Below are 89,967 nucleotides of genomic sequence, written 5' to 3' on the forward strand. Positions count from 1 at the left end.
GGCCACGGAGACGTACCGCGTGCCGTCGAGGGTCGGGACCCAGAGCACGAGGTCGGCGAAGGAGAGGTCGGAGAGCAGCTGCCACTCCGACACCAGCAGATGGAGCCACTCGAGGTCGGAGTCGCTCAGGGCGGTGTGCTGGCGGACGAGGTCGTTCATGGAGGGCACGATGCGAGCGTACCTGCGGAATTACAGGGGCCGTGAACCTGGATCTCCGGGGCTGCGTGTTGGAGGATGGGCCGGGAAACACCGCGTTCCCGTGGATGGACAGACAAGAATGGTCTAGTCCACAATGAAAAACACCGAGCCTCCATCCTCCCCGCACAGGAGGATGGAACGAGGTACCCGGCGCTCTCTGCCCTGACTGCGCCGAGACCTCCCACACGGCCGAGGGACCGCACACCCCCGGCCGGGCTACTCCGGGCTGCGGTGCCGGGCGGGCTGAGGGTCCCGCCAGGCGCCGCGGCCCGCGGGTGCTTCAGGGCCTTTTCGGCTCGACTTCCCCGCCTCGGGCCGCGGGCCAGGCCCGCATCGCCGCGTCCGCCACCGCCGTCAGCTCCTCCGCCGTCGCCCCGTCGCGGGCCTGCAGGGACATGCCCTGGAGGACGGCGCCGGCCAGCCGGGCCAACGCGTGCGGGTCGGCGTCCGGCGGAAGCTCGCCCGCCTCCACGTCCTGGCGGATGCGGTTCTCGAACGCGGCCAGATTGTCGTTGCGCCGGGCACGCAGGGCCTCCTCGACCTCCGGGGTCGAGCAGTTCACGGCGGCCGAGATCATCAGGCAGCCGTGCGGATGGCCGGGCTCGGTGAAGACCACGGCGGCCTCGCGCAGCATGCGCCCCACGGCGGCGCGGGCGGTCGGCTCCTCGGCGAAGGCGCGGCTGCCGTAGGCCCCGTAACCGAGCGCGTAGGCCTCGACGACCTCCTCGAACAGCGTCTTCTTGTCACCGAAGGCCGCGTAGAGGCTGGGTGCGCTGATGCCCATGACGCGCGTGAGGTCGGAGACCGAGGTCGTCTCGTAGCCGTGCTCCCAGAAGGCCATCGTCGCCTGCTCCAGGGCCGTGAGCCGGTCGAAGGAGCGGGGGCGGCCGCGCTGTCTCGTCACCATGGAGTGAATTCTATAGCGCTCGTTACGAATCATGGGGTACGGTCTTTACGTAACGACCGCTACAGAAAGAGGGGGGCGCCGCCATGGGCGTGCTCGACGGAAGGCTGGCCGGGAAGACGGCACTGGTCACAGGCGGGAGCCGGGGCATCGGACGGGGGATAGCCGAGCGGCTCGGCCGCGAGGGCGCGCGGGTCGCGGTGCACTACGGGACGAACGAGGCGGCGGCGAAGGACACGGTCGCCGCGATCGAGGCGGCCGGCGGCTCGGCCTTCGCGGTGGGTCAGGAGCTGGGGGTGCCGGGGGACGCGGCGGCGCTGTGGCGGGCCTTCGACGCGCACGCGGACGGCCTGGACATCCTGGTGAACAACGCGGGGATCGGGGCGTCGCAGCCGTTCGCGACGATCGGTGACGAGGAGTACGACCGGATCTTCGCGGTCAACACGAAGGCGCCGTTCTTCCTGGCGCAGTTGGGGGCGGAGCGGCTGCGGAACGGCGGCCGGATCATCAACGTCTCGACGGGCCTGAGCAGGGCGGCGGCCATGCCGGACCTGATGGCGTACGCGATGTCGAAGGGCGCGCTGGACGTCTTCACGCGCTACCTGTCGAAGGTGCTCGGCCCGCGCGGGATCACGGTCAACGCGGTGGCGCCGGGGATCGTGGACACGGACATCAACGCGGGCTGGCTGCGGGGGAACGAGGAGGCGTGGGCCGGGGCGGCGGCGATGTCGGCGCTGGGCGCGGTCGGGACGCCGCCGGAGATAGCGGACGTGGTGGCCTTCCTGGCCTCCGACGACGCCCGCTGGGTGACGGGCGACTGGATCGACGCGACGGGAGGCTCACTGGCCTGACGGGGGACACCCGGGGCCGGTCCGGCACGGGGGTCCAGGCCGGCCTGAGCCGCGGCGCTCGGGGCGGCATGGACGCAGGGGCCGGGGCGGCGTGACGCGGGGGGCCAGACCGGCCAGACGCGAGTCACCCGAGGCGTCCGGGCGCGGGGGCTCGGAGCGGCCGGGCGGGGGCGCCGGGGCGGGGCGACGCGGGGACCCGTGCCGGCCTGACGTGGGGCCCGAGCCGACCCCGGCGCCGGGGCTCCGGCGGGGTTCGAGTGGCTGGTGGGGCGGGGGCGGCTGACGATGGAGGCGATGCCGTCCGCGGGGCGGAACGGCATGAGGGGAAGGCCTCCCCTCTGCTAGATTTGGACTTAGATTGGTCTATACCACACGGTCCTTTCAGCAGCCCCTCACCAGATCGGCAGGCACAGCGTGGAAGTTGTCATCGTCAAGGACGCCAAGGCCGGCGGCGAGCTCATCGCGGACGGCATCGCCGACCTCCTGCGCCGCAAGCCCGACGCGCTGCTCGGCGTGGCCACGGGCTCGACCCCGATCCCGATCTACGACGCCCTTGTCGCCCAGGTCTCCGCCGGCGCCGTGGACGCCTCCCGGGCGCGGATCGCCCAGCTCGACGAGTACGTCGGCCTGCCCGCGGGGCACCCGGAGTCGTACCGCTCCACCGTGCTCCGCCAGGTCGTCGAGCCCCTCGGGCTCTCCCCCGAGGCCTTCATGGGCCCCGACGGCTCCGCCGAGGACGTCCTGGCGGCCTGCGAGGCCTACGACAGGGCACTGGCCGAGGCCGGTGGCGTGGACCTGCAGATCCTCGGCATCGGCACCGACGGGCACATCGGCTTCAACGAGCCGTGCTCCTCGCTCGCCTCCCGCACCCGCATCAAGACGCTCACCGAACAGACCCGCGTGGACAACGCCCGCTTCTTCGACGACGACATGGAGCAGGTGCCGCACCACGTCATCACCCAGGGCATCGGCACCATCCTGGAAGCCCGCCACCTGGTGCTGCTCGCCACCGGCGAGGGCAAGGCGGAGGCCGTGGCGCAGACCGTCGAGGGCCCGGTGGCGGCGCTCGTGCCGGCCTCCGCGCTCCAGCTGCACCCGCACGCCACGGTGGTCGTGGACGAGGCGGCCGCCTCCAAGCTGAAGCTCGCGGACTACTTCCGCCACACCTTCGCGAACAAGCCCTCCTGGCAGGGCATCTGAGCGGTACGTACGCGAAGGGGCCCGGTACCTGGAATCCGTCTCCAGGTACCGGGCCCCTTTCCCGTACGTCCCGTCAGGCGCCGGTGCCGACCACGGCCTCCGCCGCCGCGCGGCCGCAGACCCGGGCCGCGCCGTGCGTGGCGATGTGCAGGGCCCCGCGGGGCTCCGCCTCGTTGAGGCCCATCTCGACCACGACGGTGTCGGGGCGGGCCGCGAGGAGGCCGTCGAGGGCCTGGATCATCCACGGGTGCCGGTGGGCGTCCCGTACGACCGCGACGATGCGGCGCTCCCCCGCGGCGGCGAGGACGGCGTCCACGGACGGCTCGTCGTACGAGCCGGTCTCGGTGCCGGGGAGCAGGCGCTCCAGCTCGGCCGCGATGCCCCAGGGCGTCTCGTCGCCGACCGCGAAGTTCGCGACCGGGGTGAAGGAGGCCACGTAGGGGGCGTCGGCCATCGGCGTGTGGGGGTGCTCCCCGCGGGTCACCTTGAGGGCCCGGCGGGCGGCCACGAGTCCGATGTCGGTGCCGGGCGCGGTCCCCTCCTGCACTGCCGCGCCCGGCACCGATCCAGCCCCCCTGGCCCGGTGCGCCTGGGTCCAGGCCGCCAGGGCGCGCACGCGCGCCGCGGCGTCGGCCAGCCGCTCCTCGGGCAGTTCACCGGTCCGTACCGCGTTCACCAGCGCGTCGCGCAGTTGCAGCACGGTGTCCTCGTCGCACAGCCCGCCGCCGACGCAGATGGCGTCGGCGCCCGCGGCGATCGCGAGGACCGATCCGCGCTCGATGCCGTACGTCGCCGCGACGGCCTGCATCTCCATGCCGTCGGTGACGATCAGCCCCTCGAAGCCCAGCTCCTGGCGCAGCAGACCGGTGAGGATCTGCGGGCTCAGGGTGGCCGGACGGTGGGGGTCGAGCGCGGAGAGAAGAATATGCGCGCTCATGACCGCTTTGGTACCCGCGGCGACGGCCGCGCGGAAAGGTACCAGCTCACGGGCGTGCAGTGTGGCGAGGTCCACATCGATCCGGGGCAGCGCGTCGTGGGAATCCACGTTGGTGTCGCCGTGTCCGGGGAAGTGCTTCGTGCAGGCCGCGACCCCGACGCCCTGGAGGCCGTCGACGTACGCCACGGTGTGCCGGGCGACGAGGTCCGGGTCGGGGCCGAAGGAGCGGACGCCGATGACGGGGTTCTCGGCGTTGGAGTTGACGTCCGCCGAGGGCGCCCAGTTCAGGTCGACGCCGCACTGCACGAGCCGGCGGCCGAGCTCGCGGGCCACGGCCCGGGTGAGCTCGACGTCGTCGACGCTGCCGAGGGCGTAGTTGCCGGGGAACGACGAGCCCTGCTTGACCTCGAGGCGGGTGACGTCCCCGCCCTCCTCGTCGATGGCGACGAGGACGTCGTCCCGCTCGGCGCGCAGCTGCGCGGTGAGCGCGGCGAGCTGCTCGGGGCTGACGATGTTCCGGCCGAACAGGCCGACCGAGGACAGGCCCTCGCCGATGCGGCGGAGCAGCCAGTCGGGCGCGGTGGTGCCGACGAAGCCGGGCTGGAGGACGGTGAGCGCGTCACGGGTCAGGGTGTCCGAGCCGTGTACGAGTGTGGTCATGGCGAGCCGTTATCCCTTCACCGCGCCGGCGGTCATGCCGCCGACGGCCTTGCGCTGGAGGAACAGGAAGACGATGAGCACGGGAAGGGCGAAGAGCGTGGAGGCGGCCATGGTGGCGCCCCAGTCGCTGCCGAACGCGGTCTGGAACTGGGTCAGCCAGAGCGTCAGGGTCTGCGACTCCTTCTCCTTGTTCAGCATGAGGATCATGGCGAACTCGTTCCAGGCGGTGATGAAGCCGAAGAGCGAGGTCGACATCAGGCCGGGCGCGAGCAGCGGGAAGATCACCTTGCGGAAGGCCTGGCCCCGGGTGCAGCCGTCGATCTGGGCGGCCTCCTCCAGCTCGACCGGGACGGCGGCGATGAAGCCGCGCAGGGTCCAGATCGTGAAGGGGAGGACCATGACGAAGTAGATGAGCGTCAGCATCGGGATGCTGTTCAGCAGGTCGTTCTCGCGGGAGATCATGTACATCGCGATGACCATGACCTCCCAGGGGGCCATCTGCGCCATCATCACGACGAGGACGATGCCCTTGCGCCCCTTGAACCTGAGGCGGGCGATCGCGAAGCTCGCGGCCAGGGCGACGACCAGGGCGAGCAGGACGGCGCCGACGGTGACCGTGAGGCTGTTGGTGACGTACGTCCAGAAGAGGTCGACGCCGGTCGCGGTCTTGTAGTTCTCGAACGTCGGGGTGAAGACGAAGACCGGATCCTTGGTCATGATCTCGTGCTGCGGCTTCAGCGAGGACGAGAACATCCAGTAGACCGGGAAGACGAACACGACGGCGAGCACGAGGGCGCCGAGGTTCTTGGCGACCGCACCGACCGTGAGCGGCTTGCGGGTGCGCAGCTTCTGCGGAGTCGGGGTGGTGGTGGCGGCGCTCACAGCTCCTCCTCCTCCTTCAGGATCAGGCGGAAGTAGAAGGACATGACCGCGATGAGCATCACGATCGTCAGGATGGAGATGGCGGCGGCGACGCCGTAGTGGAACTGGCCGACGCCCTCGATGTAGGCGAAGACCGGGAGGGTCTCGGAGCCGCGGTCGGGACCGCCGAGGTTCATGGCGTAGACCTGGGCGAACGCCTTGAAGATCCAGATGATCTCCAGGAACGTCGTGATCATGAAGAAGGACTTCAGGTTCGGGAAGACCACGGCCCAGAAGGTGCGCCAGCCGCTCGCGCCGTCCATCTTCGCGGCCTCGTACAGCTCGGAGCCGATGGTGGTCAGGCCGGCGTACATGTTGAGGGCGACGAAGGGGACGGAGCCCCAGACGAGCAGGATCAGGACGATGACCAGGGTGGAGAAGCCGGTCTCGAACCAGTTGTGCTGGTCGTAGCCGGAGAAGCCCAGCGTGCGCATCAGCCAGTTCACGACGCCGAACTGCTCGTCGAAGAGCCAGCGGAAGACGGTGACGGAGGCGACGATCGGCATGGCCCAGGCGAACATCAGGGCCAGCGAGAGGACCAGTCGCATCTTCTTGCCGAGGCGGTTGAGCAGCAGGCCGATGGCCGTGCCGATCGCCATGATCAGCGCGACGTTGACGGCGGTGAAGACGACGCTTCGGACGACGACGGTCCAGAAGTCCCCGTCGCCGAGGAGCTCCGTGTAGTTGTCGAAGCCGGTCCAGACCGTCTCGCGGGTGATGAACTCCTTCCGGTTGAGCTGCTGGAAGGAGAGGATCACATTGCGGATCAGCGGGTAGAGCAGCAGCACCGCCATGGACAGCAGGGCAGGCGCGACGAGCAGGTACGGCAGCACCCCGCTGGGCAGGGAGCGTCTGCCGCGTGGAGGCTGAAGGACTTCCTTCGGGCCCGAAGAGGATGGCGGAGTCTGAGACTTCCCTGCCGCCCTCCCGGGCGCGTCCTGGGGACCGGCGGTCGCCGTCCCCTGGGAGTCCACGGTCATGGTCTTATTCCTCGCGGTTCTGGGGCTCCCGCGCCCACCGGGGCACGGCCCGGGGGGAGCGGGCCGCTGATCACTGCATCGCTGCAACGCGCCGGTGGTGGGGGGGGGGGGGCCCCCCCCCCCCCCCCCCGGGGGCGGGGGGGGGGGGGGGGGGGGGGGGGGGGGGGGGGGGGGGGGGCCCCCCCCCCCGGGGGGGGGGGGGGGGGGGGGGGGGGGGCGCCCCCCCCCCCCCGGGCGGCCCGGGGGGGGGGGGGGGGGGGGCCCCCCCCCCCCCCCCACCACCGGGGCTACGGATTACTGCTGGTTGATGCGCTCGTTGATGACCTTGTCGGCCGCCTCGCCGGCCTTCTTGGCGTCCTCACCCTTCAGGACCTTGGTCATGTAGTCCTTGATCGGGTTCGGGGCGGTCTCGACGTTCGCCCAGCCCGGGGTGACCGGGGTGACCTTGCCGGAGGCGGACGAGGCCGCCATGGCCTCGGCGAAGGAGCCGGCGGCGGGCTTGAACTGCGCGGAGTCGGTGTTCGGAAGCAGCGCGCCCTCGGTGGCGGTCGCGTACTTCGTCATGAACTCCTTGCCGGCGGCGAGGGCCAGCCACTCCTTCGCGAGGTCCTTGTTCTTGGAGCGCTCGGCGATGGCGAGGTTCGAGCCGCCGAGGAAGACGGAGCCCGGCTTGTCGGCGGTCTTGCCCGGGATCGGGAAGTAGCCGAAGTCGGCGGTCTTGCCGGCCTTCTTCATGGCGTCGATCGCGCCGCCGGCCTCCCAGCCGAGACCGATCCAGGACGCCACGCCGCCCTTGGGGATGATGTCGGTGGACTGCTGCGGGGTCGCCTCGTCCTTGTCCTTCGGAGCGGTCGAGTAGGACGCCAGCTCCTTGTAGAAGTTCATGGCGCTGACGGCCTCGGGGGAGGACAGGTTGCCCTTCCACTTGTCGCCGTCCTTGACCGCCAGGTCGCTGCCCTCGTCCCAGATGAGGCCGGCGAGGACGTACCAGGACTGACCCGGCAGGTAGATGGCCTGCGACTTCGGGTCGGACGCCTTGAGCTTCTTCAGACCGTCGATCCACTCGGCGCGGGTCTTCGGCGGGGTGACGCCGGCCTTCTTGAAGGCGGCCTTGTCGTAGACGACGACGCGGTTGGCGGCGTACCACGGGGCGGAGTAGAGCTTGCCGTCCAGCTCGTTGGAGGCGACCATGCCCTTGTTCCAGGCGTCGTAGCCGAGCGTGGCCTTGTCGCCGGACAGGTCGGCGAGGCCGCCGGTGACCGCGTAGCCCGCGGTCTGCGTGTTGCCGAGCTCCAGGACGTCCGGCGGGGTGTCCTCGGAGAGGGCGGTGGTGACCTTCTCCTGGATGCCGTTCCAGATCTGCTTCTCGACCTTGACCTTGACGCCCGGGTGCTTGGCCTCGAAGGCCTTGTTCACCTCGGCCATCCAGGCGTCCGGCGCGGAACCGTCCATGACCCAGACGGTCAGGGTCTTGTCGCCCCCGGCGGCCTTGCCGCCGTCCTTGCCCTTGTCACTGCCGCTGTCGGAACCACACGCAGCGATGGAGACCATCATGCCCGCGACGCCGATCGCCGCGATGAGCTTGCGCTTCACGCCACCCTCCTCAGGGATGCCTGCAACCCCTGCCCACCGCGCGAAGACATACGTCAGGTAATGCTCGTGGGGCTGGGACCTGGTCTTTAATGGTTTAGACCAGTACCCGGAGCTTGGCCTAGACCTTTAGGGGTGTCAAGGGTGTATAAGAAGGGCAGTCGCGTCCGTTATCGGACCGACACCTGAGGGAGGGCGACGACCCGTGACCGGTCCGTGCCACCATGTGAGCCGCGACAGACGGAGGAGCCGGTGACGGCAGCAGCACAGGAGTCGGGAAGGCAGGCCATGGCCACGGACGCGGGCAGTACGGAGACAGAGAGCGGGGCACCCACCCGCACCGCGCGCGTGCCCAAGTACTACCGGCTCAAGCGACACTTGCTCGACATGACGGAGACCCTGCCGCCCGGCACGCCGGTCCCGCCGGAGCGCACGCTCGCCGCCGAGTTCGACACCTCGCGCACCACCGTGCGCCAGGCGCTCCAGGAGCTGGTCGTCGAGGGCCGCCTGGAGCGCATCCAGGGCAAGGGCACGTTCGTCGCCAAGCCCAAGGTCTCGCAGGCCCTGCAGCTCACCTCCTACACGGAGGACATGCGCGCCCAGGGTCTGGAGCCCACCTCGCAGCTCCTCGACATCGGGTACGTCACGGCCGACGACACCCTCGCCGGGCTGCTCGACATCTCGGCCGGCGGCCGGGTGCTCCGCATCGAGCGCCTGCGTCTCGCGAGCGGCGAGCCGATGGCCATCGAGACCACCCACCTGTCGGCGAAGCGCTTCCCCGCGCTGCGCCGCTCGCTCGTGAAGTACACCTCGCTGTACACGGCGCTCGCCGAGGTCTACGACGTGCACCTCGCCGAGGCCGAGGAGACCATCGAGACCTCCCTCGCCACCCCGCGCGAGGCCGGGCTGCTCGGCACGGACGTGGGCCTGCCGATGCTGATGCTCTCCCGCCACTCGCTGGACGCCCAGGGCGAGCCGGTGGAGTGGGTGCGGTCCGTCTACCGGGGCGACCGGTACAAGTTCGTGGCGCGCCTGAAGCGCCCCAACGGCTGAGCCCCTTCCCGTACGACACGAACGGCCGCACCCCGGCGGGGGGTGCGGCCGTTCGCCGTTCCAGGAGGCCGCACGCAGGCCGTACGGAGACGTGACGGGCACCCGGCACCTTCCGCCTGGCAGGAACGTGACGCCTCCCGGAAAGCCCCTGGTGAGCGGCGCGCGGAAGCCCGCGACACGCGCTGGCCCCTAACGGCCACGCGGTTGGCGCCAGCCGTTTTCCGGTGACAGGGCACCCTCGGCAGGCCAGTCTTGGACATGTCGAAGCCGCCCGGCAGAGCCCGGGAGCGGCCCCGGGGGAACCACCCCGCGATCCCCGTTCCGCACCGTCCAGGAAGGCAGCCCCGCCATGCCCAGCAGCGCCCGTTTCATCACCTTCGCCCGCATTCGGTTCCGTGTCGCCGTCGCCCTCGCCGTCCCCGCCGCGGCCGCACTGACCCTCGTCCTGGCCGCCCAGCCGGCGCCCGCCGGGGCGGCCGCCGCCACCGCCTCCGCGGTCACCGCGACCCCGCAGCTCGGCGACGTCAACGACGGCTTCTCCTGGGGCTGATCCCCATCTACCTCATCGGCGTCTCGATGAGGGCACCGGACGACGCCCCCGCACCGGACACCGACCCCCCACCGGCCCCGTCCGCCGCACGGCTCGTCGAGACGCTGCACCGCGTCGCCCGGCCGCAGGACCGCTTCGAGTCCGCCCGGGCGCTGGTCCTCGACCGGACCGTCCGGCTCGCCCTGTACATCCGGGGCCCCGACGAGATCGAGGCCGTCGGCCACGCGCTGCGGCTCTGCCGGCTCCTCCTCGGCCACTCCCCCGAGCTCTCCCGCCACCGCATCGCGGACTTCCGGCTCCTCTGACGCCCCCACCGCCCGAAGAGCCCCGCCCCACGGAACCCCACCAAGGAACCCCCATGCCCAGGGCCCGTCCCAGCGTGTCCGTCATCATCCCCAACTACAACTACGAGAAGACCCTGCGCGCCTGCCTCACCTCGGTCTTCGCCCAGACCCACGCCCCGCTCGACGTCATCGTCGTGGACGACGCCAGCACGGACCGCTCCCGGGACGTCGCCCGCGAGTTCGGCGTCGTCCTCATCGCCAACCCCCACAACCGCGGGGTGTCCGCCGCCCGGAACATGGGGGCCGCCGCCGCCCGCGGCGAGGTCCTCTTCTTCCTCGACTCCGACACCGCCCTCCACCCCGAGGCCCTCGCCCACGCCGCCGACCTGCTCCGGGACGACCCCGGCCTCGGCTGCGTCCACGGCGTCCTCGACCCCGAACCGCTCTTCGACGACGGGCCAGTCGAGCGCTACCACGCCCTCCACGCCCACTTCTGGCGCCGCCGCGCCGCCGGCGAGGTCCGCACCGCCTTCTTCGCCCTCGGCGCGATCCGCAAGGAGGTCTTCGAGGAGACCGGTCCCTTCGACGAGAACCTCCGCGACTCCGAGGACGTCGAGTACAGCGGCCGGCTCGTCCGCTCCCACCGGATCCTGATGACCGAGGCGATCCGCGGCCGCCACGACGACGTGGACCGGCTCGGGGCGATGCTCTCGGAGCAGTACCGGCGCTCGCAGCTGCTGATCGCGGCGCTCGGGCAGATGCGGGAGGGCGGGCTCACCGCCAACCGGCCGCTCGGCGTCCTCGCCGCCGCGCTGACCCTCCCCGCCCTGCTCCTCGGTCTGCTGTCCCCGTGGGGGCTGCTCGTCCCGGCGCTGTGCGCGCTGCTCTTCGCCTGCGCGGATCCGGCTCTGAGCCGGTTCGCGCTGCGGACCCGGGGCCCGGGCTTCCTCCTCTACTTCACCGCGGTCCACTTCCTGCTCCACCAGGCGATCGTCCTCGGCGCGGCCCGCGGCGCCGTCCGCTGGCTCACCGAGCCGGACTTCGGCCCGAGCGTGCGCCGCCGGGACGTCACCGCCTCCCCCACCACCTCCGTACGCCCCTCCCCACAGGAGTACGTCCATGGCCACGCCCACGCTGACCGGACGTGAGGCGCCGGCGGTCCGTCCGCCGGCCTCCCGTCCCCCCAGTCGTCTCGCCGACCTCACCGCCCTCGTCCGCCCCGGGCAGTGGACGAAGAACCTGGTCGTCGTCCCCCTCGGCCTGCTCGGCGCCCCCCACCTCGACGGCGCCGCGCTCGGCGGCGCGCTGGCCGCGATCGCCGTCTTCACCCTCGCGTCCGCGCTGATCTACCTGGTCAACGACATCGGCGACCGGGACCGCGACCGGCGCCACCCGGAGAAGCGGCACCGGCCGATCGCCGCCGGGCGGATCGGCGTCGCCACCGCCGTGTCCTTCGCCGCCGCGCTGGCCGCCCTCCTCGCGGTCACCGTCGGCCTGACCGCGCTCACCGGCACGGCCGGGCTCGCGGACTGGTGGCCGGTCGCCGCGTACGTCGCGCTCAACGCCGCGTACAGCAAGGGCCTCAAGCACGTCCCGCTGCTCGACGTCTTCATCGTGGCCCTCGGATTCGTGCTGCGCCTCGCCCAGGGGTGCCTGGCCTCCGGGAGCCCGGTGCCGGACTGGCTCGCGCTCTGCGTCTTCTCGCTCTGCCTGCTGCTGATCCTCGGCAAGCGGCGCCACGAGATGGCGGTCGGCGGGGTGCTGCACCGGCCCGCGCTGCGCGGCTACACCCTCGGCTTCCTCGACCAGCTGCTCGCCTTCACCGCCGTCCTCACGGCCGTCAGTTACGTGCTGTACGTCCAGGGCGGCCCGGTCTTCGGCGCGCACGGCCCGCTGGTCGCGGTGCTCACCGCCCCCTTCGCGCTCTTCGGCCTCGCCCGCTACCTCCAGCTGATCGTGGTCGACTCGGGCGGCGGGAATCCCTCGCGGGCCCTGTTCAGCGACCGGATGACCGTCTCCAACGCCCTGCTCTGGTCGGCGCTGCTCGCCGGCGCGTGGCTGCTGGCCTCATGACCGCGACGACCGCCGTGCGGACCGCGCCGGCCGCGCCCCGGAGCGAGGCCGGGCGCCTCCGCCGCGCCCTCCCCGTCCTCTTCCCCGTCGCGGTCGTCACGGGCATCGCCTTCGCCCTGTACGACCGGGCCGGCGAGCTCGCCGCCCTGGTCCTGCGGCCCGGCTCCGTCCCGTACCTCCTGGCGGCGCTCGCGGCCAACGCCGGCGCCGTCCTGCTGTCCATGGCCACCTGGCGGACCCTCCTGTCCGACCTGGGGCCGCGGGTGCCGGGCCGGACCGCGACCCGGATCTACTTCACCTCCTACCTCGGCAAGTACGTGCCGGGCGCCGTCTGGGGCGTCCTCTCCCAGCTGCGGATGGGCGGCGCGGCCGGGGTGCCGGCGCCGGTCGTGCTCGCCGTCTTCCTGCTCAACCTGATCGTGGCCGTCCTCACCGGTCTCGCCGTCGGCCCGGTCGCCGCGCCCTGGACGATCGGGGCCGAGGCCTGGTGGCTGGTGCTGCCGGGCGCGGTCACCCTCGCCTTCGCCGCCCGGCCCGTACTGCTCCACCGCCTGGCCGCCACCGCCGCCCGCCTGGCCCGCCGGCCCGCCCCCCAGGCCCGGGCGAGCGACCGGGGCATGCGCCGGGCGCTGGCCTCCGCGACCGGTTCCTGGGCGGTCGGCGGGCTCCACCTGTGGGCGCTCGCCGTGATGCTCGGCGCCCCGCCGCTGACCGCGCTGCCGGTCTGCGTGGGCGGCTTCGCCCTGGCCACCGCCGCCGCCAGCCTCGTCGTGGTGCTGCCGGACGGCTGGGGCGCCCGCGAGGCCCTGCTGCTCCTGGCCCTGACCGCCGTCCTGCCCTGGCAGGAGGCGACCGCCGCCGCGGTCGCCAGCCGGGTGGTCTGCACCCTCAGCGAGGTCCTCGTCGGGGGCGCCGCCCTCCTCCTGACCCTCCCCCGCCGCACGACTCCCCCCACCGACCCGAAGGAACGGACATGACCGCCCTCTACACCGTCGACGACTGCGAGTCGCTGACGACCAAGCAGGTCCACGGCCTGTACAAGGACCACGTCAACAAGAGCCAGGTCTCCCTGATGACCTCCTTCGGCTTCGGCCAGGAGCTCGTCGAGAGCGCGGAGGGCGTGTGGATCACCCAGCGCGACGGCCGCCGCGTCCTCGACTTCACCGGCGGGGTCGGCGTCCTCAACCACGGTCACAACCACCCCCGGATCCTCGCCGCCCGGCAGCGCTTCCAGGAGCGCAGGAGCATGGAGGTCCACAAGACCTACTTCTCGCCGTACATCGCGGCCCTCGGCCACAACCTGGCGGAGCTGCTGCCCGGCGACCTGAACATGTCGTTCTTCCCCAACTCCGGTGCGGAGGCGGTCGAGGGAGCGGTCAAGCTGGCGTACAAGTACCACGGCGGCCGCCGCTCCCGGGTGCTGCGGGCCGACATCTCCTTCCACGGCAAGCTGCTCGGCTCGGGCAGCCTGACCGGCCAGAACGCGTCGACGTTCCAGTTCCCCGGCATCCCCGGCGTGGGGGTCTTCCGGTACGGCGACCTGGAGTCCGTACGGAGGCTGGTCGCCGAACTCCGTACCGACAAGGGCGAGTCCGATGTGTACGCGATCCTCATCGAGCCGCTGTCCGCGTCGACGATGAACGAGTGCTCGGAGGAGTTCCTGCGCGGACTGCGGGAGCTGTGCACGGCCGAGGACATCGTGCTGCTCTTCGACGAGATCTACACCGGCTGGGGCAAGACGGGCACCCTCTTCCACTTCATGCGGTACGAGGGCCTGGTCCCCGACATCCTCACCACCTCGAAGTCCTTCGGCGGCGGCAAGTCCTCCATCTCCGCGTTCGTCGCCCGCGAGCCGGTCTTCCGCAAGGCGTACGACAACCTCACGGACGCCCTGCTGCAGTCGACGTCCACCACCTACTACGGCTTCGGCGAGGAGGCGGTCACCGCCATCGAGGCCGTCAACGTGGCCGTCGAGGACGACTATCCGGCCCGCGCCCGGGACATCGAGCGGATCCTCGCCCCGGGTCTGGAGCGGATCGCGAAGGAGTACCCGGACGTGGTCGCCGAGGTCCGCGGCCACGGCGCGCTGCACGGCGTCTTCCTGCACAAGGGCCCGAAGGTCCTGGAGCTGCTGACGAAGCTGGTGCCGGGCTCGATGACGAAGGACCCGCGGTTCCGCACCAAGCTCGTCACCTCGTCGGTGGTCAACGCCCTGTACCGGGACCACGGCGTCTACACGTACTACACCCTCAACGGCGACAACCCGCTGATGGTCGCCCCCTCGCTGGTCGCCGAGCCGCACGAGGTCGAGTTCTTCCTGGACTGCCTCGACAAGACCCTGGCCCAGGGTCTGCCCCGTCTGCTCACCCGTTTCGTCAAGGAGAAGGTGTCGTCGCTGTGGTAGAGCGCATCGTGGTCACCGGCGGTGCCGGAATGCTCGGTTCGACCCTGATCGAGCGGCTGCTCGACGAGGGCCGGCAGGTGCACTGCGTGGACCTGCGGGCCCCGCGCACGGAGCACGCGAACCTCACGCACACGGTCACGGACGTCCGGGACCCCGTGGCGATGAAGCGGGCCACGGCGGACGCCGACGTGGTGGTGCACTGCGCCGCCGCCCTGCCCAGCTACCCGGCGGACACCATCCGCTCGGTGATCGTCGGCGGCACGGAGGCGGTCCTGACGGCCGCCGAGGCGAACGCCGTGCCCAGGGTCGTGCACATCTCCTCGACCGCCGTGTACGGACTGCCGAAGGTGGTGCCGACCCCGGAGGAGTACCCGCGCGAGCCCGTCGACACGTACAGCGCCGCGAAGGCGGAGGCCGAGGAGGTCGCGGAGCGCTTCCGGGGCCGCGGGACGTGCGTGCCGATCCTGCGGCCCAAGACCTTCCTCGGGCCCGGCCGGATGGGGCTCTTCGCGATGCTCTTCGAGTGGGCGGCCGAAGGACGGAACTTCCCCGTCCTCGGCCGGGGCGACGTCCGCATCCAGATGTTCGACGTGGCCGACCTGGTCGACGCGGTCGTCACCGCGATGGAGGCGCCCGCCGAGCGCGCCGACGACACGTTCAACCTCGGCGCCACCGAGTTCGGCACGATACGCGAGGACTTCCAGGCCGTCCTGGACGCGGCCGGGCACGGCAAGCGGGTCCGCTCGCTGCCCGCGAGGCCCGCGCTCGCCGCGCTCAGCCTGCTCCAGCGCTCCGGGCTCTCCCCCGTCTACGGACGCCTGCTCCACAAACTCCTCGACGACAGCTTCGTCTCCACCGACAAGGCGAGGGACGTCCTCGGCTTCCGGCCGAAGCACTCCAACCAGGACGCGATCCTGCGCACCTTCGCCTGGTGGCAGGCGCAGCAGCGGACCGCCCGCCCCGCGCGGAAGAGCGAGGGCGTCACCAGTGTCGAACCGTGGCGGCAGGGGGCCCTCTCCCTCGCCAAGGTCCTCTTCTAGGAGCACCCGATCATGTCCCTCCCCCTGGTCTCCGTCATCGTCCCCAACTACAACTACGGCCGCTCGATCGGCCTGTGCGTCGAGGCCGCCCTCGCCCAGACGTACCCGCACATCGAGATCGTCGTCGTCGACGACTGCTCCACCGACGACTCCGCGGCGATCGCCGCCGCGGCCGGCGCCCGCGTGGTCTCCACCGGCGTCAACAGCGGGGTCGCCGTCGCCCGCAACCTCGGCGCGGAGCTCTCCTCCGGCGAGATCCTGGTCTTCCTCGACTCCGACGTCGCCATGCACCCCGACGCGGTCGCCAAGTCCGTCGAACTCCTCGCCTCCGGGCAGGGGTACGGCGCGATCTGCGGCACCTACGAACCGGAGCCGCTGATCCGGGACAGCCTGATCGAGGAGTACCGCTCGCTCCAGCAGTACTACCTGCTGCTGAAGTCGGAGGGGGTCATCGACACCGTCCACACCGCGATCCTGGCCATGCCCCGGCGGGTCTTCGACGAGGTCGGCCCGTTCAACCCGATCCTGCGGCACACCGAGGACCAGGACTACGGGCGCCGGATCTCCGAGCGGTACACGGTGCTCAGCTCCCTGGAGGTGCGCGGCCGGCACGACCACGACGACACCGTGCGGATCGTCCTCGACAAGGTCTTCGCCCGCGCCCGGCTCGCCGTGCCCCTCATCCTCGGCCGGCGGCACCTCCAGGGCGGCTTCGTCACCGGCCCGCGCGCGGGCGCCAGCCTGGCCGCGCCCCTGACCGTCGCCGCCCTCGCCGCGCCCCTGCTGTGGGGGGCCGCGTGGGCCCTGCTCCCGCTCGCCCTGTTCCTGCTCGGCGTCTGGGGCGACCTGGACATGTACCGCGAGGTGCGGCGGCACCGGGGGCGGCTGTTCCTCGGGTACTTCGTGGCGGTCAACTTCCTGGTGAACCTGACGGTGTTCGCGGCGATCGGGGTCGCGGGCGTGCAGTGGCTGTGCTCGAAGCGCTTCCGGCACCTGTACGACCCGCAGCCGCGGCCCGACCTCGCGCGGGCGACCGCGGGTGCCGACCGTGGCTGACACGCTCGCGCCGGCTCAGGACGTGCCCGTACGGAACCGCCGGAACCTGCTCGTCCTGGGCGCCGCCCTCGCCTGGCTCGTCCTGCTCCTCGTCGAGTGGGCGGCGGACGGCCGCGTCTGGCTCGGGCAGTTCGTCGGCATCGTGCCGCCGGCCGCCTTCGTCCTGGTGCCCCTGGCCCTCGCGGCCCTCGTCCCGCTCGCCCGGGGCGCGGCCAGGTGGCGGACCCTCGCCGCCGCCGCGCTCGCCCTCCTCCTGGGCTTCGGGCAGTCGGGCCTCGACCCGGCGGCGCTGTGGCGGACGGAGCCGCGGCCGGGACCGGACGCGGTGCGGGTCTTCGCCTGGAACACCAACTCGTGGAACCAGCTCCTCGGCACCCAGGACCACTTCTACGCCTTCCTGAAGGCGAAGGACGCCGACGTGTACCTGCTGCACGAGTACCAGCACGTCACCGCCGACCGGAAGGAGAAGCTGCCGGTCGACGACCTGGCACGGCTGCGCCGGGAGTTCCCCGGCTACCGGCTCGCCGTCCGGGGCGAGCTGGTGACGCTCTCCCGCTTCCCGATCCTGCGGCAGCCGGCCGTGGGCCCGGCCCGGGAGGTGCCGCCCGGCGCGGACTGGCCGACGGAGTACCGCGCGAACAAGGTGCTGCGGACGGACGTCCTGGTCAGGGGCCGCGCGGTGTCCTTCTACAACGTGCACATGCCGGTGTGGAACAGCATGCCGGACGGTCTCCTCTCCGCCGCCTTCTACCGCCACATGCGGGAACGGTTCGCCCCCCGCCGGGCGCAGTACGAGGGCCTCGAAGCCGACCTGGCGGCCAACCGCAACCCGGTGGTCGTGGCCGGCGACTTCAACGCGACGGCCGCGATGTCGGACCTGGACCCGCTGCGGGAGCACCTCGACGACGCGGCGGAGGTGAGCACCGACCCGTACCCGACGAGCTGGGAGGAGGGCGGCTGGAAGCCCTTCTGGCGGACCGACTGGGCGTTCACCGGGAACGGGGCGCGGGCCGAGCGGTACGCGTTCGGCGCTCCGGAGGAGCTGTCCGACCACGCCGTGCAGGACCTGTGGGTGTCGCTGCCGGGGAGCGGATGACGGCGATGGTCCTGTACTGCGCCCTCGCCTGGGCGGTCTTCCTGGCCCTGCACCTGGTGCTCAACGGCCGCTGGTGGCCGTGGCTCGCGGTCTCGCTGCTTCCGCCGGTGGCCCTCGCGGCCGTGCCGCTCGCCCTGCTCGCCGCCGCGCTCGCCACCGGCGGCGGGCTCGCGGCGGCGCTCGCCGGGGGCTGCCTCCTCGTGGCGTGGCCGCAGAACGGGATCAACCTGCGGGGACTCCGCCGTGCGGCCGACGGGGAGGGGCTGCGGCTGGTGTCCTGGAACACCCAGCACTGGAACCAGGGCGGCGACCCCGACCGCTACTACGCCTTCCTGCGCTCGCTCGACGCCGACGTGTACGTCCTCCAGGAGTACCTGAACGGCTTCGAGGGCGGCGAGGTCTGGGACATCGACGACGAGGCCCGGCTGCGGGCGGAGTTCCCCGGCCACCACCTGGCCGTCGGCAACAACTCCGTGACGCTGTCCCGGTTCCCGCCCGCCGGGCCGCCGGTGCCGGTCGGCGCCTGCTCGCTGCGGGTGGACCTGCGGGTCGGGGAGCGTGTCCTGTCGACGTACAACGTGCACATCCCGGTGCAGCTCACGGTGATGAACCCGCTGCGTCCGGCGTTCTTCCGGGACATGCGGCGCCGGGCGGCGGCCCGCGACCGGGAGTACGCGGCGCTCGTCGCCGACCTGCGGGGCAATCCGCACCCGGTCCTGGTGACCGGCGACTTCAACACCAGCGCCGCCATCGGCGACATACGCCGGATGCCCCGCTCGCTGCGCGACGCGATCGGCGCCTGCCGTTCGGTCCTGCCGGCCAGCTGGAACGCCCGTGCGCGGCTGCGGTTCTGGCGGATCGACTGGGCGTTCACCGGCGGCGGCGCCCGGGTCGGCTCGTACCGCTTCCGTGACGCGGAGGGCCTCTCGGACCACCTCGTCCAGGAACTGACCGTCACCCTCTGAGAGAGAAGAAGAACCATGGAGTACACGAACCTGGGCGGCCCCGACGGCCCCCGTGTGTCCACGCTCTGCCTGGGCACCCTGCCGTTCGGCACCCGGATCGACGAGGCCGCGGCCTTCGCCGTCCTCGACCGCTTCCACGGGGCCGGCGGCACCTTCATCGACACCGCGAACACCTACGCCTTCTGGGAGCCGGGCGCGACCGGCGCCGAGAGCGAGCTGCTCATCGGGCGCTGGCTGCGCAGCCGGGGCGTCCGGGACGAGATGGTCATCGCCACGAAGGTCGGCGCGCTGCCGGACCCGCCGGGCTCGGCCTGGCCGGAGTGCGCGGAGGGCCTGTCGGCGCCGGTGATCCGCCGCCAGGTGGAGGCGAGCCTGCGGAACCTGGGCACGGACCGGATCGACCTGTACTACGCGCACATCGACGACCGGGCGACGCCGGTCGCGGAGACGATGGGCGTCTTCGCCGAGCTCGCCGACGTCGGGAAGATCGGCCGGGCCGGCTGCTCGAACTTCGCGGCCTGGCGGATCGAGGAGTCCCGGGGCGCGGCGGCCGCCGCCGACCTGCCGGACTACGCGGCCGTGCAGCAGCGGTACACCTACCTCCGGCCGCGCCCCGGGGCGGAGTTCGGGGTGAACCCGCACGCCTCGGAGGAGCTGCTCGACTACCTGGGGACGCGGCCGGAGCTGACGTTCACGGCGTACACGACCCAGCTGACGGGGGCGTACACCGATCCGGGCAAGGAGATCCCGGAGCAGTACCGGCACACGGGTTCGGAACGGCGGCTGAAGGTGCTCGCCGAGGTGGCGGCGGAGCTCGGGGTGACCGCGAACCAGGTGGTCCTGGCCTGGGCGTCGGGCGGTGAGCTGCCCGTCCTGCCGGTGATCGGGGCGAGTTCGCCGGAGCAGCTGGACGAGACCCTGGGTGCGGTGGGGCTGCGGCTGGACGAGGAGCTCAGGAAGCGGCTCGACGATGTGGACTGAGCGCGTACGGACCGCGGCGCTGCGGCACCGGGTGGCGGTCGGGGTGGTGTGGCTGCTCGTGCTGCTGCTCGGCGGGGCGGTGGCGGTGCTCGGCCTCGGGCGGCTCGACCAGTCCTTCACCGCGTCCGACGGGCCGGGCCACCGGGCGAACCGGGCGATCCAGGAGCGGTACGGGAACGGGGCCGCGGTCGCCCCGCTGGTCGCGGTCGTGACCTGGCCGGCGGCGCGGGACGCGCAGGCCTTCGCGGACGCTCTGGAGCGGGCGGCTGGGCCGGGCGCGCGGACGGTCTCGCACGCGGCGACGGGCGACGAGGGGTTCCTCGGCACGGACGGGCGGACCGAGTACGCGCTGGTCTACCCGGCCGCCGGGAAGCCGGACCTGGCGGGTCTGACGGCGGTCGAGGAGGCGGCGGTCACGCTGCGCACGGGGCTGCGGTCGGCGCTGCCCGGGGCCCGGGTCGAGGTGACGGGCGTCCTGCCGCTCCAGCACGACAGCGCGCTCGCGGGGCCGGGCGCGGTGGCCCTCGCGGCGAAGGCGGTCTGCGCGGTGGGGCTGCTGCTCGTGCTGGTCCTGGTGTTCCGCTCGCCGCTCGGGGTCCTGGCGCCGCTGCTGCTCGCGGCCGTGACCTCGGTGGGGGCGCTGGTCCTGGTGGAGGCGGTGGCGGGGTTCACCGAGATCAGCTTCGTCGTGGTGTACCTGGTGCCGGTGACGGCGCTCGTGGTCGCGGTGCACCGCCGGGCGCGGCCGCCGGGCGCGGCCGCGGCCCGGGCGGCGGTGACGGGCGGCGCGGCGGGCGCGGCGGCCTGCGCGGTCCTGGCGCTCTTCCCGGCGCCGTTCCTGCGGTCGGTCGGGGTGGCGGGCCTCGCGGTCTGCGCGGTGGGCACGGCGGCGGCGCTCACGCTGGGGCCGGTGCTGGGGCCTGCGCTGGGGCCTCGGGTCGTACCTCGGGTGGTGCCGAAGCCCGTACAGAGCAACCGGGTCCTCTCCGCGCCTCTCCCCGCCGTCGGTCTCGCCCTCCTCGTCCTGCTCACCGGCGCGGCCACGCAGCTGCGGGTCGGCAACCCGGAGGCACGTGCCCTGGTGGCGAGCGGTCCGGCCCGGGACGGTCTGGACCGGCTGACGGCGGCCGGCGTGCCCTCGGGGGTGCTGAACCCGCTGGAGGTCCTGGTGGCCGAGGGCGCCGACGCGGCGGCGGTGGCCGTGCGGGCGGCGCGGGTTCCGGGTGTGCTGCTCGCGGCGGCGCCCGCCGACTGGCGCCGCTCGGGCTCCGCCCTGGTGGTCGTCGTGCCGGAGGCGGAGCCGATGACGGCGGCCGGGGCGGGGACGGTGACGGCGCTGCGGTCGGCGCTCGCCGGCACGGGCGCCCTGGTGGGCGGTTCGGGTGTGGTGGACCGGGATCTGGTGGACGGGGTGTACGGGCTGCTGCCGTACGCGGTCCCGTCGGCGGCCCTGGCCGCGTTCGGGGTCCTTGCCCGGCGGTCGGGGCGGGGCCCGGCGGCGCGGGCGGTCCTGGCCGGGCTGCTCGCGGCGGGCGCGGCGGCGGGGGCACTCGTGGTGCTGTGGCAGTGGGGTCCCGCGGGGACCGGCGCGGTGACGGGCTGGGTGCCGCTGGTGGTGGGCACCTTCGCGTTCTGCGTGTCCCTGGAGCGGTCGGCGGGCGGCCCGGGCCGGGCGGGGATCGTGGCGGCGGGCGCGGGCGCGCTGGCGGTGCTCGCGGTGGGGATCGGTCCGCAGGTCGAACTGGCCCTGCTGGTATCCGGGTTCGCGGCGGGCGCGGTGGTGGACGCGCTGGCCGCCGTACCCGCGTGGCCTCACCCGCGAGTTCACCCCGATTGGTCTAGACCTAGAGGGATCATCCCCTCTAGCATCGACGACCGCGATCACCGGCCCGACCGGTCGCGCCACGGAACGTGACGAGGGGGAATCACCGATGCTGGAGGCGCTCGGCATACAGGAGTCGACGGAGGCCGTCTACCGACTGCTCCTGGAGCGGCCCGAGTACGACGTGACGGACATGGCGGCCCATCTGGGCCGCCCCGAGCCGGAGGTCCGCGAGGCGCTCGCCTGCCTCGCGGACCTCAAGCTCGTCCTCATGGACGACACCTCGGGAGAGGTCGAACCCTTCAACCCCGACGTCGGCTTCTCGTTCCTGCTCTCCCGCGCCGAGGCCGAGCTGAGCAAACGCAAGCGCCAGGTCGAGCAGGCGGGCCGGGCGGTGGCCGGCATCCTCGCCTCCTACGCCGACTGCCCGGAACCGGCCGTCCGGCACGACCTCGTGGACCGCATCACCGGACTCGACCAGGTCCGCGAACGCCTGGAGGACCTGGCCGCGAACGCCCGCACCGAGTGCCTCTCGCTGCTGCCCGGCGGCGCCCAGCTCCCCGACACGATGGACGCGAGCCAGCCGCTCGACCAACTCGCCCTGGAACGCGGGGTGAAGATCCGCTCGATCTACCAGGAGAGCTTCCGCAACGACCCGCCGACCGTCGAGTACGTCCGCTGGTACTGCGACCTCGGCGGCGAGGCGCGGACCGTGCCCGTCGTCCCGATGCTCATGGTGATCGTCGACCGCGAGGCCGCCCTCGTCCCCGTCGACCCGGAGGACGGCCGCGCCGGCGCCCTCGAAGTGCGCAGCCCCGGCCTGGTCCACGCGCTCGTGGTCCTCTTCGACCGGCTGTGGGACGCGGGCACCCCCTTCGGCGAGGCCCCGCGCCGCGACGCCCACGACCTCTCCCCGCAGGAGCGGGAGTTGCTGATGCTCCTCGGCATCGGCTGCACGGACGACATCGCGGCCCGGCGGCTCGGGGTCTCGCTGCGGACCGTGCGGCGGATGAGCTCGGAGCTGATGAACAGGCTCGGCGCGCGCAGCCGGTTCGAGGCGGGGGTGCGGGCGACGAAGGAGGGATGGCTCTGAACCGTCCGGGGAACAGATCCGTGATACGGACGGGGGTTCCGAGAACGGCGACGGTCCCCTAGATTTCCTCGGCGTCATCAGATCATCGGCAAAGTGGACGGGATCTCCATGTCACAAGCGACACAAGGGAAACAATCGGTCGTCACCCCGCTCAGAGTGGTGATCGCCCTCTGTCTGTTCGCCCCGTTCGTGGCCATGCTCTGGGTGAGCTCCTACGCGAAGGTCGAACCGCTCTTCGCGGGCATCCCGTTCTTCTACTGGTACCAGATGCTCTGGGTGCTGATCTCCACGGTGCTCACCATGGTCGCGTACAAGCTGTGGCAGCTGGACCAGCGCGCCCGCAAGGGAGGTGACGCGCGATGAAGGACGGCGTGAACGGCGTGGCGCTCGGCGTCTTCGTCTTCTTCTTCCTGGCCGTCACGGTCATGGGCTTCCTGGCCGCGCGCTGGCGCAAGGCCGAGAACGAGAGCCTCGACGAATGGGGCCTGGGCGGCCGGTCGTTCGGCACCTGGATCACCTGGTTCCTGCTCGGCGGCGACCTCTACACGGCGTACACCTTCGTCGCCGTCCCCGCGGCCATCTACGCGGCGGGCGCGGCCGGCTTCTTCGCCGTCCCGTACACGATCCTGGTGTACCCGCTGATCTTCACCTTCCTGCCGCGCCTCTGGTCGGTCTCGCACAAGCACGGATACGTCACCACCTCCGACTTCGTGCGCGGCCGCTTCGGCTCCAAGGGCCTGTCGCTCGCGGTCGCGGTCACCGGCATCCTCGCCACCATGCCGTACATCGCGCTCCAGCTCGTCGGCATCCAGGCCGTCCTGGACGTGATGGGCGTCGGCGGCGGCGAGAACACCAACTGGTTCGTCAAGGACCTGCCGCTGCTCATCGCCTTCGGCGTCCTCGCGGCGTACACGTACTCCTCCGGGCTGCGCGCCCCGGCGCTCATCGCCTTCGTCAAGGACACCCTGATCTACATCGTCATCGCGGTGGCGATCATCTACATCCCGATCAAGCTGGGCGGCTTCGACGAGATCTTCACCAAGGCCGGCGAGGCGTACGCGACGGTCAACCCGGCCACCGGGAAGCCGAAGGGCGCGCTCGTGCCCGGCGAGGCGGGCCAGTGGACGTACGCGACGCTCGCGCTCGGCTCGGCGCTCGCGCTCTTCATGTACCCGCACTCGATCACGGCGACGCTCTCCTCCAAGAGCCGTGAGGTCATCCGCCGCAACACCACGATCCTGCCGCTGTACTCGCTGATGCTGGGCCTGCTCGCCCTCCTCGGCTTCATGGCGATCGCCGCCGGCGTGAAGGTCACGAACGGCCAGCTCGCCATCCCGCAGCTGTTCGAGAACATGTTCCCGGACTGGTTCGCGGGCGTCGCGTTCGCCGCGATCGGCATCGGCGCGCTCGTCCCCGCCGCGATCATGTCGATCGCCGCGGCCAACCTCTTCACGAGGAACATCTACAAGGACTTCATCAAGAGGGACGCGACCCCGGAGCAGGAGACCAAGGTCTCCAAGCTGGTGTCCCTCCTGGTGAAGGTCGGCGCGCTCGTCTTCGTCCTCACCATGGACAAGACGGTCGCCATCAACTTCCAGCTGCTCGGCGGCATCTGGATCCTCCAGACCTTCCCGGCGCTCGTCGGCGGTCTGTTCACCCGCTGGTTCCACCGCTGGGCGCTGCTCGCCGGCTGGGCCGTCGGCATGGTCTACGGCACGGCCGCCGCGTACGGCGTGGCCAGCCCGACCCAGAAGCACTTCGGCGGTTCGGCCGCCGAGATCCCCGGCATCGGCGAGATCGGCTACATCGGCCTCACCGCCTTCGTGCTCAACGTCCTCGTCACGGTCGTCCTGACCTTCGTCCTCAAGGCCGTGAAGGCCCCCGAGGGCGTCGACGAGACCTCGCCGGAGGACTACACGGCGGACGCGGGCGACGCCGGAGTCCGCGACCTCCCGAAGGTCGGCGCCGGAGCGCACTGACCCGCGGACGCGTGAAAGAGGGGGCCCGGGAAATCCCGGGCCCCCTTCGCGTGCCGCGGAGGCAGACTGGAGCCCATGGATTTCACGATCAGGGCGGTACGGCCCGAGGAGCACGAGGAGCTCGGTGACCTCACCGGGCTGACCTACCTGAACGACGGGCTGCTGCTGCACGGCGAGGACGACTTCTATCTGGCCGTGCTCCGCGACACGGCCCGGCGGGCGCGCGAGAGCGAGGTGCTCGTCGCCGTCGACCCGGACGGCGGGATCATCGGCGGGGTCACCTTCGCCGAGGGCGGCACCGCCTGGGCGGACATCGCGGTCCCCGGCGAGGCCGAGTTCCGGATGCTCGTGGTCGCTCCGGCGGCCCGCGGCCGGGGCGTCGGAGAGGCCCTCGTACGCGCCTGCGTGGACCGGGCGCGATCCCTCCCCGGCTGCGCGCGGCTCGTGCTCTCCACGGCCGATCTGATGGTCTCGGCGCACCGGATCTACGAGCGGCTGGGCTTCGTCCGGACCCCCGAACGGGACTGGGAGCCGATCCCCGATCACTCGCTGCGCACGTACGCCCTGGAGTTGTAACTCCCGGACCGACACAACATGTGGGGGGTGCCGCAAGCGGCGCCCCCCACATGTATGCTCATCCTCGCTGTCGACGCAGGGAAATCCGGCGCGAATCCGGAACTGTCCCGCAACGGTGTACTTCGTGTGGTTTCGCACTTCGTACGGAGTGAGTCCGAGGACCTGCCGACAGCGTGCCCGGTCCGTCCGTTCCGGGTGCCACAGACGTCCGGGCCTCGCGGAGTGGGCCGGTGGACGCGGCGCGCCCGCGCGTACGGGTGCCCGCATGCCCGCCTCCCCCGCCCGCGGCCCCGCCGAGCGAGAGAGAGCCTCCACGTGACCATCGCGCCCGCCGATCCGGCCGCAGCGATCGAGACCGACGGACCCGGGACCGTACTCCTGCGGACCCTGACCGATCTCACCGCCGACCTCCCGGACACCGACCCCGGCAAGGTCGCCGCCGCCGCCCTCCGCGGTCGCAGCGCCACGTCGGACGAGGCGGAGCTGCGCGAGCTGGCCACCGAGGCGGCCGCCGGCCTGATCGCCGAGGACCCGGCGTACTCCCGGCTCGCGGCGCGGCTCCTCACCATCACCATCGCCGACGAGGCGGCCGGCCAGGGCGCCGTGTCCTTCTCGGCCTCCGTCGCCGTCGGCCACCGCGAGGGCCTCATCGCCGACCGCACCGCCGAGTTCGTCGCCCTGCACGCCGAGCGCCTCGACGCGACGATCGACCCGGCCGGCGACGACCGCTTCGGCTACTTCGGTCTGCGCACCCTCTACTCGCGCTACCTGCTGCGCCACCCGATCACCCGCAAGGTGGTCGAGACCCCGCAGCACTTCATGCTGCGCGTCGCCGCCGGCCTCGCCGAGGACGACAGCGTCCGCGCCCTGGACGAAGTGAGCGCGCTGTACGGCCTGATGAGCCGCCTGGACTACCTGCCGTCCTCCCCCACGCTCTTCAACTCCGGCACCCGCCACCCGCAGATGTCCTCCTGCTACCTGCTGGACTCCCCGCAGGACGAGCTGGACTCCATCTACGACCGCTACCACCAGGTCGCGCGCCTCTCGAAGCACGCGGGCGGCATCGGCCTGTCGTACTCCCGCATCCGCGCCCGCGGTTCGCTGATCCGCGGCACCAACGGCCACTCCAACGGCATCGTCCCGTTCCTGAAGACGCTCGACGCCTCCGTCGCCGCCGTGAACCAGGGCGGCCGCCGCAAGGGCGCCGCCGCGGTCTACCTGGAGACCTGGCACGCGGACATCGAGGAGTTCCTGGAGCTCCGCGACAACACGGGCGAGGACCAGCGCCGTACGCACAACCTGAACCTGGCGCACTGGATCCCGGACGAGTTCATGCGCCGGGTCAACGCCGACGCCGAGTGGTCGCTGTTCTCCCCGTCGGACGTGCCCGAGCTCGTCGACCTGTACGGCGAGGAGTTCGACGCCGCCTACCTCAAGGCCGAGGCCGCCGGCCTGGCCCGCAAGACGATGCCGGCCCGCGACCTGTACGGCCGGATGATGCGGACCCTGGCCCAGACCGGCAACGGCTGGATGACCTTCAAGGACGCCTCGAACCGCACGGCCAACCAGACGGCCGAGCCGGGCACGGTCGTCCACTCCTCGAACCTCTGCACCGAGATCATCGAGGTCACGAACGACGGCGAGACGGCCGTCTGCAACCTGGGTTCGGTCAACCTCGGCGCCTTCGTCACGGGCGGCGACATCGACTGGGAGCGCCTGGACGAGACCGTCCGCACGGCCGTCACCTTCCTCGACCGGGTCGTCGACATCAACTTCTACCCGACCGAGCAGGCCGGCCGCTCCAACGCCAAGTGGCGTCCGGTGGGCCTGGGTGCGATGGGCCTCCAGGACGTCTTCTTCCAGCTGAAGCTGCCGTTCGACTCGGCCGAGGCGCGCGCCCTGTCGACGCGCATCGCCGAGCGGATCATGCTCGCGGCGTACGAGGCGTCCGCCGACCTCGCCGAGCGCAGCGGCCCGCTCCCCGCCTGGGACAAGACCCGCACCGCGCGGGGCGTGCTGCACCCCGACCACTACGACGTGGAGCTCAACTGGCCGGAGCGCTGGGCCGCGCTGCGCGAGCGGATCGCCGCCGTCGGCATGCGCAACAGCCTCCTCCTCGCCATCGCGCCGACCGCGACGATCGCCTCGATCGCCGGCGTCTACGAGTGCATCGAGCCGCAGGTCTCCAACCTGTTCAAGCGCGAGACGCTCTCCGGCGAGTTCCTCCAGGTCAACTCGTACCTCGTCGACGAGCTGAAGAAGCTCGGCGTGTGGGACGCGCAGACCCGCGAGGCGCTGCGCGACTCCAACGGCTCGGTGGCCGGCTTCACCTGGGTCCCCGCCGAGGTGCGCGAGCTGTACCGCACGGCCTGGGAGATCCCGCAGCGCGGCCTCATCGACATGGCGGCGGCGCGGACCCCGTTCCTCGACCAGAGCCAGTCGCTGAACCTGTTCATGGAGACGCCGACGATCGGCAAGCTGTCGTCGATGTACGCGTACGCCTGGAAGCAGGGCCTGAAGACGACGTACTACCTGCGCTCCCGCCCGGCGACCCGGATCGCGCGCGCCGCCCAGGCCGCCGCCCCGATCCCCGTCCAGCAGGCGACCCCCGACGCGGACGCGATCGCCTGCTCCCTTGAGAACCCCGAGTCCTGCGAGGCCTGCCAGTAATGAGCTCCACCGAGAAGAAGAACCTCCTGGACCCGGGCTTCGAGCTCACGCTCCGCCCCATGCGCTACCCGGACTTCTACGAGCGCTACCGGGACGCCATCAAGAACACCTGGACCGTGGAGGAGGTCGACCTCCACTCGGACGTCGCCGACCTCGCCAAGCTCACCCCCGGTGAGCAGCACATGATCGGCCGTCTGGTCGCGTTCTTCGCGACGGGCGACTCGATCGTGGCGAACAACCTGGTGCTGACGCTCTACAAGCACATCAACTCCCCGGAGGCGCGGCTGTACCTGAGCCGTCAGCTCTTCGAGGAGGCGGTCCACGTCCAGTTCTACCTGACGCTCCTGGACACGTACCTGCCCGACCCGGACGACCGCGCCGCCGCGTTCGCCGCCGTCGAGAACATCCCCTCCATCCGCGAGAAGGCGCAGTTCTGCTTCAAGTGGATGGACTCGGTCGAGAAGATCGAGAAGCTGGAGACGGCCGCCGACCGCCGCCGCTTCCTGCTGAACCTGATCTGCTTCGCCGCGTGCATCGAGGGCCTGTTCTTCTACGGCGCCTTCGCGTACGTCTACTGGTTCCGCTCCCGCGGCCTGCTCCACGGCCTGGCGACCGGCACCAACTGGGTGTTCCGCGACGAGACGATGCACATGAACTTCGCCTTCGAGGTCGTGGACACCGTCCGCAAGGAGGAGCCGGAGCTCTTCGACGACGCGCTCCAGCAGCAGGTCACGGACATGCTGAAGGAGGCCGTCGAGGCGGAGCTGCAGTTCGGCCGCGACCTGTGCGGCGACGGCCTGCCGGGCATGAACACCGAGTCGATGCGCGAGTACCTCCAGTGCGTCGCCGACCAGCGCCTCCAGCGCCTCGGCTTCGCCCCGGTGTTCGGTTCGGAGAACCCCTTCTCCTTCATGGAGCTCCAGGGCGTCCAGGAGCTCACGAACTTCTTCGAGCGGCGCCCGTCCGCCTACCAGGTGGCGGTCGAGGGCTCGGTGGACCTCGACGAGGACTTCTAGCCGGTACGACGAAGGGCCCGCACTCCGAGGAGTGCGGGCCCTTCGTCATGCGCTCAGTCGTTCGGGACCGTCTCGTAGCGCGGGGTGCCCTCGGCCATCTGGCGCAGGGCGTCCTTGCGGTCGCGCTTGGAGAGCTTGTCGATGTACAGGAAGCCGTACAGGTGGTCCGTCTCGTGCTGGAGGCAGCGGGCGAAGTAGCCGGTGCCGCGCACCTTGATCGGGTTGCCCTGGGCGTCCTGGCCGTGGACCTCCGCGTAGTCGGGGCGGGCCAGCTCGGCGTAGGCCGTCGGCACGGACAGGCAGCCCTCGTTGGACTCGTCCAGGACGCGCAGCTCGGCCGGGAGCTCCTGGAGGACGGGGTTGATCACGACACCGGTGTGCCGGACGCCCTCGTCGTCCGGGCAGTCGTAGACGAAGACCTTGAGGTCCACACCGATCTGGTTCGCGGCCAGGCCCACGCCCTCGGCGGCCTTCTGGCTGGCGAACATGTCGTCGATGAGCTTCGCCAGCTCGTCGTCGAACTCGGTGACGTCCTTGCACTCGCGGTGGAGGACGGGGTTGCCGACGACCGTGATCGGGCGGGCCGTGCCGCGCTCGCGGTAGGCGAGCTCCCGCGCCTCGCAGTCCTCCGTGTCCACGACGAAGCCGTCGTTGATCGTCTGCTCGTCCGTCTCCTGCTGCGCCATGTCCGGCCGCGCCCTTCTGAAAACCCGATTCCGTCGAGGGACAGCCTACGGGCCCGGGGCCCTGGCCTCAGCAGACCTCTTCCAGATCACGCCATTCCCGGCTGTCCGGGCTGTCCGCCACCCAGCCGTCGAGGAGCCCGCGCACCAGGCCCGCCGGGGCCGCGATGCCGCACTCGCGCTCCGGGACCCAGAGCTCCCCGGGCGAGCGGTGGCCGAGCGGTCCGGGGTGCCCGGGCTCGCTGTGGTCGTGCGGGTCGGAGTGCTCGCCCTCGCCCTCGGCGCTCGGCATCGTCGACTCGGAGCAGGCGCGACAGAGCAGCCGCACGGAGGACGACCAGTCCTCGGCGGCGAACCCGGCCTCGGCGGCCAGCTGCTCCAGTGCGTCCCGGTCGGCCTCGGTGGCCGCCTCCAGGAGGACCACCCAGGTGGGGACGGGGGACGGCGCCCACAGCTCGATCTCGTCGAAGACGGGGTAGGAGGGGCCCGCGGAGGTGGTCCGCTCGCCGTTCGGCACGCCGTCGTGGAGGACGACCTCGCCCCAGCGGCGGCCGGAGGACGGCAGCGGGATGGAGAGGACCTCGATCCGGGCCGGGTCGAGCCGGCGGCCCCACACGACCTCCGCCTCGCCCTCGGGCGAGAGGCGGACGGCGGCGCTGCCCAGCTCCATGCCGGCGGGCTCGCCGGTGCCGGCGGCGGCGCCGGGGACCTTGAGGCCGTAGGCCTGCCAGGCCCGGCGGGCCAGCGGCCAGTCCTGGAGGGCGGTGGCGGCGATGCCGACGTTCCACCAGTCCGGGGCACCGGTCTCCTTGTCGAGGAGCGCGACGGCGCGCAGCCCTGCGGCCCGGGCCTGCTCCCAGTCGTGCCGGAACTTGTGCAGCAGCGCCAGGTTGAACCAGGACTCGGAGAGCCAGGGCTCCAGATCCGCCGCGCGCGTCAGAAGTGCGCCCGCGTCCTCGTACCGGCCGTCGCCGATCAGCGTGAACGCGCGGTCGGTGGCCTGCCGCCACGAGGCGGAGGGCCGATGCCGTACCTTCCCGAAGATCTTCACGATTCCCGCCTGCCGGTCGCTTCACCCTCTTGTTCGCATCCAACCATGCCCGGTCGGACGCGCGCTCATTACCCATGGGTTACCCAGGGACCGCCGAGGTCACCCCAGGGGCTCCGCCGCGTGCCAGGACCCTGGCCAGGCATTCGACGACATCCGGGTGATAGTCGCGGGCGGTGCCGAGCCTGAGCCGTTCCAGGGCCCCGAGGGCGGCGCCCGCGCCGTCGCCCGCGAGGTCGTCGTAGGCGTTCACGGCCCGGACGATCCGGGCGGCCGGCGGCTGCTCGCGGTACGGGTCGGCCTGCCGCTCCACGACGACGGCGACGGCCTCGGGGACCCCGGTCCTGCGGACGACCTCGCCGCCCAGGAGGGCGATGCGGCGCTGCTCCTCGGCCGGGAGAAGGGCGGTGGCGCCGCCCTCGACCGGGTCGACGAGGGAGAGCTGACCGATGTCGTGCATGAGCGCCGCGTGCTCCAGGACGGTCAGCTCGGTCCCGGAGAGGCCGAGCTCACGCCCGACGGCCGCGCTGAGGGCGGCGACCCGGCGGGCGTGTCCCGGCGGGGTGCAGCCGGCGATCTCGGTGGCACGGGCGAGGGAGGCGATGGTCTGCCGGTTGACGGTCCGCACGGCCGCGTACCGCCGGAAGGAGAGCTGGGTGAGCAGGAGCGGGACGGCGAGCACGGGCAGGGCCCAGAGTCCGGCGGCGGCGACGCCGAGTGCCATGACGGTGCCGGTGGCGCAGACGGCGGAGCCGATGCCGAGGAAGGCGCGGAGTTCGTCGCGCAGGAGGGGGCCGTACGGGAATCCGGTGCGGGCGCGCAGGAGGAGGGCGGCGAGCACGGCGTCGCAGAGGGCGGTCAGGACGAGCAGGAGGACCAGGAAGAGGGCGTACGCGGGGCCCTGGCCGAGGTGCCGGGTGACGGCGCCCGCGTTGTAGAGGGGCTGGAAGCAGAGGGCGGCGAAGCCGACGGTGAGGACGCGGCGGGCGAAGTGGTCGAGGCCGGGGCCCCGGCCGCGGGCGATGTGCGGGACGATCCCGGCGAGGCCCGCGGCGACGACGACGGCGACGGTCTGGAGGACGCCGTGGGTGGTGGCGTGGCCGGCGCTGGTGCCGAGCAGGGCGTACGCGAGGGCCCCGGCGGCGCCGAGCGGCGCGGGCTCGCGTTCACCGGGTGCGGCGCCCCAGCGGGCGAGCTCGCCGAGGGCGACGAGGGTGCCGAAGGCGAGGGCGTTGCCGGGTTCGTCGAGGCCGTACCAGAGGGTGGCGCCGAAGCCGGTGAGGCCGAGGAGGAGCGCGGCGCCGCGCACGGCGCCGACGGTGGGCGCCCCGGGTCTCACGCGGGCTCCCTGGCGGCCGGCGCGGGCAGGGGCTCGCGCGGCGGCGGGACCTGCTCGGACTGCGGTTCCGGCTGTGGGGTGGTCTCGTCGGCGGTGACGGCGGGCTGCCAGCCGTGCCGGTCGAGGGCCTGGACGAGGGCGGTGACCATCCGGGGGTCGAACTGGGTGCCGGCGCAGCGCTCCAGTTCGGCGAGGGCGGTGGGCACGGGGCGGGCACGGCTGTAGGAGCGGGTGGAGGTCATGGCGTCGAAGGCGTCGGCGACGGCGACGACCCGGGCGAACTCGGGGATCTGCTCGCCGTGGAGCCCGTACGGGTAGCCGCTGCCGTCCATGCGTTCGTGGTGGTGCAGGATCGCGGCCCGCGCCTCGCCGAGGAAGCCGATGCCGCGGACCATCTCGTGGCCGTACTCGGGGTGCAGTTCGATGACCCGGCGTTCCTCGGAGGTGAGGGGCCCGTCCTTGGTGAGCACCCGGGTGGGGACGCCGAGCTTGCCGACGTCGTGGAGGATGCCGGCGAAGCGGACGACGTCGAGGCGGTCGTCGGCCATGCCGAGCTCACGGGCGATCAGGACGGAGGCGTGGCCGACGCGTTCGCTGTGGCCGCGGGTGTAGGTGTCCTTGATGTCGACGGCCTGGACGAGGGCGCGGATGGTGGCCTGGTGGGCGGCGCGCTCGCGGTGGTACTGGGCGAAGACCCAGCAGGAGATGTACATGGGGAGGAGCACGAAGAGCGCCGCGACGGGGCCGTACGTGCTGCGCCAGAGGACGGCCATCATGAGTCCGGCGAGGCCGTGGACGGTGTGCGGGGCGAGGGCCCGGCCGAGGAGGCCGCGCCAGGCGGCCCGCGGGGGGAGTCCCCCGGCCGTCGCCCGGATGCCGCCGTCGAGCGCGGTGAGGACCAGGCAGAAGGCGAGGGCGGCGGCGCCGGCGGGCAGCAGTGCGTACGGCAGGTCGGGGGCGTCCGGGCCGCGGCCGAGGGCGGTGGGGCCGCCGAGGGTCTCGGCGGTCAGGGCGGCGGCCCAGACGGCGAGGGCCGTGGCGGCGGCCCGCCAGGCGCGGCGGGGTGCGGCGGGGGGTTCCTCGACACGGGCGAGGAGGCTGCCGGGGATCGCGGTGAGCGCGGCGGCGGCGGGCGGCAGGAGCAGCGCGGAGGCGAGGAGCACGGGGAAGAAGGAGCCGGTGCCCATGGGGACGGAGCCGCCGAGCGCGCGGCCGATGAGCCGGCAGCGGGCGGGCAGCTCGCAGAGCGCGTACAGGGCGGCGAGGAGTGCGACCGTGCCCCAGGGGACGGCGGCGCCGGGGCGCAGCGCGGGCAGGACGCAGGTCCCGGCGCCGAGCAGGGCGCAGCCGATGTACACACGGGCCGTTCGCGGAATGACCTTCACGCCCATCACGCCTGTCACGCTAGCGAGTTGGGCGGCCGACGACGGCGCGGTCGGAGTGATTCGCACCATCGGGTGATACAAGCTGATATATGCGCGGGGCCGCCGCGAGCGTGTCGCGGCGGCCTTCCGCTCCCCTGCCGGTGCGGGGGGGGTGCTACTCCTGCGGGGCCGGTGTCGTCGGGGCGTTCACCGTGATGTCCTGCTCGGGGACCAGGTGTCCGCCGCGGATCAGGTCGATCCGGCCCATGACCTTGGCGCGCAGGTCGGTGGGGACGTCGTCACTGCCGCAGCAGCGCTTGACGAGCTTCTTCACCGCCTGTTCGAGGCCGTACTTCTCCAGGCACGGGGAGCACTCCTCGAAGTGCACCTCGAACTTGGTGCAGTCGCTGTCGGGCATCTCGTGGTCGAGGAACTCGTAGAGATGATCCAGGACCTCTGAGCAATCCGTCTCGTGCGGCTCTCCGCAGCTCATGAGCCCGAGCCTTTCAGATCGTTCGACGACTCTCCGGCGCCCGCGGGTACCAGCCCGCGGTCGCGAGCGTAGTCCTCGAGCATGCCGCGCAGCTGGCGGCGGCCCCGGTGCAGTCGGGACATCACCGTACCGATGGGTGTCCCCATGATGTCCGCGATCTCCTTGTACGCAAAGCCCTCGACATCGGCGAGATAGACGGCGATGCGGAACTCCTCGGGAATCGCCTGGAGCGCTTCCTTCACGTCGGAGTCGGGAAGGTGGTCGAGCGCCTGCGACTCGGCGGACCGCAGACCGGTCGACATGTGCGACTCGGCGCGTGCGAGCTGCCAGTCCTCGATCTCCTCGGCGGCGCTGCGCTGGGGCTCACGCTGCTTCTTGCGGTACGAGTTGATGAAGGTGTTCGTGAGGATGCGGTACAGCCAGGCCTTGAGGTTCGTACCCTCGCGGAACTGGTGGAAGGATCCGTACGCCTTGGCGTAGGTCTCCTGCACCAGGTCCTCCGCGTCCGCGGGGTTGCGCGTCATGCGCAGCGCGGCCGAGTACATCTGGTCGAGGTAGCCCAGGGCGTCCCGTTCGAAGCGCGCGTTGCGCTCCTCGGTCGTCTCCTCGGGGCCGTCGTCGGTCCCTGTGTCGGTCCCAGTGACCGGACCCACCTCCTCCAGCGCGGCGGCGAGCCCGAGGGCGGACCCGCTCGTTTCGGAGGATAGACGAGGAACCGCTCCGCCCGCCGCCCGAATCGGGGCGGTCCTGGGTGCGGGCAGCACTGTCCAGTCGAGGTCAGCGGCCTGCGCACGCTCTGGGCAGATGGTCGAACCCATGCGACGGACTCCCTCTTCCTTGCTCTCACACCGACGCTCTCCACAACAGTGGTCACCGGCGTCGCATTCCCGGTGCACACGGTGAAGTCAGCGGAGGCCGGTGATCCACTTCGTGACGCCGTCGACGAGGGCGGCGAGCGCCTCGTCCTGGGTCAGCGGCGCGCGCTGGGGGATCGCGAAGCCGTGGTCCCCGTACGGGATCTCCACGAGCTCGTACGGCCCTTCCGGGTACTCCCCGGGCCGCCCGAAGGTGTCGTTGCCGCCCTGGACGACGAGCGTGGGCAGTCCGGTGCCGAGCAGCTCCTCGGCGCGGGACCGCTCGGGCTTGCCCGGCGGGTGGAGCGGGAAGCTCAGGGCGAGGACGGCGAGCGCGCCGAGCTCACGGCCGGTCCGGCAGACGACCCGGGCGCCGGCGCTGCGGCCGCCGGCGATCACCGGGAGGCCGGGCCCGGCGAGGGCCGGCCAGAGGCCGCGCCAGCCGGTGTCGAGGGTCTTCGGCGCGGGCGCGACCTTCTTGCCGGCGACCCGCCAGGGCTGCTCGACGAGGGCGACGGTCACGCCGTGCGCGGGCAGTGCGGCGGCGAGGGCCTGGAGGTCGCGGGCCTCGACGCCGCCGCCGGCGCCGTGGCCGAGGGCGAGGACGGCCCAGGGCTTCGTCCCGGCGTACCAGGTGATGCGCGCCTCACCGGCGCCGGTGGAGACGGTCTCGTACTGTGTCACGTCCCCATCCTGCCGTCCGTCGCTCCCGGAACGTCAGAAGAGCGTGCCGACCTCCGGTCCCGACAGCTCCTCCAGGAGCTCGGGGCCGTTGTTGCGGACGTTGCTGACGGCGGTCGCGACCGGGTAGGCCCGCATCAGGCCGCCGGGCGGCGGGGCGAGCAGCCCGCGCAGCTCCTCGGGGTCGGTGCGCGCCGGGTCGAGCCAGGCGTCCCAGCGGTCCTCGGTCAGCATGAGCGGCATCCGGGGGTGGATGTCGGCGAGCGAGCGCGGGCCCTCGGCCGGGGCGACGCCCAGCGGGCCGGTCTCGGCCTCGGTGGTGATCACCGAGCAGGTCGCCCACCACGCGGAGGGGTGCTCGGGGGGCAGCGTCGCGTCCCGCCAGAACTCGTAGAGCCCGGCCATCGCGAAGACGGAGCCGTCCGCCGGGGTCACGAAGTACGGCTGCTTCCGGGGACGCTTCTTCTTCCCCTCGACCTCCAGGTCGCGCTCGGCGGCCCCGGTCACCCACTCGTAGTAACCGTCGGCGGGCAGGATGCAGCGGCGCGACCGGAAGGCGCGCCGGAAGGAGGGCTTCTCGTCCACGGTCTCCGCGCGCGCGTTGATCATCCGCGCGGCGCCCTCCGGCGACTTCGCCCAGGACGGCACGAGCCCCCACTTCAGGGCGCGCAGCTGGCGAACCGGACGTGGGGATCCGGCGTCTTTCAGAGGACGCTCCAGTACGGCCCAGACCTCCTTGGTGGGGGCCACGTTCCAGTCGGGGGCCAGGGTCTCCTCGGGCTCCCACTTCTCGATCCCGAAGACGTCGACGAGGTCTTCGGGCCGCCGACTCGATGCATACCGTCCGCACATACGTGCCACACTGCCACGTTTCCCGCACCCGACCGAGGAGCCGTCCGCGAAATGACCGAGATCCTCGGCACCCAGCCCGCTCCCGACGCGTGGATCGTCTACGTCACGGCCGTCGGCGCGCTGGCACTGGTCGCCCTCCGCCGCCTCTGGCTCCCCGCCCGCAACGCGATCACCATCGCCCACGAGGGCGGCCACGGCCTGATCGCCCTCGCCACCGGCCGCCGCCTGGAGGCCATCCGGCTGCACTCGGACACCAGCGGGCTCACCGTCTCCCGGGGCCGCGCGACCGGCGTCGGCGTGGTCCTCACCCTCGCCGCCGGCTATCCGGCGGCCCCGCTGCTCGGGCTGGGCGGCGCCGCGCTGCTCGGCATCGGCCACGTCACCCTGCTGCTGTGGATCGCGACCGCGCTGCTGCTCGCGATGCTGGTGATGGTCCGCAACGCGTACGGGGTCCTCACCGTCGTCCTGACGGGCGCCGCCTTCGTCCTCGTCGCGCGGCTGACCGGCCCGGACGTCCAGTCGGCGTTCGCGTACGCGGTGGTGTGGTTCCTGCTCCTCGGCGGCGTCCGCCCGGCGTTCGAGCTCCAGGCGAAGCGGCGCCACGGCGGCGCCCCCGACTCGGACGCCGACCAGCTGTCGCGGCTCACCCAGGTGCCCGCGGGAGTGTGGCTGTTCTTCTTCCACGCGGTCTCGATATCCGCCCTGATCGGCGGCGGGCGCTGGCTCCTGGGCATCTGACTCCCCCGTACAGTGATTCCATGACCGCAGCAGCTTCCGCGCACACCGACCCGCCCACCGACCTCTGGCCCGCCCCGTATGCCCGCGGTGCCGTCGACGCGACCGTCACCGTGCCCGGATCGAAGTCGGTCACCAATCGCGCCCTGGTCCTCGCCGCGCTCGCCGCCGAGCCGGGCTGGCTGCGCCGCCCACTGCGCTCCCGCGACACCCTCCTGATGGCCGAGGCGCTCCGCACCCTCGGCGTGAAGATCGAGGAAGGCGTGGGTCCCGACGGCTCCGGCGAGGCCTGGCGGATCATCCCCTCCCCGCTGCGCGGCCCCGCGACCGTCGACGTCGGCAACGCCGGCACGGTCATGCGCTTCCTGCCCCCGGTCGCGGCCCTCGCCGACGGCCCGGTGCGCTTCGACGGCGACCCCCGCTCCCACGAACGCCCGCTGCACGGCGTGATCGACGCGCTGCGCGCGCTCGGCGCCCGGATCGACGACGACGGCCGGGGCGCGCTCCCGCTGACCGTGCACGGCGCCGGGGGCCTGGACGGCGGCACGGTCGAGATCGACGCCTCCTCGTCCTCCCAGTTCGTCAGCGCCCTGCTGCTCACCGCGCCCCGCTTCAACCAGGGCGTGGAGGTACGGCACGTGGGCAGCCGGCTCCCCTCGCTCCCCCACATCCGGATGACCGTCGACATGCTGCGCGCGGTCGGCGCCCGGGTCGACGAGCCGGAGCACGGCGGCGAGCCGGACGTCTGGCGGGTGGCGCCCTCCGCGCTGCGCGGCCGGGACCTCGTCGTCGAGCCCGACCTGTCCAACGCCCAGCCGTTCCTGGCGGCGGCCCTGGTGACCGGCGGCCGGGTGACGATCCCCGACTGGCCGACGCGGACCACCCAGCCGGGCGACGAGCTGCGCCGGATCTTCACCGAGATGGGTGGTTCCTGCGAGCTCACCGACGCGGGTCTGACCTTCACCGGCACGGGCCGGATCCACGGCATCGACGTGGACCTCGGCGAGGTCGGCGAGCTGACCCCCGGCATCGCGGCGGTCGCGGCCCTCGCCGACTCCCCCTCGACCCTGCGCGGGGTCGCCCATCTGCGGCTGCACGAGACGGACCGGCTCGCGGCGCTCACCAAGGAGATCAACGAACTGGGCGGCGACGTGACCGAGACCGAGGACGGCCTCCACATCCGCCCGCGTCCGCTGCACGGCGGCGTCTTCCACACGTACCACGACCACCGCATGGCGACGGCGGGCGCGATCATCGGCCTCGCCGTCGCGGGCGTGGAGATCGAGGACGTGGCGACGACGGCGAAGACCTTGCCGGACTTCCCGACGATGTGGACCGAAATGCTCGGGGTCTGAACCATGCGGCGCTACGGCAAGCACACCGACGAGGACGACATCCGCCAGCGGCCCAACCGCAAGGGCACCCGTCCCCGCACCAGCATCCGTCCGAAGCACGAGGACGCCGTCGAGGGCATGGTCCTCACCGTCGACCGCGGCCGGCTGACCTGCCTGGTCGACGACCGGGCCGTGACCGCGATGAAGGCGCGCGAGCTGGGCCGCAAGGCCGCCGTCGTCGGCGACCGGGTCTCCCTGGTCGGCGACCTGTCGGGCGAGAAGGACACGCTGGCCCGGATCGTGCGGATCGGCGAGCGGAGCTCGGTGCTCCGGCGCACGGCCGACGACGACGACCCGTACGAGCGCGTGGTCGTCGCCAACGCCGACCAGCTGGCGATCGTCACCGCGCTCGCCGACCCGGAGCCGCGCCCCCGGCTGATCGACCGCTGTCTGGTGGCCGCGTACGACGGCGGGCTTTCCCCGCTGCTCGTCCTGACCAAGTCGGACCTGGCCCCGCCGGACGCCCTTCTGGAGATGTACGGCGCGCTGGGCGTTCCCCATGTGGTGACCACCCGTGACGAGTTCGTCGACGGGGTCGCCGCCGAGCGGGTGCACGAGCACCTCAAGGGCCGCACCACCGCGTTCGTCGGCCATTCCGGCGTCGGCAAGACGACCCTGGTGAACGCCCTGGTCCCGGCGGACCGGCGGCGCACCACGGGTGTGGTCAACGCGGTCACGGGCCGGGGCCGGCACACCACGACCTCGGCGCTCGCGCTGCCGCTGAACGACAAGGAGGGCGGCTGGGTCATCGACACCCCGGGCGTGCGCTCCTTCGGCCTCCACCACGTCGACCCGTCCCGGGTGATCCTCGCCTTCCCCGATCTCGTGCCGGGCACCGAGAACTGCCCGCGCGCCTGCAGCCACGACGAGCCGGACTGCGCGCTGGACGCGTTCGTGGCGGAGGGGCACGCCGATCCGGCGCGGCTGTTCTCGCTGCGGCGGCTGCTCGCGACCCGGGAGCGACGCGAGGGCGACTGAGCCGTCGGCGTTTACGCCCGCTCACTGCCGGTAAATGCATAATCGCACCAAGTGCGACGAAGCAGTCACCGACGGCGTGGGAGGCACTGACGATGGCGTGGCTGCTGGTGGTGATCGCCGGGATCCTGGAGACGGGATTCGCGGTCTGCCTGAAGCTCTCGCACGGTTTCACCCGGCTGTGGCCGACGATCGCCTTCGCCGCCTTCGCCCTCGGCAGCTTCGGCCTCCTCACCCTGGCGCTCCGGAAGCTCGACGTGGGTCCGGCGTACGCGGTGTGGACGGGGATCGGCGCGGCCGGGACGGCGATCTACGGGATGGTCTTCCTCGGCGACGTGGTCTCCACGCTCAAGATCGTCTCGATCACCCTGGTCATCGTGGGGGTCATCGGACTCCAGCTCTCCGGCTCGGCGCACTGAGGCCCCACCGGCAGGGCCGGTGCGACGACGTGGCTGAGGGCGATCCGTACGGCGAGCTCGCAGCCCGCCGCCCACCGCTCCCCCGCGCAGGCCGCGGTCTCCGCCACGAGCTCGCCGGGCGCGGGCGGCCCGGCGTCGGCGCGCCGCTGGGCGGGGACGGGGGCGAGCCGGGCGCCGGGGCGGGCCGGCCGGGGCTGCGGCAGCCGCTCGTTCCAGGCGCCGGTGAGCAGGGCCCGCAGTATCGGGCGGACGGCGGCGCGGGCGACGATCCACTCGGCGACCCGGACGAGGTTCCGCTCGGGCGGGGCGGGCGCGGCGAGCAGGCGCCGGACACCGTGGAGATAGGCGTCGGCCTCCCGTCGCACGAGGGCGCGGGCCAGCCCGTCCTTGCTGCCGAACTCGTTGTAGAGCGTCTGCCGGGAGACCCGGGCGGCGGCGGCGAGGTCGGACATCCGCACGGCGGACCAGGGGTGGTGCGCGAGCGCGGCGAGCGCGGCGTCGAGCAGGGCCTCGCGGGCGTTCGCCATCCTCACCTCCGGGAAGGGAACGGTTCTCCGCTCAGCGTCGGCAGGCGCCCGGGCGCTGTCAAGGCTCCCGTGGACGCTTTCTCCGTGCCTTCGCGCGTCGGGGATAGAGTGCCGACCATGGCCGATTACCACGATGATCTGCGTCTCGCCCACGTCCTCGCGGATGCCGCCGACGCGGCCACCATGGACCGATTCCAGGCGCTCGACCTGAAGGTCGAGACGAAGCCGGACATGACTCCGGTGAGCGAGGCCGACAAGGCGGCGGAGGAGCTGATCCGCGGACAGCTCCAGCGCGCCAGGCCGCGCGACGCGATCCTCGGCGAGGAGTACGGCGTGGAGGGCTCGGGCCCGCGCCGCTGGGTGATCGACCCGATCGACGGCACGAAGAACTACGTGCGCGGGGTGCCGGTCTGGGCGACCCTGATCGCGCTGATGGAGGCCGGGGAGACCGGGTTCCAGCCGGTGGTGGGCGTGGTGTCCGCCCCCGCCCTCGGCCGACGCTGGTGGGCGGCGAAGGGGCTCGGCGCGTACACGGGCCGCAGCCTGGCCTCGGCGACCCGCCTCGGCGTCTCGAAGGTCGCGTCCCTGTCGGACGCCTCCTTCGCGTACTCCTCGATCAGCGGCTGGGAGGAGCGGGGCCGCCTCGACGGCTTCCTCGACCTCACGCGCGCGTGCTGGCGGACCCGGGCGTACGGCGACTTCTGGCCGTACATGATGGTCGCGGAGGGTTCCGTGGACATCTGCGCGGAGCCGGAGCTGTCGCTGTGGGACATGGCCGCGGTCGCGATCGTGGTCCAGGAGGCCGGCGGCACGTACACGGGTCTGGACGGGCGGCACGGCCCGCACAGCGGGAACGCGGCGGCGTCGAACGGCCTGCTCCACGGCGAGCTGCTGAGCTACCTGAACCAGGAGAACGCGCGCCCCTGACGCTCCCCGAGGGCGCGTCGCGCGCCCCCTTGTCGGTCTCCTCCCCCGGTGCAACTCTGAGAGTCCCCCCGCTTGTGAGCTTGTGAATTCTTTCTCGAAGAGGAATTCACCAAGGAGGTGGCTCCGTCCATGCTCGTCCGTGACGCCATGAGCACCGTGGTCCTCACCATCGGCCCCGCCCACACCCTCCGACAGGCCGCCCGACTGATGGCCGCGCGCCGCGTCGGCGCCTGCGTCGTCCTCGACGGCGACGCCGGCGGACTCGGCATCCTCACCGAGCGCGACATCCTCAACTCGATCGCCCGCGACCAGGATCCCGACCACGAGACCGCCGACGCCCACACCACCCGTGACGTCGTCTTCGCCGCGCCCACCTGGACCCTGGCGGAGGCGGCCGAGGCCATGACCCACGGCGGCTTCCGCCACCTCGTCGTCCTCGACGACCGGGGACCGGTCGGCATGGTCTCCGTACGCGACATCATCCGCTGCTGGGTCCCGGTGCACAGCGTCGCGGGATGATGCGAGGGCGGGCCGGACCTCCCGTACGGAAGTCCGGCCCGCCCTCTCCTTACGGCAAGCGCCCTCAGCCGCGCAGGGCCTGGACCGCGGCCTCCAGCCGCTTGCCGAAGTCTCCGTCCGCCCGGCGGAAGTTGTCGATCGCCCGCTCGGCGATGTCCTCGCGCGAGACCTTGGCGATGAAGCCGGCCAGGTTCGCGACGAGGCGGCGCTTCTCGTCGTCGGACATCAGGCGGTAGAGGTTGCCCGCCTGCACGAAGTCGTCGTCCTCGGCGTGCGAGGGAGCGGCGTGCTCGCCGGTCACGCCGGTGACGGCGGAGCCGGCCCAGAGCGGCCGGTCCGTCTGGCGCGGGCCGCCGAAGCTGTTCGGCTCGTAGTTCTTCGCGCCCCCGTGGCGGCCGTCGTAGAGGAAGCCGTCACGGGAGTGGGTGCGCGCCTCGGTGGCGTGCGGGCGGTTCACCGGCAGGTGGTCGGCGTTGATGCCGACGCGGTAGCGGTGGGCGTCCCCGTACGCGAAGAGGCGGCCCTGGAGCATCTTGTCCGGGGAGGGTCCGATGCCCGGCACGAAGTGCGCGGGGCTGAAGACCGACTGCTCGACCTCGGCGAAGATGTTCTCCGGGTTGCGGTTGAGCTCCAGCTTGCCGATCTCGATCGGCGGGTAGTCCTCGTGCGGCCACACCTTGGTGAGGTCGAACGGGTTGAAGCGGTAGGTCGCCGCGTCGGCCGCGGGCATGATCTGGACCTGCACGGTCCAGCTCGGGTAGTCGCCGCGCTCGATGGCCTCGCGCAGGTCGCGCTGGTGCGAGTCCGGGTCCTCGCCCGCGAGGCGGTTGGCCTCGTCCTGGGTGAGGTTCTTGATGCCCTGGTCGGTCTTGAAGTGGTACTTGACCCAGAAGACCTCGCCGGCCTCGTTGTTCCACTGGAACGTGTGCGAGCCGTAGCCGTTCATGTGGCGGTACGAGGCGGGGATGCCGCGGTCGCCGAAGAGCCAGGTCACCTGGTGGGTCGACTCCGGGGAGAGGCCCCAGAAGTCCCAGACGTTGTCCGCCTCCTGCGAGCCGGTGTACGGGTCGCGCTTCTGGGTGTGGATGAAGTCGGGGAACTTGATGGCGTCCTTGATGAAGAACACCGGCGTGTTGTTGCCGACGAGGTCGTAGTTGCCCTCCTCGGTGTAGAACTTCAGCGCCCAGCCGCGGGGGTCGCGCACGGCGTCCGCCGCGCCGAGGTTGCCCGCGACGGTGGAGAAGCGCAGGAAGGTCTCGGTCTCCTTGCCGACCGCGGAGAGGAACTTCGCCCGCGTCCACCGGGTGACGTCCCGGGTCACCGTGAAGGTGCCGTAGGCGCCCGCACCGCGCGCGTGGACCACGCGCTCCGGGATGCGCTCGCGGTTGAAGTGGGCGAGCTTCTCCAGGAGGAGCTGGTCCTGGACGAGGACCGGCCCGCCGACGCCCGCGGTCTCGCTGTTCTGGTTGTCGGCGACCGGAGCCCCGGCCTCCGTGGTGAGCGGTCCCTGCGTCACGTGCGCCTCCTGCGTCATGGACTGCCTGTGCCGTCCTTCATCCTGTCCTGGACCAGACCCTACAATAGACATTGTCCAAGTCAAGTAAGCATCCAAAATCACACCCGTTCGGGGCTCCCTGCCCCGGCTGTTAGGCTGGCCCTCATGAGCGACCTGTTGGAACGACTGCGCGGACGCGGCTGGCGAATGACCGCGCAGCGGCGCGTCGTGGCCGAGGTCCTCGACGGGGACCATGTACACCTGACCGCCGACGAGGTCCACGCGCGCGCCGTGACGAGGCTGCCCGAGATCTCCCGCGCGACCGTGTACAACACGCTGGGCGAGATGGTCACCCTCGGCGAGGTCATCGAGGTCGCGACCGACGGACGCGCCAAGCGGTACGACCCGAACGCCCACCGGCCCCACCAGCACCTGGTCTGCGGCCGCTGCGGCGCGATCCGCGACGTGCACCCGGTCGGCGACCCGCTGGCGGACCTCCCGGACACCGAGCGCTTCGGCTTCGTGATCTCGAACGTCGAGGTCACCTACCGGGGCCTCTGCCCGAGCTGCGCCACGACGGCCTGACCGCCTCCGGAGAAGCCCCCGCCGAGGCGAGGGCTTTTTCGCGCTCCGTGCTCGCGTACGACGAAGGCCCGGATCCAGTGACTGGATCCGGGCCTTCGTTGCTACTGAGTAGCGGGGACAGGATTTGAACCTGCGACCTCTGGGTTATGAGCCCAGCGAGCTACCGAGCTGCTCCACCCCGCGTCGGTGAACACAACCTTACGGGACCATCCGGAGCAGGGCAAATCCGTTAGGCGGTGAGCTCCTGGTGCAGCGCCTCGCTCAGCCGGGCCGCCCGCTCGGCGACCTCCGCCGGGCCCAGCTCCACCGCGCGGTCGCACCAGCGACGCCCCTCGGTGAGCTCGCCCCGGCGCGCCGCGAGCAGCGCGAGCCGCAGCGCCGCGCGGCCGTGGCCGGCCCTGGCCGCGCGGGTCCACCAGAGGGCGGCCTCCCGCTCACTGCCCTCGCGGGCGAGCAGCAGCCCGAGGTTGAAGGCTCCGTTGCGGCTGCCCGCCTCGGCGGCCTCGCGGTACCAGCGGTCGGCCTCGGCCAGGTCGCCGCGCCCGGCGGCGAGCATCCCGACCCGCACCTGGGCGCGCCGGTGGCCCTGCTGCGCGGCCCGCTCGTACCACTCCTCGCACTCGGACTTCTCCTCTCGGGGCGCCCCGAGCACGGCGGGGCTGGGCTCGGGGCGGCGCGCGTCGAGCACCGAGGCGAGCCGGAAGGCGGCCTCTGCGCTGCCGCCGCCGGCCGCGCAGCGCAGGTGCCGCTCGGCGGTCTGCTCGTCGCCGTCCCGCAGGGCGGCGATGCCGACCTGGAGGGCGGCCTCGGTGTGTCCGGCGGCCGCGGCCCGCTCGTACCAGACGAGGGCCGTGCGGTCGTCGTCGCGCCCGGCGTGCAGGATGCCCAGGTTGAAGGCGGCGTCGACGCTGCCGGCCTCGGCCGCCTTGGAGAACCAGGGCTCGGCACCGTTGGCGTCGCCGGCCTGGAGGAGCAGCACGGCGAGCGCGTTGGCGGCCTCACGGTGGCCGGCGTAGGCGGCGCGCCGGTACCACTGCTCGGCCTGCGGGATGCGGTCCTGGGCGGCACAGAGCAGCCCGAGGTTGTAGGCGCCGTTCACGTCGCCGGCGTCCATGGCGGCCCGGTACCAGCGCTCGGCGGTCTGCTGCTCGCCGCGGGCGGCGTGCAGGGCGCCGAGGGCGTTGGCGGCGTTGCCGTCGCCGTCCTGGGCGGCGCGCAGCCACCACACGGCGGCGCTCTCCTCGTCGCCCGCGTCGCGGAGCAGGAAGCCGAGGGCGCAGGCGGCCTTCGCCTCGCCCTCCTTGGCGGAGCTGAGGTACCAGCGGCCCGCCTCCTTGAGCTCGCCGCGGTGCTCCAGGATCGCGCCCAGGTGGAGCGCGGCGCGCCGGTGGCCGCGCGCGGCGGCCTGCCGGAACCACTGCTCGGCCTCGGCGGCCTCTCCCGTGCGCTCGCCGGCGGGCTGCCCGGGTACGGCGGTGCCGGTCACGGCCGCGCCGGAGGGCACGACGGCCCTGGTGCCGGGGGCCCGGAGCCGGGTGCCGGTCTCGTGCGGGCCGCGGGTGGTCTCGGTGACGCGGCGCTCCAGGGCGAGGGCGAGGCGGTACGCGGCCTCGCGGTGGCCCTGCTCGGCGGCGGCGCGCAGCCAGCGCTCGGCGCCGACGTCGCTGCGGTGCTCCAGGAGGTCGGCGAGGGCGTACGCGCCGAGGGCGTGGCCCTGCTCGGCGGCCTGGCGCAGCCAGTACTCGGCGGCCGGCTCGTCGCCGCGCTCGCGGTGGTGGCGGCCGAGGGCGTGGGCGGCAGGTGCGGAGCCCGCGACGGCGGCGACGCGCCACCAGCCGGCGGCCTCGTCGGGGTAGCCGCGCTGGTGCAGCAGGACGCCGAGGTTGTTGGCCGCGGCCCGGTCCCCCTCGGCGGTGGCGCCGCGCAGGTAGGGCTCGGCGCCGTCGAGGTCGCCGCGGCGCAGCAGCAGCGCGCCGAGCGCGCTCATCGAGGCGAGGTCGCCGTGCTCGGCGGCCCGCCGGTGCCGGGCCTCGGTCTCGGTCTCGGTCTCGGCGTCGGTGTCGGCGTCTGCGGTGGTGTCGACGGCCGCATCGACGGCCCCCACTGCCTCGATGATCTCGTCTGCGGCGTTTCTGGCGTGCCGCTGCACAAACCGCCCTGTCTCCAACAGAGTTGCCCTGTCCCCCATAAATACCATCGTCGCACCACCCGCAACCCGAGCACACCTGGTATACCGCAGCCAGTGAGGTCACTCAGCGTTTTGTCGACATGCCCACAGAGAGACAAGTCAAACACGACTCACGCCAACTCGCCCCTTCCCTACCGCCCTTCGGCACCCCCCGGCACGCCGACACACGACAAGGGCCCGGATCCTTATGGATCCGAGCCCTTGTCCTGAGTAGCGGGGACAGGATTTGAACCTGCGACCTCTGGGTTATGAGCCCAGCGAGCTACCGAGCTGCTCCACCCCGCGTCGGTGAACCAACAGTATCACGACGCGGGGACGGAAAACCTCAGGTCAGCCGCCTGACCCGGGCGTCTTGAGCTTCGCTCCGGCGTCCGCGGCCCGCTGGAGCGCCGCCTGGAGGTCCTCCTGGGCCTTGCCGTACGCGGTCCAGTCGCCCTTCTGCAGAGCGGCCTGGCCGGCGTCGTACGCCTTCTGGGCGTCGGCGATGGCCTGCTGGAGGGCCGCGTCGTTCGAGGCCGGCGGCTGGGTCGTGCCGGGCGGCTTCGTGGTACCCGGCGGGGTCGTCGGCGCGGTGGGCGCCTCCACCCCGAAGACCGCGTTGAGCGCCTCGGTGAGGGTGTCCTCGAACACCGTGGTGTCCTTGGTGGTGTCGCCCGCCGGCTGGTCCGCGTCCACGTACGACACCGCGACCTTCTTCAGGAGCGGGTAGAGCGCGTTGCGTCCCTGGGCGTACACCGGCTCCACGTACAGGAACCCGCCGTCGAGCGGCACGGTCAGCAGGTTGCCGTACTGGATGTCGGAGTCGGCGCCCTTCATGTCCCGGACGAAGGTGGCGACCGAGGGCAGACCGTTGAGCTTGCTCTGCACCTGGGCCGGGCCCGGCACGTCCGAGGTGACCCGCAGCAGTCTCAGCCGGCCGTACTCCTTGCTGGTGGCGTCGGCGTCGACCGCCATGAAGGCGCCCAGGTTGGGCCGCCCGTTCGGCGTGAACGTCGTCGTCAGCGAGAAGCGCTGCGCCGTGTCCCCGGGCATCTTCATGCTCAGGTAGTACGGCGGGACCGCGTTGCCGTCCTTGTTGGTCGGGTCGTCCGGCACCTGCCAGGCGTCCGAACCGCTGTAGAACTGCGCGGGGTCGGTGACGTGGTAGCGGGTCAGCAGCTCGCGCTGGACCTTGAACATGTCCTGCGGGTAGCGCAGGTGCGCGAGCAGGTCGCCCTTGATCTCGGACTTCGGCTCGACGGTGCCCGGGAAGGCCTTCATCCAGGTCTTCAGGACCGGGTCCTGGGTGTCCCACTCGTAGAGCTTCACCGTGCCGTCGTAGGCGTCGACGGTGGCCTTCACCGAGTTGCGGATGTAGTTGACCTGGTTCTGCTGGGCGACGACCGTGCGCTGCTGGTTGCCGACGGTCAGCGAGTCGGCCGTGGTGTCGCCGAGCGTGGTGCGCGAGGCGTACGGGTAGCCGTTGGTCGTGGTGTAGGCGTCGACGATCCACTGGATCCGGCCGTCGACGACCGCCGGGTAGGCGTCGCCGTCGATGGTCAGCCAGGGCGCGACGGCCTCGACGCGCTCCTTGGGCGTGCGGTTGTAGAGGATCCGCGAGCCGTCGCCGATGGCCCCCGAGTAGAGGATCTGCGGCTCGCTGAAGGCCACCGCGTACGCGGCGCGGTTGAAGGTGTTGGAGAGGCTGACGCCGCTCTTCTCCTTGTAGCTGGTGGTCTTCTCGCCGGTCTCCTCGTAGTCCAGCTCCTTCTGCGGGCCGCCCACGATCGAGTACTGGTCGGTCTTCTCGCCGTAGTAGATCCGCTGCTGGTACGTGCCGAGCGTGCCGGTCGTCGGCAGTCCGGACTCGGTGAAGACCGGGGAGCCGTTGGCGTCCGTCTGCGTGCCCGAGGCCAGGATCGCGCCGTAGCCGTGGGTGTAGGTGAAGTGGTCGTTGATCCAGTTCCGCTTCGGGATGCCCTTGATGTTGAGCTCCCGCAGGCCGACGACGGTGTCCTTGCCGGCGTAGCGGTCGACGTCCAGGGTCGTCGGGAACTGGTAGTACTTCCGCTTCTGCTCCAGCTGCTGGAACGTCGGCGACACGATGTTCGGGTCGAGGAGGCGGTAGCTGGCCGCCGTGTCGGCGTCCGCCCGCAGCGTGTCCTTGGCCTTGACCGTCGACTTGCCCGAGTAGTTCTCGGCCTTCGTCCCGTCGATCGCGTACGCCTTGCGGGTCGCGTCGATGTTCTTCTGGATGTACGGCGCTTCCTTGGCCTGCTCGTTCGGCTGGACCTGGAACTTCTGCACGATGGCCGGGTACAGGCCGCCGATCAGGATCGCGGAGAGCACCATCAGGCCGAAGCCGATCACCGGCAGCTGCCAGGTGCGGCGCCAGAGCGTCGCGAAGAACAGCAGCGCGCAGATGACGGCGATGCAGAACAGGATGGTCTTCGCCGGCAGGTACGCGTTGGCGTCGACGTACCGCAGGCCCGTCCAGTTGCCGGTGGCCTTGAAGTCACTGGACTTCACCGCCAGGCCGTACCGGTCGAGCCAGTACGCGACGGCCTTGAGCGCGACGAAGAGGCCGAGCAGCACCGAGAGGTGGCCGGTGGCCGCCGCGGTGGCACGCGCGCCCGGGCTGGTGATCCGCAGCCCGCCGTACAGGTAGTGCGTGATCGCCGCGGCGATCAGCGACAGGACGACGGCGGCGAAGCCGAACGCGAGGAGGAAGCGGTACCAGGGCAGGTCGAAGGCGTAGAACGACACGTCGAGGTCGAACTGCGGGTCCTTCTGGCCGAACTCCACGCCGTTGACCCACATGAGCCAGGTGCGCCACTGACCGGACGCGGAGGCGCCGGCGATCAGGGCCACCAGGGCGGTGACCGCGAGCAGCACCCACTTCTTGAAGGGCGCCAGACCCATCCGGTACCGGTCGAGGCTCTGCTGCTCCAGGGACATCGCGCTGAGCGGCGGCCGCAGCCGGTACGCCAGCCAGATGTTGAAGCCGACGGCGATCCCCATCAGCAGACCGAAGACCGCGAAGAGACCGATCTTGGTCCACAGGGTGGTGGTGAACACGGACGAGTAGTGGACCGAGCGGTACCAGAGCCAGTCCGTCCAGAACCCGGCGAACATCACGAACGCCATGGCCAGAACGGCCAGCACCCCGAGTGTCATGAGCAGGGTGCGGGCCCGCCGGGACGGCCGGCCGACTCTCATCCTTGGCCCGGACGGGCCTTGGCCGCGGTCCGGCATCTGGAAAGCCAACGTGCGCCCCTCGATGTTGATGCGTCTGAAAGCGTTTGATGCGTCTGCAAGCAGGCCCCGCGATCGTAGAGCCCACTGATGCAACTTACTGAGGCTTTACCTAGTTCCCGACTTCCGGGGAAGAGGAGGCAGGATATTGGTCATGTCCAACGTTTCCCCCTCCGGCCCGGCGATGGCCGCGAGCCCCCTCACCCGCGCAGTGCTCGAGATCGACGAGTACGCGTCGGGCCTCGGCTGGGACCAGCCCGCCCGCCTGTTCGCCCTGGTCGACACCGCTCGGCTGCGCGCCCAGGAGCCCAAGCTCGCCTCCCAGCTCGGCCTGGGCGACGACGCCACCGCCTACACCCCGATCGAGCAGGACAAGCTGCCGCGCGGCAAGGCCCTCGACGAGTTCCTCGGCACGATCGCCTGGCCCGACGCCGTGGCCGGCTGCGCCCTGACCGTGGAGCGGCTCATGCTGCCCCCGTCGGCCGAGGCCCAGGTCCCGCAGGGCCTGAACGAGAAGCAGCTCGCCAAGTGGGTCGCCGGGCACCCGGACCGCCAGGAGGTCCGGATGACCGTGGCCGTGCTGCGGGACGGCACCCGCGAGGCGGCGATCCGGCTGCGCGAGAAGGACTCCCCGACCGAGGTGCTGACCGGCCCCGACCTGGTGCCGGGCCTCGCCGAGGCGCTGGCGGCGACCTTCGAGAGCTGAGAGCCCGTACGTACGGGAAAGGGGCGCCGGGTCGTGTCGACCGGGCGCCCCTTTCCGTACCTCTGGCTCTTCGAGCTAGCTCTTCGAGCAGCTCGGCAGCGACTTCACGTCGCCCTTGCGGATCTTCTCCAGCGACTTCGTGGCGTCGTCGATCGTGTTCACCTTGATCAGGGTGAGCCCGGCGGGCGTGTCCGCGGCGGCCGACTCGCAGTTGTCGGCCGGGGTGAGGAAGTACTCGGCGCCCGCGTTCCGCGCGCCGACCAGCTTCATCTCGATGCCGCCGATCGGGCCGACCTGGCCCTTGTCGTCGATGGTGCCGGTGCCCGCGATGAACCGGCCGTCGGTGAGGCTCTCCGGGGTGAGCTTGTCGACGATGCCGAGGGCGAACATCAGACCGGCGCTGGGGCCGCCGACGTCGGCCAGCTTGATGTCGATCGTGAACGGGAAGACGTGGTCGGTGCCGGCCTGGATGCCCACGACGGCCCGGTCGCCCTCCTCGGAGGTGGTGGTCCTGATGACCACCTTCCGGGTGACGGTGGGCTCCTTGTGGGCCTTCTCGGCGGCCGCCGCCTCCTTGGCGGGGACGATCGTGAACTCGACGTCCTGGCCCGGCTTCCGCTTCGTCACCTGCTTGGCGACGTCGGCCTGCTCCTTGACCGGCACGCCGTCGACGGCCTTGATGACGTCCCCGGCGTGCAGCTTGCCCTCGGCCGGGGCGCCCTTGACGACGGTGGCGACGACGACCCGGGCCACCACCGGGATGCCCAGCTCCTTGAGGGCCGCCACCTTGGCGCTCTCCTGGGACTGGCTGAACTCCTCGGCGTTCTCCTGGCTCGACTGCTCCTCGGTCTTGCCGTCCGGGTAGAGCGTGTCGTGCGGCACCACCACGTTGTCGTGGGCCAGCCATCCGTAGACGGCCTCGACGGCGTTCATCTTGTAGTCCGCGCTGGTGACGCGGACCGTCGTCATGTTGAGGTGACCGTCGGTCGGGTAGGTCTTGCGACCGGAGATCTGCAGGACCGGTTCTCCCTTGACCTCACCGAGGGTGTTGACCGTGGGGCCCGGGCTCATCTCCGCGTACGGCACCGGGATCAGGACGCCCGCGATGAGCAGACAGATCAGGACCAGGGTGGAGGCGAGCATCGTCGCGGTGCGGCGTGGCATGGAACGACAGTACGGGACTCGCCTGTGGGTGCACCCCTGGGGCGGTCCGTACGAGGCGGCTCCGCGTCAGCCGGACGGCGAGGTGGTGACGGCCGAGGCCGTCGCGGCCGGTTCGCGCTCGGGCCGAACGGAATCGGCGGTCGTGATGTGGGACCGCTCCATGGCGTCCCGGAAGCGTGCGTAGCCGGCGAGTTCCGCCACGTCACCTATGGTCTTGTTCCTCGAAGCCCAGCTTCCCCATATCGCCGCGCCGACGACTGCGAAAAGCGGAATCAGCAACCAGGCCAGCGCTGCCATCCCGACCTCCCATCCCCAGTGAGTTGATCAGCAGACTGTGTCATCTGTGGGATCAACGCTCGCGCCTGGGGGGCGGTTACGCAAATCGGGCGTTCGACTACGCCCTGTCGGCGCGTCGCCTTGCCACCCCTAGCAGGCGCCGACCCACTCTTCGGTGCCGTCCGAGAACGTCTGGTGCTTCCAGATCGGGACCTCGTGCTTGAGGTCGTCGATCAGCTTCCGGCAGGCCTCGAAGGCCTCGCCTCGGTGGGGGCAGGACACGGCGACGACCACCGCGATGTCGCCGACGCGCAGGTCGCCGACGCGGTGGACGGCGGCCAGGGCGCGGACCGGGTAGTTCGCGACGACCTTCTCGGCGACGCGGCGCAGCTCCGCCTCGGCGGTCGGGTGGCAGGAGTAGCCCAGGGCGTCGACGTCCGCGCCGCCGTCGTGGTTGCGGACGGTGCCGACGAAGAGGGTCGTGCCGCCGGAGGCGTCGTCTCCGACGGCCCGGAAGACCTCGTCGACCGAGAGCGGGGTGTCACGGATCGCGAGCAGCTTGATCGGGTCGTCCGCTGCCTGCTCGCCGGGGTGGTCGTACGTCTGCGCCATGCGCCCATGGTGCCGTACGGCTCCGACATCCGGTAAGGGACCTTTCGACCTGTGGACGAGACCCTCCGTAGGAGGGTCCTACAAGCCGTCCGCTACAGCCCCCGCCGCTTCCGCATCTGCCGGACCAGGGCCGCCGTGCCGAGCAGCGCCACCGTCGCGCCGGCCGCTCCGGCCGCCGTCGCGTCCTTGCGGCCCAGGCGGCGGCCGGCGACCGTGTGACGGCCCTCGACCTCCTCCAGGAGCGCGGCGAGGACCTCCTCGTTCGTCCACCTGGGGCGCCAGCCGGCATCGTGCAGCCGTCCGACGCTCACCACCCAGGGGTGCATGGTGTAGGCGAGGTCGCCCGCCGGGGACGGGGTGAGCCCGATCCGGTGGAGGCGGGCCGCGGTGCCGAGCGCGACCGCGGAGGGCAGCTCCATGCGCCGGATCCCGGAGAGCTCCTCGACCTCCTCCTGTTCGAGCCAGCCCTCGCAGCCGACCGCGAACTCCCCGTCGACCTTCTCCAGGGCCGCGTACTCCAGGGCGCTGACCAGGTCCTCGACGTGGCAGAACTGCCAGGTGGGCCGGGAGCCTGCGACGACGAGCAGCCGGGGCGACTCGAAGTAGCGGGTCAGCGCCGTGTCCGTACCGCCGACGAGGACGGCGGGGCGGACCACGGTGACGTTCAGGCCGGGGTGGGCGCGGGGGGCGCGGCGGCCCAGGCGCTCGATCTCCAGCATGTCGCCGACGCCGGTGGCCTCCGCCGTCGCCCTGAGCTCGGCGTCCTCGGAGAGCGGGATGTCGTTGTCGGGCAGGGCGCCGTAGACCATCGCGGAGGTGCAGAGCACCACGCGGTGGACCCCGGCCGCGGCGGCGGCGGTCAGCACGGTCTGCGTGCCGCGCACGTTGTAGGCCGTCCGGGCGGCGGGGTCGGTCTCCAGGTCGAGGTCGACGGCGAGGTGCACGACGACGTCCGCGCCGCGCAGCTTCTCGGCGATGGCCGGGTCGCGCACGTCGAGGATGTGCCACTGCGCCTCCTCGACCTCGCCCCGGCGCTCGTCGATGGCGATGACCCGCTTGATCTCGTCGGAGGCGGCGAGGCGTCTGGTCAGCAGGTCACCGACACCGGAAGCGGCGCCGGTGACCGCGACGACGGGTCCGCGCACGGCGGACCGGGTTGAGTGGTTTCGCGCTCCGCGAACCTGTGGATCTGGGGAACTCACCGGGCGTCTCCAGCGGTTGTCTTCAGTACGTACGCGCATGACGCGTACGGACCAGGTGGCGTCCATCCTGCCGCAGGGCACGGCCCGGCGGAGCACCGAGCCCATTTCCGGCCCGGATGTCTACGCTGGTGGTGTGCGGGGCCTGTCCTACAGGCCCTGGTCGGGCAGTCGCCGTCGGCAGGAGGCCGGCGGCCCTACGAGCCGAGGAAACCTGTGAGTGACACCCCATTCGGATTCGGCCTTCCGCCGGAGGAGCCGGAGAACGGCGACGAGGGCAAGAAGAAGGACCCCGCCGGAGGTGGCCAGGGGTCTGGCGGCAACCCGTTCGGTGCGAACCCGTTCGGCTTCGGCGGGCTGCCCGGCATGGGCGGTGCCGGCGGCGCGGACAATCCGTTCGCCGCGATGTTCGGCTCCCTGAACCCCAACGATCTGGGCGCGGCCTTCCAGCAGCTCGGGCAGATGCTGAGCTACGAGGGCGGTCCCGTGAACTGGGACATGGCCAAGCAGATCGCGCGCCAGGTGGTGGCCCAGGGCACCGCCGACGGCACGAAGGACGCGAGCGTGGGTCCGGCCGAGAAGTCCGCGGTCGAGGAGGCCGTGCGGCTGGCCGACCTGTGGCTCGACCAGGTCACCTCGCTGCCCTCCGGCGCGGGCACGGCCGTGGCGTGGAGCCGCGCGGAGTGGGTCGAGGCGACGCTGCCGGCGTGGCAGCAGCTGGTGGACCCGGTCGCCGAGCGGGTCGGCTCGGCGATGGGCGACGTCCTGCCGCAGGAGATGCAGGCCATGGCCGGGCCGCTGATCGGCATGATGCGCTCCATGGGCGGCGCCATGTTCGGCCAGCAGATCGGGCAGGCCGTGGGCGCGCTCGCCGGTGAGGTCGTCGGCTCGACGGACGTCGGCCTGCCGCTCGGCCCGGCCGGGCGTGCCGCGCTGCTGCCGCTGAACATCGCGGCCTTCGGCAAGGACCTGGGCGTCCCCTCGGACGAGGTGCGGCTCTACCTGGCCCTGCGCGAGGCCGCGCACCAGCGCCTCTTCGCGCACGTGCCGTGGCTGCGGGCGCACCTCTTCGGTGCGGTCGAGGGATACGCGCGCGGGATCAAGGTCGACACCTCGAAGCTGGAGGAGGCCGTCGGTCAGCTCGACCCGACGCACCCGGAGCAGCTGCAGGAGGCACTCCAGCAGGGCATGTTCCAGCCGGAGGACACCCCGGAGCAGAAGGCGGCCCTGGCCCGTCTGGAGACGGCGCTCGCGCTGGTCGAGGGCTGGGTGGACGCGGTGGTCCACGAGGCCGCCAAGTCCCGGCTGACCTCGGCGGACGCGCTGCGCGAGACGCTGCGCCGGCGCCGGGCCTCGGGCGGTCCCGCCGAGCAGACCTTCGCGACGCTGATCGGTCTCGAGCTGCGTCCGCGGCGGCTGCGGGACGCGGCGCGCCTGTGGGCCTCGCTCACCGACGCGCGCGGGGTCGACGGCCGGGACGGTCTGTGGGAGCACCCGGACATGCTGCCGACGGCGACGGACCTGGACGACCCCGACGGCTTCGTGCACCGGGAGCACCTGGACTTCTCCGAGCTGGACAAGATGCTCGGCGAGGCCGCCAAGGGCGAGAGCACCGAGGACGGGGACGACGAGAAGTGAGCCTGTACGACGACGCGGTCCGCGTCCTGAAGGGGTACGAGGACCAGCCGGAGCTGCGCGATGTCTACCTGGCGCATCTCGCCGAGCACCCGGACGGCATGTACAAGCCGTGCGAGGCGGGCCATCTGACCTCCAGCGCGCTGGTGATCGACCCTGCGCGGGGGCGGGTGCTGCTCACCCTGCACAAGAAGCTGGGCATGTGGCTCCAGATGGGCGGCCACTGCGAGGCGGGCGATCCGACGGTGGAGGCGGCGGCGCTGCGCGAGGCGGCCGAGGAGTCCGGCATCGCCACGGGTCTCACCCTGCTGCCGGGCGGCCCGGTGCGCCTCGACCGGCATCCGATCCCGGCGCCGTGCCACTGGCACCTGGACGTGCAGTACGCGGCGCTCGCCCCGGCGGACGCGGTGGCGGAGATCAGTGACGAGTCGCTGGACCTGCGCTGGTTCGCGTACGAGGACGTGGCGGACGTGGCCGACACGTCGGTGGTGGAACTGCTGAAGGGCACGCTGGCGCGGCTGGCGTGAGCACGTGTGAGGGGCGGTCTCCGGTGGAGACCGCCCCTCGTTCGCGTGTGCTCAGTTCCAGGCGTTGTTCTGGTTCTGGGCGTGGGCGCCGTGCTGGCCGGCGCCGAACTGGGCGGCGATGCCCTGGCCGATGGCCGCGTGCTGCGGGGGCATGACCTCGCTCGGCTGGACGAGCGCGAAGCCCTGGCCGAGGAAGCTGAGCTCCCAGCCCTCGCCCGTGTCGCCACGGCGGCGGCGGACGCTGGAGTTGGTCGTCTGCGCCTGCATCTGGACGCGCAGCCCGGTGGACCAGGCGACGATCGCGTCGGCGTCGACGCTGACGTACTTCTCGGGCGTGACCTGCATCATCAGCGGCTGCCCCGAGGTCATCAGGGCGACCTTGCCGCGGCCGGAGATGTTGAGCTGGTACTTGCCGGAGCCGGAGATGCCGTACTGGCTGTCGACGGCGATGACCTCGGTGTGGAGGGTCGAGTCGAGCGCCAGGACGTAGGCGCTGTCGACGGTCAGGCCGTCCTGCTCGACCTCCACGATGTGGACGTGCTGGGCGAGGTTGGCGAAGTAGACCGTGCCCTGGCCGGAGCAGCGCATGAGGTCCAGGCCCTCGCCGGTGCGGGCCTGGGCCCGGCGCTGGCTCGGGGTCTTGTACTCGCCGTCGAAGTCGACGAGTCCCTGGTACGCGACCATGGCGCCCTTGCGGGCGAGGACGTCGTCCTGCCCGGTGAGGCTGACCCGCAGGAGCTGCGGGTTCTGGATGACGTACCGCTCCTGGCTCTGCTGTTCGGCGTGGTTGAAAAGCGGGCTCTGCATGGTGTGTTCTCGCTCCCCCTCAGCCCCGGACCCGCAGGCGGTCGGTGCTGTCCTCGCTCGGCTGTACGACGACGATGCCCTGGCCCGAGAAGGCCATCTGGTATGCCTCGCCGCTGCCCCGCCCGATGAGGGAGGACGCCTTGAAGCTGCGCTTGCCCTTGACCTTGAGCGCGGGCGACCAGGCGACGAGCGCGTCGGGGTCGACGTACGTCTCGTCCTCGCCGCGGCCGCAGTCGACGACGATCGGCGTGCCGCGCGAGGTGAGCGCGACCCAGCCGGTGCCGGCGATCTCCACGTTGAACAGGCCCTGGCCGGCGAACTTGGCGAGGCCCTTGACCCGCTCGACGCTCCACTGGAGGTGGGCGTCGAAGGCGAGCACGTTGGTGCCGTTGACCGAGATCGAGTCGTTCTGGAGGTTGATGACGACGACGTCGGCGCCGTAGTCGGCGAGGTAGAGCAGTCCGTCGCCGGAGCACTTCATGATGGGCGCGCCCTCGCCGGTGGCCCACTGCTGGGCGACCTGGCGGACGGCGGGCGGGTTGGGCTCGTAGGTGATGAAGCCCTCGTAGGCGACCATCGAGCCGGTCCGTGCGTACAGGTCCTGGCCGGAGGCCATGGCGACCTTGAGCATGGTGCGGCCGTGGTTCTCCATCCGGGCCGCGACGGGGGTCGGGGCGTAGCCCGCGAGTTGCTGGTTCATGACGGGCTCCCTCAGACCTCGTAGGGCTGGACGACGATGAAGTTGCCGGGGGCTCCCCGGAACTGGAGGTTCACGGTCTCCCCGCTGTGGCCCGGGTAGGCGTTGCGGCGGAGCCGCACCTGGCTGGAGAGGACGACCTGGGACGCGGAGGACCAGGCGACGACGGCGTTGCAGTCGGCGAAGGTCGTCGGCGTGACGGGCAGGACGACGGGGACGCCGTGGGTCTTCACGACGACGGTGCCGGTGCCCTGGAACTGCATGGTGAAGAGGGCGCCGCCGGGGATGCCGTGGCCCTCGATGCGGCGGACCTCGTACTGCAGGGACTCGTCGAACGCGAGGACGTTCTCGGCGGAGACGCAGATGCCGTCGCCCTGGAGCTCGATCGGGTGCAGGTGGGCGCCGTTCTCGGCGAGGAAGACCTGGCCGCGGCCGGTGCAGCGCATGAGCTGCATCTCCTGGCCGGTGGCGTTGCCGACGATCCGGCCGGCGAAGCCCGCGCCCTTGTAGCCGAAGTCGACCTTGCCCTGGTACATGACCATGGAGCCCTGGCGGGCGAGGACGGGGACGCCGCCCATGGCCAGGTCGACCCGCATGAGCTGCTGGTTCTGCGGGGTCCAGCGGGCGCCGGTGGCGGTCTCCTTGTACGGCGCGAGCGCGGCGGCGAGCCCCGCTCCGGTGGCCGGCACGCCCTGCGGCACGCCGGGCTGCTGCCCGTACGCCGGGGGCTGCTGCCCGTACGGGCCGGGGTCGGGCTGCCCGTACGGGGGCGTCTGCTGCGGCTGTCCGTACGGGGCCTGCGGCGGCTGGCCCTGACCGGGGTACTGGCCCGGGATCTGTCCGGGGTACTGGCCGGGAGGCTGGCCCGGGACCTGGCCGTACTGCGGCTGCGGCGGCTGCCCGTAGGGGGCGGGGGCCGGCGCCGGCGGCGGCACGGGAGCCGGGGCCAGCGGCGCGACCATCGTCGGCTGCGTGTGGACCGGCGCCGGCGGGGCCGGCGCGGGCGGGGCCGGCGGAGCACCGAACGCGGGCGCGGGGGCCGGCGCGGGCGCGCCGAAGGCCGGGGGCGCCGCCGCCTGCGGCGGCGGGGCGAAGCCGGGGGCCGCGGCCTGCTGCTGCGGGGCGGCCGGCTCGTCCTCGGCGACCTCGCCGCCGAAGTTCCGCAGGAGCGCCTCCAGGCCTCCGTCGAAGCCCTGGCCGACGGCGGCGAACCGCCACACGTCCTTGAGGTAGAAGTCGCCGAGCATCACCGCGCGTTCGGTGGAGAACTCCGCGCCCGTGAACGCGTAGCGCGCGACCTCCTCGCCGCCCGCCACGATCCGCAGGTGACCGGGGCCGACCTGGGACATCTGGCCAGCGCCGTCGATCGTCGCGGTGAACGACAGCTTGTGGATGTTCGCGGGGATGCGGTCGAGGGTGACGCGGAAGGACTCGGTGTCACCGGACTGCGCGCCGAGCAGCTGGATGGACTCCTCGGGCGACTTCGGCTGGTTGAAGAAGACGAAGTAGCGGTCGTCGGAGAGACGCTCGTCCGCGTCGAGTCCGAAGCAGCTGATGTCGAAAGTGAGTCCGGGCGCCGCGATCTGCACACCGACGTACAGATCGGTCCCCGCGGTCAGATCACTGATCTTGGCCTTGTGGCCGCGTTGGAATTCCCTGGCCATGCGTAACGACCGTCCCCCATCCCGAATGGCGAATGCTCGCGCCAGGCTAACCGCTGGGCACGACATTGAGACAGGCCAGGTCCTCTTCGGTACGGAATCGGGAAAACCCGCGCACGCGCGCGCGGCGGCCCCGTCACTCCTCGCGAGCGGCCTCGCCGGCGGCCGGAAGGTGCGGCAGCCGCGCGGCGGCGACCACGCCCTCCAGGTAGCCGCGCGCCCGCTCGGTGCGGGGGTACGCCTCCAGGAGCCGCCAGAACCTCGGACCGTGCCCGGGGACGAGGAGGTGGGCCAGCTCGTGCAGGAGGACGTAGTCGACGACGTACTCGGGCATGCCCTGGAGCCGGTGCGAGAGGCGGATGCTGCCCTCGGAGGGGGTGCAGGAGCCCCAGCGGGTGTTCTGGTTGGTCACCCAGCGGACGGAACGGGGGCGGGCACGGCCGTCGAAGTACTGCTCCGAGAGGTGCAGCGCGCGCTCGGTGAGCTCGCGGTCGCCGAGGACGCCGCGGCTCTCCTGGGCGGCGAGCTTGTCCAGCATGACGCCCACCCAGCGGCGCTCCTCCGCCTCCGACATGCGGGCCGGGATGAGCACGATCGTCCGGTCGCCCTCGCGGTAGGCCGAGACGGTTCTGCTCCGCCGTGGGCTTCTGCGGACCTCGACCGCGCTCGTCCCCGCCCCGCGGGGCGGTTCGCTGGTCACGCTGCGCTGTGGGTCGGCGGGCACGGCCCCGACGTTACCCGCTGTCCGAGGGGGAAGTCCCGTCCCGGGAGCGGTTTCGGAAACGATCAGACCCCACCGCTCACCATATTGAACGACTAATCCCCTGACCTGTGGACAACTTTCGGCGGCCGTCGCGGCGGCGGGGCATTCTCGCCCCGGGGCGACGGAATGCGTTGTCGATCATGAATGACCTCTCGGACGGGGGCGGGGAAATGCATCCGATGGTGAAACCGGCGCTGCGGCGGGCGTGGCGGAGTCTGCGGTGCGTGCAGTTCGGCGTCGCCCCGGCGCACGCGGTGGTGCTCGACCCGGTCGACCCGGCGACGGGGGCGGTGCTCGGGCTGCTCGACGGCACCCGCGGGACCGCGCTGCTGCGGGCCGAGGTCCGGGCGCTCGGCCTCCCGGACGGACGCCTGGAGGCGCTCCTGGGCCGGCTGGAGTCGGCCGGGCTGCTCACGGACGCCGCGACCGGTCGGCCGGGGAGGGCGGGTCCGGCCGCCGGCGCGGTGGACGTGGCGCTCGATCCCCTCCGCGCCGACCTGGCCTCCCTCTCCGTGGTGCACCCCGAGCCGGACCGGGCGGCGCGGACCCTGGCGGCCCGGCGGGCCCTGCGCGTCCAGGTCCGGGGCGCGGGCCGGGTGGGGACGGCGGTGGCGGCCCTGCTCGCGGCGGCGGGCGTCGGCTCGGTCGAGGTCCTGGACGCGGGCCGGGTCGAGCCCTGGGAGACGTCTCCGGGCGGACTGCCCGCCGAGTCCGTCGGTGAGCGCAGGGCGACGGCGGCCCGGCGCCTGGTGGGGCGCTGGACCCGGGAGGCGGGACGGCCCGGACGGCCCGGCGGGACACGTGGCCGCTGCGAACGGAGCGGATCGGGTGAAGGCCGGGGCGAGCCCGGGTTGTCACTCGTCGTGGTGACACCACGGGACGGTCTCGGGGCGTACGTCCCCGATCCGGTCCCCGCCGAGCCGTGGGTCTCCACCGGCATCCCTCACCTCTACGCGGGCGTCCTGGAGGCGACGGGGGTGGTCGGACCTCTCGTGCTGCCGGGCGGCACGGCCTGTGCTCGGTGCCTCCAGGAGGAGCGGACGGACCGGGACCCGGTGACGCCCCGGCTCCTCGCCCAGTGGCGCTCCGGCGCCCCGCATCCGCTGCCCGCCTGCGACCTGGGCCTCGCGACGGCGGTCGCCGGGCTGGCCGCCGCGCATGCGCTGGCCTTCCTGGACGGGGACCTCCCGGCGAGCACCGGCACCCGATGGGAGGCCTCGCTGCCGCTCCTGGAGTGGCGGGCGGAGCGGCTGAGACCGCACCCGGCGTGCCCCTGCGGGGCGGCGCGCGGAGAAGAGGGGGAGCGCGCCTCGGCGGTCGGGGACGCGCAGGACACAATGGCGGGGTAACGGCCCTGCGCGGCACGGCAGTCTGGGTTTTGGAGGGGCGTATGTCTGATCTTCCCCGGAAGGCGGTCACCCGGACCGCCAAGTTGGCCGCGTTGCCTCTGGGCTTCGCGGGCCGGGCCACCTGGGGTCTGGGCAAGCGGATCGGCGGCAGATCGGCGGAGCTCGTCGCCCGCGAGCTGCAGCAGCGCACGGCCGAGCAGCTGTTCAAGGTGCTCGGTGAGCTCAAGGGCGGGGCCATGAAGTTCGGACAGGCGCTGTCCGTCTTCGAGTCGGCCCTGCCGGAGGAGGTCGCCGGGCCCTACCGGGCGGCGCTGACGAAGCTTCAGGACGCGGCCCCGCCGATGCCGACGCGCACGGTGCACGCGGTCCTGGAGGAGCGGCTCGGTGCCGAGTGGCGTGAGCTGTTCCTGGAGTTCGAGGACAAGCCGGCGGCGGCGGCCTCGATCGGGCAGGTGCACCGGGCCGTGTGGCACGACGGGCGCGAGGTCGCGGTGAAGGTGCAGTACCCGGGTGCCGGGGAGGCGCTGCTCTCGGACCTGACGCAGCTGAGCCGCTTCGCCCGGCTCCTCGGCCCGCTGGTCCCGGGCATGGACATCAAGCCGCTGATCGCGGAGATGCGGGACCGGGTGTCGGAGGAGCTGGACTACGCCCTCGAGGCGGAGGCCCAGCGGATCCACGCGGAGGAGTTCGCGGACGATCCCGACGTGGTGGTGCCGGCGGTGGTGCACCAGTCGGAGCAGATCCTCGTGACGGAGTGGATGGACGGGGTGCCGCTCGCGGAGGTGATCGCGGACGGCACGGAGGCGCAGCGCGACCGGGCGGGCCAGCTGCTCGCCCGCTTCCTCTTCTCGGGCCCCGCGCGCACGGGTCTGCTGCACGCCGATCCACACCCCGGGAACTTCCGGCTGCTGCCCGGCGCGGACGAGGACGAGGGGCCGGAGGGCTGGCGGCTCGGCGTCCTCGACTTCGGCACGGTGGACCGGCTGCCGGGCGGGCTGCCGGAGACGATCGGCACGTGTCTGCGGATGGCGGTCGCCGGGGAGGCCGACACGGTCTACGAGCTCCTGTGCGCGGAGGGCTTCGTCAAGGAGTCCGTCGCGCTGGACCCGGACGCGGTCCTCGCCTACCTGCTGCCGATCATCGAGCCGGCCGAGGTGGAGGCATTCGCGTTCAGCCGCGGCTGGATGCGGACGCAGGCGGCCCGGATCGCCGATCCCCGCTCCCCCGCGCACCAGTTGGGCAAGCAGCTGAACCTGCCGCCGTCGTATCTGCTGATACACCGGGTGACGCTGAGCACGATCGGGGTGCTCTGCCAGCTGAACGCGACGGTCGGCCTGCGAACGGAACTGGCGAACTGGCTCCCCGGCTTCGAGGCCGAGGACCCCGCGTAGGGACGCCGCCCCGCCGTGCGGGCCCGGGCGCCCGGCGGGGCGGTGTCCACGACGGCGGGGCGCAACCCGCAGCGGGCGGCTCGGCGCCTACCACCAGGACGAGTCGAGGCGGCCCTCGATCGCGCGGATGTTCTCCCGCGCGCACTCCTCGCAGAAGTACTCCCGCCGGCCGTTCTCGACCGAGCAGGTCCAGGTCACCGGGACGGACTCGGCGGTCTTGCCGCAGCGGGCGCAGACGACGGGCTCCTTGGCGGCGCGGGCTTCGTTCACCCTGGTGACGATAGCCCGGCGCGGGGTCGCGGTGCGGACAACGCACCGCGGGGGCCGGTCCGTTCGGACCGGCCCCCGCGGAGGCATCACGGCGATGCTCAGTGCATGACGGCCATGGCGAGCGCGCGGCGGGCGCGCAGCGAGACGCGCTCGGCGCGGCGCTGCATGCGCCGGGCGGCGACCAGGCGCACGGCCTGGCGTTCCGCGTCGGCCTCACGCTGTCGCTCATGCATATGGGCACGGGCCAGGGCTTCGGGGGCGAGTTGCATTTCACGGGTCCTGTTCTGACGCGCGGTGTGCGCGGCGGCGGGGGAGAAGACTGAGGTCGCGGAGCCGGCGGGCTCGCTGGTGGAAGAGGTCATCGGGGCCTGCTTCTGGGGATCGTGCGTGAGGGGACGGTCGATGGTTCCGGTGGCGCTCATGCCGCGACGACCGGGTTCTTGCGCGGACGGCCACGGGGCCGCTTGCGGGCGACGACCACGCCCTGGACGAAGAGCTCGCCACCCCAGACACCCCAGGGCTCGCGGCGCTCCTTGGCGCCGGCCAGGCAGGCCGCGACGAGCGGGCAGGTCTGGCAGAGGGACTTCGCGTACTCGACGTCGGCCGGGGACTCCGCGAAGAAGACCTCGGGGTCGTAGGCGCGACACGGTACGGGGACGCCGAGGTTCTCGATGGCGTCGTCGAGCGCGGTGAGCGCGGTGAGGGGGGTCAAAGCGGGGTCCTCCGTGAGGCCGGGCTGGGGGATCGATTCGGAATGCGGTACGGACGGGGCGTGCGCTTCGAGTTGCACGGTGGTCTTTCCTCGTCTGGTCGTTCCGGCCTGTTGGCCGGGGTTTCGGCTGGTACCGGGCGGTGTCTTTCCCGAGGCCCCTTCGCGCCGTCGTCCCCGTTCGGGGACAAACAGAAGGGCCGCGGATCCCGGGTGGGGTTCCGCGGCCCTGAAGGCGCCGGTCTGATCATGGATCAGACTGGATCACTCCAGGGTTCGAGCCCACGGAAGGCCCACATCATGTGGTGGTGCGTCGTCGTCTGCTGCTGGGTTCCGGCACCGGTCGCCGCAAAGCCATAGGCCGTGGCCTTGCCTGCTGCTACTGCTTCCAGTGCCTTGGTCGGTCGCTCATTGCGCGGAGCCACGGCGGCCGTGCCGAGACCGGAAAGACCGGTGACGGGCAGGCCGGCGACGGGCAGACCGGTGCCAATGAGGGCCGAGGCGGAGAGGCCGAGCGAGCAGGCGGAGACGACCGAGCGATCGGTCATTTTGGCCGTGCCGACGATGCTGACGGTGCGGGTCTGAATGGTGGTGCTGATCACTGGAATCGCCTCCTCTCGGCGTCTCAGAGGGCTCGGGTGCGAGCCGGACCCTCGTGTTTATTTGGACAAGTACAGCACGAAGACAGGGCTTCGAAGAAGCACTGTTTCCGTGGTTAAGAACCTATGGGGCTTGACGGGGCGGGCGCAAACTATTTTTCCGACGAGTTTTCCTCAGACCTCGTCCTCGCCCGTCCCACCCTCCTCACCTGCGCAGATGGCCAGGACCTCGGCTCCGAAGCGGTCGAGCTTGCGGACGCCGACGCCGGAGATCGAGGCGAGCTCTCCGTCGGTCGTGGGGACGCGCTCGGCGATCGCCATGAGCGTCTTGTCGGTGAACACGCAATAGGCCGGCTGGCCGAGCTCCCTGGCCTGTTCCGACCGCCAGTCCCTCAGCCGCTCGTACAGGCCCTCGTCCATGTCCGAGGGGCACTCCTCGCAGCGCATCAGCTTCATCGCGCCCGCCTCGGTGAGGGTGGCGCCGCAGACCCGGCACCGGACGGGGCCGCGGAGCCCCCGCCGGCGCAGGCCGCTCCCCCGCTCGACGGAGCCGGAGGCGCCGCCGGAGCCGACGGTGCCGAGGGAGCCGGAGCCGGGCCGCAGGCCCTTGAGGAAGCGGCTGGGGCGCCGGTTGGCGCGGCCGCCCGGGGAGCGGGAGAGCGCCCAGGAGAGCGTGAGGTGGACCCGGGCCCGGGTGACGCCCACGTACAGCAGGCGGCGCTCCTCCTCGACCTGCTCGTCGGTCTTGGCGTACGTGATCGGCATCATGCCCTCGGTGAGGCCGACCAGGAAGACGGCGTCCCATTCGAGGCCCTTGGCCGCGTGCAGCGAGGCGAGGGTGACGCCCTGGACGGTCGGGGCGTGCTGGGCGGCGGCCCGCTCGTCGAGCTCGGCGACCAGGTCGGAGAGGGTGGCTTCGGGCTTGGCGCGGGCGAAGTCCTCGGCGAGCCGGACGAGGGCGGCGAGGGACTCCCAGCGGTCGCGGACGGCGCCGGAGCCGGCGGGCGGGCGGGTCGTCCAGCCCTTGGTGGAGAGGACGGCCCTGACCTGTGCGGGCAGGTCCTCGGCGTCGTCGAGGAGCGAGTCGTTGGCCCCGGCGCGGGCGGCGCCGCGCAGGGCGATGCCCGCCTCCCGCACCTCCTGGCGCTCGAAGAAGCGCTCGGCGCCTCGGAGCTGGTAGGGCACTCCGGCGTCGGCGAGGGCCTGCTCGTAGACCTCGGACTGGGCGTTGATCCGGTAGAGGACGGCGATCTCGCCGGCCGGGACTCCGGCGGCGATGAGGTCGCGGATGCGGCGGGCGGTGCCCTCGGCCTCGGCGGGCTCGTCGGCGTACTCCGTGTAGACCGGCTCGGGGCCCGGGTCGCGCTGCGAGATCAGCTCCAGGCGGTGCTCGGCGGCCCGGCCGTGGGCCTGGCTGAGCAGTCCGTTCGCCAGGTGGACGACCTGCGGGGTGGAACGGTAGTCGCGGACCAGCTTCACGACCGTGGCATCCGGATGCCGGGTGCGGAAGTTCAGCAGGTGGTCGGGGGTGGCGCCGGTGAAGGAGTAGATCGTCTGGCTGGCGTCGCCGACGACGCAGAGGTTGTCCCGGTCGCCGAGCCACAGGTCGAGCAGCCGCTGCTGGAGCGGGGAGACGTCCTGGTACTCGTCGACGACGAAGTGCTGGTACTGGCGGCGGATCTGGTCGGCGATGTCGTGCCGGTCCTGGAGGATGCCGACGGTGAGCAGCAGCACGTCCTCGAAGTCGATCACCGAGCGGTCGCGCTTCAGCTGCTCGTACATGGCATAGATCTGGCCGATCTCGGCCGGGTCCCGCGGGGCCTCCCTGACGGACTTGGCGACGGCGGCCGGGTAGTCGGCGGGGACGGTCTGGGTGACCTTGGCCCACTCGATCTCGCCGGTCACGTCCCTGAGCTCGTTCCGGTCGAGCCGGATCCGGCAGCGGGCCGCGGCGTCGGCGACCAGCTGGACCTTCCGCTCCAGGAGGCGGGGCAGCTCGCCACCGACTGCTTTCGGCCAGAAGAACTGGAGCTGCCGGAGGGCCGCGGAGTGGAAGGTGCGCGCCTGGACGCCGCCCGCGCCGAGCTGCCGGAGCCGGCCGCGCATCTCGCCCGCGGCGCGGTTGGTGAACGTGACGGCGAGCACACTGGCGGGCTGCAGGATGCCCGCCCGCACCCCGTACGCGATGCGGTGGGTGATGGCCCGGGTCTTGCCCGTACCGGCTCCCGCGAGGACGCACACCGGTCCGTTGAGGGCAAGGGCGACCTCGCGCTGCTCGGGGTCGAGCCCGTCGAGCACCGCGTCGGCCGTCTCCGGGACCTGCGGGAAGAGAGTGGAGTGCGTTGCTGCTGTCACCCCCCAATGCTGCCAGGTCGGGCGAGCTCGCCGTCGAGGCTCGTCCACAGGCACGTGCCGCCGGTCATACGAATTCCGGGAATGGCGCCGGGAGGGCGTACGTTCTCCTTCTCGGCACCTGTCCGCGAACAAGAGGAGCGCCTGGCCATGCAGGGCACTGTGACGATGTACAGCACCACGTGGTGCGGCTACTGCCGTCGGCTGAAGAGCCAGATGGACCGCGAGGGCATCGCGTACACGGAGATCAACATCGAGCAGGACCCCGACTCGGCGGCTTTCGTCGAGAAGGCCAACGGCGGCAACCAGACGGTCCCGACCGTCCTCTTCCCGGACGGTTCGACCCTGACGAACCCGAGCCTGGCTCAGGTCAAGCAGAAGATCGGCGTCTGACGCCCGCACGACACGACCCCCGACCGGCCCGAGGCCGGCCGGGGGTTTTCCGTACGTCCGCGGCAGCGCCGACGGGTCAGAGCGCGAGCACGGGCCGGGTGGAGAGCTCCTCCCCCATGTCGTCGCCTTCCGGGCCGTACACGAACTCGGTCATGGACGGGTTGCGGTGTGCGGTGGCCAGGGGCAGCCAGGCCAGCAGGTGGCCGTAGCCGCCGCACACCGACTCACCGCCGTCTCCGCCGTGGACCGCGGTGGTGTCGCTCGTCAGCTCCGACCGGTACGTGTCGTAGGCGATGCGCAGGCCGAAGGCGCTCGGCTCGTTCCGCGGGGCCGGGCCGTCCCCGTAGGGGAGCTCGTCGAGGGGGCAGTCGTTCCCCCACCGGAACAGGGTCCCCGCCCCGGCCCCGCACGCGTGCTCCCACTCGTCGGAGGTCGGCATCCGCAGGCCGCGCTCCGCGAGCACCGCCGGCATCTCGGCGGGCGGCTCGGTCAGGTCCTCGTCCTCCACGGCCATGAGCACCGTCGGCAGCACGACGCTCCGGCGGGGGCTGAGCACCTGCGCCAGGTGGGCCCGCAGGTCGGGTCCGTCGGCGAAGCCCCGCTCCAGGCTCTCGGCGTAGTCGGCTGCCTGCCAAGGCGTCGGCTGCCAGCCGTCCGGGTCGAAGCCGAGGGTCACCGGGCCTCCGGGTATCAGCGCGAACGCCTGCCTGTCGCGCTCGATCCGGACCCGGTGCAGCGGGCCACCGAGGTGCTCCGTGGTCTCGACGAGGGCCACCCGGCCGTCCACCCGAAGCGCGGCCTCCTCGGCGAAGCGGCGGGCGGCGGGCAGGTCGAAGGACCGCCACCGGGCGAGCGTGAGGTCGGTGAGTGACATGAACCGCAGTGTCGCAGCCGGGTACGACAAAGCCCCCGGCCCGAAGGCCGGGGGCTTCCCGTCGCTCAGATCACGTCGCCCGGCTTCGGGAGCGGCTTGCCGTACCAGCGCTCGATCAGGCGGGAGGCGATCGAGATGCCGTACGGGGGCAGCACCTCGCCCGACTCGAAGGCGGCGGCCAGGTCCTCGCGGGAGAACCAGCGGGCCTCGTGGATCTCCTCGCCGTCCACGTTTATCTCCGAGGACGTGGCCTGGGCGAAGAAGCCCAGCATCAGGCTGGACGGGAACGGCCAGGGCTGGCTGGCGATGTACTCGACCTCGCCGACCGTGACACCGGCCTCCTCGAAGACCTCGCGGGCCACCGACGCCTCGATGGACTCGCCCGGCTCCACGAAGCCGGCGAGGGTCGAGAAGCGGCCCTCCGGCCAGTGCACCTGACGGCCCAGCAGCGCCCGGTCCTGGTCGTCGGTGACCAGCATGATCACCGCGGGGTCGGTGCGCGGGTAGTGCTCGGCGCCGCAGGCCTGGCAGCGGCGGACGTGCCCGGCGGCCGCGATGACCGTGCGCTCGCCGCAGCGCGAGCAGAAGCGGTGGAGGCGCTGCCAGTTCTCCAGGGCGACGGCGTGGACCATGAGGCCCGCGTCCCGGTCGGAGAGGAGCAGACCCGCTTCGCGCAGCCCGGCCGGGCGCGCGGACTGGTCCATGCGGCCGGGCAGGGAGTCCTTCTGGAGCGCGAAGTACGAGACGCCGTCGGCGTCCGTGCCCAGGAAGTAGCGGTGGGTCTCGGTGACCGGGGCCTCGAAGGCCGGCGTCATGACCAGTTCGGTCGTGCCGTCGGGGCCGTCGTCGATCAGCACCTGACCGCCCGAGACCACGAAGACCCGGGTCGTCGGGTGGCTCCAGGCCGCCGCCAGCCACGCCTCGTCGAGGCGGTGGTGGGCGGCGCGGTCGATTCCGCTCGGGGCGGTGAGCGAGATCGGGCGGTCCGCCGGCGCCTGCTCGGGGCTGCTCGACGCGTTCTTCAAGGTGCTCACAGGTGCTTCCAACTCCCCCGGATCGGTGTGTGGGTTCAGCGCGCGGCGGTGTGGAGGGCGGCGGGCAGGTCGCCCCACAGGTACGCGGTCGTCTCGACGCCCTTCATGAGGAGATCCAGCTCGATCTTCTCGTTGGGGGCGTGCCAGCCGTCGGACGGGACGGAGATGCCGAGGAACAGGACGGGCGCCTCCAGGACGTCCTGGAGGTCGGCGGCCGGTCCGGAGCCGCCCTCGCGGGTGTAGCGGACCTTGGCGCCGTCGAAGGCCCGGCTCATGGCCACGGCCACCGCGTTGAGGGCGGGGTGGTCGAGGGGGGTGAGGCAGGGGCGGGTCGGGGCGCCGAAGACGATCTCGTACCGGATGCCGGCGGGGACGAGTCCGGCGAGCCAGTCCCGTACCGCGAGCTCGATCTTCGCCGGGTCCTGGCCCGCGACGAGCCGGAACGACAGCTTGAGCTGGGCGGAGGCGGGGACGATCGTCTTGCCGCCGGGGCCCTGGTAGCCGCCGCCGATGCCGTTGACCTCGGCGGTCGGCCGGGCCCAGACCCGCTCCAGGGTCGTGAAGCCGGCCTCTCCGAGGGTGCCGTGGGACTTGGCCGTCCGCAGCCAGGCCTCCTCGTCGAAGGGCAGCTCGGCGACGAGGGCCCGCTCGGCTTCGGTGAGTTCCGTCACGCCGTCGTAGAAGCCGGGGATCGCCACGTGCTCGCGCTCGTCGTGGAGGGCTGCGACGATCCGGCCCGCGACGGTGGCCGGGTTCGGCACGGCGCCGCCGAAGGAGCCGGAGTGGATGTCCTGGTCGGGGCCGTACAGCTCGATCTCGCAGTCGGCGACCCCGCGCATGCCGGTGCAGACGGTCGGGGTGGTCTCGGACCACATGCCGGTGTCGGAGACGATCACGGCATCGGCGGCGAGGCGGTCCGCGTGCGCCTCGACGAGCTCCCGGAAGTGCGGGGAGCCCGACTCCTCCTCGCCCTCGACGATCAGCTTGAGGTTGACGGCGGGCGCGGTGCGGCCGGTGGCGGCGAGGTGGGCGCGGACACCGAGGGTGTGGAAGAACACCTGGCCCTTGTCGTCGGCGGCCCCGCGCGCGTACATCCGGCCGTCGACCACCGTCGGCTCGAACGGGTCCGTGTGCCAGCCGTCCTCACGGGCCGCGGGCTGCACGTCGTGGTGGCCGTAGACGAGGACGGTCGGGGCGTCCGGGTCGCCGGACGGCCACTCGGCGAAGACGGCGGGGGCGCCGTCGGTCTCCCAGACCTCGACCGTGGTGAAGCCGGTCTCCGTCAGCTTGGCGGCGAGCCACTCGGCGCTGCGCCGTACGTCCCCGGCGCGGTCCGGCTGGGCCGACACGGAGGGGATCCGCAGCCACTCGGCAAGGTCGCCGAGGAAGGCGTCACGGTGCTGCTCGACGTACGTGCGTACGGTGCGGACGGCGCTGTCCGGGGTCTCGCTCATGCCCACGAGCCTATCCGGCGTCCGGGGGTGCCCCGCCCAGCAGGATGGCCTCCAGCTCCGTGCGGCCCGGCAGGCGGGCGGGACGGGCCACCTCACCCGTTCGGACGTACACGAACGCCGCGGCCACCTCCTCCGGCGCGAGGCCGTGCTGCTCGGCCCACGCCAGCCGGTAGATCGCGAGCTGGAGCGGATCCGCGGAGCGGTCCCGGCTGGTCTTCCAGTCGACGATCTCGTACGCGCCGGACTCCGGGTCCCGGTAGACGGCGTCGATCCTGCCCCGCACGACCCGGCCCGCGAGGGAGAGGTGCACGGGGACCTCGACGCGGTACGGGGTGCGGTGGGCGTACGGGGTGCGGGCGAAGGCCTCCTTGAGCTCGTCGAGGTCCCGCTCGTCGAGGATCTCCGGCTCGCCCGCGAAGTCCTCGCCGCCGGGGAGGTCCTCCGGACCGAGGAACGGCAGCGGCAGCTCCTCGAAACGGGACTCCACCCACGCGTGGAAGCGGGTGCCCCGACGGGCCGCGGGCTGCGGCGGCTTCGGCATGGGCCGGGCCAGCTCCTGGGCGAAGCCGTCGGGATCGGCGGCGAGGCGCAGGACCTGGGAGGCGGAGAGGTACGCGGGGAGCAGGACGTCACGGGTGGTCGCGCGGGCGCGGCGGAGCTCCGTGGTGAGGGCGGTGAGGTCTCTGTCCCAGGAGGCGATGGTTCTCGTGTCCTCGGGGGTGAGTTCCTCGTACGGCTCCGGGGGCAGGGCCTCGGGCTTCCTCGGGGCCGGGACCGCGTCCTTGTGGAGGTCCTCCGGGAAGGCCTCCTCGTCCCAGACGGGTTCCTCCTCGTCGGGCCAGAGGTCCTCGGGGTCGGGGCCCTGGGAGTCGGGCGCCGTGCTCGGGGGCTTGTGCCCGCCCTCCCCCGGGCTCTCGGCTTCGCTCGGGCAGGGGGAACCCCCATCGCCCTGCGAAACGTATGCCCACAACCGGCGGCCGACTGCCTCCGCCGCTTCCCTGCGCCGCTTGAACGACTCCTCGTCCAGGGGCAGCGGCCAGGCCTGGTCCTTGTTCTGTTCCGTCAGGGACGGGTTCTCCGTGTCCGGTTCCGGTTCTTCCGCCCAGTGCTCGATCTCGCCGTGGCCCGCCGTGCAGTGGTCGTACAGCGCGTGGAGGAAGTCCGAGGGGCCCCGGGGCTTCTTCTGAGCGGGGCCCCACCAGTGGGCGGAGCCGAGGAGGAGGGAGCGGGGGCGGGTGAAGGTGACGTAGCCGAGGCGGAGTTCCTCGGTGTGCTGGTGGTCCCGCATCTCGTTCTTGAAGGCCGTGAGGGACTTGGCGTCCCAGGTGTCGAGGCCCGGCAGGGTGGCCGCGTCGCCGCGCAGGGCGTGCGGGAGGACCTGGGGCTGCGAGGTCCACGACTCGCGCGCGCGGGCGCTCGGGAACTGGCCGGTGACGAGGCCGGGGACGGCGACGACGTCCCATTCGAGGCCCTTGGACTTGTGGGCGGTGAGGACCTTCACGGTGTTCTCGCCGCCCGGCAGGGCGTTGTCGAGGCCCTTCTCGAACTGGACGGCCGTGCGCAGGAAGCCGAGGAAGGCGAGGAGGCTGGCCTCGCCGTCGAGGGAGGCGAAGCCGGCGGCGATGTCGAGGAACTGGCCGAGGGTCTCGCGGCGGCGGGCCGCGAGCGCGTGCGGGGAGGCGGAGAGCTCGACCTCGAGGCCGGTGGCGGCGAGGACGCGGTGCAGCACGTCCATGAGGGGGTCGGCGAGGGAGGTGCGCAGGGCGCGCAGCTCGGTGGCGAGGCGCGCGAAGCGGACCCGGGCCTCGGCGGAGAAGGCCAGGCCGTCGTCGGTGCCGCCGGAGTCGAGGAAGGTGTCGAGCGCGTCGGCGAGGGAGACGACCTCGGCCGGGTCGACGCCCTCGACGGCGGCGGCGAGCCGCTGCTCGGGGTCCGTCTCCTCGCCGCCCCGGTGGACCAGGAGGCGGGCGCGGCGGCCGAGGAGGGCGAGGTCGCGGGCGCCGATGCGCCAGCGGGGGCCGGTGAGGAGGCGGACCAGGGCGGCGTTGGCCCCCGGGTCCTGGAGGACCTCGCAGACGGCGACGAGGTCGGCGATCTCGGGGAGGTGGAGGAGGCCGGAGAGGCCGACGACCTCGACGGGGACGTCGCGGGCGACGAGGGCCGCGTGGATGGCGGGGAAGTCGGTGGCGGTGCGGCACAGGACGGCGATCTCGCCGGGCTCGCGGCCGGTCCGCACGAGATGGGCGAGGGAGTCGGCGAGCCAGTCGATCTCCTCCGCGTGGGTGGGGAGGAGGGCGATGCGGACGCTGCCGTCGGCCTCGGCGCCCGGGGCGGGGCGCAGCGCCTCCACGCCCGCGTGCATGGCGCGCAGGGGGGCGGCGAGCCCGTTGGCGAGGTCGAGGAGGCGGCCGCCGCTGCGCCGGTTCTCGGAGAGGGAGTAGCGGCTCGCGGGGCTGCCGTCGGCGTGCGGGAAGTGCTCGGGGAAGTCGTCGAGGTTCGCGACGGAGGCGCCGCGCCAGCCGTAGATGGCCTGGCAGGGGTCGCCGACGGCGGTCACGGCGTGTCCCGTGCTGCGGCCGGTGGGGCCCTGGCCGAAGAGTCCGGAGAGCAGGAGCCGCTGGGCGACGGAGGTGTCCTGGTACTCGTCGAGGAGGACGACGCGGAACTCCTCGCGCAGGATCGCGCCGACCTCGGGCCGGGTGGTGGCGAGCTCGGCGGAGCGGGCGATCTGGTCGCCGAAGTCGAGCAGGTCGCGGGAGCGCTTGGCGGCGCGGTAGCGGACGACGAGGTCGAGGAGTTCGCGGCGGGCGGCGGATGCCTCGGGGATCTTGCGCAGTTCGGCGTTGCTGAGCCTGGCGCCGGCGAGGGCGTCGAGGAGCTCGGAGTCGTACGCCCGGAGCCGCTCGGGCGGCACGAGGTGCTCGGCGAGCTCGGCGTCGAGGGCGAGCAGGTCGGTGATGAGCGTCGGGAAGGACCGGGTGAGCGCGGGGTACGGGCCTGGGGCCTCGCGGAGCACGCGCGCGGCGAGCTGGTAGCGGGTGGCGTCGGCGAGGAGGCGGGAGGTGGGCTCCAGGCCGATGCGGAGGCCGTGGTCGGTGAGCAGCTGCCCGGCGAAGGCGTGGTACGTGGAGATGCGGGGCTCGCCCGGGAGGTAGTAGGGGTCGGCGGGAACCGCCGTCGTCGAGGGGTGGTGGCCGGGCGACGGGTGGGACGGGTCGATGAGGTCGGGATCGGTGACGCCGGCGCGGACGAGGGCGGTGCGGACGCGCTCGGCGAGCTCGCCGGCCGCCTTGTTGGTGAAGGTGAGACCGAGGACCTGCTCGGGGGCGACCTGGCCCGTGCCGACCAGCCAGACCACCCGGGCGGCCATCACCGTCGTCTTGCCGGATCCGGCTCCGGCCACGACGACCTGCGGGGCGAGCGGCGCGGTGATGCAGGCCGTCTGCTCCGGGGTGAACGGGATGCCGAGGAGCTCCTTGAGCTGCTCGGGGTCGGTGATGCGTGCGGTCACCTCAAAGAGGCTAACGGGGCCGACCGACAATCCGGCCCCGCACAGTTGTGACCTGTACTTCTATGCGGGGGTGCCCTGGTCGAGCTTGGAGAGGTCCACCGTCTCGTCGGCCGGCGGGGCCTTCACGTCGACCGGCTTGTCGTAGTCGGAGAGCACCACCGAGCCGGGCTCGTCTCCGCCCTTCTTGACCATCTTCAGGATGTACGGCTTGCCCTGTCGGGAGACGGAGACCGTGGCCGTCTCGCCGCCGGGCTTCTTCTTCACCAGGGTCGCGACGGGGGTCCCGTCGACCTTGCCGTCCGGCCCGCGGGTCAGCCCGCTGCGCTCCTCCTTGTTCTTGCCGATGTCGGAGAGGAGCGACTTCAGGTCGCAGACGCTGCCGAGGTCCTCGCTGCCCGTCTGCCCCGGGGCGATCTTCAGCCAGCGGCCCTTGATCAGTTCGAGGGTGACCGTGATCTGCGGCTCCGACATGCCCTGGGAGGCCATGGAGGCCCGCCAGAAGGCCTCGTCGCCCTTCATGTACGTGACGTGGTCGACCCGGCGCAGTTCGGCGGTGCCGCCCTTGATCTTGATCAGGCCGGTGCACTCGCCGCTGTCGTTGACGGCGAAGTCGATGCCGATCGGCTGTCCCCCGCCGGCGACCCGGCCGGTCATGCGCAGGGACGTCGCGGACTGGGTGGCGGTCACGCCCCGCTCGGCGATCTCGTCGGGGGTGAGGCCCTTGAACGGATCCGGGGTCGGGGAGGGGGAGGGGGAGGGGGCTGCGGCGGGCGGTCGGCCGCCGGTCGCCGCCCAGGCCGCCGCCGGCGCGGGACCCGCGACGACGGCGACCACGCAGACGACGGCCGCGGCGCGGAGCTTTCGGTGGGGCTGGGACGTCATGCGAGCCTCCTCGCTGATTCCCCCGGGCCGTCCCACCAGGGTCGCCCTGCGCGCGCCCGCCCGCTACTTCTGCGCCCCGGGTTCGGGCCGGTGGGTCAGGAGGCGGCCTTCATCAGCTCTTCCATGTCCACGGTCTGGTCGGCCGGCGGGGCCGTGACGGTGACCGGCTTGTCGAAGTCGCTCAGATCGGCGGTGCCGGGGTCCTCGCCACCGGTCTTCACGACACGGAGGAGGTAGGGCTTGGCGGAGTCCTTGGCCACGTAGAAGGTCGTGGTCCGGCCCTTGTCCTTCTTGGTGAGCACGGCGGCGGACTTGCCGTCGACGTCGGCGTCTGCCTCGCGGGTCATGCCCTTGCGCGGCGTCTCCTCGTCCATGTCCTTGACGATCTGCTTCAGGTCGCAGAACGCGTCGGGGCCGCTCGCCTCCGCGCCCTTCTCGCTCGGCATCTTCATCCAGCGGCCCTTGAGCAGCTCGGACATGGCGCCGGACTCGTCCGAGGAGGCGCCTTCCTCACCGCCGGTGGACTTCCAGAAGGCGTCGTCGCCCTTCATGTAGCTGGTGCCGCCGGTGCCGATCATCTCGGCGCTGCCGCCCGTGGGGGTCTTCATCGAGCCCTTGCAGTTGCCCTTGCTGTCGACGGAGATGTCGACGGTCATCTCCTCGCCGTCGGTCTTGCCCTTGCCGTGCATGCGGAAGGCGGTGGCCGCCTTGGTGGCCTCGACCGACTTGTCGGCGATGGCGTCGGCGGTGAGGCCCGCGAAGGGGTCGGCGGCCTTGTCCTCGCCCGTGGAACAGCCCGTGACACCCGCGACCACGGCCGCGCAGACCGTCGCCGCCGCCCAGAGCTTCCTGTTGGCCCTCATGCGTGCACTCCTCACAGCCGTCTCGCGCGGCGGTTCTCACAGCTCGTCTTGACGACGCCTTTACTCGGGCGTTGCGAAGACATGGACCTGCGAGGCGGCAGCAAGGATGTACGGGAAGGAACGTGACGCTCCGCACACGGCACCCGGAGGACGTCAGTCGACGACCTGGCGGCCCTCCGGCTGGGCGCTGCACGAGGCCCGGAAGGCGCAGGTCGTGCAGTGCTGGCCGGTGGTCGGGGTGAACCGCTCGTCGAGGACCCGGCCCGCCGCGTTGGCGAGCAGCTCGCCGACCCACTCCCCGGCCAGGGGCTCCTGCGCCTGGACCTTCGGCAGGGCGTCGCCGCCCTCCTTCTTCGGGGCGGCCTGCCGCAGCTGTACGAGTTCGGCGCCGCCCGGCTCCGGGCGTTCGCCGCCGAAGACCTCGTCGAGGGCGCCCTCCCGCACCGCGAGCTGGTAGACGGCGAGCTGCGGGTGGTGGGCGACCTCGTCCTTGGTGGGGGCAGACTTGCCGGTCTTGAAGTCGACGACGTACGCGCGCCCGTGCTCGTCGGTCTCGACGCGGTCCATGGAGCCCCGGATGCGGACCTCGTACTCCCCCGCCTCCAGGGTCACGTCGAAGCCGTGCTCGGATGCGGCGGGGGTACGGCCGCCGCGGTCCATGACGTGCCAGCTCAGGAAGCGTTCCAGCGCCACGCGCGCGTGCTGCTTCTCCTGCGCCGACTTCCAGGGCGCGTCGAAGGCGAGCGCGTCCCATACGGAGTCCAGCCGGGCCATCAGGACGTCGAGGTCGGCCGGGGTGCGCCCGGAGGCGACCTCGTCGGCGAGGACGTGGACGACGTTCCCGAAGCCCTGGGCGGCGGTGGCCGGGGCCGACGCCTTGACCTCACGGCCCAGGAACCACTGGAGCGAGCAGGTGGAGACCAGGTTCTCCAGCGCGCTCGGCGACAGCGCCACCGGCCGCTCGCGGTCGCGCAGCGGCGTCGCGCTGTGCGTCGGCTCGAACAGGCCCCACCAGCGGTCCGGGTGCGCGGCCGGGACCAGCGGCTGGCCGTCCTCGTCGGTCAGCGCGGCCAGCCGGGCGAGCCGGTCGGCGGCCGCCTCGCGGAGCTCCGGCGAGACCTCCGGGTCGACGGTGGTCGCGCGGAGCTCGGCGACCAGGGCGGAGACGGCGAGCGGGCGGCGCGGGCGGCCCGGGACGTCCTTCGGCTCGGCGCCGAGCTCGGTCAGGAAGCGGGACGGCTGGTCCCCGTCCTCGGCGGCGGCCTTCACCGCCGTGACGACGAGCCGGTCACGCGCGCGCGTGGCGGCGACGTAGAACAGCCGGCGCTCCTCGGCGAGGAGGGCGCCGGGGCTGAGGGGCTCGGCCAGGCCGTCGCGCCCGATGCGGTCGGCCTCCAGGAGGGAGCCCCGGCGGCGGAGGTCCGGCCAGAGGCCCTCCTGCACGCCCGCGACGACGACGAAGCTCCACTCCAGGCCCTTGGAACGGTGGGCCGTCATCAGGCGGACCGCGTCCGGGCGGGTGTGCCGGCGGGTGAGGGTGTCGGCGGCGATGTCCTGGGCGTCGAGCTCCTCCAGGAAGTTGAGGACGCCCCGGCCGCCGACGCGCTCCTCGGCGCGGGCGGCGGTCTCGAAGAGGGCGCAGACGGCGTCGAGGTCACGGTCGGCGTTGCGCCCGGCGGGGCCGCCGCGGAGGGCGGCGCGCTCCAGGCGGCCGGGCCAGGGGGTGCCCTGCCAGAGCACCCAGAGGGCCTCCTCGGCGGTGCCGCCGGCGTCGAGCAGCGCGCGGGTCTCCTGGAGGAGTTGGCCGAGGCGGTGGGCGCCCCTGCTGTACGCGGGGTCGTGGGCGACCAGGCGCTCCGGCTCCGCCAGTGCCCGGGCGAGCAGGACGTCGGAGGGGGGCGGGACCTTGTTGCCTGCGGCTCGCTCTTCGTCGCGCAGGGCGCGGCCGAGTCTCCGGAGGTCGGCGGGGTCCACGCCGGCGAGGGGGGAGGCGAGCAGTTCGAGCGCCGTCTCCACGAGGAGCCAGGTCGCCGCTTCGGTGCCGTCCCGGGGCTCGCCGTCGGGGGCGGGTGTGGCGCCGTCGTGGGGTGTGCCCACCCGTTCCGCCCCTGGGGAACGCCCGCCCACGACGGTCGCCACCGCCCTCAGCGCCAGAAGCAGCGGCGTCACCGCCGGTTCGTGGCGCAGAGGGGTGTCCGCCGCGTCCGTCTCCACCGGGACGCCCGCCGAGGTGAGGGCTCGGCGGAGGGAGGGGAGGGAGCCGGCGGCGCGGGTGAGGACGGCCATGTCCTGCCAGGGGACGCCGTCCTCCAGGTGCGCGCGCCGCAGCAGGTCGGCGATGTTCTCGGCCTCCGCCGAGGCCGTGGGGTACGTGTACGCCTCCGCCCGGCCCCCGCCCCGGGTCGGGGCGAGTTCGCGGTGGGCGCGGACCTTGTCGGCGGGGAGCCGGGGCATCGGCATCCGCTGGGCGAGCTGCCGGGTCGCCCCGAGGAGCTCCGCGCCCGAGCGGCGGGAGGTGCGCAGGACCTGGACGGTCGCGCCGCCGAAGGCGGACGGGAAGTCGAGGATGCCGTTCACGTCGGCGCCGCGGAAGGCGTAGATGGACTGGTCGGGGTCGCCGAAGGCGACGACCGTGGACCGGCCGCCGCCGGCGAGCGCGTGCAGGAGCCGGACCTGCGCGGGGTCGGTGTCCTGGTACTCGTCGACGTAGATCGCGTCGTACGCGGGCAGGCGGGAGTCCCGGGCGATCGGTACGGCCCGGTGGACGAGCTCGGCGTAGTCGAGGACGCCCTGGAGGTCGAGGACGTCGAGGTACTCGGCGAGGAAGCCGGCCGCCGCCTTCCAGTCCGGGCGGCCGACGCGGTCCGCGAAGCGGGCGAGCGCGTCCGGCCCGAGGCCCAGCTCGCGGGAGCGCGCGAGGACGGCCCGTACCTCGTCGGCGAAGCCGCGGGTGGTGAGGCAGGCGCGGAGTTCGTCGGGCCAGCGGACCCGGCCGAGGCCCGCCTTCTCCAGGTCGATCTGGCCGGCGAGCAGCTCGCGGACGGCGAGGTCCTGCTCGGGTCCGGAGAGCAGCCGGAGGGGTTCGGCGAAGAGCTCGGCGTCCTGGTGGGCTCGGATCAGGGCGTAGCAGTACGAGTGGAAGGTCGTCGCCTGCGGCGGGCGGCGGCCGCCGAGCCGGGCGGCCATGCGGTCGCGGAGTTCGACGGCGGCCTTGCGGCTGAAGGTGAGGACGAGGAGGCGCTCGGGGTCGGCGCCGTTCTCCATGCGGGCGGCGACCGCCTCGACCAGCGTGGTCGTCTTGCCGGTGCCGGGTCCGGCGAGGACGAGGAGAGGTCCGCCGGTGTGGTCAACCACGTGCCGCTGGACTGCGTCCAGCTGAGGGGGATCCAGCGGGGCCGGCGTGGTGCGCACCAGTCGGTACGCGCCCGGGGTCCGCTGCCGTCCCGGACCCGGGTACGGCTGTCCCTGGTGCGGCGGCGTACGCCGGGTGGTGGAGGAGGAGCTCACGTGGATCGCCGGTCCTGGTGGGTGTGGTGGTGCGGGTGAGGCGGCCGTATGCCGTGACCGCCGCCTCGGGAGACGCGAGCGAAGACGTTACGCGAAGCGCGCCGCCGACGAGCCGTACTCCGCGCCTCGTCCACCCTCACGGGCCCGTCCTGGCCGGGCCGACCGGGGCGGGACCCTCAGGTGTGAGTTCCGGCACCCTCGCCGGAGTCCGCGCCGCCGTCCCAGCGCGCCCGCCGCATGTCGATCCTCGGCACGTGTCCCTCGGCCGACGGGCCCGCCGCGCGCAGCGGGGTGCCCTCCTCGCGGTAGTGGCCGAGGGCGCGCAGCTCGTGCCCGGGCAGCAGCGTGCCGTCGGCGCGGACCACCCGCCACCACGGCGCCGCCCCGCCGTACAGGGCCATGACGCGGCCCACCTGGCGGGGTCCGCCCTCGCCGAGCCACTCGGCGACGTCCCCGTAGGTCATCACGCGGCCGGGCGGGATCGCGTCGGCGACGTCGAGCACCCGCTCCGCGTACTCGGGCAGTTCTCCGGTCTCCCCCACGGGCTCCTCCATGCTCATCCGCATCATCCTGCCTCACCCCACCGACATGGCCCTGATGCCTCCGCGCGGCAGCTCTTCGTGCCACCATCGTCCGGGCGGTGACTGGTGATACGAGATCAAGAGCGACAAGTACAAGAACAAGACGTACAAGAACGTGATCGACAAGACGCACAGGCAGAGACGGACATGGTGATGGGGCAGGACACGAAGCCTCCCGGCGGGGCTCAGCCCGACATGCCCGAGCGGGTCTCCGGTGACGAGCCGCTGCTCGCCGCCCGCGTCCACCGGCCCTCCGACCTGATGCGGCTCCTCGTCGGCCTGCTCGCCATCGGGCTCGTCATCGCCGTCGCCGCCTTCGCCCACGCCACGACCTCGGGTCTCGAGCAGGACATCAACAAGGGCGCGACCGGCACCCCGGACGTGTTCGTCAAGATCGCCGGTCTCGTCTCGTCCATCGCCGTCCTGCTCGTGCCGGTCGCCTTCGCCATCGAGCGGCTGATCAAACGGGACGGACTGCGGATCGCCGACGGCGTCCTCGCCGCCGTCCTGGCGCACGGCGTGACCCTCGCCACCGACCTCTGGGTCGCCCAGGCCGCGCCCGGCACGATCCAGGACGCGCTGACCCAGCCGCAGTCCGGCGGCGGGCTCACCGACCCGGTGCACAACTACCTCGCGCCGGTCATCGCGTACATGACCGCCGTCGGCATGGCCCGCAGACCGCGTTGGCGGGTGTCGCTCTGGGTGGTGCTGCTGCTCGACGCGTTCACGATGCTGGTGGCCGGCTACACCACCGCCCTCTCGATCATCCTGACCGTCCTGATCGGCTGGACCGTGGCGTACGGCACGCTGTACGCGGTCGGCTCGCCGAACGTCCGGCCCACCGGGCAGACCCTCCTCGCCGGCCTCCGCCGCGTCGGCTTCCGGCCGGTGACCGCGCTGCGCGCCGAGGGCGTGCCCGACTCCGCCGACAGCGGCGACCGGGGCCGCCGGTACATCGTCACCCTGGAGGACGGGCCGCCGCTCGACGTCACCGTCGTCGACCGCGAGCAGCAGGCGCACGGCTTCTTCTACCGCGCCTGGCGACGGATCTCGCTGCGGACGATCACCACCCGCCGCTCGATCGTCTCGCTGCGCCAGGCCCTGGAGCAGGAGGCGCTCCTCGCGTACGCGGCGATCGCCGCCGGGGCGAACGCACCGAAGCTGATCGCCACCTCGGAGCTCGGCCCGGACGCCGTGATGCTCGTGTACGAGCACATCGGCGGCCGCAGCCTGGACTCGCTCGACGACGCCGAGATCACCGACGAGCTGGCCCACAGCGCCTGGCGGCAGGTCCGGGCGCTGCAGTCGCGGCGGATCGCGCACCGCCGGCTCACCGGGGACGCGATCCTGGTGGATCGTTCCGGCAGGGTGATCCTCACCGATCTGCGGGGCGGCGAGATCGCGGCCGGCGACCTGATCCTGCGGATGGACATCGCCCAGCTGCTCACCACCCTCGGTCTGCGGGTGGGGGCGGAGCGGGCGGTCGCCGCGGCCGTCGAGGTGCTCGGCCCGGACAGCGTCGCCGACTGTCTGCCGCTGCTCCAGCCGATCGCCCTGAGCCGATCCACGCGCGCGACGCTGCGGAAACTGGCGCGGGAGCGGTCCGCGCGGGAGCGCGAGGCCGTGCTCGCGGCCTCGGAGGCGGCCAAGCACGAGCGGGAGCTCGCCAAGGCCGAGGCGGCGGCGGACAGGAAGGCCGTACGGGCGGAGACGAAGGCCGAGAAGAAGGCGGACAAGAAGGCCGAGAAGCGGGCCCTGGACACCGCCCTGGACGAGGCCCGCGAGGAGGACCTGCTCGCGCAGATCCGGCAGCAGGTGCTGCTGATCCGTCCGCAGGCCCCGGTGGAGCCGGTCCGTCTGGAGCGGATCAAGCCGCGGACCCTGGTCAGCATGATCGCGGGCGCGGTCGCCGCGTACTTCCTGCTCTCGCAGATCGCCCGTACGCCGCTGTCGACGGTCAGCGAGGCGGACTGGCGCTGGGTGTCGGCCGCCGTGCTGTTCTCGGCGCTCAGCTACGTGGCGGCGGCGATGGCCCTGCTCGGCTTCGTGCCCGAGCGGGTCGGGTTCTGGCGGACGGTGGCGGCGCAGGTCGCCGGCTCCTTCGTGAAGATCGTCGCCCCCGCGGCGGTCGGCGGCGTCGCGCTCAACACCCGCTTCCTCCAGCGCACGGGCGTACGCCCGGGGCTCGCGGTCGCGAGCGTCGGCGCCTCGCAGCTCTTCCAGCTCGGGGCGCACATCCTGCTGCTGCTCTCCTTCGGTTATCTGACGGGTACGGAGAAGTCGCGGTCGTTCACCCCGTCGAGGACGGTCATCGCCGGACTCCTGACGGTCGCGGTGCTCGTCCTGGTGGTGACGGCCATCCCGTTCATGCGCAAGTTCGTGTCGACGCGGCTGCGCTCGCTCTTCGCCGGTGTGGTGCCGCGCATGCTGGACGTGCTCCAGCGGCCCCTGAAGCTGGCGACGGGCATCGGCGGGATGCTGTTCCTGACCCTCGTGTTCGTCCTCTGTCTGGACGCCTCGATCCGGGCCTTCAGCCACGGGAACCAGACGATCAGTTACGCGACCGTGGCCGTCGTCTTCCTCGCGGGCAACGCGCTCGGTTCGGCGGCGCCCACCCCGGGCGGTGTCGGCGCGGTCGAGGGCGCGCTCACCGTCGGCCTGGTCACCGTCGGCGGCCTGCCGATCGAGGTCGCGACCCCGGCGGTGCTCCTGTACCGCCTGCTGACGCTGTGGCTCCCGGTGCTGCCGGGGTGGATCTGCTTCAACTGGCTGACCAAGCGGGAAGCCTTGTAGGGGATCCGGCGCGCCACCCACTTGGACCTCCGTCCCGCGCGGGGGCGGGGGCGGCGGACCACGATGGGCCTATGCCGAACTCCGCCGCCCAGCGTGCCGCCCTGTTCGCCGCCACCACCGTGCTGCTCGCCGCCGGCTGCTCGGACGGGGGCAGCGGTGCGGCGGAGCCGGTGACGCCGACCGGCTCCGGGCTCTCGGCGCTGACCTCGCAGAAGCTGTCCTGGGCGCCGTGTCCGGCGCCGTCCGCCGCCGAGGGCGGCGGGGCCGCGCCCTCCCCGCTGCCCGGGGGCACCGCCTGGGAGTGCTCCTTCCTCCAGGCGCCCCTCGACTGGTCGGCGCCGGAGGGCGAGACCATCGAACTGGCCCTCATCCGGGCCAAGGCCCGTGACGCCTCCCGGCGCATCGGCTCGCTCGTCTTCAACTTCGGCGGGCCCGGCGGCTCCGGCATCACCGGCCTGCCCGGTTTCGCGAAGGACTACGAGAGCCTGCGCAGCCGCTACGACCTGGTCTCCTTCGACCCGCGCGGGGTCGGCCGCAGCGATCCCGTCGAGTGCGCCACCGACAAGGAGCTCGACGCCTACTACGCCCTGGACTTCACGCCCGACGACACCGCCGAGGAGCGGACGCTGTCCGACGCGCAGAAGCGGTACGCGACGGGCTGCGAGCAGAGCTCGGGCGCGGCCCTGCCGCACGTCGGCACGGAGAACGCGGCCCGGGACATGGACCTGATGCGCCAGGTCCTAGGCGACGAGAAGCTGCACTACTTCGGCATCTCGTACGGCACGGAACTCGGCGGCGTCTACGCCCACATGTTCCCGAAGAACGTGGGCCGGGCCGTCTTCGACGCGGTCGTCGACCCGGAGGCGGGCGTCGAGGACGGCGCCCTCGGCCAGGCGAAGGGCTTCCAGCTCGCGCTGGACAACTTCGCCCAGGACTGCGTGGACCGCGGCGAGGAGTGCACCCTGCCCGGCACCAGTGTCGCCGAGATCGAGGCGGGGATCATGGACCTCCTCGCGTCCCTCGACAAGAAGCCGATCCCCGGGATCGGCGACCGGCAGCTGACGCAGACGCAGGCCACCAACGGCATCGCGCAGGCCCTGTACTCGAAGGAGTTCTGGCCGTATCTGGAGCAGGGGCTCGACGCGGCCGACGGCGGCGACGGAGCGCTGCTGCTCTCCCTGTCCGACTCGATGAACGGACGCGGCGAGAACGGCTCCTACAGCAACATCCAGGCGGCGAACGCGGCCATCAACTGCGTGGACTTCAAGGAGCGCTACACGCTGGGACAGGCGAAGGAGCGGCTTCCCCAGTTCCGCGAGGCCTCCCCCGTCTTCGGCGACTTCATGGGCTGGGCGCTCGCGAGCTGCGCGAACTGGCCGGTGCCGGGACTGTGGGACCACCCGGACGTCTCGGCGCCCGGCTCGGCGCCGATCCTGGTCGTCGGGAACACCGGCGACCCGGCCACGCCGTACGCGGGCGCCCGGTCGATGGTGGACGCGCTCGGGAAGGGCGTCGGCGTGGAGCTGACGTACGAGGGCGAGGGCCACGGCGCGTACAACAGCGGCAGCGCGTGCGTGAAGAAGGCGGTGGACGCGTACCTGCTCGAGGGCAAGGTCCCGGCCTCGGGCACGGTCTGCAAGAAGTGACCGGTCCCGCGCATGCGGAAGGCCCCGGACCGCATCGACGGTCCGGGGCCTTCCGCATGTCCTAGTAGACCGGCTTCTCGGGCTCGATCTGGTTGACCCAGCCGATCACGCCGCCGCCGACGTGGACCGCGTCCGCGAAGCCCGCGGACTTGAGCACCGCGAGGACTTCCGCACTGCGGACACCCGTCTTGCAATGCAGGACGATCCGCTTGTCCTGCGGGAGGTCCTGGAGGGCGTTGCCCATCAGGAACTCGTTCTTCGGGATCAGGCGCGCGCCGGGGATCGAGACGATCTCGTACTCGTTCGGCTCGCGGACGTCGATGATGTCGATCTTCTCGTCCGCGTCGATCCACTCCTTGAGCTGCTTGGGAGTGATCGTGGAGCCGAGCGCCGCCTCCTGGGCCTCCTCGGACACGACGCCGCAGAAGGCCTCGTAGTCGATGAGCTCGGTGACGGTCGGGTTCTCGCCGCAGACCGCGCAGTTGGGGTCCTTGCGGACCTTGACCTGGCGGTACTGCATCTCCAGGGCGTCGTAGATCATCAGGCGGCCGACCAGCGGATCGCCCACGCCGGCCAGGACCTTGATGGCCTCGGTGACCTGGATGGAGCCGATGGACGCGCAGAGCACGCCCAGGACGCCGCCCTCGGCGCAGGACGGGACCATGCCCGGCGGCGGGGGCTCCGGGTAGAGGCAGCGGTAGCAGGGGCCGTACTCGGACCAGAAGACCGAGGCCTGGCCGTCGAAGCGGTAGATCGAGCCCCAGACGTACGGCTTGTTCAGCAGCACGCAGGCGTCGTTCACCAGGTAGCGGGTGGCGAAGTTGTCCGTGCCGTCGACGATCAGGTCGTACTGGCTGAAGATGTCCATCACGTTGTCGGCCTCGAGCCGCTCCTCGTGAAGGATCACGTTCACGTACGGGTTGATGCCGAGGACGGAGTCCTTCGCGGACTCGGCCTTGGAGCGGCCGATGTCGGCCTGGCTGTGGATGATCTGGCGCTGGAGGTTCGACTCGTCGACCTCGTCGAACTCCACGATGCCGAGCGTGCCCACGCCGGCGGCGGCCAGGTACATCAGGGCCGGGGAGCCGAGGCCGCCGGCGCCGACGCACAGCACCTTGGCGTTCTTCAGCCGCTTCTGCCCGTCCATCCCGACGTCCGGGATGATCAGGTGGCGGGAGTACCTGCGGACCTCGTCTACGGTGAGCTCGGCAGCCGGCTCGACCAGGGGTGGCAGCGACACGGGGACTCCGGTGGTCGGGATGTCAGTACGGTTGTTCTCCCCGTAACACTGCCACGCCCCTTCTCATTCCGAGACACCCGGTCCGATCCGCGAGACGATTTCGTCCCAGTAGCCGGGCAGCGTATGGAAATGGTCGCTTTGCCCCATGCGCGCGGGACGGTCCGTGAAGAAGATCGTCCCCGCCCCCTGCCAGCGGGCGATCCGCAGCGCCTCGTCCAGGTGGGTGCGCGGAACGCCGTGGACGAGGTGGACGAACTTGGCCTCCGTGTACTCGGCGGTCCACTCCGCCACCTGCGACCAGCGGTAGTCCACCCAGGAGCCGGAGAAGGTCACCAGCTGGTCGGCGGCCTCGGCGTACCCCGGGTGGGGGTGGGTGCCGTGGGCGAGGACGAGATGGGCCTCGCCGCCGAGCACGGCCTCCAGGGTCGCGGTGAGCCGCCGCGTCCCGGCCAGGTCGGCCCGGTCGGCGGGCGCGCGGTCCAGGTAGAAACCGCCGATCTTGTACCAGTCGAGGAAGCGGTGGGCGTCCGAGACGAGCTCCCCCAAGGGCCGGGCGCCGTACGCCAGGTCCAGGTGCCCGAGGACCTTGACCCCCGCGTTCCGCAGCTTCCCGGCCGCCTCAAGGCAGTGCGGGTCGGGCCGGCTCCCGGGGCCGTCCGCCACGTTGAGCACCGCCCAGTGCAGCGGGGTCCCGGGACGGGTCAGCTCGGCCCACTCGACCGGGGCGAGCAGCGGATGGGCGTAGCCGGGGACGCCGAAGCCGAGCGCCTGGAGGGCCCCGGTGGCCGTGGTCGTCGTCAGATGCGACACGCCGCCTCCATCCAGATGTCGGCGAGGGACTCCTCCAGGTTGATCCGGGGCCGCCAGCCGAGCCGGTCGCGGGCGGTGCGGACGTCGGCCTGCTGCCAGGGCCCGCAGCCGTCGGGGTACGGGTACGGGGCGGAGGCCAGCTGCTCGGCGATCGTCCCCTCGGTGCGGGGGGCGCCGATCATCGGGCGCTGCGGGATGCCGTGCGGGCCGTCCAGCTCGTGCAGGTTGCCCGCGTAGCCGGCGACCCGGGCGAGGACGGCGGCGGCGTCCCGGAGCTTGACCGCGCGGCCGGTGCCGATGTTGACGACGCCCTGCGCCGCGGAGAGCGAGGCCGCGTGGACGGCCCGCGCCACGTCCCGTACGTCGACGAAGTCCCGCTGCACGCCGAGGCCGCTGAGCTTGAGCTCGCCGTCCCCGGCCTGCATCGCGCGGCGCATCGCCTCGGCGAGGCGGCCGAGCGGGGAGCCGGCGGGCGTGCCGGGACCGACGGGCGAGAAGACCCGCAGGACGACGGCGTCGAGGCCCGAGCCGAGGACCAGCTCGGTCGCGGCGAGCTTCGACACGCCGTACGGGCCGCCGGGGCGCGGGATCGCGTCCTCGGCCGTGGAGGAGCCGGGCTGGCTCGGCCCGTACTCCGAGGCGCAGCCGACCTGGACGAGCCGGGCGCCGCAGCCGCTGCGGCGCAGGGCCTCGCAGACGGTGGCGACGGCGACGGTGTTGTGCCGGGTCAGCTCGCGGGCGCCGCCGCGGGTGGCTCCGGCGCAGTTGACGACGACGCCGGGGTGGACGGCGTCCAGGAAACGGGTGAGCGCGCCGGGGCTGCCGGAGGCGAGGTCGAAGCGCACGTCGGCGTCGTCGCCCCGGCCGAGCGCGGTGAGGTGGACGGCCGGGTCGGCGAGCAGCCGGTCGGCGACGAAACGTCCGATGAAGCCGTTGGCTCCGAGCAGTAGCACCCTCATCGTGCGGCCCCTACGTGCCGACCGGCCGGTCCTTGGGATTGAGGGGTCATGGTCTTCTGTCTCCTTGCGGGGTGATGAGAGAGGGGACGGGGCACGCCCGCGGCGTCGGCTCCGCGGGTGGGCGGGGTCTTCGTGGGGTCTTCGTGGGGGGGGGTCTTCACGGGGAGGTCTTCGTGGGGCTCTTCACGGCGTGGCGTGGGCGGAGGCCCGGGCGAGGGAGCCGGTCGCGTGGGCCAGGAGGCCGAGCGCGGCGGCGCCGCAGACGAGGGTGGGTACGGCCCCGGGGCCCCAGGCCCCGACGAGGGCGCGCACCGGGACGGCGAGCGCGTCGAAGCCGGGGACGGGGACTCGGGCGGCGAGGACGCTCGCGAGGGCGAGGGCCTCGCCGGCACTGGCGGCACCCAGGGCCGCGGAGGCCGTCTCGGGGTGGCCGTGGACGGTGAGGAGCCGGGCGAGCAGCAGGAGCGCCCCGAGCGCGAGGGCCCCGGGACCGGAGCCGGTGAGGGCGAGCAGGCCGGCGAGGGCGAGGAGCTGGAGGGTCACGGTGCCGAGCAGCAGCGGCCGGATGGTGGCGGCGAAGTCGGCGAGGCCACGGCTGTCGGCGATACGGCGGCGGGCCCGGCTCGCGAAGAGGTGGGCGCCCCAGGCGGCGGGCGCGACGGCGAGGGCGAGGCCCAGGAGGGGCGCGGGGGCGAGCTCCCAGAACCCGTCCGGGCCGCCGCTCAGGACCTGCTCCAGGAGTCCGTCGCCGCCGACCGCGTACGCCAGGAGCCAGAGGGTCCAGAGCCGGGCGGCGGGCACGGCCGCTCCGTCGGGGGCGCGGAAGGGGCCCTGTCGGACGGCGAGCAGCAGCGCCCCGCCGAGGGCGAGGGCCCCGGCGGCGCCGACGGCGGTCCGTACGGGTCCGTAGCTGAAGGTCAGTCCGAGCCCGGCCAGCCCGGCGACCCCGCCGGGGGCGAGCACGGCGAGCGCCCAGGGCGCACGGGCCCGCTCCGGCTCAGCGGCGGACGCGGGCTTCTCCTGTCCGCGCGGCACGCGCGCGTACAGCTCCTCGGCGAGCGAGAACACGTCCCGGTGCCGGAAGCGCGCGGCGGTCCGGTCGGTGAACCCCTGCGCTTCGAGTCCGGCGGCGATCTCCAACGGGTCGACGGCCCGCTCGCAGAGCTCCCGGTGCCGGTGCATGAGCACTTTGACGGGGTCGGCGTGGCCGCGCCGGCTCCGGGGGCGGGCGGGGGCGGTGTCCGTGAGGACGGGTGCGGGCAGGTGCGCAGTGACGTCCGCGCGGGGGCCGGTGCGGTGCTCGGATTCGGCCGGGTGCGGCATGTCGGCCCGGTCCGGTGCCTGGAGAGGGTCGTTCGGGTCGGCCGGCCCCGTCACGGCGGCGTGGTCCGAAGCCGGGTGCGGGTCCGGGTACTCCTGGTCCGCCGGATCCGGGTCCGGGACCTCCGGCGTGGTCCAGGCCGCCCCCGGGGTCGGGGCTATCCCGGAGGGTGCGGCGTCGACGGGGTCCTCGGGGGCGGGGGCGCGCAGGTCGAGGGTGCCGGCCGCCGTGAGGGCGGGGGTGCCGAGGAGTGCTTCGGAGCGGGCGTCCCAGGCTCCGGGGCTCGTCGGGGCGGCGGAGCCGCGCATGGGGGTGTCTCCTTCAGGCATCGGGGGCTCCTGTCCCGGCGGTCACGGCCTTGTTCGCCCAGCTGCCTGGCACATGGGCCTCGGCCGGGTGGGCGAAGGGGACGCCGTCCCCGGGGCGGTGGCGGACCGGCGCGTGGGAGAGGAGTTCGAGGTAGATGCCGCGGAACGCGGCGAGGTTCTGTTCGACGGTGAAGAGTTCGAGCGCGCGGGCGCGGGCGGCGGCGCCGAGCCGGTGACGGCGCTCGGGGTCGCGGAGCAGCGCGAGGCACGCGTCGGCGAGCGCCCGGGGGTTGCGCGGGGGGACGACGAGGCCGGTGCCGCCGATGATCTCGACGACGGCGCCGACGTCCGTGGAGACGGTGGCCCGTGCGCAGAACATCGCTTCGACGAGGCTCGCGGGGAAGCCCTCGACGAGGCTGGACATGACGACGAGCGCACCGGAGGCGTAGGTGTCCTCGAGAGTGGGCGCCTCGGGACCGCCGAGCTCCTCGAAGGTGACGGGGTTCTCGCCGACGGCGTGCGCCCCGGTGGCCTCGTCGGGGAAGAGCTGGGCGGCGAGCCCCTTGCAGTACGTGAGGTGGCCGACGCCGCCGTCGCGGTCCGGCACGGCGACGATCCGCAGCCGGGCGTCGGGCTGTCGGGCCCGGATCTCCGCGAAGGCGTGGAGGAGTCCGATGAGGTCCTTGGCGGGTTCGACGCGGCCGACCCAGACGAGCGTGGCGGGGTCGCCGCTCTCCTCGTCCTCGCCGACCTCGGCGAAACGGTCGGCGGCCATGCCGGGATGGACGGTGCGGATACGGGCCCGGTCGGCGCCACACTTCTCCTGCCAGCGGCGGGCGTGGGCATTGCCGGGGGTGAGGAGGGCGGCCTGCCGGTAGATCTCGCCGGCGAGCCGGCCGTGGAGGGCGGCGAGCAGGGCGCGCAGGGGGGTGGAGCGGTCGGCGCCGGCCGTGGAGAGGTAGTGGGCGCGGAGCGGTACGCCGTACTCGGTCACGAGCAGCGGGGTGCCGAAGAAGCGTTTGGCCAGCAGCCCGGGGAGGGCCGTGGTGCCGCCGGCGGCGGCGTGGCAGAGGTCGGCGGCGGCGAGCGCGTCGTCCTCGTACCAGTCGAGGGAGAGCGGGCGCAGGGCGCGCTCCAGGTGCTCGGCGAAGGCGAGGTGGTCGGCGAGCCCTGCGGCGGCCGCGCCCCGGCGTGCGCCGGGCGCGCGGCAGGCCGCCTCCAGGGCGCGGACGGCGTCGTCGGAGCGGAGGGCCCCGGGCAGTCCGCCGCGCTCGCGGGCGAGTTCGGCGAGGGCGTAGAGCCCGTCGGCGAAGGAGGTCTCGCCGCCTTCGGGGTCCTCGGCGTTCTCGGCGCAGAGTCCGGTGACGAGCCGGTGGTAGGCCTCGGTGAAGCGGCGCCGGTCCTGGCGTCCGTAGGCCCGGCGGGAGGCGCGCGGCTCGCAGAGGCCGGTGCGCTCGTGCGTCGGCGCGTCGGGGCCGCCGAGGTCGGCGGTGCGGGCGACGCGGGCGTTCGGCGGCAGGGGCAGCGGGGTGCCGGCGCGGCCGAGGGCGTAGAGGTCGAAGGAGTGCTGTCCGAGCCCGCGTACCAGCCGGTCGCACCAGCGTCCGGACTCACCGGTGGCGTACGGGTAGCCACCGTCCGTAAGCATTCCGATCCGCACGCGTGCACCCCCGATCTCCCTTGACGGCGGCCACCGTCGTCCCGGTGACCCGCAGCGGGAAGAACGTAAGCGGAGACACCGGTGGTGGGGGGGGGGGGGGTGGGGGGGGCCCCCCCCCCCCCCGGGGGGTTGTAAAAAAAAGACCCAACAGGCGTGGGGAGGCGGGGAGCCGCCGCCCCCACAACCAAACGGGGGGGCCCGGC

The 89,967-nt window shown here is 72.7% G+C and carries 80 protein-coding genes, 2 tRNA genes and 1 riboswitch (1 of these 83 running past the window's edge); of the genes, 36 read left to right on the top strand and 46 right to left on the bottom strand.

The window, feature by feature from the left end:
- Together ACFYX3_RS00710 and ACFYX3_RS00715 are read right to left on the bottom strand one after the other, a co-directional pair.
- Positions 1–159 carry the 5' end (the start) of a histidine kinase N-terminal domain-containing protein gene (locus ACFYX3_RS00710; RefSeq protein WP_352028192.1) on the bottom strand. It extends 1,308 nt beyond the left edge of the window, so 159 of the gene's 1,467 nt are visible here — the first part of the coding sequence; its start codon is at positions 157–159; the stop codon falls past the left edge of the window.
- 319 nt (positions 160–478) lie between these two features.
- Positions 479–1,105 carry a TetR/AcrR family transcriptional regulator gene (locus ACFYX3_RS00715; protein WP_389006778.1) on the bottom strand — a complete coding sequence of 209 codons (627 nt, stop codon included), beginning with the start codon at positions 1,103–1,105 and terminating at the stop codon, positions 479–481.
- 83 nt (positions 1,106–1,188) lie between these two features.
- Between ACFYX3_RS00715 and ACFYX3_RS00720 the strand changes: the two genes are divergently transcribed.
- Both ACFYX3_RS00720 and nagB read left to right on the top strand, forming a co-directional pair.
- Entirely contained in the window at positions 1,189–1,953 is a 765-nt protein-coding gene (locus tag ACFYX3_RS00720; RefSeq protein ID WP_389006781.1) for an SDR family oxidoreductase, read from the top strand.
- A gap of 414 nt (positions 1,954–2,367) precedes the next feature.
- On the top strand, positions 2,368–3,153 hold the full coding sequence (gene nagB, locus ACFYX3_RS00725; RefSeq protein ID WP_376594518.1) for a glucosamine-6-phosphate deaminase: 786 nt from the start codon (positions 2,368–2,370) through the stop codon (positions 3,151–3,153).
- A 73-nt stretch (positions 3,154–3,226) separates the two neighbouring features.
- Here the strand turns inward: nagB and ACFYX3_RS00730 are convergent, their stop codons facing one another.
- The 4 genes from ACFYX3_RS00730 to ACFYX3_RS00745 form a co-directional block, all read right to left on the bottom strand.
- Positions 3,227–4,750: a glycoside hydrolase family 3 protein gene (locus ACFYX3_RS00730; protein WP_389006785.1), complete on the bottom strand. Its 1,524-nt coding sequence runs from the start codon at positions 4,748–4,750 to the stop codon at positions 3,227–3,229.
- Positions 4,751–4,759: 9 nt separating this feature from the next.
- Positions 4,760–5,596: a carbohydrate ABC transporter permease gene (locus ACFYX3_RS00735; protein ID WP_389008039.1), complete on the bottom strand. Its 837-nt coding sequence runs from the start codon at positions 5,594–5,596 to the stop codon at positions 4,760–4,762.
- Positions 5,597–5,628: 32 nt separating this feature from the next.
- The gene (locus ACFYX3_RS00740) at positions 5,629–6,651 is read right to left on the bottom strand and encodes a carbohydrate ABC transporter permease (RefSeq protein WP_376594516.1); all 1,023 of its coding nucleotides are present in this window, start codon (positions 6,649–6,651) and stop codon (positions 5,629–5,631) included.
- Positions 6,652–6,945: 294 nt separating this feature from the next.
- Positions 6,946–8,244 carry an extracellular solute-binding protein gene (locus ACFYX3_RS00745; protein ID WP_116158916.1) on the bottom strand — a complete coding sequence of 433 codons (1,299 nt, stop codon included), beginning with the start codon at positions 8,242–8,244 and terminating at the stop codon, positions 6,946–6,948.
- 285 nt (positions 8,245–8,529) lie between these two features.
- On the opposite strand from ACFYX3_RS00745, the gene ACFYX3_RS00750 reads away from it, so the two are divergent.
- The 19 genes from ACFYX3_RS00750 (at position 8,530) to ACFYX3_RS00840 (ending at position 28,899) form a co-directional block, all read left to right on the top strand.
- Positions 8,530–9,294 (top strand): GntR family transcriptional regulator, encoded by a 765-nt coding sequence (locus ACFYX3_RS00750; RefSeq protein ID WP_116158917.1) that lies wholly within the window; start codon positions 8,530–8,532, stop codon positions 9,292–9,294.
- A 349-nt stretch (positions 9,295–9,643) separates the two neighbouring features.
- Entirely contained in the window at positions 9,644–9,844 is a 201-nt protein-coding gene (locus tag ACFYX3_RS00755; RefSeq protein WP_389006790.1) for a hypothetical protein, read from the top strand.
- Positions 9,845–9,870: 26 nt separating this feature from the next.
- Positions 9,871–10,149, top strand: coding sequence for a hypothetical protein (locus ACFYX3_RS00760; RefSeq protein WP_382660889.1), 279 nt, complete (start codon positions 9,871–9,873; stop codon positions 10,147–10,149).
- A 53-nt stretch (positions 10,150–10,202) separates the two neighbouring features.
- Positions 10,203–11,276 carry a glycosyltransferase family 2 protein gene (locus ACFYX3_RS00765; protein WP_389006793.1) on the top strand — a complete coding sequence of 358 codons (1,074 nt, stop codon included), beginning with the start codon at positions 10,203–10,205 and terminating at the stop codon, positions 11,274–11,276.
- Positions 11,248–12,201, top strand: coding sequence for a UbiA prenyltransferase family protein (locus ACFYX3_RS00770; protein ID WP_389006796.1), 954 nt, complete (start codon positions 11,248–11,250; stop codon positions 12,199–12,201). Before ACFYX3_RS00765 ends, ACFYX3_RS00770 begins: the two co-directional genes overlap by 29 nt.
- Positions 12,198–13,178, top strand: coding sequence for a lysylphosphatidylglycerol synthase domain-containing protein (locus ACFYX3_RS00775; RefSeq protein WP_389006799.1), 981 nt, complete (start codon positions 12,198–12,200; stop codon positions 13,176–13,178). Before ACFYX3_RS00770 ends, ACFYX3_RS00775 begins: the two co-directional genes overlap by 4 nt.
- Positions 13,175–14,605: an aspartate aminotransferase family protein gene (locus tag ACFYX3_RS00780; protein WP_389006802.1), complete on the top strand. Its 1,431-nt coding sequence runs from the start codon at positions 13,175–13,177 to the stop codon at positions 14,603–14,605. The genes ACFYX3_RS00775 and ACFYX3_RS00780 overlap by 4 nt, the downstream gene beginning before the upstream one ends.
- Complete coding sequence (locus ACFYX3_RS00785) at positions 14,599–15,645, top strand: NAD-dependent epimerase/dehydratase family protein (protein ID WP_389006805.1); 1,047 nt, start codon at positions 14,599–14,601, stop codon at positions 15,643–15,645. Before ACFYX3_RS00780 ends, ACFYX3_RS00785 begins: the two co-directional genes overlap by 7 nt.
- Before the next feature lie 12 nt (positions 15,646–15,657).
- On the top strand, positions 15,658–16,701 hold the full coding sequence (locus tag ACFYX3_RS00790; protein ID WP_389006808.1) for a glycosyltransferase family 2 protein: 1,044 nt from the start codon (positions 15,658–15,660) through the stop codon (positions 16,699–16,701).
- Entirely contained in the window at positions 16,694–17,797 is a 1,104-nt protein-coding gene (locus ACFYX3_RS00795) for an endonuclease/exonuclease/phosphatase family protein (RefSeq protein ID WP_389006811.1), read from the top strand. The genes ACFYX3_RS00790 and ACFYX3_RS00795 overlap by 8 nt, the downstream gene beginning before the upstream one ends.
- Positions 17,794–18,762, top strand: a complete 969-nt coding sequence (locus ACFYX3_RS00800; protein WP_389006814.1) for an endonuclease/exonuclease/phosphatase family protein — start codon at positions 17,794–17,796, stop codon at positions 18,760–18,762. The genes ACFYX3_RS00795 and ACFYX3_RS00800 overlap by 4 nt, the downstream gene beginning before the upstream one ends.
- 15 nt (positions 18,763–18,777) lie before the next feature.
- A complete protein-coding gene (locus tag ACFYX3_RS00805; RefSeq protein ID WP_389006818.1) occupies positions 18,778–19,743 on the top strand; it encodes an aldo/keto reductase in 966 nt (321 codons plus the stop codon).
- Positions 19,733–21,658 (top strand): MMPL family transporter, encoded by a 1,926-nt coding sequence (locus ACFYX3_RS00810; RefSeq protein WP_389006821.1) that lies wholly within the window; start codon positions 19,733–19,735, stop codon positions 21,656–21,658. Before ACFYX3_RS00805 ends, ACFYX3_RS00810 begins: the two co-directional genes overlap by 11 nt.
- Before the next feature lie 16 nt (positions 21,659–21,674).
- The gene (locus ACFYX3_RS00815; protein ID WP_389006824.1) at positions 21,675–22,658 is read left to right on the top strand and encodes a LuxR C-terminal-related transcriptional regulator; all 984 of its coding nucleotides are present in this window, start codon (positions 21,675–21,677) and stop codon (positions 22,656–22,658) included.
- Between the two features lie 108 nt (positions 22,659–22,766).
- Positions 22,767–23,021: a DUF3311 domain-containing protein gene (locus ACFYX3_RS00820; RefSeq protein ID WP_352028174.1), complete on the top strand. Its 255-nt coding sequence runs from the start codon at positions 22,767–22,769 to the stop codon at positions 23,019–23,021.
- Complete coding sequence (gene mctP, locus ACFYX3_RS00825; protein ID WP_389006829.1) at positions 23,018–24,637, top strand: monocarboxylate uptake permease MctP; 1,620 nt, start codon at positions 23,018–23,020, stop codon at positions 24,635–24,637. Before ACFYX3_RS00820 ends, mctP begins: the two co-directional genes overlap by 4 nt.
- A gap of 75 nt (positions 24,638–24,712) precedes the next feature.
- Positions 24,713–25,213 carry a GNAT family N-acetyltransferase gene (locus ACFYX3_RS00830; protein WP_389006832.1) on the top strand — a complete coding sequence of 167 codons (501 nt, stop codon included), beginning with the start codon at positions 24,713–24,715 and terminating at the stop codon, positions 25,211–25,213.
- A gap of 8 nt (positions 25,214–25,221) precedes the next feature.
- Positions 25,222–25,398: riboswitch (cobalamin riboswitch) on the top strand.
- Positions 25,399–25,528: 130 nt separating this feature from the next.
- Positions 25,529–27,883, top strand: a complete 2,355-nt coding sequence (locus ACFYX3_RS00835) for a ribonucleoside-diphosphate reductase subunit alpha (protein WP_389006835.1) — start codon at positions 25,529–25,531, stop codon at positions 27,881–27,883.
- Positions 27,883–28,899, top strand: a complete 1,017-nt coding sequence (locus ACFYX3_RS00840; protein ID WP_116158934.1) for a ribonucleotide-diphosphate reductase subunit beta — start codon at positions 27,883–27,885, stop codon at positions 28,897–28,899. The genes ACFYX3_RS00835 and ACFYX3_RS00840 overlap by 1 nt, the downstream gene beginning before the upstream one ends.
- A gap of 53 nt (positions 28,900–28,952) precedes the next feature.
- Here the strand turns inward: ACFYX3_RS00840 and def are convergent, their stop codons facing one another.
- From def to ACFYX3_RS00880, 8 genes are all read right to left on the bottom strand, one after another.
- Positions 28,953–29,585, bottom strand: coding sequence for a peptide deformylase (gene def / locus ACFYX3_RS00845; protein ID WP_116158935.1), 633 nt, complete (start codon positions 29,583–29,585; stop codon positions 28,953–28,955).
- A gap of 67 nt (positions 29,586–29,652) precedes the next feature.
- On the bottom strand, positions 29,653–30,633 hold the full coding sequence (locus ACFYX3_RS00850; RefSeq protein WP_376593798.1) for a tetratricopeptide repeat protein: 981 nt from the start codon (positions 30,631–30,633) through the stop codon (positions 29,653–29,655).
- Positions 30,634–30,712: 79 nt separating this feature from the next.
- A complete protein-coding gene (locus tag ACFYX3_RS00855) occupies positions 30,713–31,969 on the bottom strand; it encodes an HD domain-containing protein (protein WP_382660874.1) in 1,257 nt (418 codons plus the stop codon).
- On the bottom strand, positions 31,966–33,354 hold the full coding sequence (locus ACFYX3_RS00860) for an HD-GYP domain-containing protein (protein ID WP_389008044.1): 1,389 nt from the start codon (positions 33,352–33,354) through the stop codon (positions 31,966–31,968). Before ACFYX3_RS00860 ends, ACFYX3_RS00855 begins: the two co-directional genes overlap by 4 nt.
- Positions 33,355–33,508: 154 nt before the next feature.
- Positions 33,509–33,826 (bottom strand): mycothiol system anti-sigma-R factor, encoded by a 318-nt coding sequence (rsrA, locus tag ACFYX3_RS00865; RefSeq protein ID WP_116158939.1) that lies wholly within the window; start codon positions 33,824–33,826, stop codon positions 33,509–33,511.
- A complete protein-coding gene (locus tag ACFYX3_RS00870) occupies positions 33,823–34,479 on the bottom strand; it encodes a sigma-70 family RNA polymerase sigma factor (RefSeq protein WP_030207302.1) in 657 nt (218 codons plus the stop codon). Before ACFYX3_RS00870 ends, rsrA begins: the two co-directional genes overlap by 4 nt.
- A 252-nt stretch (positions 34,480–34,731) precedes the next feature.
- Positions 34,732–35,364: an alpha/beta family hydrolase gene (locus tag ACFYX3_RS00875; protein ID WP_389006843.1), complete on the bottom strand. Its 633-nt coding sequence runs from the start codon at positions 35,362–35,364 to the stop codon at positions 34,732–34,734.
- A gap of 33 nt (positions 35,365–35,397) precedes the next feature.
- Positions 35,398–36,213: an SOS response-associated peptidase gene (locus ACFYX3_RS00880; protein WP_376593802.1), complete on the bottom strand. Its 816-nt coding sequence runs from the start codon at positions 36,211–36,213 to the stop codon at positions 35,398–35,400.
- Positions 36,214–36,264: 51 nt separating this feature from the next.
- On the opposite strand from ACFYX3_RS00880, the gene ACFYX3_RS00885 reads away from it, so the two are divergent.
- From ACFYX3_RS00885 to ACFYX3_RS00900, 4 genes are all read left to right on the top strand, one after another.
- Positions 36,265–36,951: a M50 family metallopeptidase gene (locus ACFYX3_RS00885; RefSeq protein ID WP_382660870.1), complete on the top strand. Its 687-nt coding sequence runs from the start codon at positions 36,265–36,267 to the stop codon at positions 36,949–36,951.
- Between the two features lie 20 nt (positions 36,952–36,971).
- Positions 36,972–38,303 (top strand): 3-phosphoshikimate 1-carboxyvinyltransferase, encoded by a 1,332-nt coding sequence (aroA, locus tag ACFYX3_RS00890; protein WP_389006848.1) that lies wholly within the window; start codon positions 36,972–36,974, stop codon positions 38,301–38,303.
- A 3-nt stretch (positions 38,304–38,306) separates the two neighbouring features.
- Positions 38,307–39,320 carry a ribosome small subunit-dependent GTPase A gene (gene rsgA / locus ACFYX3_RS00895; RefSeq protein ID WP_376593808.1) on the top strand — a complete coding sequence of 338 codons (1,014 nt, stop codon included), beginning with the start codon at positions 38,307–38,309 and terminating at the stop codon, positions 39,318–39,320.
- A 92-nt stretch (positions 39,321–39,412) separates the two neighbouring features.
- Positions 39,413–39,736 (top strand): multidrug efflux SMR transporter, encoded by a 324-nt coding sequence (locus ACFYX3_RS00900; protein ID WP_116158946.1) that lies wholly within the window; start codon positions 39,413–39,415, stop codon positions 39,734–39,736.
- On the opposite strand, the gene ACFYX3_RS00905 is transcribed toward ACFYX3_RS00900, so the two are convergent.
- Positions 39,628–40,263 carry a TetR/AcrR family transcriptional regulator gene (locus ACFYX3_RS00905; protein WP_389006853.1) on the bottom strand — a complete coding sequence of 212 codons (636 nt, stop codon included), beginning with the start codon at positions 40,261–40,263 and terminating at the stop codon, positions 39,628–39,630. The genes ACFYX3_RS00900 and ACFYX3_RS00905 overlap by 109 nt on opposite strands.
- A gap of 117 nt (positions 40,264–40,380) precedes the next feature.
- Here ACFYX3_RS00905 and hisN point away from each other — a divergent pair, with 117 nt between their 5' ends.
- Both hisN and ACFYX3_RS00915 read left to right on the top strand, forming a co-directional pair.
- Positions 40,381–41,190 (top strand): histidinol-phosphatase, encoded by an 810-nt coding sequence (hisN, locus tag ACFYX3_RS00910; RefSeq protein ID WP_116158948.1) that lies wholly within the window; start codon positions 40,381–40,383, stop codon positions 41,188–41,190.
- A gap of 129 nt (positions 41,191–41,319) precedes the next feature.
- Positions 41,320–41,709: a cyclic nucleotide-binding/CBS domain-containing protein gene (locus tag ACFYX3_RS00915; RefSeq protein WP_116158949.1), complete on the top strand. Its 390-nt coding sequence runs from the start codon at positions 41,320–41,322 to the stop codon at positions 41,707–41,709.
- 64 nt (positions 41,710–41,773) lie between these two features.
- On the opposite strand, the gene ACFYX3_RS00920 is transcribed toward ACFYX3_RS00915, so the two are convergent.
- Positions 41,774–43,243: a catalase gene (locus ACFYX3_RS00920; protein ID WP_389006858.1), complete on the bottom strand. Its 1,470-nt coding sequence runs from the start codon at positions 43,241–43,243 to the stop codon at positions 41,774–41,776.
- Between the two features lie 126 nt (positions 43,244–43,369).
- Between ACFYX3_RS00920 and ACFYX3_RS00925 the strand changes: the two genes are divergently transcribed.
- Positions 43,370–43,789, top strand: a complete 420-nt coding sequence (locus ACFYX3_RS00925; protein ID WP_389006861.1) for a Fur family transcriptional regulator — start codon at positions 43,370–43,372, stop codon at positions 43,787–43,789.
- A gap of 109 nt (positions 43,790–43,898) precedes the next feature.
- On the opposite strand, the gene ACFYX3_RS00930 is transcribed toward ACFYX3_RS00925, so the two are convergent.
- The 4 genes from ACFYX3_RS00930 to ACFYX3_RS00945 all read right to left on the bottom strand — a co-directional run bounded on the left by ACFYX3_RS00930 (position 43,899) and on the right by ACFYX3_RS00945 (position 49,211).
- A tRNA-Met gene (locus ACFYX3_RS00930) sits at positions 43,899–43,972 on the bottom strand.
- Between the two features lie 46 nt (positions 43,973–44,018).
- Positions 44,019–45,986, bottom strand: coding sequence for a tetratricopeptide repeat protein (locus ACFYX3_RS00935; RefSeq protein WP_389006864.1), 1,968 nt, complete (start codon positions 45,984–45,986; stop codon positions 44,019–44,021).
- Between the two features lie 202 nt (positions 45,987–46,188).
- Positions 46,189–46,262: transfer RNA gene (locus ACFYX3_RS00940), tRNA-Met, on the bottom strand.
- 45 nt (positions 46,263–46,307) lie between these two features.
- Positions 46,308–49,211, bottom strand: a complete 2,904-nt coding sequence (locus ACFYX3_RS00945) for a UPF0182 family protein (protein WP_389008048.1) — start codon at positions 49,209–49,211, stop codon at positions 46,308–46,310.
- Between the two features lie 154 nt (positions 49,212–49,365).
- Here ACFYX3_RS00945 and ACFYX3_RS00950 point away from each other — a divergent pair, with 154 nt between their 5' ends.
- Positions 49,366–49,917 (top strand): PPA1309 family protein, encoded by a 552-nt coding sequence (locus ACFYX3_RS00950; protein ID WP_389006867.1) that lies wholly within the window; start codon positions 49,366–49,368, stop codon positions 49,915–49,917.
- 75 nt (positions 49,918–49,992) lie between these two features.
- Here the strand turns inward: ACFYX3_RS00950 and ACFYX3_RS00955 are convergent, their stop codons facing one another.
- The 4 genes from ACFYX3_RS00955 to ACFYX3_RS00970 form a co-directional block, all read right to left on the bottom strand.
- Positions 49,993–51,081, bottom strand: a complete 1,089-nt coding sequence (locus tag ACFYX3_RS00955; RefSeq protein WP_389006870.1) for a PDZ domain-containing protein — start codon at positions 51,079–51,081, stop codon at positions 49,993–49,995.
- Positions 51,082–51,147: 66 nt separating this feature from the next.
- Positions 51,148–51,282: a hypothetical protein gene (locus ACFYX3_RS00960; protein ID WP_389008127.1), complete on the bottom strand. Its 135-nt coding sequence runs from the start codon at positions 51,280–51,282 to the stop codon at positions 51,148–51,150.
- 225 nt (positions 51,283–51,507) lie between these two features.
- A complete protein-coding gene (locus ACFYX3_RS00965) occupies positions 51,508–51,969 on the bottom strand; it encodes a molybdenum cofactor biosynthesis protein MoaE (protein WP_352028161.1) in 462 nt (153 codons plus the stop codon).
- A 92-nt stretch (positions 51,970–52,061) separates the two neighbouring features.
- Entirely contained in the window at positions 52,062–53,171 is a 1,110-nt protein-coding gene (locus ACFYX3_RS00970; RefSeq protein ID WP_116158958.1) for an SDR family oxidoreductase, read from the bottom strand.
- Positions 53,172–53,384: 213 nt separating this feature from the next.
- Here ACFYX3_RS00970 and ACFYX3_RS00975 point away from each other — a divergent pair, with 213 nt between their 5' ends.
- Together ACFYX3_RS00975 and ACFYX3_RS00980 are read left to right on the top strand one after the other, a co-directional pair.
- Complete coding sequence (locus tag ACFYX3_RS00975) at positions 53,385–54,806, top strand: zinc-dependent metalloprotease (RefSeq protein ID WP_382660863.1); 1,422 nt, start codon at positions 53,385–53,387, stop codon at positions 54,804–54,806.
- On the top strand, positions 54,803–55,330 hold the full coding sequence (locus ACFYX3_RS00980; RefSeq protein WP_376593824.1) for an NUDIX hydrolase: 528 nt from the start codon (positions 54,803–54,805) through the stop codon (positions 55,328–55,330). Before ACFYX3_RS00975 ends, ACFYX3_RS00980 begins: the two co-directional genes overlap by 4 nt.
- 51 nt (positions 55,331–55,381) lie before the next feature.
- Here ACFYX3_RS00980 and ACFYX3_RS00985 read toward each other — a convergent pair whose 3' ends face one another.
- The 4 genes from ACFYX3_RS00985 to ACFYX3_RS01000 form a co-directional block, all read right to left on the bottom strand.
- Positions 55,382–56,137 carry an AIM24 family protein gene (locus tag ACFYX3_RS00985; RefSeq protein ID WP_382660861.1) on the bottom strand — a complete coding sequence of 252 codons (756 nt, stop codon included), beginning with the start codon at positions 56,135–56,137 and terminating at the stop codon, positions 55,382–55,384.
- A 19-nt stretch (positions 56,138–56,156) separates the two neighbouring features.
- Complete coding sequence (locus tag ACFYX3_RS00990; RefSeq protein WP_389006877.1) at positions 56,157–56,837, bottom strand: AIM24 family protein; 681 nt, start codon at positions 56,835–56,837, stop codon at positions 56,157–56,159.
- An 11-nt stretch (positions 56,838–56,848) separates the two neighbouring features.
- Positions 56,849–58,498, bottom strand: a complete 1,650-nt coding sequence (locus ACFYX3_RS00995; RefSeq protein ID WP_389006880.1) for a TerD family protein — start codon at positions 58,496–58,498, stop codon at positions 56,849–56,851.
- 133 nt (positions 58,499–58,631) lie between these two features.
- Entirely contained in the window at positions 58,632–59,219 is a 588-nt protein-coding gene (locus ACFYX3_RS01000; RefSeq protein WP_382660859.1) for a M48 family metallopeptidase, read from the bottom strand.
- A 209-nt stretch (positions 59,220–59,428) separates the two neighbouring features.
- Here ACFYX3_RS01000 and ACFYX3_RS01005 point away from each other — a divergent pair, with 209 nt between their 5' ends.
- Both ACFYX3_RS01005 and ACFYX3_RS01010 read left to right on the top strand, forming a co-directional pair.
- Positions 59,429–60,607: a TOMM precursor leader peptide-binding protein gene (locus ACFYX3_RS01005; protein ID WP_389006884.1), complete on the top strand. Its 1,179-nt coding sequence runs from the start codon at positions 59,429–59,431 to the stop codon at positions 60,605–60,607.
- 41 nt (positions 60,608–60,648) lie between these two features.
- Positions 60,649–61,998: an ABC1 kinase family protein gene (locus ACFYX3_RS01010; RefSeq protein ID WP_382660857.1), complete on the top strand. Its 1,350-nt coding sequence runs from the start codon at positions 60,649–60,651 to the stop codon at positions 61,996–61,998.
- A gap of 87 nt (positions 61,999–62,085) precedes the next feature.
- On the opposite strand, the gene ACFYX3_RS01015 is transcribed toward ACFYX3_RS01010, so the two are convergent.
- From ACFYX3_RS01015 to ACFYX3_RS01035, 5 genes are all read right to left on the bottom strand, one after another.
- Positions 62,086–62,268 carry a hypothetical protein gene (locus tag ACFYX3_RS01015; RefSeq protein ID WP_382660856.1) on the bottom strand — a complete coding sequence of 61 codons (183 nt, stop codon included), beginning with the start codon at positions 62,266–62,268 and terminating at the stop codon, positions 62,086–62,088.
- Between the two features lie 98 nt (positions 62,269–62,366).
- Positions 62,367–62,690 carry a hypothetical protein gene (locus ACFYX3_RS01020; RefSeq protein WP_116158968.1) on the bottom strand — a complete coding sequence of 108 codons (324 nt, stop codon included), beginning with the start codon at positions 62,688–62,690 and terminating at the stop codon, positions 62,367–62,369.
- Entirely contained in the window at positions 62,687–63,058 is a 372-nt protein-coding gene (locus ACFYX3_RS01025) for a WhiB family transcriptional regulator (RefSeq protein ID WP_116158969.1), read from the bottom strand. The genes ACFYX3_RS01020 and ACFYX3_RS01025 overlap by 4 nt, the downstream gene beginning before the upstream one ends.
- Before the next feature lie 173 nt (positions 63,059–63,231).
- Entirely contained in the window at positions 63,232–63,579 is a 348-nt protein-coding gene (locus ACFYX3_RS01030; RefSeq protein WP_389006891.1) for a hypothetical protein, read from the bottom strand.
- 171 nt (positions 63,580–63,750) lie between these two features.
- On the bottom strand, positions 63,751–65,931 hold the full coding sequence (locus ACFYX3_RS01035) for an ATP-dependent DNA helicase UvrD2 (protein ID WP_389006894.1): 2,181 nt from the start codon (positions 65,929–65,931) through the stop codon (positions 63,751–63,753).
- 147 nt (positions 65,932–66,078) lie between these two features.
- Here ACFYX3_RS01035 and ACFYX3_RS01040 point away from each other — a divergent pair, with 147 nt between their 5' ends.
- The gene (locus ACFYX3_RS01040) at positions 66,079–66,321 is read left to right on the top strand and encodes a mycoredoxin (protein ID WP_030688646.1); all 243 of its coding nucleotides are present in this window, start codon (positions 66,079–66,081) and stop codon (positions 66,319–66,321) included.
- A gap of 76 nt (positions 66,322–66,397) precedes the next feature.
- Here ACFYX3_RS01040 and ACFYX3_RS01045 read toward each other — a convergent pair whose 3' ends face one another.
- The 8 genes from ACFYX3_RS01045 to ACFYX3_RS01080 form a co-directional block, all read right to left on the bottom strand.
- Positions 66,398–67,195: a hypothetical protein gene (locus ACFYX3_RS01045; RefSeq protein ID WP_389006897.1), complete on the bottom strand. Its 798-nt coding sequence runs from the start codon at positions 67,193–67,195 to the stop codon at positions 66,398–66,400.
- Positions 67,196–67,260: 65 nt separating this feature from the next.
- Positions 67,261–68,229 (bottom strand): NAD(+) diphosphatase, encoded by a 969-nt coding sequence (nudC, locus tag ACFYX3_RS01050; protein WP_376594016.1) that lies wholly within the window; start codon positions 68,227–68,229, stop codon positions 67,261–67,263.
- Between the two features lie 35 nt (positions 68,230–68,264).
- Positions 68,265–69,683 carry a dipeptidase gene (locus ACFYX3_RS01055; RefSeq protein ID WP_389006900.1) on the bottom strand — a complete coding sequence of 473 codons (1,419 nt, stop codon included), beginning with the start codon at positions 69,681–69,683 and terminating at the stop codon, positions 68,265–68,267.
- 10 nt (positions 69,684–69,693) lie between these two features.
- Positions 69,694–73,194: a UvrD-helicase domain-containing protein gene (locus tag ACFYX3_RS01060; protein WP_389006902.1), complete on the bottom strand. Its 3,501-nt coding sequence runs from the start codon at positions 73,192–73,194 to the stop codon at positions 69,694–69,696.
- A 60-nt stretch (positions 73,195–73,254) separates the two neighbouring features.
- The gene (locus ACFYX3_RS01065) at positions 73,255–74,076 is read right to left on the bottom strand and encodes a hypothetical protein (protein WP_389006904.1); all 822 of its coding nucleotides are present in this window, start codon (positions 74,074–74,076) and stop codon (positions 73,255–73,257) included.
- Positions 74,077–74,171: 95 nt separating this feature from the next.
- Positions 74,172–74,939 (bottom strand): hypothetical protein, encoded by a 768-nt coding sequence (locus ACFYX3_RS01070; RefSeq protein ID WP_389006907.1) that lies wholly within the window; start codon positions 74,937–74,939, stop codon positions 74,172–74,174.
- A 153-nt stretch (positions 74,940–75,092) separates the two neighbouring features.
- Positions 75,093–78,446, bottom strand: a complete 3,354-nt coding sequence (locus tag ACFYX3_RS01075) for an ATP-dependent helicase (RefSeq protein ID WP_389006909.1) — start codon at positions 78,444–78,446, stop codon at positions 75,093–75,095.
- 176 nt (positions 78,447–78,622) lie between these two features.
- Positions 78,623–79,015, bottom strand: coding sequence for an MGMT family protein (locus tag ACFYX3_RS01080; RefSeq protein WP_382660848.1), 393 nt, complete (start codon positions 79,013–79,015; stop codon positions 78,623–78,625).
- A gap of 159 nt (positions 79,016–79,174) precedes the next feature.
- On the opposite strand from ACFYX3_RS01080, the gene ACFYX3_RS01085 reads away from it, so the two are divergent.
- Together ACFYX3_RS01085 and ACFYX3_RS01090 are read left to right on the top strand one after the other, a co-directional pair.
- Entirely contained in the window at positions 79,175–81,820 is a 2,646-nt protein-coding gene (locus ACFYX3_RS01085) for a lysylphosphatidylglycerol synthase domain-containing protein (protein ID WP_382660847.1), read from the top strand.
- Positions 81,821–81,891: 71 nt separating this feature from the next.
- Positions 81,892–83,466, top strand: coding sequence for an alpha/beta hydrolase (locus ACFYX3_RS01090; protein WP_382660846.1), 1,575 nt, complete (start codon positions 81,892–81,894; stop codon positions 83,464–83,466).
- Between the two features lie 61 nt (positions 83,467–83,527).
- Here the strand turns inward: ACFYX3_RS01090 and moeZ are convergent, their stop codons facing one another.
- From moeZ to ACFYX3_RS01115, 5 genes are all read right to left on the bottom strand, one after another.
- The gene (gene moeZ, locus ACFYX3_RS01095) at positions 83,528–84,706 is read right to left on the bottom strand and encodes an adenylyltransferase/sulfurtransferase MoeZ (RefSeq protein WP_382660845.1); all 1,179 of its coding nucleotides are present in this window, start codon (positions 84,704–84,706) and stop codon (positions 83,528–83,530) included.
- A 63-nt stretch (positions 84,707–84,769) separates the two neighbouring features.
- The gene (locus tag ACFYX3_RS01100) at positions 84,770–85,516 is read right to left on the bottom strand and encodes a spherulation-specific family 4 protein (RefSeq protein WP_389006913.1); all 747 of its coding nucleotides are present in this window, start codon (positions 85,514–85,516) and stop codon (positions 84,770–84,772) included.
- Positions 85,504–86,475 carry an NAD(P)-dependent oxidoreductase gene (locus ACFYX3_RS01105; RefSeq protein ID WP_184931406.1) on the bottom strand — a complete coding sequence of 324 codons (972 nt, stop codon included), beginning with the start codon at positions 86,473–86,475 and terminating at the stop codon, positions 85,504–85,506. The genes ACFYX3_RS01100 and ACFYX3_RS01105 overlap by 13 nt, the downstream gene beginning before the upstream one ends.
- Before the next feature lie 183 nt (positions 86,476–86,658).
- Entirely contained in the window at positions 86,659–88,125 is a 1,467-nt protein-coding gene (locus tag ACFYX3_RS01110; RefSeq protein ID WP_389006916.1) for a hypothetical protein, read from the bottom strand.
- Complete coding sequence (locus tag ACFYX3_RS01115; protein WP_389006918.1) at positions 88,118–89,752, bottom strand: glycosyltransferase; 1,635 nt, start codon at positions 89,750–89,752, stop codon at positions 88,118–88,120. The genes ACFYX3_RS01110 and ACFYX3_RS01115 overlap by 8 nt, the downstream gene beginning before the upstream one ends.
- Positions 89,753–89,967 lie beyond the last annotated feature (215 nt).

It is taken from the genome of Streptomyces sp. NPDC002463, from assembly GCF_042889835.1.
In the GTDB taxonomy this organism is placed as follows: Bacteria; Actinomycetota; Actinomycetes; order Streptomycetales; family Streptomycetaceae; genus Streptomyces; species Streptomyces nymphaeiformis.

Excerpts from the sequence above, each read along its gene's own strand:
- ACFYX3_RS00915 (WP_116158949.1), top strand. The coding sequence starts at position 41,320 with ATGCTCGTCCGTGACGCCATGAGCACCGTGGTCCTCACCATCGGCCCC.
- ACFYX3_RS01085 (WP_382660847.1), top strand. The coding sequence starts at position 79,175 with ATGGTGATGGGGCAGGACACGAAGCCTCCCGGCGGGGCTCAGCCCGAC.
- ACFYX3_RS00755 (WP_389006790.1), top strand. The coding sequence starts at position 9,644 with ATGCCCAGCAGCGCCCGTTTCATCACCTTCGCCCGCATTCGGTTCCGT.
- ACFYX3_RS00805 (WP_389006818.1), top strand. The coding sequence starts at position 18,778 with ATGGAGTACACGAACCTGGGCGGCCCCGACGGCCCCCGTGTGTCCACG.
- ACFYX3_RS01010 (WP_382660857.1), top strand. The coding sequence starts at position 60,649 with ATGTCTGATCTTCCCCGGAAGGCGGTCACCCGGACCGCCAAGTTGGCC.
- ACFYX3_RS00920 (WP_389006858.1), bottom strand. The coding sequence starts at position 43,243 with ATGACGCAGGAGGCGCACGTGACGCAGGGACCGCTCACCACGGAGGCC.
- ACFYX3_RS01080 (WP_382660848.1), bottom strand. The coding sequence starts at position 79,015 with ATGATGCGGATGAGCATGGAGGAGCCCGTGGGGGAGACCGGAGAACTG.
- ACFYX3_RS00840 (WP_116158934.1), top strand. The coding sequence starts at position 27,883 with ATGAGCTCCACCGAGAAGAAGAACCTCCTGGACCCGGGCTTCGAGCTC.
- ACFYX3_RS00830 (WP_389006832.1), top strand. The coding sequence starts at position 24,713 with ATGGATTTCACGATCAGGGCGGTACGGCCCGAGGAGCACGAGGAGCTC.
- ACFYX3_RS01055 (WP_389006900.1), bottom strand. The coding sequence starts at position 69,683 with ATGAGCGAGACCCCGGACAGCGCCGTCCGCACCGTACGCACGTACGTC.
- hisN (WP_116158948.1), top strand. The coding sequence starts at position 40,381 with ATGGCCGATTACCACGATGATCTGCGTCTCGCCCACGTCCTCGCGGAT.
- ACFYX3_RS00780 (WP_389006802.1), top strand. The coding sequence starts at position 13,175 with ATGACCGCCCTCTACACCGTCGACGACTGCGAGTCGCTGACGACCAAG.
- ACFYX3_RS00965 (WP_352028161.1), bottom strand. The coding sequence starts at position 51,969 with ATGGCGCAGACGTACGACCACCCCGGCGAGCAGGCAGCGGACGACCCG.
- ACFYX3_RS00820 (WP_352028174.1), top strand. The coding sequence starts at position 22,767 with ATGTCACAAGCGACACAAGGGAAACAATCGGTCGTCACCCCGCTCAGA.
- rsrA (WP_116158939.1), bottom strand. The coding sequence starts at position 33,826 with ATGAGCTGCGGAGAGCCGCACGAGACGGATTGCTCAGAGGTCCTGGAT.
- ACFYX3_RS00790 (WP_389006808.1), top strand. The coding sequence starts at position 15,658 with ATGTCCCTCCCCCTGGTCTCCGTCATCGTCCCCAACTACAACTACGGC.
- ACFYX3_RS00765 (WP_389006793.1), top strand. The coding sequence starts at position 10,203 with ATGCCCAGGGCCCGTCCCAGCGTGTCCGTCATCATCCCCAACTACAAC.
- ACFYX3_RS00925 (WP_389006861.1), top strand. The coding sequence starts at position 43,370 with ATGAGCGACCTGTTGGAACGACTGCGCGGACGCGGCTGGCGAATGACC.
- ACFYX3_RS00750 (WP_116158917.1), top strand. The coding sequence starts at position 8,530 with ATGGCCACGGACGCGGGCAGTACGGAGACAGAGAGCGGGGCACCCACC.
- ACFYX3_RS00810 (WP_389006821.1), top strand. The coding sequence starts at position 19,733 with ATGTGGACTGAGCGCGTACGGACCGCGGCGCTGCGGCACCGGGTGGCG.
- ACFYX3_RS01105 (WP_184931406.1), bottom strand. The coding sequence starts at position 86,475 with ATGAGGGTGCTACTGCTCGGAGCCAACGGCTTCATCGGACGTTTCGTC.
- ACFYX3_RS01045 (WP_389006897.1), bottom strand. The coding sequence starts at position 67,195 with ATGTCACTCACCGACCTCACGCTCGCCCGGTGGCGGTCCTTCGACCTG.
- aroA (WP_389006848.1), top strand. The coding sequence starts at position 36,972 with ATGACCGCAGCAGCTTCCGCGCACACCGACCCGCCCACCGACCTCTGG.
- ACFYX3_RS00935 (WP_389006864.1), bottom strand. The coding sequence starts at position 45,986 with ATGGTATTTATGGGGGACAGGGCAACTCTGTTGGAGACAGGGCGGTTT.
- mctP (WP_389006829.1), top strand. The coding sequence starts at position 23,018 with ATGAAGGACGGCGTGAACGGCGTGGCGCTCGGCGTCTTCGTCTTCTTC.
- ACFYX3_RS01070 (WP_389006907.1), bottom strand. The coding sequence starts at position 74,939 with ATGAGGGCCAACAGGAAGCTCTGGGCGGCGGCGACGGTCTGCGCGGCC.
- ACFYX3_RS00715 (WP_389006778.1), bottom strand. The coding sequence starts at position 1,105 with ATGGTGACGAGACAGCGCGGCCGCCCCCGCTCCTTCGACCGGCTCACG.
- ACFYX3_RS01110 (WP_389006916.1), bottom strand. The coding sequence starts at position 88,125 with ATGCCTGAAGGAGACACCCCCATGCGCGGCTCCGCCGCCCCGACGAGC.
- ACFYX3_RS00995 (WP_389006880.1), bottom strand. The coding sequence starts at position 58,498 with ATGGCCAGGGAATTCCAACGCGGCCACAAGGCCAAGATCAGTGATCTG.
- ACFYX3_RS00760 (WP_382660889.1), top strand. The coding sequence starts at position 9,871 with ATGAGGGCACCGGACGACGCCCCCGCACCGGACACCGACCCCCCACCG.
- ACFYX3_RS00885 (WP_382660870.1), top strand. The coding sequence starts at position 36,265 with ATGACCGAGATCCTCGGCACCCAGCCCGCTCCCGACGCGTGGATCGTC.
- ACFYX3_RS00990 (WP_389006877.1), bottom strand. The coding sequence starts at position 56,837 with ATGAACCAGCAACTCGCGGGCTACGCCCCGACCCCCGTCGCGGCCCGG.
- ACFYX3_RS00880 (WP_376593802.1), bottom strand. The coding sequence starts at position 36,213 with ATGTGCGGACGGTATGCATCGAGTCGGCGGCCCGAAGACCTCGTCGAC.
- ACFYX3_RS00775 (WP_389006799.1), top strand. The coding sequence starts at position 12,198 with ATGACCGCGACGACCGCCGTGCGGACCGCGCCGGCCGCGCCCCGGAGC.
- ACFYX3_RS01040 (WP_030688646.1), top strand. The coding sequence starts at position 66,079 with ATGCAGGGCACTGTGACGATGTACAGCACCACGTGGTGCGGCTACTGC.
- ACFYX3_RS00770 (WP_389006796.1), top strand. The coding sequence starts at position 11,248 with ATGGCCACGCCCACGCTGACCGGACGTGAGGCGCCGGCGGTCCGTCCG.
- ACFYX3_RS00985 (WP_382660861.1), bottom strand. The coding sequence starts at position 56,137 with ATGCAGAGCCCGCTTTTCAACCACGCCGAACAGCAGAGCCAGGAGCGG.
- ACFYX3_RS00950 (WP_389006867.1), top strand. The coding sequence starts at position 49,366 with ATGTCCAACGTTTCCCCCTCCGGCCCGGCGATGGCCGCGAGCCCCCTC.
- ACFYX3_RS01090 (WP_382660846.1), top strand. The coding sequence starts at position 81,892 with ATGCCGAACTCCGCCGCCCAGCGTGCCGCCCTGTTCGCCGCCACCACC.
- ACFYX3_RS00800 (WP_389006814.1), top strand. The coding sequence starts at position 17,794 with ATGACGGCGATGGTCCTGTACTGCGCCCTCGCCTGGGCGGTCTTCCTG.
- ACFYX3_RS00730 (WP_389006785.1), bottom strand. The coding sequence starts at position 4,750 with ATGACCACACTCGTACACGGCTCGGACACCCTGACCCGTGACGCGCTC.
- ACFYX3_RS00905 (WP_389006853.1), bottom strand. The coding sequence starts at position 40,263 with ATGGCGAACGCCCGCGAGGCCCTGCTCGACGCCGCGCTCGCCGCGCTC.
- ACFYX3_RS01020 (WP_116158968.1), bottom strand. The coding sequence starts at position 62,690 with ATGAGCGCCACCGGAACCATCGACCGTCCCCTCACGCACGATCCCCAG.
- ACFYX3_RS00945 (WP_389008048.1), bottom strand. The coding sequence starts at position 49,211 with ATGCCGGACCGCGGCCAAGGCCCGTCCGGGCCAAGGATGAGAGTCGGC.
- ACFYX3_RS00740 (WP_376594516.1), bottom strand. The coding sequence starts at position 6,651 with ATGACCGTGGACTCCCAGGGGACGGCGACCGCCGGTCCCCAGGACGCG.
- ACFYX3_RS00720 (WP_389006781.1), top strand. The coding sequence starts at position 1,189 with ATGGGCGTGCTCGACGGAAGGCTGGCCGGGAAGACGGCACTGGTCACA.
- ACFYX3_RS00955 (WP_389006870.1), bottom strand. The coding sequence starts at position 51,081 with ATGCCACGCCGCACCGCGACGATGCTCGCCTCCACCCTGGTCCTGATC.
- ACFYX3_RS01065 (WP_389006904.1), bottom strand. The coding sequence starts at position 74,076 with ATGACGTCCCAGCCCCACCGAAAGCTCCGCGCCGCGGCCGTCGTCTGC.
- ACFYX3_RS00900 (WP_116158946.1), top strand. The coding sequence starts at position 39,413 with ATGGCGTGGCTGCTGGTGGTGATCGCCGGGATCCTGGAGACGGGATTC.
- rsgA (WP_376593808.1), top strand. The coding sequence starts at position 38,307 with ATGCGGCGCTACGGCAAGCACACCGACGAGGACGACATCCGCCAGCGG.
- ACFYX3_RS00815 (WP_389006824.1), top strand. The coding sequence starts at position 21,675 with ATGCTGGAGGCGCTCGGCATACAGGAGTCGACGGAGGCCGTCTACCGA.
- ACFYX3_RS01005 (WP_389006884.1), top strand. The coding sequence starts at position 59,429 with ATGCATCCGATGGTGAAACCGGCGCTGCGGCGGGCGTGGCGGAGTCTG.
- ACFYX3_RS01115 (WP_389006918.1), bottom strand. The coding sequence starts at position 89,752 with ATGCTTACGGACGGTGGCTACCCGTACGCCACCGGTGAGTCCGGACGC.
- def (WP_116158935.1), bottom strand. The coding sequence starts at position 29,585 with ATGGCGCAGCAGGAGACGGACGAGCAGACGATCAACGACGGCTTCGTC.